At 55.6% G+C, this 82,000-nt stretch carries 53 protein-coding genes; 20 read left to right on the top strand and 33 right to left on the bottom strand.

The window, feature by feature from the left end:
* A partial coding sequence (locus tag OSO_RS45750; RefSeq protein WP_010586645.1) for a serine/threonine protein kinase occupies positions 1-1,390 on the bottom strand: 1,390 nt, incomplete at its 3' end.
* A gap of 263 nt (positions 1,391-1,653) precedes the next feature.
* A complete protein-coding gene (locus tag OSO_RS0130010) occupies positions 1,654-2,790 on the bottom strand; it encodes an efflux RND transporter periplasmic adaptor subunit (RefSeq protein ID WP_010586644.1) in 1,137 nt (378 codons plus the stop codon).
* Positions 2,791-2,839: 49 nt separating this feature from the next.
* On the opposite strand from OSO_RS0130010, the gene OSO_RS0130005 reads away from it, so the two are divergent.
* Together OSO_RS0130005 and OSO_RS0130000 are read left to right on the top strand one after the other, a co-directional pair.
* Positions 2,840-3,100, top strand: a complete 261-nt coding sequence (locus tag OSO_RS0130005) for a hypothetical protein (protein ID WP_157605533.1) — start codon at positions 2,840-2,842, stop codon at positions 3,098-3,100.
* A 51-nt stretch (positions 3,101-3,151) separates the two neighbouring features.
* Entirely contained in the window at positions 3,152-4,492 is a 1,341-nt protein-coding gene (locus OSO_RS0130000) for a peroxiredoxin family protein (protein WP_157605532.1), read from the top strand.
* Positions 4,493-4,501: 9 nt separating this feature from the next.
* Here OSO_RS0130000 and OSO_RS45745 read toward each other — a convergent pair whose 3' ends face one another.
* The 6 genes from OSO_RS45745 to OSO_RS0129970 all read right to left on the bottom strand — a co-directional run bounded on the left by OSO_RS45745 (position 4,502) and on the right by OSO_RS0129970 (position 11,221).
* Positions 4,502-5,095, bottom strand: coding sequence for a phospholipid scramblase-related protein (locus OSO_RS45745; protein ID WP_040593391.1), 594 nt, complete (start codon positions 5,093-5,095; stop codon positions 4,502-4,504).
* A 247-nt stretch (positions 5,096-5,342) separates the two neighbouring features.
* Entirely contained in the window at positions 5,343-6,032 is a 690-nt protein-coding gene (locus OSO_RS0129990) for a YiiX/YebB-like N1pC/P60 family cysteine hydrolase (protein WP_083843003.1), read from the bottom strand.
* Between the two features lie 105 nt (positions 6,033-6,137).
* Positions 6,138-6,944, bottom strand: coding sequence for a hypothetical protein (locus OSO_RS0129985; RefSeq protein WP_010586639.1), 807 nt, complete (start codon positions 6,942-6,944; stop codon positions 6,138-6,140).
* A 144-nt stretch (positions 6,945-7,088) separates the two neighbouring features.
* Positions 7,089-9,203: a prolyl oligopeptidase family serine peptidase gene (locus OSO_RS0129980; RefSeq protein WP_202799992.1), complete on the bottom strand. Its 2,115-nt coding sequence runs from the start codon at positions 9,201-9,203 to the stop codon at positions 7,089-7,091.
* A 264-nt stretch (positions 9,204-9,467) separates the two neighbouring features.
* The gene (rimO, locus tag OSO_RS0129975) at positions 9,468-10,880 is read right to left on the bottom strand and encodes a 30S ribosomal protein S12 methylthiotransferase RimO (RefSeq protein ID WP_083843002.1); all 1,413 of its coding nucleotides are present in this window, start codon (positions 10,878-10,880) and stop codon (positions 9,468-9,470) included.
* A gap of 71 nt (positions 10,881-10,951) precedes the next feature.
* Complete coding sequence (locus tag OSO_RS0129970) at positions 10,952-11,221, bottom strand: DUF7336 domain-containing protein (protein ID WP_040592707.1); 270 nt, start codon at positions 11,219-11,221, stop codon at positions 10,952-10,954.
* Between the two features lie 368 nt (positions 11,222-11,589).
* Between OSO_RS0129970 and OSO_RS0129965 the strand changes: the two genes are divergently transcribed.
* Complete coding sequence (locus OSO_RS0129965) at positions 11,590-13,008, top strand: leucine-rich repeat domain-containing protein (RefSeq protein ID WP_162130571.1); 1,419 nt, start codon at positions 11,590-11,592, stop codon at positions 13,006-13,008.
* Between the two features lie 910 nt (positions 13,009-13,918).
* On the opposite strand, the gene OSO_RS0129955 is transcribed toward OSO_RS0129965, so the two are convergent.
* The 3 genes from OSO_RS0129955 to OSO_RS0129925 all read right to left on the bottom strand — a co-directional run bounded on the left by OSO_RS0129955 (position 13,919) and on the right by OSO_RS0129925 (position 20,254).
* Positions 13,919-14,398 (bottom strand): hypothetical protein, encoded by a 480-nt coding sequence (locus tag OSO_RS0129955; protein WP_010586633.1) that lies wholly within the window; start codon positions 14,396-14,398, stop codon positions 13,919-13,921.
* Between the two features lie 62 nt (positions 14,399-14,460).
* The gene (locus OSO_RS0129950) at positions 14,461-16,386 is read right to left on the bottom strand and encodes an RDD family protein (RefSeq protein WP_010586632.1); all 1,926 of its coding nucleotides are present in this window, start codon (positions 16,384-16,386) and stop codon (positions 14,461-14,463) included.
* A gap of 1,714 nt (positions 16,387-18,100) precedes the next feature.
* The gene (locus tag OSO_RS0129925) at positions 18,101-20,254 is read right to left on the bottom strand and encodes an RDD family protein (RefSeq protein WP_157605531.1); all 2,154 of its coding nucleotides are present in this window, start codon (positions 20,252-20,254) and stop codon (positions 18,101-18,103) included.
* Positions 20,255-20,647: 393 nt separating this feature from the next.
* Here OSO_RS0129925 and OSO_RS51065 point away from each other — a divergent pair, with 393 nt between their 5' ends.
* Positions 20,648-20,815 carry a hypothetical protein gene (locus OSO_RS51065; protein WP_157605530.1) on the top strand — a complete coding sequence of 56 codons (168 nt, stop codon included), beginning with the start codon at positions 20,648-20,650 and terminating at the stop codon, positions 20,813-20,815.
* Positions 20,816-21,000: 185 nt separating this feature from the next.
* Here the strand turns inward: OSO_RS51065 and OSO_RS0129910 are convergent, their stop codons facing one another.
* Positions 21,001-21,255 (bottom strand): hypothetical protein, encoded by a 255-nt coding sequence (locus tag OSO_RS0129910; protein WP_157605529.1) that lies wholly within the window; start codon positions 21,253-21,255, stop codon positions 21,001-21,003.
* Positions 21,256-21,659: 404 nt separating this feature from the next.
* Between OSO_RS0129910 and OSO_RS0129905 the strand changes: the two genes are divergently transcribed.
* The 3 genes from OSO_RS0129905 to OSO_RS0129895 all read left to right on the top strand — a co-directional run bounded on the left by OSO_RS0129905 (position 21,660) and on the right by OSO_RS0129895 (position 25,950).
* Positions 21,660-22,046 (top strand): GntR family transcriptional regulator, encoded by a 387-nt coding sequence (locus OSO_RS0129905; RefSeq protein ID WP_010586626.1) that lies wholly within the window; start codon positions 21,660-21,662, stop codon positions 22,044-22,046.
* A gap of 106 nt (positions 22,047-22,152) precedes the next feature.
* Positions 22,153-23,088, top strand: a complete 936-nt coding sequence (locus tag OSO_RS45735; RefSeq protein ID WP_010586625.1) for an ABC transporter ATP-binding protein — start codon at positions 22,153-22,155, stop codon at positions 23,086-23,088.
* Between the two features lie 51 nt (positions 23,089-23,139).
* The gene (locus OSO_RS0129895; protein WP_010586624.1) at positions 23,140-25,950 is read left to right on the top strand and encodes an ABC transporter permease; all 2,811 of its coding nucleotides are present in this window, start codon (positions 23,140-23,142) and stop codon (positions 25,948-25,950) included.
* Positions 25,951-26,315: 365 nt separating this feature from the next.
* On the opposite strand, the gene OSO_RS0129890 is transcribed toward OSO_RS0129895, so the two are convergent.
* From OSO_RS0129890 to OSO_RS0129860, 5 genes are all read right to left on the bottom strand, one after another.
* Positions 26,316-28,628: an arginine/lysine/ornithine decarboxylase gene (locus OSO_RS0129890; RefSeq protein WP_010586623.1), complete on the bottom strand. Its 2,313-nt coding sequence runs from the start codon at positions 28,626-28,628 to the stop codon at positions 26,316-26,318.
* A 186-nt stretch (positions 28,629-28,814) separates the two neighbouring features.
* A complete protein-coding gene (locus tag OSO_RS0129885; protein WP_010586622.1) occupies positions 28,815-30,023 on the bottom strand; it encodes a YHYH protein in 1,209 nt (402 codons plus the stop codon).
* Positions 30,024-30,207: 184 nt separating this feature from the next.
* A complete protein-coding gene (locus OSO_RS0129875; RefSeq protein ID WP_157605528.1) occupies positions 30,208-30,615 on the bottom strand; it encodes a hypothetical protein in 408 nt (135 codons plus the stop codon).
* Positions 30,616-30,835: 220 nt separating this feature from the next.
* On the bottom strand, positions 30,836-32,746 hold the full coding sequence (locus tag OSO_RS0129870) for a DNA gyrase/topoisomerase IV subunit B (protein WP_010586619.1): 1,911 nt from the start codon (positions 32,744-32,746) through the stop codon (positions 30,836-30,838).
* A 202-nt stretch (positions 32,747-32,948) separates the two neighbouring features.
* Positions 32,949-35,339: a DNA topoisomerase (ATP-hydrolyzing) gene (locus tag OSO_RS0129860; RefSeq protein WP_050986261.1), complete on the bottom strand. Its 2,391-nt coding sequence runs from the start codon at positions 35,337-35,339 to the stop codon at positions 32,949-32,951.
* A 468-nt stretch (positions 35,340-35,807) separates the two neighbouring features.
* Here OSO_RS0129860 and OSO_RS0129850 point away from each other — a divergent pair, with 468 nt between their 5' ends.
* From OSO_RS0129850 to OSO_RS0129825, 4 genes are all read left to right on the top strand, one after another.
* Entirely contained in the window at positions 35,808-36,413 is a 606-nt protein-coding gene (locus OSO_RS0129850) for a hypothetical protein (RefSeq protein WP_010586616.1), read from the top strand.
* 179 nt (positions 36,414-36,592) lie between these two features.
* Complete coding sequence (locus OSO_RS0129845; RefSeq protein WP_010586615.1) at positions 36,593-36,955, top strand: hypothetical protein; 363 nt, start codon at positions 36,593-36,595, stop codon at positions 36,953-36,955.
* A 134-nt stretch (positions 36,956-37,089) separates the two neighbouring features.
* Complete coding sequence (locus OSO_RS51060; protein ID WP_010586614.1) at positions 37,090-37,872, top strand: hypothetical protein; 783 nt, start codon at positions 37,090-37,092, stop codon at positions 37,870-37,872.
* Between the two features lie 168 nt (positions 37,873-38,040).
* The gene (locus OSO_RS0129825; RefSeq protein WP_157605527.1) at positions 38,041-38,994 is read left to right on the top strand and encodes a hypothetical protein; all 954 of its coding nucleotides are present in this window, start codon (positions 38,041-38,043) and stop codon (positions 38,992-38,994) included.
* 173 nt (positions 38,995-39,167) lie between these two features.
* On the opposite strand, the gene OSO_RS0129820 is transcribed toward OSO_RS0129825, so the two are convergent.
* Entirely contained in the window at positions 39,168-39,653 is a 486-nt protein-coding gene (locus OSO_RS0129820) for a DinB family protein (protein WP_010586612.1), read from the bottom strand.
* 214 nt (positions 39,654-39,867) lie between these two features.
* On the opposite strand from OSO_RS0129820, the gene OSO_RS0129810 reads away from it, so the two are divergent.
* Complete coding sequence (locus OSO_RS0129810; protein WP_010586611.1) at positions 39,868-40,335, top strand: RidA family protein; 468 nt, start codon at positions 39,868-39,870, stop codon at positions 40,333-40,335.
* Positions 40,336-40,590: 255 nt separating this feature from the next.
* Entirely contained in the window at positions 40,591-42,702 is a 2,112-nt protein-coding gene (locus OSO_RS0129805; RefSeq protein ID WP_010586610.1) for an ABC transporter ATP-binding protein, read from the top strand.
* 61 nt (positions 42,703-42,763) lie between these two features.
* Here the strand turns inward: OSO_RS0129805 and OSO_RS0129800 are convergent, their stop codons facing one another.
* Together OSO_RS0129800 and OSO_RS0129795 are read right to left on the bottom strand one after the other, a co-directional pair.
* On the bottom strand, positions 42,764-44,236 hold the full coding sequence (locus OSO_RS0129800; protein ID WP_010586609.1) for a DUF1501 domain-containing protein: 1,473 nt from the start codon (positions 44,234-44,236) through the stop codon (positions 42,764-42,766).
* Between the two features lie 175 nt (positions 44,237-44,411).
* Positions 44,412-47,723, bottom strand: coding sequence for a PSD1 and planctomycete cytochrome C domain-containing protein (locus tag OSO_RS0129795; protein WP_010586608.1), 3,312 nt, complete (start codon positions 47,721-47,723; stop codon positions 44,412-44,414).
* 463 nt (positions 47,724-48,186) lie between these two features.
* Here OSO_RS0129795 and OSO_RS45725 point away from each other — a divergent pair, with 463 nt between their 5' ends.
* From OSO_RS45725 to OSO_RS0129770, 3 genes are all read left to right on the top strand, one after another.
* On the top strand, positions 48,187-49,869 hold the full coding sequence (locus tag OSO_RS45725; protein WP_010586607.1) for a PAS domain S-box protein: 1,683 nt from the start codon (positions 48,187-48,189) through the stop codon (positions 49,867-49,869).
* Positions 49,866-50,495 carry a response regulator transcription factor gene (locus OSO_RS0129780; protein ID WP_010586606.1) on the top strand — a complete coding sequence of 210 codons (630 nt, stop codon included), beginning with the start codon at positions 49,866-49,868 and terminating at the stop codon, positions 50,493-50,495. The genes OSO_RS45725 and OSO_RS0129780 overlap by 4 nt, the downstream gene beginning before the upstream one ends.
* Positions 50,496-51,008: 513 nt before the next feature.
* Positions 51,009-51,644, top strand: coding sequence for a response regulator transcription factor (locus OSO_RS0129770; RefSeq protein ID WP_010586604.1), 636 nt, complete (start codon positions 51,009-51,011; stop codon positions 51,642-51,644).
* A gap of 347 nt (positions 51,645-51,991) precedes the next feature.
* On the opposite strand, the gene OSO_RS0129760 is transcribed toward OSO_RS0129770, so the two are convergent.
* From OSO_RS0129760 to ettA, 6 genes are all read right to left on the bottom strand, one after another.
* Positions 51,992-53,089 carry an HD domain-containing phosphohydrolase gene (locus tag OSO_RS0129760; RefSeq protein WP_010586603.1) on the bottom strand — a complete coding sequence of 366 codons (1,098 nt, stop codon included), beginning with the start codon at positions 53,087-53,089 and terminating at the stop codon, positions 51,992-51,994.
* Positions 53,086-55,326 carry a PAS domain-containing hybrid sensor histidine kinase/response regulator family protein gene (locus OSO_RS48790; RefSeq protein ID WP_010586602.1) on the bottom strand — a complete coding sequence of 747 codons (2,241 nt, stop codon included), beginning with the start codon at positions 55,324-55,326 and terminating at the stop codon, positions 53,086-53,088. Before OSO_RS48790 ends, OSO_RS0129760 begins: the two co-directional genes overlap by 4 nt.
* Positions 55,326-55,478: a hypothetical protein gene (locus tag OSO_RS51055; protein ID WP_157605525.1), complete on the bottom strand. Its 153-nt coding sequence runs from the start codon at positions 55,476-55,478 to the stop codon at positions 55,326-55,328. Before OSO_RS51055 ends, OSO_RS48790 begins: the two co-directional genes overlap by 1 nt.
* Positions 55,479-56,201: 723 nt before the next feature.
* Positions 56,202-56,615, bottom strand: coding sequence for a DUF4112 domain-containing protein (locus tag OSO_RS45715; RefSeq protein ID WP_010586601.1), 414 nt, complete (start codon positions 56,613-56,615; stop codon positions 56,202-56,204).
* Positions 56,616-56,986: 371 nt separating this feature from the next.
* Positions 56,987-57,412 (bottom strand): hypothetical protein, encoded by a 426-nt coding sequence (locus tag OSO_RS0129730; protein ID WP_157605524.1) that lies wholly within the window; start codon positions 57,410-57,412, stop codon positions 56,987-56,989.
* Between the two features lie 200 nt (positions 57,413-57,612).
* Positions 57,613-59,286 carry an energy-dependent translational throttle protein EttA gene (gene ettA / locus OSO_RS0129725; protein WP_010586598.1) on the bottom strand — a complete coding sequence of 558 codons (1,674 nt, stop codon included), beginning with the start codon at positions 59,284-59,286 and terminating at the stop codon, positions 57,613-57,615.
* Between the two features lie 600 nt (positions 59,287-59,886).
* Between ettA and OSO_RS0129715 the strand changes: the two genes are divergently transcribed.
* From OSO_RS0129715 to OSO_RS0129705, 3 genes are all read left to right on the top strand, one after another.
* The gene (locus tag OSO_RS0129715; protein ID WP_010586595.1) at positions 59,887-61,605 is read left to right on the top strand and encodes an NADPH-dependent assimilatory sulfite reductase hemoprotein subunit; all 1,719 of its coding nucleotides are present in this window, start codon (positions 59,887-59,889) and stop codon (positions 61,603-61,605) included.
* A gap of 289 nt (positions 61,606-61,894) precedes the next feature.
* Positions 61,895-62,464 (top strand): DUF2617 family protein, encoded by a 570-nt coding sequence (locus OSO_RS0129710; RefSeq protein ID WP_010586594.1) that lies wholly within the window; start codon positions 61,895-61,897, stop codon positions 62,462-62,464.
* Between the two features lie 66 nt (positions 62,465-62,530).
* Positions 62,531-64,390 carry an ArnT family glycosyltransferase gene (locus OSO_RS0129705; RefSeq protein ID WP_010586593.1) on the top strand — a complete coding sequence of 620 codons (1,860 nt, stop codon included), beginning with the start codon at positions 62,531-62,533 and terminating at the stop codon, positions 64,388-64,390.
* 80 nt (positions 64,391-64,470) lie between these two features.
* Here the strand turns inward: OSO_RS0129705 and OSO_RS0129700 are convergent, their stop codons facing one another.
* Together OSO_RS0129700 and OSO_RS0129695 are read right to left on the bottom strand one after the other, a co-directional pair.
* Complete coding sequence (locus OSO_RS0129700; RefSeq protein ID WP_157605523.1) at positions 64,471-65,364, bottom strand: hypothetical protein; 894 nt, start codon at positions 65,362-65,364, stop codon at positions 64,471-64,473.
* A 288-nt stretch (positions 65,365-65,652) separates the two neighbouring features.
* Complete coding sequence (locus OSO_RS0129695) at positions 65,653-66,963, bottom strand: hypothetical protein (RefSeq protein ID WP_010586591.1); 1,311 nt, start codon at positions 66,961-66,963, stop codon at positions 65,653-65,655.
* 1,141 nt (positions 66,964-68,104) lie between these two features.
* On the opposite strand from OSO_RS0129695, the gene OSO_RS0129680 reads away from it, so the two are divergent.
* On the top strand, positions 68,105-68,548 hold the full coding sequence (locus OSO_RS0129680; RefSeq protein ID WP_162130570.1) for a TolB family protein: 444 nt from the start codon (positions 68,105-68,107) through the stop codon (positions 68,546-68,548).
* Positions 68,549-68,616: 68 nt separating this feature from the next.
* Here OSO_RS0129680 and OSO_RS45710 read toward each other — a convergent pair whose 3' ends face one another.
* The 5 genes from OSO_RS45710 to OSO_RS0129650 all read right to left on the bottom strand — a co-directional run bounded on the left by OSO_RS45710 (position 68,617) and on the right by OSO_RS0129650 (position 81,206).
* Positions 68,617-77,232, bottom strand: a complete 8,616-nt coding sequence (locus OSO_RS45710; RefSeq protein ID WP_010586589.1) for a beta strand repeat-containing protein — start codon at positions 77,230-77,232, stop codon at positions 68,617-68,619.
* Between the two features lie 828 nt (positions 77,233-78,060).
* On the bottom strand, positions 78,061-79,227 hold the full coding sequence (locus OSO_RS0129665) for an AAA family ATPase (RefSeq protein WP_157605522.1): 1,167 nt from the start codon (positions 79,225-79,227) through the stop codon (positions 78,061-78,063).
* A 191-nt stretch (positions 79,228-79,418) separates the two neighbouring features.
* Positions 79,419-80,081: a hypothetical protein gene (locus OSO_RS51645; RefSeq protein WP_010586586.1), complete on the bottom strand. Its 663-nt coding sequence runs from the start codon at positions 80,079-80,081 to the stop codon at positions 79,419-79,421.
* Between the two features lie 458 nt (positions 80,082-80,539).
* Entirely contained in the window at positions 80,540-80,908 is a 369-nt protein-coding gene (locus OSO_RS0129655) for a hypothetical protein (protein ID WP_010586585.1), read from the bottom strand.
* A gap of 10 nt (positions 80,909-80,918) precedes the next feature.
* Complete coding sequence (locus OSO_RS0129650) at positions 80,919-81,206, bottom strand: hypothetical protein (protein ID WP_029247622.1); 288 nt, start codon at positions 81,204-81,206, stop codon at positions 80,919-80,921.
* Positions 81,207-82,000 lie beyond the last annotated feature (794 nt).

Below are 82,000 nucleotides of genomic sequence, written 5' to 3'. Positions count from 1 at the left end.
CCGGCGGGGCTGCGCCTGCGGGTGGAGCGGCCGGTCTGGGTTGTGGTGGCGCCGGCTGTATTGGCATCTGCGGCATTCCTTGCGGATAGCCCATTCCAGGTTGAGGCGGGTATTGAGGCATTCCGGGCATCATTCCCGGCGGCATCCCGCCTTGTGGGTAGGGGGCATAGCCGGGGGGAAATGCAGGGTAACCTGGGGGATACCCCTGCATTGGCATGGGCATTGGCATGGGTTGGGGCGCGTAAACCGGCTGTGCCGGCGCGGAAGCAGGTGGTGCCGCGGCCGGGGCGTTTGGTGAGTTCGCTTTTCGGGTGGCTTCGACCCCTTCCGCGTGCTGGATTCGTCCCTTGAGGAGGTCCATTTCCCGCTTCTTTTTTGCGGCTTTTTCCTGTTTCTCAATCTCGAATTTCCTGGCGAACTCGGGATTGGTTTCAATCATCACCTTCAGCTTTGCGTCCGCGCGACTATCGAGGCGGATTTCAGACAACATGGCGATTGCATCGTTGTCTTCGTTAGCCTTCTTGTGCGCTTCGGCATCGACAATATCCTCTTTGAAAAGGCGGATTCGTCGGAGTTCAGCCAAAACCTCGTCGACATTCGCCGGTCGATCTGCAGGCTTCTTTTTCAACAGCCTTGCGACAATTCGGTCCATCTCGGGACTGACGTTCGGGTTGAACTCCGAAGGATTCGGCGGTTCCGTCTTCAGGTGCTTTTCCAGCAGCAGTTCAGGGGAAGGGGCTTGAAATGGGGTTCGGCCGGTCAAAAGTTCAAAAAACAGAATTCCCAGGCTGTAAAGGTCTGTCTTTTGGGTGGGCTGTCTGCGGCGGATTGTTTCGGGGGCGATATACGTCCGGGTACCCTGGATGGTTTTCATCTTTCCCGCAAACAGAGCCCCGAATCCCTTCACCTCTTTTGACGAGAGCGAGAAGTCGCACAGTCGGATCTCCCCTGCCCGATTCATCAAGACGTTATCCGGCTTGATATCGCGATGGATGTATCCCTTTTGATGCACGTGGGACAGCGCCGAGCAGACACCTTCCATCAGCGGGCGTGCCTTCAGGTGAATCTTATTCAGGTCTGCCTTGATCTGAATCTTCAGATTGGCGGCCCGGAAGTACTCCATCAGGATGTAGGTGTAGTCTCGATTTGACGAGAACTTCTCGAACTTGACGATCATTGGATGTTCAAGCGACTTGAGGATCTCACCCTCGCGCTTCATCTTTGACTTGTTTTCCTTGAATTCAGGCACTTCCTTCTTCAGGACTTTCATCGCCAAGTGGCGGCCCGATGTTTTTTCCACGACTTCCCAGACCATGCTGGAGCTTCCGGAAGCGACGTTCATGACGAACTGATATTGTTCGTCGATAATCAGTGGTTCTTCTTCGGCCATGATGGGCTCCAAGGACGGGCCAGCGTCATGTCAGCATTTGGACATGGCCAGGCGCGCAGGCAAAAAATGTCCATTCAGTATAACCGGCCCGGCAACCCCTGTCCCGCGCCGAGTTTCATTGCCGCCCAGAACGGCGACATTCCAGGTCGTCTGCACGAAGACCGAAGTCACAGAGCCAAGGGGAAACTCCGCCGACTTGGCATCCGTCCGGCCACGTCTGTTTCCGATCGCGCTGCACCGACACAGGCTGTTCCGCGGTGGGGTCAGAAGCCCACCTGCTTTGGTGTTGTCGGGGCAGGCGTTGTCGTCGGTTTTGCCGTTGGCGAACTTGCGGGTTGGCCGTTTGTTGACGGAGTGACAGACGCCGTGGTGGCTCCTGAAGGCTTGAGCTGAAACGCGTCGCCAAGTTGATGCGATGTTTCGTAGATCACCTCGTCCCCGTCAGCAAATGGGCCGCTGACAAACACACGTGTTGAACCGACTTGGCCGAGCAGTGTCACCGGAATATCGCGCACGATCAATTGTCGAACAACCTGTACCTTGCGATGCCCTTCTGGCGAATTGCCCACTGCCGAATTTGGGACTTCCACAACGGGCTGTCGCGGAATCAATGGGACGTAGACGGTTTGCCCAACTTTGAATTTGCCGCCGGCATTGTCGATGACGACCTGAACGGACGCGATTGAATCGAACAGTTCACGCAAGCTGTCGAACTTCGAAGGCAAGGGCAGTACCGCATCGATCTTCCCTTCCACTTCGGCTTGCTCGATCTTGAATGCGTATGGCTTGCCATTCTCTGCCGCGGATCGTTCGACGGGAATTTCCACTTTTATCATGCGACTGTCGGCGACGACGGCGAGTGGGTCCCCTGCTCTGACGAACTGGCCTTCGGAAACGAGAATTCGTTGCACTTCGCCCGCAAATGGCATTCGAACCATCGCTTGATCGAGAGCCAATTTCGCGAGATCAACATCGACTTGGGCCAGGTCGACCCGGGCCTGTGCCATTTCGACGGACGCGTCTTCCTTTCCCGCTTGCCTTAATTCGACAGCCGCGAGTTTCAATGCAGCCTGAGCTCGAGCGAGCAGCAATTTCTGATGAGCCGTTTCCAGCCGGACCACATCACTTTGAGCCTGGACCTTGGCATTGGTTTTCGCGGAGACCTGCTTGATCGTGCCGTCGAAGGGGGCCACCAGCGTGACCGTTTGAAGGGCTTCCGTCGCGAGAGGCACTCGGAACTTATGAGGTTCGACGACGCGACACGCTTCCCGCTTGATGACGATCTGATCGCCTGCGGCGGCGATGGGAAGGCTGGCCTGGGCGAAAACAGGAAGAGCGCCAACTGTCGTTCCCGCCAGGGCAACGGCAATGCCTGCGAACCACCGATCGGTTCGGATCATGAATTCATTCCTTCAGAGTGAAGGGGCACTGATGCGCCTCGAACGTTGGATGAGTGCTCTGAGAATCGAGTTTTCATTGAGCGATCCACTAAAGCTAAGCGCGACACTTCACGATGTCAACGAAACGTTACAGTTCGCGGCCGCTGTGAACCTTCGGTCATTGGAAGAACGCGCGCGGATCGCTCGTGTACGGCTTCGAATCGGTGATGACTTTCGCGAGCCATCGGTTTGGACTTTTGCGACCGGCTTGTCGCGACAAGAGGCTTCGATCAAGATACCACTCGCGTTCACAGAGGATGCGGATCGTTGATCCGCCAGAATGGGAATGCCACCCTGTTTCGTGGCTGAAAGGATGCGATTCGTGAATTTGACACTCACAGGTCTGGTGCTCTGGATGGCCGCCACCGACCTTCCGGTCGGAACGGAACTGCACTACGCTGGAACGCTCAGTCAATCCGCGAAAGCGGGCGGCGCCGAAGTGAAGTCGTTCACGCTATATGCCACTGTCGCCACAGCCCAGGATGGCAGTACCCCGCTGGCCTACGCACTCGAAGAACGGGGTGGCGGAGGTTGGGGGTGGCCCGAGCATTTCGGTGTGATCCCCGCTGCGGTGGACGCGAAGGCCAAGTCGCGACCGATTCGAATCCTCTACTCGCATGACGGGCAGCAATATCCTCTAGCGATTCGTTCGCCCCTTTTCGAGTTTCGCGAGCATCTCGCACCGCAGTCGACCTGGTCCGATGGCAAGTACCAATATACCACCACCCGATCACGGAAATTTAAGGATCGAAGTTGCGTTCAGATCGAGGCCACGACACCGCTGGGTCGAAATCAGACGCTGATTGTCGAATCCGAAACCGGGCTTCTCGTGTCGCTCGACGAACGTGTGATCATCGGCCGGGGGGATGAATTCCAACTAAAGATGGAGTTGGATTCGCAGACACTGCTTGAGGCGGACGGTCAGGCCAAGAACCGGAAGCCGCTCGAATCGCTGCTCGTCCTGCAGACTTCACTGAATCGTACTGGGGGACAAAGGAGTGTCGAACTGACGAACGATCAGGCCGACCTTCTGAAGAACGAGTTGCCGCGAATCGAGGACGAAGCAGAAGGCACCGGGTGGACTCGGTTGGTTGCCGCGATTTCCCGTGATTTGACGCAGCAGCGCAAGCGGCTGGATGGTGTCGAAGGGCTGCAGAGCAAGCTGGTCGGGCATCCCTGCCCTGCCTGGACTTTAAAGCTGACGAATGGCAAGACGGTTACGGAAGCAGACTATCAGGACAAAGTCCTGGTGCTTCATTTCTGGCAATATCGCGGCGAGCCATTGACCGAGCCATACGGTCAAGTGGGCTATCTGGACTTCCTCTATGGGAAGCGTAAGAAGCTGGGCGTGTCGGTGCTGGGGGTGAATATTGACCCGCGATTCGCCAATCCGCAGCAGGCATCCGCAGCGACGCGTTCGATGAAAGCTCTCTTGGATTTCATGCGGCTTGGTTATGACATGGCCACCGATGATGGAACGATCCTGACGACGTTCGGCGATCCACGGTCATTGGGGGCTCCCCTGCCCCTTTGGATTGTCATCGGACACGACGGTCGGATCACCCACTACCATACCGGCTTCTATGACATTAAGCCGGACGAGGGGTTGAAGCAGCTTGACGAGGCGGTAGTTGAAGCACTCAGGCGACAGAAGGCCAAGTAGCCACATCGCTCACGTATTGGCTTCCTTGAAGACGATGTCGATTGCGAGCCCCGCCGCCAGTAACAGTGCCGCGAGCCCCGGGTTGCTGCCGACTTCGTCGCTCAAGGAAATCATATAGTTATCCGCGGACGTAAAAATCTCTTTGATCGCCCCGGCCCATTTCTTATTGACGCGCCCCAGTTCTTGACCCGACATATCGAGAAGTTTGAAGTCCCAGCCCTTCCAGTTCCCTTGAACGTTGGCGATCTGTTCACCTGCGGCGTTGTGAACCGTGAAGCCCCCGCCAAGCGAGAACAGCTTGCTCTTGAAGAAACCCACTGGCGTCTGGTTCTTGTCGATTACGTCGACTTTCGATCGAAGCAGCGTCAGGCCGCGCTTGATGGTGATGACGGGTTCGGATGCTTCATCCTCTTGAACGACGATGGTTGTTGGAATCAATTGCTTGCTGATCACCAGTCGCAACAGCTTCGCAAAACCACTGATCTTCTCTTCAGCGAACCCAATCGGTTCGCCCGTTTCAGGGTCAAAGATGTCATATCGATCTGTGAGTCTCATGAGCTCGGCGCGTTCCTTGACCAAAAACGTCTGACGATCAAGCAGCATGATTCTGTCCTGAAGAGGCATCCTGGTTGCGAGCCACGCGAGAAAGTCTGGGCGAATGCCCAATGGCCGTCGCGAGATCCTATTCAACCGATGCAACTCGCTCAATTGATCGGACAGACTGTCGTGAGGATTCTTGAAAGCGGCGGGGCACATTAGCCACCTTCCGCTCGAAACAACAGGGGCGGACTCGAATGAGACGTTGATGCCGAGGGCACCAGAATCGGCCCCTCTTTATTCAGTCAGGCGACTAGCGGCACAGAATCCAGCGTCGCATCTGGGTTGCGCTGCCCGTGCAACAGGTCGAAGTACTGCGCCATGCTCGCTGATACCAACTGAGACCTTCAGGCTGCGGTGGCGACTCCAGCTTCAACTCCATGCGGGTGCCATCGACGTACACATCGGCGGTCAACACGCCTTCGAGTAGGCTTCCCGGCGACACGCGCGGTGGCTGTTTCGCAGTCATCATTGAGGCCGCCATCAGCGCGTCGGTCATGTATTCCGCACAGTGAAGACCCTCACAACGCCGACCTGTCAGATGATGTTTGACGGCATACTTGCGCCCCAACTGGCTCTCCAGATGAGTCTCGTAGGCGGTGGCCTGTTCTTGCGTGAGCGGCGTCTTGGGGTGCACCAAGTGGACGGTACTGGGCGTCTGTTGTCGCAGATACTCGGCCAGTGGAGTTTTCCTGACCCCCTGCCCGTTCATGCTGTCGTAAACGATCGCCTGTCCGTCACGCACAACGACGCCGCCCACGTGCGTGTAGGAGCTTTGTGAAAAGACTTTCACCGCGAGGCAGTCGCCGCGACTGAAGATCAGTGTCCCGGTCTGCGCCGTTTGATTCACGGCCGCCATTACAGGTCCGGGCGGCGGAGGTGTCTCAGGGTCTGCGTTAGCGCCGCTGCACGTCAGAGTACAAGCAATGAAAACCGACCACATGGCGATGTCTCCCCGAACCGATGGGCACAATCCTTCACTGTCTATCCTTGCAGCGAAGCTTTGTTCGTCAATAGTGGCGATTCAGAAAATTGGAAACGAAATTCGTCAGGCCCCTTTCGGAGTCAAAAATCTGGGATCGGGAATCGGGGTGAGACGATCTTTGGGTGTTCTTGAAGTCGGCAATGCATTCAGCATCGACTTCGCGCGGTTGGCTGCCGGGCTTTCGGGAAAATCCTGGATTAGCTTTTCGAGCACTTGATGCGCATCGTGCAGTCGGCGGGCCGCCTGCAGATTGGCGATCTGTTTGTGCAGCAGAGTAATCTCGTCATCCAGCGCCCTTGCGTTCAAGAGATCGGCCTTGGTTTTGCTGAGTGTCGCCATCGTTTCTCGCAGTTCCACCAACTTCGCGGCATCCTCGACCGCCAGTTCTGTGGGAGCGAGAGCGTTCAATTCATCGATCGCGACTTCGGCAGGGATTGGAACGGGATTTAAAGGTGGCTCGACGACGATCGTGCCTTCATCGACACCAAATGGGTCGGCCTGTGCGATTGCGATGTCAGCGGCGTCGACCTGCGATTTCAGTGATGGCTGGTTCAGCGCCAGTGCGGAAGGGAAATGCTCTGTTCTCGTGTCGGTCGCATCACTCAAGACCTCCAGCGAATGCCGCTTTGGGACCATCGCGAAGCGGGGCTGCGATCGTGTTGCGAAGTCGGACTTGCTGTCTGGTACGAGGTCTTGTGCCGTTCCTGTTTCTGGCGTCGCGTTGGCGACTGCTGCCGTCGCGGGGTCGCTTGCCAGCGACGACCTAGACGTGCTAGCCATGGAGAAGCCATCTTTTCGACCGCCAAGCAGAAGTACACTGCCGATGCTGAGTGCGTAGGCGACGCCAAAAAAGAATGCGTTCCGTTTCATTCGAGCCTCCCTGTTCGAATTGCACCGATCAAACTCATCCGAAAGTTTCCGACCGTGTCAGGGAGCTGTCAAGACAGGTTGGTCAAGCTTACGCGTTCGTGGGTGACATGGATGATGCCCCCCTCTTCCCTGCTTGGAAACTCGTTACTTCATCCCGAACACCTTTGCGAGGAACGACCACTGGTCGGCGGTTTCTTCGATCAACTTGGCAGTGGGCTTGCCTGCCCCGTGACCGGCGCGTGTTTCAATGCGAATCAACACGGGTGCATCGCCTGCCTGGCATTGCTGCAAGCGAGCTGCGAACTTGAAGCTATGGCCGGGGACCACGCGATCGTCGGTATCGGCTGTCATGATCAGTGTTGCGGGATAACGCGTGCCCGGTTTTAGGTTGTGATAAGGCGAGTATGCCAACAGTGCTGGAAACTCATCCGCGTTGTCGGCGCTGCCATAGTCGTCGACCCAGAAGCGACCTGCGGTGAATTTCTGGAAACGCAGCATGTCCATCACGCCGACCGCGGGAAGGCACGCGCCAAACAGATCAGGCCGCTGAGTCATACAGGCACCGACCAGCAAGCCTCCGTTGCTACCGCCCTGGATCGCCAGCTTTGGCGTGCTGGTGTATTTCTGCGCGATCAACCATTCGCCTGCCGCGATAAAGTCATCGAACACATTCTGTTTGTTCTGCTTGGTTCCACCCTGATGCCATGCTTCCCCGTACTCACCACCGCCACGCAGGTTGGGCATCGCGAAGATCCCACCCATTTCCAGCCATCCGACGCGTGCGACTGAGAATATGGGGACGAGCGAAATGGAGAACCCACCATAGCCGTAGAGCAGCGTCGGGTTTGTGCCGTCCCGTTTCAAGCCTTTCTTGTAAGTGATGAACATCGGGATCTTCGTTCCATCCTTGCTGGGATAGAACACTTGCTCGACGGTGTAATCTGCCGGATTGAAGGGGACGCTCGCCTGCCGCAGTTGAGTGCTCTTTCCGGTCAGCATGTCGTAACGAAAGATCGTGGGCGGTGTCGCGAAGCTTGAGAATGAATAGAAAGTCTCGGTCTCGGTTCGCTTCCCGCTGAATCCGCTCGCCGCGCCGATACCTGGGAATTCCACTTCGCGAACGAACTGGCCATCCAGCGAAAATATCTTCACTTGCGTCTTGGCGTCTTTGAGATACGTGGTCACGAACATATTCGCGATGACACCGACACTGATGAGCGTTTCATGGGCTTGAGGAACCAGTTCACGGACGACGGTTGGCTTGCGGACGTCAATCGAGATGATTCGCTTGCGTGGGGCGTCGAGATCCGTCTGAAAGAACAGGTGCGGTCCTTCGTTGCCGATGAACGTGTATTCGTGATCGAAGTTTTCGATTAGATCGATCGGCATTCCGTACGGTTCGCTCAGGTCTTTGTAGACGATGCGATACTTGTCGTCGGTCCCCTTCCAGATGTTGATCACCAGATAGCGTCCATCTTCGGTGACATGCTTCCCGAAACCCCAGGTGGGTTCGTCTGGACGCTTGTAGACCAGCACATCGTCTGCCTGATCGGTTCCGACGCGGTGGTAGAACAGTTGCTGATTCAGGTTTGTCTTCTGAAATGCCTCTCCGGCTGGCGGTTCGTCATATCGTCCGTAAAAGAAGCCTTTGCAATCCGGCGTCCAGGTGGCTTCACTGAACTTAACCCACTTCAATTCGTCCGTCAGCAATCGCCCTGTGGCGACTTCCAGAATTCGCCAGGTGTTCCAGTCAGACCCCGACTCCGCAACGCTATAGGCGACATAGCGTCCATCGTCGCTGAAAGAGATGGCGCCAAGCGCCACCGTTCCATCTTTGGTCCAGGTGTTCGGGTCGATCAGAACAGTGGACTCGGCGTCGAGCGTGGTCTGCTTGTAGAGGGCGGCCTGATTCTGCAGACCATCGTTTTTGAAGTAGAAGTAGTTGTCACCGGCCTTGAAGGGAACACCATACTTTTCGTAGTTCCAGAGTTCCGTCAATCGCTGTTTGATCGCAGTGCGCCGGGGAATCGTTGCGAGGTATTCGGATGTGATCAAATTCTCGGCGGCGACCCAGTCGGCCACTTCTTTGGATTCGCGGACATCGTCTTCGAGCCAGCGATAAGGATCGGCGACTTTCACGCCGTGCAGTTCATCGACCACCGTCCCCTGCTTCGTCTCTGGATACTTCATTTTTTCACCTGCGGCAGCAATGAGGGTGATGGCGATGAAACAGACGCATCCCATGGCAAGACGTTTCATTCGAGGCACCTCACTCGAGATCGATCAGTCATGACAACAACAGATCCGCAGCAACCGGAAAGACCGGCGGCTGCGGATCATGCATTTCGAACGGCATTCACGTGGTCCGATTCAGCAGCCATTCAGGCCATGCTGGTCGTCCCGTTTGCCTGTGGGTCAGGCTGTGTGTCTGGTCGCTGGTCTGAAATTCAGACATCGTGCACCCTCTTCCTTAACGGCGCGAATGTCCCTGGGACGGACCTGTGTTTGTCCACCGCCCGATTCTCAGGCGTCTTCGTCCTCGATTGCGACGGCGACCAGGTCATAGTCTTTGCGTTGGACGATATCGACAGGAACGAACATTCCGGGCTGCAGATCCTGGCCACTGACAAAGACGGCGCCGTCGATTTCTGGTGCGTCCATGTAGCCGCGTCCGACCCAGATTCCCTCTTCGAGCTGTTCGTCGATCAGGACGTCGATCTCATTGCCGACCAGCGAATCGCCATATTCAAACGCGATGGCCTGTTGCAGTGCCATCAGTTCGTCACGACGCGCCAGTTTGACCTCTTCGGGCAAATGCCCATCCAGCTTGACGGCCGGGGTGTCGGGTTCGAGCGAATACGGGAAGACCCCCATGCGTTCGAACTGAGCTTCCTCGACGAACTGCTTCAGTTCTTCAAATTGAGCGTCGGTTTCGCCTGGGAATCCCACGACGAACGTCGTCCGCATGACCAAGCCATCAACGCGGTCACGCAGCTTGCGGACAAGTTCTTCGGTTTGGTTGCGATTCACGCGTCGCTGCATCCGTTTCAGCACCTGGTCATTGATGTGCTGCAGCGGCATATCGAGGTACGGGATGACCTTGGGCGAATCTTGAATCGCACCAATCAGCTCGTCGGTGAAATGAACGGGATACAGGTACATCAACCGAATCCAGTCGATTCCTTCGACCTGATCCAATTCCTTGATCAGATCCACCAGCCGGACTTTGCCGTACAGGTCCAGTCCGTAATAGGTGGTGTCCTGGGCGACGAGATTCAGCTCGCGCACCCCGTCTTTGGCCAGTTCCTGCGCTTCGGCGATCACCATCTCGATCGGCTTGGTGATGTGTTTGCCGCGCATTTTCGGAATCGAGCAGAACGTACAGGTGCGATCGCACCCTTCCGAGATTTTGAGGTAGGCGTAGTGCTGTGGCGTGATTCGCAATCGAGCGCGATCGTCCATCGCTTTGAGCGGTGCTGGACGGAACAGTTCTCGCTGTTCGCGGGCTCCCCCGATCAGGTGGTCGGCGACGCGATTGATTTCATCGCGGCCAAACACGCCGACGATGTGATCGATTTCGGGCAGTTCATCGATCAGTGCCGGACCCAATCGCTGTGGCAGGCAGCCCGCCACGATGACGCCCTTGGTCTTGCCCGCTTTTTTCAGGTCGAGCATTTCGCGGATGACGGCCTTGGATTCGGCACGCGAGCTTTCAATAAACCCGCAGGTATTCACGATGACAAAATCGGCCCCGTCCGGCTCGCTGACCAGGGAATACCCGTCCAGCGCCAGGGTGCCCAGCATTTTCTCACTATCGACCAGGTTTTTAGGGCAACCGAGCGACACGAAGGCGTAAGTGCCCTTGGAGGTGCCTCCAGAGGGGTTTGGAATATTAATTTGAGTATCGGCGTCACCGATAATTGGGAGTTGTGTCATGACGCTTTCTGTGGGTTCGTTTCAAACAATATGGGAAGTCACCGACGTTTTTCGCTCAGCTCGGCAATTTTTTAGAATTTCTCTGTCACAAACCCCTCAGTCCAGTGATCTTTCCCGATTTCGTACTCGGAAATGTAAAATCCGGATTCGTCGAGGTAAGTTGGTGAATTCTCTTCAATGATCTTTGGCATATCTCGAAAGCCAAGTTGGCTTGCAACACGACCGACAGCTTCCTGGGCCGCTCGTCGTGATTCATAAACGCCAACCATCTTCACGCACTCTTCGCCACCGTCGTGAATGTGGAGATGTTGAACAAGAAAGACCGACGAAGGAATTTCCATGATTTTTTGGCTGCAATCGCCTACACCATCACGAAGGCGTAAGTGCCCTTCGTCATGGACGACGACCCGGTGGGCGTCAGCGAAATCGTCGGTTCTTCGGACGAGATAATCGGCAATTGCATGGTCAAGGTTCAGTTCCAAAAGTTCAGGGATTCGCCCGAGATTCTACCGGACGGACCGGGCCGAGGACAGTCCCATACGCCGTTGCACAGTGTTCCGCCGAATGATTCTCTGATGGGAACCCTGTCTGGCCGCTCGTAAAAACGGTCTGACAAGCTGACTTTGGTCGCTGTATGCTGTTTCCGTCACGAGTTCACGACAATCTGGACGGTTTTCCAGACAGGCTGTTTCGTTTCCGGGATTCAACGATGCTCGCTCACGTTCGATCGATTCTGATGGCGGCATTGCTTTTCTCCTCCGTCGCCATCGCCGAGACAAACAACGACGAATCCAAGGCATTTGCAAAAATCCTGCTTCTGGGCGGCCACATCAGGCGAGATGAAGCATTGCCGGGGCGACCCGTGACGACCATTTATTTTGACGGACACGGGAAATTCAACGAAAAGCATCTGAATCTTCTGATGCCATTCTCGCATCTGACGACTCTGGTCTTTAGCAATTTCAAGAGCTCTCAAATCACCAGCGCCAGGTTGAGTGATCTCAGCGGACTCAAGAATCTGACATCCCTTCACTTCGAAAACACCGAGATCTCGAACGAAGGGATCCACGAACTGCAGGAATTAAAAAATCTGACGACGTTATCTCTTCATACGACCCATGTTACCGACGCCGGATTACGTAACCTTCGCGAGGTCTCGAAGCTGACCACATTGTCGCTGAGCGGGAACTCGATCAGTGACGATGGATTCAAGGAACTTGGCGAACTGAAACATCTCTCGTCGCTGTCACTGCGGCTTGAGAACATTGATGACGTGCAGTTGGATGAAATCAGTAAGCTCGAAAATCTAAAGACGCTGAGTCTTCACGTTCCTTCGATTACCGACTCTGAACTCAAACAATTGAGGACCGTCAAGAACCTGACGAAGCTTTTTCTGATCAATTCGAAGATCACGGATGCGGGGCTTAAGCCACTTCTGGACCTCAAAAACCTGACGGACCTTGATCTCTCTAGTACACAAATCACGGATGCCGGACTCAAGGAGATCGGACAACTCGAGAACTTGACCAGTCTCTATCTTGAGGGTTGCGGCGGAATTACGGATGTCGGATTTCGGGAACTCCGAAACATCAAGAATCTCAAGAGGCTCGCACTCGCACGCTGTGGGATCACGGATCTCGGCATGAAAGGGCTTGGCCAGCTCAAGAGTCTGGAGTTACTTGATCTCTCGCGCACGCCAATCACTGATCATGGCATTCAAGAAATCGGCGGGCTGACGAACTTATCGACGCTTTGGCTTCTCGGATCGAACATCACAGATCTTGGATTGAGAGAGATCAACGGTCTCGAAAATCTGAAGGAACTCTATCTGAAGTCGGCTTTCATCACCGACGCCGGAATGAAGGAGCTTGGAAAATTTCACAACATGAACATGCTCCATCTCATTCAATGCGACGGCATCACGGACGCGGGATTGAAAGAACTTCGGGACCTGAAAAAACTCTCGATGTTCGAACTCTATGGTTGTCGAAACGTGACCGATGCTGGAATTGATGAGCTCAAAGAACACAAGCAATTGACGATTCTGAATGTCGGCGCGACGCAAGTCACCGTTTCGGGAGTCAATAAACTAAAGGAGCTTCTGCCCGATACACAAATTCTAAAATGACACGACGAATGACTCGTTCTTGAGCAAGGCCAGGATGATGATTTCATTCACCTGCGAAATCTTGGCCGCAGGTACGGTTTTCGGCTGACTGCGTGAAATTCACTTGGTGTTCGCCGCAACCGTCCACCGCCCGAAGAGAGGGGGACGATTACATTTTCCCGGTTCCTTTTGGAATCCGTCGGACATCGACCAGAGGGCCCCTTCCCTTCTTCTGCGAGAAGATGAGCCAGTCTCGGGCCTGTGAACGGTTAAGAATTCGCCAAGTCTGTGCTACAGACGGAGACGTCGGCGAGTTCTTGCACTGGCGCCTCGTTCGAGGCGACACAAAGTGTTTTTTTTCTCAAAGTCACAATGTGTTGTGGTTGTCGACTCAGAATTTGATCATCTTCAACGCGTTGATCGTCTTGTTGTGTATGTGATTGTTGTTTCAGTACTTGTGTTGTTTTCGGATTGATGCTCATTTGAGCCTCTTGAGCGAGATGTTCCCTTCGCAGCCTGTTGAAGTAAGGGAGACAGGCACCTTGGAATTCACGATGTCATGGTGTTGATGTCATGGTGTTTTTGAATCGGACTGGAGCCAGTTCCCGTCATTTCAATCGCCGTAACCGAATACTGTCCGAAGAGAGAGGGACAGTCACACTTTCCCGGTTCTATTGGAATTCACAGTGCATCGACGAGGGTCATCTTTCCCTTTACTGCGGGAAAATGAGCCAGTCCCCGGTCTGTGTCGGGTGACGCGATTCATGATCGGCCGCCTGCTGACACCATCTCGAATCATACGATCTTTGCGTATTGTGTCAGGACCAACTCGAACCAATCTTCCAAAGGATTGGAAGACTCGTGACCGAAGACGCCCCTATTTCACTAGCCCCGCCCCGCCCAGTCTGTACTTCGTTGCTTCAACACGAGGTTAATACATCGTAAAAGTCCGAGTGTTGCCGAAAGCGAGCATGACCATACCGTCAATCGTCATCAGGACAACCACGATGAAATACCATCGCCAGATGGTCCTGCCGGGTGGGTGGCTGGTGGCCAGTAATCCCGCGAGGATGACGGCGGGAATCAAGTAGGACAGCAGTAATGCGTACGGCCTGGCCATGAGGTAGTCTGGCGAAAATGAACCTGCAGACATCCCGAGCGCGCGGATGAGTGGCATCACAACATGCGTTCGCAGCCACTCTGCGGGCAAGAGTTTGGGGAGTTGAATCAGGGCGAGAATGGGTAATTCGCCATACCAGTAGCGGCCCGCAAACGGAATCGTCACGCTACTGATGATCAAATAGCCTGCGATCACCTGGAGCCGTCGCACCCAGTTCAACAATTCGGATTGTTTCTCAATGATAAGAGGTTCGGTCGTGATCGATACCATTGGCTTGTCAGGAGCGATCATTGTGAGTAACTCCAACAAACGAGGATGTGAGGTCTGCAATCTCTTGCAGCGTTACGGACATGTCATTGTGTCTCGAGGGATTCACGATACCAGTCTGCAGTGCGAATCGAGCCGGCGCGAATCACGATGGTGTCGGCGCAATGGTCTCCCAGGCGGCGATGTTGGCTTGAGAGCCACATGAAGGCGATTGCCGGAATGGGCGTCAGGAGGAAGAAGAAGTCGAACGGGCACAGGGCGGTGCGGAGGCTCACTCCGAGTAATCCAGGGTGAGTCAATGTGGAGCTTGCCGTTCGCGTCCCGAAAAGCCACTTCCCCAAAGTGATCCCGCGGTAGGCCTCAACGATCCATTTGAACCCGCAGACGACCAGTGCCAAACCGATCCACCTGGCGTAAAATCCGGCTCCGTCTGAGAGGGATCGAGTCATCGTGGTGAGCATCTGTTCGAGGTAACGATCAGAGACCAGTTCCATTCGATTCACCATCCCCAGGCACGCTTCTGTGAAATAGTGAATTTCATTCAGTTGATCCGCAGTACGTACGTCGTCGGCATCCGTCCAGGGAACTCCCGAGACGGCGGTCAGCCCGTACCACACGGCAATCAGCGTGACGACGAAAACCAGCAGATCGATTGTCGCTCCGCCGACGCGTCTCCAGATGGGGGCAATCGTGGCCGTATGCATGTCACATTCATAACGGGAGCGTGGTACGTCAATCGCGAGGCATGCCGACGCGACAAGCATGATCAGATAGTGCAGCATCCAGGCGACAAGCAGCCCCGCGAGCAGGTATTGCCATCGCACGATGTAGGCCCCTGCCCCACCGCCGAAGGACAAGAACGCCGGCTGGATCGTATCACCGACGATTCGGCGAAACGCCACCGAATTCCAGTGGTCCGCCAATTCTTCGATGAGGTATGCCGTGCCATCGGACGGATCAACAACGGTCAGGCAGTTGGTGTCGGGGTTCAGGCCGTCCAGATCCCGAAGTTGCCCATCCGCGCCGCGGCGACAAATTCGGGTGGTCGCAAACATCCTTTGGGAGTTCAGTCCTGAAAAGCTCAGTAACGGTCCATTCGCATCGGATTCAATGGACTGAATCGAGACGTTGAGTCTGGCGGATTTGCCATTTGGCATCATCGTGGTGGTGAGTTCCCAGTCTGTGGCGTCAGGTGTCGGTTGATCAGAGTGTCGCGCCGGCGGCGCATTGTCCTGATTTTCGACCAACGGGAAGCCGCGACGAACGAGATGGCGGGTTTTGAAGGCTCCAAAGGTGGGATGCGCTCTCCAATTGGACGTTAAGAACAGAATCACGCCTTGCTTGTCTTGAACGACATTGAGAAAGAGGGACTGATCGTTTTCGACTTTCGGATCGGCGTCCTGCACTGATTGGACAAACTCTGGCTCGTCGCTCCAAATTTGACTTTCAGTTGGCATCAGTATCTCTGGGCCCTCGATCCAGTCGCCGTCGACGAGATGAATCAATCGAAACCGTGCTTGGTCCTGCCGCGAGATGAGTGTCAGTTTGTCATCGAATCGAAACAGATTGGAGCAGGACTTTGTGGACGGCGGTGGAAAGCTGCCGATCGGGATTAAGGTGAGCTGATCATCGACGACTTTAAAGATGTCACGGGAGTTAATGATGTAGAGTTCATTTCCGATGACAAGCACGCCCCGGCTTTGGTCGGACTTTGGAAAACCCGTCTCGTGGATGACGCCGGTTTTGAGATCGATTCGCTTGATTGAATACTCAAAGCTCGACGCATGTTCTTTTCGCTGGGAGGAAATGAACCAGGCTTGTCCCTCTTTGATGCAGTTCATGCCGAAGATCTTGCGTTCGGTCAGACGTGCCTCTGCGCGAAGTCCTGCAAACGCGTTTGTGAACGACCACGATGCGACAAGGCTGGGCAGATAGAGGCTCAGGCCAGCGATTGCCGCGAACGCAATCTTGCGAGCCGACCAGGGTCTCGTCTGGTTCGTTGATGACGACATGAAACCTTTTCTGTGGAAACGGAGTGACCGTCATTGTTGAATATCGATGGGTGGACAACCCGAGACGAGACGTGAACGCTCGCAGGTTGAGGTTAACGATCGCGCGGGGGCGATTCAAGACGTGGCGTCTTCTTGGTGCGGACCCGTTTCAATTCCTCAATGTCGCTCACAGGCTGGGGACTGACTCATTTTCCCGCGGCAATGGGAAGAATGACTCGGGCGCGATGGACGGTGAATTCCAATCAATCGGGAAATTGTGCCTGTCCCCCTCCCTTCGGATTGTGAATGTCGGCCATCAGTCCCTCTGCGCGAACACCGGACGATCAATTGCGATGGCTGTTGAAGAACCGCTATGTTGAGCGACGTCTCAGTCAAGACGTCTCTCTCGTGGTGCTTGTGATGGTCTATTCCGTTCGCCGCGGATGGTGGAAACCGTGGAATTGGTCGACGCGAAGGTGGTTGGTCGCGATCGTCGTGTCCATGCTGTTGTGTCCCTTCGTGGTGCGTTGGATCTGTCTTTGGCAGGTACCCGACGTGGCGTTGCCGTTTGTGGTGGACGACGTGATTGGCGTCGAAGTGCCCACAAATGACGATGCGTTTACGGCGTATGCCGTCGTGTTTCAGGCGCTGGGGACCAAGTCGAACGCCTGGTTGTTAGGTGCGGTTGATCAAGCGACCAGAGCGTATGATCCTCAATGGGATGAACGTCTCGATCAATGGTTTGCGTCTCATGAGAACATTCTTGCGCAGTTCGAACGCGCCAGTGAGATGGAACGAGCGCAATGGATTTCGCCGAAAGTCATCCATTTCAACGTGCATATCGCGCCTCTCCAGAATCTGCGCACGCTGGCCAGGCTTCCCGTGGCGGTGGCCCTGCGATGCCAGCGATCTGGCGAGTTGGAGCAGGCTTGGAAATGGTATCGCACGGCCCTGCGTTGTGCTGGGCATGCGCAGAAGCCCGGCGTGACGGTTGCCAATGGGAGTGGCCGCTCGATCCGGACCCAGACCTACTTCGCGATCGCGGAATGGGCCGGTCATCCTTCGTTAACCGCGGAACGATTGCGAGCGGCTCGCGTAGAACTGGCCCAAGATGCATCCACGCGAATGATGCCATCCGACGTGATGAAGGTGGACTATTTCATGATCAAGAATACGACCGAACGCGACTACTTTCCGAATCTTCTGTATCCCCAGTGGGAAACCGCGTCGTTGCACGAACAAACCTTGTTGATTGGGAAACGGTTTTATTTGTGGACGATTGGTCAGCCTGACGTTTCAATGCGGCTTTGTCGTCAGCTTATGGTGAACAATCTGGATCAGATCGACCTGCCGCTGCATCGTCGTCGGAGTGCATTGCGTCCGGAGTATCCGATGGTCTTCGAGCTTGATCCCGAACAGCGTCACGTTTGGGGGCAATTGAAAGCCGAGCAACTTGTCGGAACATTGCAGAGCCCATTGGGTCAACACCTGATCGAGATTGAGCTGTTTACGGATCTCGGGCCACAAAAGGCCCACCCATCCGATCTGGATCGAGCCCACCGATTTGGGGAGGCCCATGTGTCGATGATCGATCTGGTGCTGGCGGCTCAGGAATTCCAACGAGTTCATCACGAGTTTCCCGCCAGCCTGCAGCAGTTGGTTCCCGAATTTTTGGATGCCGTGCCGTTTGATCCGATGAGTCCCTCCGGGGCACCCATGAACTACCGTCATGAGGTTAACGGGGATGTGGTGATCTGGAGTCTTGGTTACGACCAGACAGACGACGGAGGCGACATTGAAGGGAAAGAACCCAAAGACGCGGGTTATCGAATTCGGGTGAACTCGCCGACCGACCGGTGAAATGCGATCTCTCGTTAGTCGTGATGCCACTTGGTTGAGCGGCTGGGGACAGATTCTGTTCTGGAATTGCTCTGCCCGGCATCGTCGATTGATTCGAATCGACATTCACGACGAGCGTATCGGCGAGCCGGTCGCCCAGACGTTGTCGGCTGGCGGACATTGTCATGCTGAGTAGGGCTGGGATCGGTGTGAGCAAGAAAGGGGCGTCGAACCAGTCGATCACCGTGCGCAGCAGTGCGTGGGTGAACGCGCAGGGCCGTAATGTTGAACGGAGCGTCTGAATTCGTAGCAGCCACTTGCCGGGAGTGAAGCCAAAACGGCCTTCGATGACCACCATGAACCCCAGCAGAACGAGAAGTTCGAGAGCGGCCGTCGTCAAACTGGTTCGGCGAAGGACTATGAACGAGTGGATTGCTTCGATCGACGACAGAACGGCATTTTGGAATTGTTGTTGGAATTCAGGCCACCCATTTCGCGTTCCCCAAAACAGGGCATTTTCGTAAGCGAACAGGTGGTTGGAAATGATCTCTTCGCTGACCGGCGGCAGCTCAATCCTGAAGAGCGTGATTTGTAATTTCGCGAGCAGAGTGATCGAACCCGCGAGCAGTAGCAGGTCGATCGCTTTTGCCAGAGCGCGTCGCGTGGGCGAAGCGAGTTGCACTTGTTGCTGACCGAACGCGTAATCACCGGATTGTCGACCACGAAGTAACCAAGTGGTGCCGCTGACCAACAGACCGAGATGCAGCAGCCATGCGAAGCAGACTCCGGCGAAGATCTGTCGCCATCGGGCGAGGTAGGCCGCAAAGACACCTTGTGAAAGGATCTGTGGGGGGCCGACCACATTTCCCTCGATTCGGTGAAGTGCTGCGCTGTTCCACTGAAAATTCTGATCGAGAAGGTAGGCAACTCCGTCTGCTTGATCGACCAGGATCGTGCGACTGAAATAGGCTTCCTCACTCGGCTCGTTGAAACCCTCGAGATCGATCCAATGTCCGGATCGGTTCCGCCGTACCATGCGTCCCATCGCGACATCGGAAATCACGATGGGACCGTCGTGATCACAGCGCATTTCTGCCCAGATCTGGTCGTCTCGGCCAAGGAGAAAATTGGGATCGTACTGCGGGGAGCCGTTCGGAGGGGTGTCGTCGCCGGAATCCACAAGATTTTTGATCGGACGAATCGGTTCCCAGCCATTCGCATTGTGATCAGAGGGCGTCGGGGTGAGGTTCTCTGGTGATGAGGCGGATGCAACATCGTGTTTGTCAGCAACAAAATCAAAGCCTTGCCGGTAGGCGGAAAAGTGACCGTTAAGCTCGCGAACAAACAGATGGATTTGTCCCCTGAATTCGATCGCAATCAGCCAATACTGATTTCGGGACGAGGCTGTTTGCTGCGATCGCTTTGGCGGTCTCAATTGGATGCCAGTTTGCGGGTCATCCCGCCATTGACTTCCTCGTGGGGGCAGCCGGATCGTAGGGCCCTCAACCCATTGGCCGTCGATGAGGTGTTGCAGTCGGAACTGCCCCTGCTTCGTTTCCATCACCGTGGTCAGGTGCCCTTCATAGGAAAAGAAGCTCGAAAAGAAACTGGTGTGTCGCTCTGGCAAATCGGCGACCTTCCGAAAATCGCCGTCGACCTTGAGGAAGATCGCCTGTCCAAAGGCATAGAGTTCTTTATTCAAAAGTAACGGGATGTAATACAGATTGGTGGCCTCCGTTCCCACATTCCGGGTTTCCCCCGTCTGAATGTCCATTTGCTGAATCTGCGCAGCGACTGGCGCGGCGTATGCCCGATTGACGTATCGTCGCGCGGTAAACCAAAGTTGGTGATCGTTGAATGCTCCCGGGTGTAATGGACCATTGTAGGTGGTCTCACGCCCGGTCGGGTGTCCGAGCGGTTTTCCGGACATCGCGTAATAAACTGACCAGCCGACGACGGCTAGCGGCAGTCCGAGACTCAACAGGACGATCAGCACGAATGCCGCGGCGCGACGCATGGCGAGTGAGCGATGGTTGATTGGCGGGGACATCGAACGGCTTCCGGTGAGATGCAAGCGCATTCATTCTGAGGTCGCAGTATACGATAAGCATGACAAAGCGTCTTGTTTAGGGCCTTGTTTTTTAACCGTCAATCCACAACGGATTTCTGGCGACCTACCCTTTTCCGTCGACCGCACCTGCAGGAATCGCCGATTGTCGGTGGCTTCACCACAAGTGACTCGATTCCTATCGCGAGTATCAGGGCTATGTTGATTGCCAAAACATCTGCTGTGTAGCGATTTTCACATGGCGAGTGCGATTACCGATGAAACTGGTTTGGTCCGGCGATATCCAAGCCGTCTTGATGTCGGTCTCGATCCCTCGATAGAAGTCGCGATGGCGATTTGATCCTGTTCCGAAACTGATCGTGGCGGGCACGTGTGATGCGAACCAAGTCCATTGATTTCTTGCGAGCCATTCTGTTCCTGACAATCGTCTCGGGGTGTGCCTCGTTGCCCTCGACCGAGAACAAGTCACGACAGGAATACGGGACGATCGAAACCACGATCTCGCAGTATGACGCCTCAAGCACGAAGTGGCCTGGATATTGAGTCGAGCGTGGATGGCGTTCAGACGCACCGACCAGTTGAGGACTGCCGCGGTATTGACCGCTCCCAAGACCAACACAAAGCTAGGACTGTACCCGGCCAGCGGAAGGATTGCTCGGGTCGATGGACTGTGGATTCCCATAAACCCGGGAAATGTGCTTGTCCCGCTCGCTTCGGACTGCGAGCGGTTACCAATTTCCAGACTGATCTCTCGTTGGGACGACGAAGTCCTGTTCAATCCCGTCGACACCGAACACTTGTTGAAATGCTTCGGTGTATTCCTTTCTCACGATGTCCGCACCGAACATTCTGGACAATCCCAAAATCAGCAACATGCCGATCGGTAAACCCACATTAAACGGGGTGAAGCTGTCAGGGGACTGTGTGAGGATCGAGATCCAGATCAGGAACCAAATCAGGACAAACGTTCCGATCATCACCATGCGAAACTTGTTGGTTCGGAGTTCGACGATGACCCTAGTCTCCTGTCCGTGTCGTTCCATTCGCCCGATTGCAATCGGCACGAGAGGCGTTACCAAGGGGGAGCTTGGTAACGAGGGAATCCAATGAGCCAGTCCCTGGCCTGTGAACGATGACCATGCTTTCTCCAGATCGCAAATGTGCGGGAGGGACTTTGGCCGGTTTCTTGCAAGACGTGCAACACGGTCGCCTCTCGTTACCAAGCGGGAGCTTGGTAACGAGAAAATTCCTGGACGCGTTCATGCGGGACCTTGGTGACGAGAGACGAGGGGCTATGAGGAACAAATCTTCGAAAAAAGATTTGACAACTTTGTCTGACATGCCTACTGTACTACCTGTCTAGTACACTACTCGATGCGGGGTGGTCATGTTTTTCGAAATCAATCCCTCGAACGGTGTCGCGATCTTTGAGCAGATTGCGCGGCAGGTGAAGTATGCTGTGGCGAACGGGGCGCTTCGCGCGGGCGAGCTGGTGCCTTCGGTGCGCGAATTGGCAACGCGGTTGGCGGTGAATCCGAATACCGTGGCGCGGGCCTACCGAGACTTGCAGGCAGACGGGTTTCTGGAGGCGATGCGCGGGGAAGGCTTGCGGGTCACGAAGCAGGCGATCGAGCGCAGCGGCAAGCATCGAACCAAACTACTCCATGAGCGGATTCGACAAGTCGTCGTCGAGGCGAAGCAAAGCGGTCTGACGGAAGACGAGTTTTACGCGCTGGTCGATCAGCTCTGGAAAAAAGAACAGATCGAGGTCTGATCTGACATCTGTTGCGAGCATTCGATCTCGCGCGGCTTCGACATTTCTAGCACAGTGACATTTCTCACACAGTCATCACTCGGAATTTTGCCCTGAAAGGTTGCCGATGACAGCCCTCTTCGAATTTCAACAGGTGACAAAACAGTTCGGCCGACAGACGGCGCTCGATCGCGTTTCGCTGACGGGCGAACGTGGCGAGGTGGTGGCTCTTTTGGGCGAGAACGGTGCCGGCAAGACGACGGCGCTGAAGATTCTGCTCGGGCTGATCAAACCTGATGGCGGTTCGTCACGTGTCTTGGGGCTCGACAGCCAATTGCATGGGGCCGAGATCCGGCGTCGGGTTGGCTACATGCCCGACCGCCCTGCCCTATATGAATGGATGACCGTCGCGGAAATCGGCTGGTTCGCCGCAGGATTTTATCCGCTTGGTTATCAGCAGCGGTATCAGCACTTGATCCAGAAATTTGAATTGCCGAACGACAAGGCGATCAAGAATCTGTCTAAGGGCATGCAGGGGAAAGTGTCGCTGGCCCTGGCGATGTCGCATGAGCCGGAATTACTTGTGCTGGATGAACCGACGTCGGGGCTTGATCCACTGGTGCGGCGTGAGTTTCTGGAAAGCATGATTGATGTGGCAGCGGGAGGCCGCACCGTGCTGCTGTCGAGTCATCAGATGGTGGAAGTGGAGCGGGTGGCCGACAAGATCGCGATCATTCGCGGCGGGAAGCTGGTGCTGTTCGAGTCACTGGATGTCCTGAAGAATCGTGTCCAGGAAGTCATTATCACATGCGATATGATGGAGACGATCCCCCCTGACCTGCCTCCCGGGGCATCACTGTTGGGGGCTCAGCGACTTGCCCGTCAGTGGCAGATGCTGGTTCGTGATCTGGATGAACTCGGGGCTGCTCAACTGGTTGACGAGGCCAGTCATCTGGATGTCGAGATTCGGACGCCGTCACTGGAGCAGATCTTCGTGGTCTGCATGAAGTCGGACGTTTTAATTGAGTATGAATCACCCCCCGACCGCGTCGCGGTTCGCTGATTTGCATGCGAATGATCCTGCTCACTTCCTCATTTTCTCGACGAGGCAGTCATGTTTGCAGTACCTGTGGGGCGTATCCTTTGGAAAGAATACCGGGCTCAACGCACGTTGTGGCTCGCGTGTGCCGGGCTGGGTTGTCTCATTGAGATCTTGATCGCCTGTTTTGTCGGCAACGAAAAAACGATGATCATGTCAGGTGTCCCTGGCATTCTGGCGATGTGTTACGGGGCCGCCTGTTCCGCGGTCTTGTTCGCTGGCGAACGTGAAGAACGGACAAGTGACTGGCTATTGAATTTGTCCGTACCACCCGCTGCGCTCGTGGTTGGCAAGTTTGGTTTCGCCATTCTCTCAACCATTGCCTTGCAGTTGGTGATTGCGATTCCGTGCGTCGTGATGCGACCTGCCGGGATCACACCTCAACACCTTCAGACGTTCTTCGTTCCGTTCGGACTGCTCGGTCTGGTGTGGATGTTGCTGGGTTCGCTGACAAGTCGACGCGTCTTAGTGTCAATCGGCGCGATGGCGATGTGGTGGATTGTGACGTTCCTTCCCATCATGGCACTGTCCTCGAATTTCTTTTTTCAAGATTCATCGAATCAACGAACACAGGCCATCGGGATTTTCGTCGTTGATTTTCTGTTCTTCGCAATTTTTGTGGTGGATGTCGGGGTGACATGGCGTTGGTCGCAGGGGCGGTATTGGGATGGTTCCATCGTTGATCGACTCCAGCAATGGTGTGCCGAACGGCTTAAAGCCTTGCCTGGGCGGCGATGGAAAGCCCGACCCCTGATCGGGCGAATTGAGAACGAGCAGTCGTGGCGTCGCACCTGGCAACGGTTGATCTGGCACGAACGACATCGCGAGTCCCTGCACCTGCTTCTTTTAGCCGTTGGATGTCTTGCGGGATTGACGATTCCTGTGGACGGCTTATTGAGTTTTACGCACCGGGCCCACCTTGTCTGGCTAGGAATGCTGGCGTTGCCGATGGCGATGGGGGTCCTCGCGTTCGAGCCGTCTCGAGCGAAGCCGCAAGGTTCGTTCCTGATCAATCGCGGTGTGTCACCGGGCGTCGTCTGGCTGGCAAAGAATGTCGTGTGGTTGGCACGTGCCTTCTGGATTCCAGGGATCATCTTTGTCGTTGGATACTGGTGTGAACGCAGCGCCGATCCTCTGCTTGGAGGCGGCTCTTCGCAGGGCACCCATCCGCTTCAGGAGCTATATCAGCGGATGATGACTCGCCCCGACCTGGCGGTCTGCTATGTCCTGCTGTGTTACGGATGCGGCCAACTCGCAGCCACACTGGTGCAGAGCGCGATTCTCGCGGGGGCGTTTGGGGTGGTTCTTAACCTCATCGCGGCGTCATGGCTGCTGTCGACCGATTGGCTGGAACTGCCGCTCTGGTGGTTTTGGGGGATTCCGATCCTGGCATGTCCGCTCATTTCGTTTTGGCAGATGCGACCTCGGATGCTGGACGATCAATCTTGGATTCGTCACGGCACGCTGGCTGCGGCCGTGGTCGCGGTTCCGCTCGTTCTATTGATTTCGCTCAGTGTCTATCGTGTTCACGAAGTGCAGGTCCTGCCACACGTTGATTCGACTATGAGAATCCAGTCGGGAATTCTGTCTCGCGAGTTGATCGCCGCGAGCCGACCGTCGCCGGATGACATTGCGTTTCGAGACCGGGTTGTGCAGATCCTCCAAAGTCGAGGTGACGATCGTGTTTTTGCGGATCAGCTTGTTGTCCTTTTGAACGGCGAGCCGAACGTGCTCCGTATTCCATTTAAAACGTCGTCCGCTTCGTACGAGTCGACCATCACGGCTCTCAGATCGGCCATTCTTGTTCGTGCGAACGAGCAGATGCGAGCTGGTGAGCGGGACAAATCACTGGAAAGCCTGCTCGCGACGTTGAAGCTGGCACGGCTGTTGGCGAAAGACCAAGTATTTTACGGGAGTTGGACGAAATGGTCTGGCTCGCAGTTTGATGTGCTGGATGCTCTCGTCAATTGGGCCAATTGCCCGTTTCAGACACCGGCGTCGATTCGGGAAGGAATGAAGCTGACCGAAGCAGAACTCACGCTGTTTCCCACAGCGACAGAAGCGATCATGGCATCGTATCAACACGATCGAGAAGTGACGGATGCGACTTCGATCGGCCAGATCAATGACTATGTGATGGATAGCACGCATCTGATTCCGCTAACCGCTCCCGATCTGATTGGGATTTTGTACTTTCCATGGGAAAGAGTACGAATGAAGACCTTGATGGAACTCGAGGCAGAGTTCTTGTTTGCAGGTGCCTGGGGCCTGGAGACGCAACTCAAGGATCTCAGCTCTCATGCCGCTTCTCAACCGGACGTTCAATCCGTCCATCCGTATCAGAATCAGAGACAAATGTTTGCAGCAGCTTACGCCGTCCGGGATCGTAATCGCAAAATGATCTTGCAGCGTGCGACGGAAATTCGAGCGGCGCTTTTGCGGATCGAATTAATTGCATATCGATTGGAGCATCAGACGCTTCCCACGGAACTAGTGGAGCTGCTCGAAACGGCGAATTCGTTGAACATTGTCGATCCCTGGTCCAACCGTGCGTTCGAATACTATCCGACAATGATACTGAGCAAGGGTGGACGCGGGACGGCACTGGTACCGGTTTCGGCGACCCATGTTCAGTTCAAGAATGAGGATAACAGCGACATGATCCCGGGGATGCCTCCCCTGACGCCGCAGCAAGTTCTGGAGCCTTCGGCGATTGAGAGACTCGTCCCTTCGCCGGAAGCGCACACTCGAAAGTTGGAGTGGATTCGCCCATTGAGAGCATTGTTCCTGATTCCCGAGCAGATCAAGGTGCCCGTGGAGCCGTAGTTGCCGAATCCGTGTTTGCCCCATGGAATCAGGGGCAATTCGAATCGCGTGTCGGTTGAGTCCTGCCGTCCCTTGAGGACGGCGTTTGGTCGTGGTCTGTGACCCAGGGGAGCGATCGAAACGCTCGCACCCCTGGGCTTGTACACGTCGGGCCTTACAGGCCCGAGGAGTGAAGACGCACAAATCGTGATCGCAGCTTCCGGCAGTTTGCCAAACATGGTGACCGAGACGGACAACCGAAGTGTGTTTACTCGCTCGGCTTGGGAACGTCGCTTGCGATCTAGGAAAAGCAAAGGTCTTGGCAATTGGCCGGGCTCGGCAACCTCACGTTGAATGGCACAGGCTGTTGAGATTCAAGATGCCCGTCAGTGGCCGTTTCCAATTCCATTTCCGCCGTTGCCGTTTCCATTCTCTGATTTTTGGCGAACACAGTCGACGAAGTAGCGGCGTTTGCCGTTGCTCACTTCTTCCACGAGTCCGTGAATGTCGGTGTCGAAGCCGGGGAACTTTTCGTTGAACATGCGCGCGAACTTCAGGTATTCGACGATCGTTCGGTTGAAACGTTCACCCGGGATCAGCAGCGGGATGCCGGGTGGATACGGTGTGAGCAGCACGGCCGTGGCGCGGCCTTCCAGCTGGTCGATCTCGACGCGATCAATTTCGCGATGGGCCATCATGTCGAACGCGTCCGAAGGCTTCATCGCGGGCATCATGTCGGACAGGTACATCTCGGTCGTCACGCGGGCGACGTCGTTATTCTTGTACGTGTCGTGAATCTGCTGGCATAGTTCTTTGAGGCCGATCGCCTCGTAACGCGGATACTGCTGGCAGAATTCGGGAAGAATTCGCCACATCGGCTGGTTCTTGTCGTAGTCGTCCTTGAACTGCTGAAGGGCACTCACCAGCGTATTCCAGCGGCCCTTCGTGATGCCGATCGTGAACATGATGAAGAACGAGTATAGCCCCGTCTTTTCGACGATGACCCCGTGCTCGACCAGGTAACGGGTCAGGATCGAGGCCGGAATCCCGGACTCGGCGAATTTTCCGCTGACACCGAGGCCCGGCGTGATGACCGTCGCCTTGATCGGGTCAAGCATGTTGAAGCCCGGCGCCAGGTTGCCGAACCCGTGCCAGTCTTCGTTGGCTTTCAGCAGCCAGTCGTCGCGGTGCCCGATGCCGTCTTCGGCCAGTGAATCGGGGCCCCAGACGGTGAACCACCAGTCTTTACTACCCCATTCGTCGGCCACCTTGCGCATCGCACGTCGGAAGTTGAGTGCTTCGACGATCGATTCTTCGACCAGCGCCGTTCCGCCGGGCGGTTCCATCATCGCGGCCGCGACGTCGCACGAGGCGATAATCGCGTATTGCGGCGATGTCGAGGTGTGCATCAGGTACGCTTCGTTGAAGATGTTGCGGTCGAGCTTTTGCGTTTCCGACTCGCGCACCAGGATCTGCGACGCTTGCGAGATTCCCGCCAGCAGTTTGTGCGTCGAATGCGTGGCGAACATCATCGATTCTTTGGGGCGCGGCCGATCCTTTCCGATCGCGTGCATGTCGCGATAGAAGTCGTGAAACGTGGCGTGCGGCAGCCAGGCTTCGTCGAAGTGCAGCGTGCCGATCTTGCCGTCGAGCAACTGCTTGAGCGTCTCGACATTGTAGATGATGCCATCGTACGTGCTTTGCGTGATCGTCAGGATCCGCGGCTTGCGTTCGGGGTGCTTGGCCTGAGCGGCTTTGGCGAATGGGTTGGCTTCGATCTTCTTCTGGATATTTTCGGGGCGGAATTCTTCCAGTGGGATCGGTCCGATGATCCCCAGATGATTTCGCGTCGGCGTCAGAAAGACGGGGACGGCACCGGTCATGATGATCGAATGCAGGACCGATTTATGGCAGTTGCGATCGACGACGACGATATCGCCCGACGCGACGGTCGAGTGCCAGACCATCTTATTCGAGGTGGACGTTCCGTTCGTGACGAAGAAGCAGTGATCGGCGTTGAAGATGCGCGCGGCGTTGCGTTCGGACGCGGCGACGGGGCCGGTGTGATCGAGCAACTGGCCGAGTTCTTCCACGGCGTTACAGACGTCGGCTCGCAGCATGTTTTCACCAAAGAACTGGTGGAACATTTGTCCGACGGGACTCTTTAGAAATGCGACACCGCCGGAATGGCCGGGACAGTGCCACGAGTACGATCCATCCTGAGCGTAATGGACGAGCGCACGGAAGAACGGCGGCGCCAGGCTGTCGGTATAGGCCTTCGCTTCGCGGATGATATGTCGCGCCACGAATTCGGGCGTGTCTTCAAACATATGAATGAAGCCGTGCAGTTCGCGCAGAATATCGTTGGGGATATGGCGCGAGGTGCGGGTTTCGCCGTAAAGGTAGATCGGGATTTCGGCGTTGCGGCGGCGAATCTCTTCGATGAACACACGCAGGTTGACGATGGCGGGGTCGAGTTCCGGGCCCGGCGTGAATTCTTCATCGTCGATCGACAGGATAAATGCCGAAGCGCGGCTTTGCTGCTGTGCGAACTGGGACAGATCCCCATAGCTGGTGGCACCGAGCACTTCCATGCCTTCGCCTTCAATGGCGTTCGCCAGCGCGCGAATTCCCAAACCAGATGTATTCTCGGACCGAAAATCCTCGTCGATGATGACGATTGGAAATCTGAATTTCATCGTGCATGAATCTCTTGAACGGCGCCCCGCCTGGGCATCAAATCCTGAAGATCGAAGTCGAGCGCCTTTCGTGACCCGATCTCACGGTCGATGATGGTATTGAAGGAACGGCCGGATTGTATACCCCGCACAGGCACGGATCAGAGAAATTCGGTTTCATCGCCGAGCCGTGGCATGCTCAAGATTTCATTCCACGACTCGGAATGCGTCATTTTTCTTGAAGACCGTGGGGCGACCTCCCCCCTGCCCTGTAAACTCCAGGTGACAGTCGAGCAGGACACCTAACGTGGCGTCGGAGGGGATCTCGATTTCGGCCGATACGAGATTTCCTTGTCGGGAGATCGTCTTCGCTTCGTAGGGACCGATCTGGACCCAGGAGGGCTTGCCGTCGGGAAGACGATGACGCGTGGCCGTTACGGCGTTCAGTTCCAGCTGAATTGTGTGCGTTTTTCCGCGTGAGGCGGTTCCCGGGCGAACGGACGCGAGAACTTGATTCATGGTCGTGCCTGGCTTGGCGTTGTTCTCGATCGCTCCCTGCCGTGGCCGCCGCAATTCATGATTGTTCGAGGGTTCGACGACGCCTGAATATCCGCCCAAAATATAGGGAAAGCGACCGGGCGTGACGTGGTAATGATAGCCACGGATTTCGTCGGAATGGCCATTGCAGACGTCGAGCCCCTTGCCGCTGTCGGCGTCCAGATCTTTGGCCAGCACACCGGCGGACTCATAAGGACCATAGACCGGAAAACCGTCGAAGGCGAACCCGATGACGGGCGAGTGTTGTTTTCCGTTGTCAGTGAACGGCGATTTCACGCAGCTTGGGTACTTGTGATAGTGGTAGATCCCATTGGGGGCGGGATGACCGCAGCACGAATCCAGCCAGACCTCGGAGTATCCCTCGACGGCGTTCATGCCTCCGGCTTCGAACGGGTTGAAGAACACGACTCCATTGAGAGCGGTTCCAATCGGACCCATCGGCAAACGCGTGATGGTGTTGGCCAGTTTTGGTTCGAGTGGCAGGCGAAATGTGAACTGCTGAATGCGGATCGAATTGGGGTTATCGCTATTCGGAAAGATGGCCGTGGGATGATTCGGGTATCCCTGGCTTTTCATGATCAGGCACTTGTCGTCGTGACTGAGCTTGATGTTCTCGATGCCATCGTTGTTGGAATCTTGTGCGTGATACGAAAACAAATCGAGATAGCGATCGTCGTCCCGGTAGAGGTAGATGGGCTTTTCGCGGTTTTGGTCGTTGATGTACCAGCGACCGCCAATCGGTTTCAGATGGGCGGGCTTTTCTTCGGCGGATGTCACGAACGCGACGAGTTGGAAGACGAGAATCGCCGTCCCGACGAAAATGGGGCGGACACGATGATTCGTCAGCAGGTCATCCATCGTCACGGATCTCGGAATGTCGTTTTCAAAACGCTGGAAATCGACGCTTCGGTTGAAGACCACGAAACTGCGCCGCCACGTCGTGTTCCATCAGATGCGATCGTTCTACGAAGATCGCCACTGCTGGACGCAGCCAGCAGTGGCGTTTGTGAGCATCTCGTCTTCTGAGGCGCGAACGATGGTGTCAGTCGTTCTTACCAGGAAGCTTGCCTTCCTTGATCAGTTCCAGGAAGACCTTGCCGTCGGCGTTCTTTTCGGTGACCGACTTTTCCCAGGCGTCTTTGAAGATCTTCATCGCTTCTTCGGTCTTCTTGTCTTTGTTCGCCGCGGTGAAATCTTTGTGCTTGAAGCGATCGTGGTAGACCTTACCGAAATCGTTCAGGCCGTGCCCCTTTGCCGTCTTGTCCGCACCGGGTTTGTGACAGACATCGCATTTCGTCTTCAAGGCTTCGACGGTTTCGTTGAATTTCTTGTAGTCGGCGTCGTCTTTATAGCCGTCCTTCAAGTAGCCGGGAATTGACGGGAACGCGTGGACGGACTGTCCGACAAGACTTAACGCCGCGAGACAACACAAACCTGTCAGAATGCGCATCGACCACTCCTTGATTCGTTGCATAGTTGCGTCTGTGCCGCGGCCGACGGCAACGGCTTCGCGCAGTACTGTACACCGCCGAGCGGTGAAAATCATCGGCTGCGGGTAAACGGATTGGGGGCCCAGCCATTCTGGGTTTTTGATGAGCGTCCCCAAGCGGGAGCTTGGGAACGAGGAGGAAACGAAGGAATTCATCGCGGGTGAATTCGTAGGCGATCGCTCAGACGTCCAGGTCGTCGACCAGGTTGGCTTCGCTCATGATGATTCGATAACGTTCGCTCGCGTCCTTGCCAAGCAGTTGCGAGAACGTCTGATCGGCTTCGACCAGACTGTCGACGTCCACCGCCAGCAGGGTTCGTGTTTTCGGGTCGAGAGTCGTCTCTTTCAGCTGCACGGCGGTCATTTCGCCCAGACCTTTGAATCGGCCGATTTCAGGTTTTCGATTCGCAGGCAGGCTGGCCAGGATTTCTTCTTTGTGCGCATCGTCTTTTGCGTAGTGGATCTGAGTTCCCACCTGAATCTTGTAGAGCGGTGGTTGGGCCAGATACAGCTTCTTGTTGATGATCAGTTCGCGCATGTGACGGAAAAAGAACGTGAGCAGCAGCGTGCTGATGTGATAGCCATCGCTATCGGCATCCATCATCAGGATGATGCGATCGTATCGCAGTCGCCGAATATCGAAGTTGGGGCCGAGGCCGGTGCCGAGGGTTTCAACGAGATCCTTGATTTCCTGGCTTTCGAGGATTTTCGACGTTGCGAGCGTCTCGGTATTCAGGATCTTTCCGCGCAGGGGCAAAATGGCTTGCGTACGGCTGTCGCGGCCCATGCCGGCGGTTCCACCGGCGGACAGACCTTCGACGATGAATAGTTCGGCTTCCGCCGGGTCGGTGGCACGGCAGTCCATCAGTTTGCCGGGAAGGTTGGTACGACGTGTCGTCGACGTTTTTCTCCGCACGTCAGTGGCGGCTTCGCGACTGGCCTGACGGGCACGGGCGGCAAGCACGATTCGCCCAATCACCGCGTCGGCGATCGTCGGATTATTGTTCAACCAGGTTTCGAGCGCCGGGCGGACCATCCCTTCAACGGCGGCGGTCATTTCGGGGTTGTTCAGCTTTTCTTTGGTCTGGCCCTGGAACATTGGATTCGACAGAAAGACCGACAGGATGCCGAGCATCCCTTCACGGATGTCACTGTTTTCGATCACGACGCCCTTGATTTTGATGTCGTGAACTTCCATGTAGTTCCGCACGGCCTTGGCGATTGCCGATTTGAAGCCGGATTCGTGCGTTCCGCCGGCATGTGTACGGATCCCGTTGACGTAGCTGCGGAGTTGTTCGTCGGTCGATTCCGTCCACTGCAGGACCGCTTCGATCTTGGCCTGGCTGTCGTCGCGTGAGGCCGAGAATGGCAGTTCGTGGATCGCCTTCTTTTGCCCTTCCGACAGAATCTTGGCCAGGTACGAAACAATGCCGTCCGGGTGGAAGAATTCGAGCTTCTCTTTCTTTTGTTCGTCGATGAACGTCAGCTTCAGGCCGGCGTGGATGTAGGCAATATCTTCCAGGTGCTGGCGAATCGTGTCGTGGTTGAACGTGGTCTTGGAGAAGATCTCGTCATCCGGGCGAAAATAGATGATCGTGCCATGACCGCGAAACGGCTTGACTTGTTTGAGCGGCGTGGTGGGGCGACCGCGTTTGTAACGCTGTGTCCATTCATAGCCATCACGACGAACGGTGGCGACCATTTCGATCGACAGTGCATTCGTCACGGACGAGCCCACGCCGTGCAAACCACCACTGCGTGCATAGGCCTGACTATCAAATTTTCCCCCGGCATTCAGCGTTGTGAGCACGGTTTCGAGAGTCGACTTTTTGGTCTTGGGATGTGTGTCGACGGGGATTCCGCGGCCATTGTCGTCGACCGTGACGGCCGACGCATCCTTATGCAACGTGACAATGATCTCGTTGCAGTGCCCTGCCAGATGTTCATCGACACTGTTGTCGACAATTTCCCACAGCAGATGATGCAGCCCGCGGGTATCCGTGCCGCCGATGTACATCGAAGGACGCATGCGGACGTGATCGAGTCCTTCAAGAACCTGGATATCTTTTGAAGTGTATTCAGCGTTGGACATAAAAACTTCCGTGCAAGTCGAACTTGAGGCCGTTCAGCATGTCGATCGACGATCGCGTGCGGGTTTCTTGCGAATGAACAATCATGGTCAGGCTTTAGATGTTGGGGCCATGGTCTCGATTCCGCGGCGTTCCCAAAGGTGAACACAAGTCAGGAGGGAAAACCTTTGAGCCGCGGCTGTGTTGTCTGTTGCCCGGCCAACGTCATTCGCGTTTTTCGGCCTCCATTGCGGCCCAGTCGATCAGGACGATTTCGGGATGAACAATTTGGGTGAATGTGCTGCGCTGTGCGGCACGAATTCCTTTGCCGCCGCGCGAGGTGATTTCGTATTTCATCTGGCCAAACACCAGCATTTTCTCGGCCGATGTTTGGACACGCAGGCAGTCGCTGGGGCGCGCCATCTGAGCACCACCCAGGACTTCGTCTTTGGGGTCACTCAGTTTGATGCCGCGAACGCCTTTTCCGGCTCCCGACAGGATGGGAACTTCGTCCATCGCGAAGTGGATGATGCGCGACTGTTGCGTGGCGACGAACACCGACGTGGCATCGCGTACCAGTTCGACCCAGACGACACGATCATTGTCCACCAGCCGACAATACTTTCGTCCCGCCTTGGTCGAGGCCGCTCTGAACGGCGACAGCGGCAGACGCATGATCTGTCCTTGTGCAGTGAGCGCCAGGAAATACGGCGCGGGCGGCAGTTCGTCGCCCATGTCCTGATCTGACGGTGTGAACCGGGCATCGGTCGTCATCGCCGCCACGATGCTTACGCCATCGCTCAGTTTGACATGTTTCGAGATCGGTTCACCGTATCCGGATGAGACGGGAATGAGTTCGATCGGCAAGGTGTAGGCGGCGCCATCGCTGGCGAAGAAGACGATGTTGTCGAGCGTGCTGCCGGGCAGTACATCCAGCACCGCATCGCCGTCGCGAACGCGCGTCGTTTCGACACTTTGCAGGCGTCCGACCCGTTTGACCCAACCTTCACGCGTCAGAACCACATTCGTGTTTTCTTTGACGATATAGGCCGAGGCATCGAACTCGACGATTTCCTCGCTGCTGCCGATGGCGGTCCGGCGTTTGTCGGCGAACGTGGTCGAAATCTCTTGCAGTTCGGTTTGCACCACGTTCCACAACTTCTTCTCGGACGCGAGGATCTTACGGATCTTCTCGGCGGCGGCGCGCTTTTCGGTCAGTTCGCCGATGATCGAATTGATCTCCAATTGCGAGATTTTGTAAAGCTGCAATTCGAGAATCGACATGGTTTGCTCTTCGTCGAGCAATGGGAACGCCTTCAGCAGCTTGTCGCAGGCATCGCGTTTGCCGGAACTGTTCCGGATGATCTTCAGTGCCCGGTCCAGGTCGTTGAAGATGATGGCGAAACCGTCGAGCAGGTGAATGCGCTGTTCGAGTTGTCGTAGGTCGAATTCAAAGCGTTTGCGGACGGTCGTCAGGCGGAATTTGAGGAATTCTCGCAGCATTTCCACGAGACCCAGTCTCGCGGGAATCATCACGCCGTGGGCATCTGGAATCAGGCAGGTCGCGTTGTAGCCGAAGTTTTGTTCGAGCGAGGTGTGCTTGAACAAGTAGGTCATGACCGGTTCAGGATCGGAGCCGGGCTTCAGTTCCAGAACGATTCGCAAGTCGTGTTTGTTGTCGGTTTCGTCGTTGGAATCGAGCAGTTGCGGCAGTTTTCGCGTGTTGACGATGGCCCCGATTTCCGCGGCCAGAGCTCCCGATTCGACGCCGTACGGAATGGAATAGATGACGACGCGATTCTCGCCGCCGCCTTTCTTGTCCTTGTCCATCATCCATTCGCCGCGAACCTTGATCGCCCCTCGCCCCTCTTCGTAAATGGCGCGCAAGTCTTTGCGATCGGTGACGATTCGGCCACCCAACGGGAAATCCGGCCCTTTGATGTGCTTCAGCAGATCTTTCGTTTCTGCTTCGGGGTTTTCGATGAGGTGCACGCAGGCCGCGATCACTTCGCCGAGATTGTGCGACGGAATGTTTGTCGCCATGCCGACGGCGATTCCGGAGGCTCCGTTTACCAGCAGGTTGGGAAACCGAGCCGGCAGAACAATCGGCTCATTTTCGCGTCCGTCGTAACTGGGCCGCATCTCGACCGTTTGGAACTTGAGTTCTTCTGCCAGGCGTTCAGCGATATCCGTGACTTTGGCTTCGGTATAACGAGATGCCGCGGCAGGCAATCCCATGATCGAACCGAAATTTCCCTGACCGTGAATCAGGGGGTAGCGCAGGCTGAAGTTCTGGGCCATGCGAACTAGGGCGTCGTAGATGGCCAAATCGCCGTGCGGATGGTAATCGCCCATCGTCTGACCGCTGATCTTGGCACATTTCAGCGTCTTGCCGTCCGCCGTCAAATGCAGATCGTTGTACATCGTATAGATGATGCGGCGCTGGACCGGCTTTAGACCGTCACGGACGTCGGGCAGTGCCCGTGAGGTGATCACGGACATGGCGTAGTTCAGATAGCGTCGCCGTGTCTCTTGGCTGAGAGGAACGTATTCGATTCGGTCTGTAACTTCCGGTCCTTTGTCGCCGTTGCCGTTCGCGGATGTGCGCTTCGCCAATTTCAACTCCGTTCGTATTTCACGTCCGCCTGGGAATTCACGTCCGCGGGGAGGCGGATCGAATTGTGGCGGATTTTCTGCTGTCGGCGGTTCTTTCTGGTGTTCGTCGGACGCGCCAGCGGGTTGTCTTGAATGGGCAGATCGGATTCAGGTGCAAATTGCCGATCCGACTCATTTCCGTCGGTCGGTTGTGCATAGGCGTCACAAACTGGGGTGACTTTTTCGCGTGCGTCGATTTTACTGAAACTATCAATTACACGGACTGCGAAGAATCTGCAACTGATCTTAAGCCGTTAAATCGCAAACCTTTGCAAAAATCGGCTCAGTCGGTTCGACACACACGGAATGACTCATTCCAGCGATCCATCCCAACCGAAATTCAGTAGTGTTCGAAAGTCCGAACCGTTTGGGGAGACAATGAGTCTCGCCCGGCAGGAAGTCTCGACAGCGACCCAGGGAGGGGATTCGATGTCTCATCGTCAATTGGCTGCCGGCTTCACGGTGGTTTTGGCCGCCTTAATGATGCCGTGCATGTACGCACAAGATCAGTCCTATCAGTACAGCGATTCCTCGCAACCCATGCTGATGCCTTCGCAGCTTCCAAGTCCCGCAGTCGGAATGCCACCGTACTACGGACAGTCTGTTTCATATCGCCAGCCTGTCGGACCGACCGGCCCTGCTCCGACGCCGATTGACGCCGATCAAGCACAAGCGTCGGCTCCGGTTCCTCAACCCATTCAGCAACCGGGCTATGTCCGATTGGGCGCCCCGATGTATCCGACACCGCGTCCCAACATTCCCGCGTGGACCGGTTCGACGGTGATTACGAACCAGGCGTTTGCCCCGCAAGAAATGCTTTATCCACACACCTATCGCGCGATTTATCCGCCCTATTACCACCGTGTCAAAGGCGGTTGGATTCTGACACCGTTCGGTGTTCGGTCGCACGAGAAGTGGGAATTGCAAGGGACAATGGTCCAGGTCAAGTACCGCTCGAGCTATCCCGGTCTGTTCTCGGGAGCCTACTGGCACCCGCCGATCACTTCGAATGTTCAGCATGGATCCTGGCGCTAGTAGAGCTTCGAGTCTGAATTGACCTGTTGAGGAGTTCGCCTTGAGTTGGCCCACGGGCCCGTGGGCGATGCTCGCAAACCTGTCAGGACAGAGCGGCCGCGCCAGAGTCGAATGCCAAGTGATTGGAATGCGATTGAGAACGATTCCCCGAGTATGGGATTGATGAGTGGGGGCGTGTCATGTGTGATCGTCAATTGCTGATCTCAAGCCTGGCGCTGACGCTGCTGGCTGCCGCGGGGTCATCGACAGGATGGTCTGCCGAGCCTCTCATGCCGGTGGCGGCGGGCGGCATGGTCAGCAATCCTGGGGCACCTCCCTTTGAGGAGATTCGCCCGAATCGTATGCGGTTTTCGTCGCATGCCCAGTGGTATGCGGCGCGACATTCCTGGCACGATGCCTTTATTGACAATTATCCCGAACTGAGATCCGCCCGGTACAACTCCCGACATCCCGATGCGTGGTGCCGGAAAGAGACCCTGGCGACTAAAGGCTGGTTTGCCTACATCGCGGGCCATGGCCCTGCGATTTGGACCCGCTACTAAATACGACGACACGTTTGTCGAACAACGTTTTTTGAAACTGACGCTGCGGGATACCCGTTCCGGTTCATCCAGTGATCCACGACGGAGAGATCTTGAGCATTTGCCCATCCGGCGTGAACGGAAGGATTCGCGAGATGAAGTCTTTGTGGAAATGCCTGATACAAAGTGCGATTGTCGTCGGTGTCACAACCTGTTCGACGGCGGCGATTGTCGCACAAGATAACGGAGAAGCCGGCATCGTCCGGATTACGAAGCCGCGGGCTGCGGATTCGATGAGGGGCTCGGTCTCCATGGCCAGTGCCTCGAACCTCACCGATTCCTGTATGCCGAGCGGGGCACCTCAAGCGAGTGCCGGTGCTACCAGTGCCCCTGCGATGGGCACCCCCTGCCCTTCGTGCCCCAATGGCTCGTGTCCCAACGGCTCATGCCCAAATGGGGTGTGTGACGGAGCGTACGGCTACGGCGGTTACGGCTACGGCGGTTACGGCTACGGCTCACGTTTCGGAGGGGGACACGACTGGCAGTCGGCCGACACTTGGGGGTCGGGCCTTCGTCAGCGATCGATGTCGCATAACCTGGCGATTCAGAATTCGATGCACGCGCATGGTTTTGAACACCGTGGTTCGTGCGACACCAACGGTAGCGGCCAGGCGATGCTGGACTACTTCAAGTGTAAGTTTGGCTACTTCATTCCCACGGGTGGCGGCGGCCAAGGGATTCCCTGGGTGGGACACTATGGTCGAGTCTATCCTGTGAATCCTCACTACCAGGATCCCCGCGACGGCCAGGCCTATGCCGCTCAAGGTTATGGCATTCCGATTTCGGTTCCACTGGCTCCGGTTGTGGGGCACACCTACGACTATAGCTGGGGTGTTCCCTCGAGCCGCCTGACACCGGTTTCGCATCCTGCGTACTAGTCGGCGACACGTCGTGGACTGGAGATCGGCGTCATCACTTCGCGGACTTCGACGAATCATTCGCTTGTGCGAGTTCGAGCTCACTACTTCACCAACTGCCGAATGCGGCATCACAGCAAGGCTTTCGCCACGGATGGCGATCCGAGCGGCGACGAAAAGGAAACTGCGATGAGTTTCATAAAAGAGAATGGATTCTTGGCAGCCGCATTCCTGCTGTCCATTGGTGTGGCGGGCATTGGATTCGGACAACAAGGCCCTGAATCCGAGGGGATCGTCCGCATCACGGACGGTCGAATGCGAACCGCGGCCCGCCAGGGAGTTGGTCAGCAGGTTACCCCGGTCAGCGCCTTTGGTCATCACGGCCCGGTTTACTCGAACGGTGCGGATCTGGGCAATTGCCCAACGGGTGACTGCCCGACCGGAAACTGCCCCACGGGGAATTGTCCGCAAGGCCGCGGCTGCAAGTTTGGCGAGCACTATTGCAAGCATTCACCCGACTATGGCTACTCGCCCCCCGCGAAGTATCCACTGCATCGTCGTGGCGTTGAATACGATCGGTACTATCCTTCACAGTGGTACGGTGCCGGAGCGGACTACAGCCAGTCGCAAGCACCGATGGTCTATCAAGCAACCGACACCACGCAGCTTGGCTTCTACTATCAGCATGTTCCCTACTGGCGGCCGATGCCCGAACGTTTGCCTCCACGACCGATTCCTTCGCAGTGGCATATCACTCCTCCTCCTGTCGAAGCCTCTGGTTTCTGCCGTAATGGCTATGGCAACTACGGTAACTACGGCGGCTACAGCGGGCATGGTGTGCATGGATGGAATAGCGGGGTGCGTGGCAATCGTGTTTTCGGTTGGGGGCAATCTTCCGAGTACCCTGTCGAATACGGCGGCACGCCTTCAACCGGGTATCCGACACCCCAGAATGGAACGGGCACCACGGCTCCAACTCCTGTGACTCCGCCTCCTGCTCAAACGGCACCTGTTCCCATCGAAACACAGTCGCCCGGCGATGTGCCGCCTTCTGCTCAGTACTATGACAACGACGGAGGAGCACCGAACCCACTGCCCACCGCCCAGGCGCCGTCGGCGACACCAATCACCCAGACTCGTTGAAGTCCGTAGCGGATTGCGGTTCGATCTGACAGCCGAGTCGATACGATCCCAATTCGGAAAACGCCAAACAGGAACTCCTCATCGGGTTCCTGTTTGGCATTTGTCGTGTGCCACGCGGCGAACCGCAATCGGGAACAATGCCCGCGCCGCTGCAAGCCGTCGCGTATTTGGCTTTAGAACAACGGCCCGAATCCCGCAGTTCGGCGGCAACTCGACAGTTGCCCGAGGTGGAAGCCAAAATGGCTGGTAAGAACCAGTGTGACGCAGTGTCCCACCGTTGTGATCGTGGTTCCCTGGAACAGTTCGATGTTGTGCGGTCGCGCTACCGCGGATTCGTCGACCTGACCTGCAAGGTCTCGCAGTCGTTGATAGTTCTCAACTAGAGTTGCGACCATTGTCGCCTTTGTGAGGCCAACTTCGGGTGAGACGATGTCCGACGAGTTTCGGCCAAACAGCGGCAGCCAGTCTGGGTGCGAGATCGCGCCGCCAATCATCTGCTGTGACATCTCGGCAATGATGGCCAGATGTCCGATGATCCAGATCGGTGGGTGGCCGTGTCCCACGCAGGGATGGAAAAAGACGTCTTCGGGAATGTCCGCCACCGTCTTTTTGAATTGACGAATCAGTGCCTGATTCAGGGCGATCTCGTTCTCGAACATCGGTTTCGCTCCATGGATAGACAATTCGCGGACCCGACGCGTCGATCGTCGCTGTCAGGTTCGAACAGATGATAACGTCTGTGGATCACATGGCGATGTCGACTTTGCACGACGTCTTGAATCTTGCCGGAAAGCGTGATACGCCTCAGGGGGAAAGCACCTGCCGAAGTTCGTGCCGCGTTCAGCTTCCACCCCAATTCGAGGAGTCCGTTTCATGATCAGCGCCGTCGAAGAGCGTCTCGCCCGACACGGACATACCGTTCCGACTGCACCCGAGGCCTTGGGCTCGTATGTTCCCGCATTGCGATTCGGAAATCTGGTCGTCACCAGCGGCCAATTGCCGATGGTGGGCAAGGAACTGATGTTCAAGGGAAAAGTCGGGAAAGAACTGCATGAAGAAGACGCGTTTCATGCCGCGCGACTGTGTGCCTTGAATGCGTTGTCGCAGATCAAATCGTGTGTAGTCAATCTTGACCAGGTGACACGGATTGTCCGTGTCGAGGGATTCGTTCAATCGGCCGAGGGATTCACGCGGCAGCCCCAGGTCATCAATGGGGCGTCCGATTTGCTCGTTCAGGCATTTGGCGACGCAGGAAGGCACACGCGCATTGCCGTGGGGGTCAGCGAACTGCCAATGAATGCGGCGGTCGAATTGGCGATCTGGGCGGAAGTGGCGGATTGAGGCTCGTCAGCCGAATCGACGAAAGTCTTGCACTCGAGCTTTTTCGCTCCGTTGTTTGAAACACTTGCGTTCCTTGCTTCTATTTCGTTTGCCCGCGCCCCGGCAAGAGACGAGGGTTTTCGTTTTGGGAATGAATCAAATCGCCAGCGATCGGTCTGTGCTCATTCTTGAAAACCGCTGTTGCCGTTGGGCTCAGGTTGAGCAATTGCCCTGAAATGTGAGCTGGGGGATGCGGATGGGGCTGGCTCAGGAACCGTGCCACGTCCCCTGTCACTGGTGATGGTTTCGCAGAAATCTCTGTTCCGCGACTCGACCGGATCGATCCGCGGCTTACAATCAGATATGCACAATCACTCAACTGGATCACATTCGGCCGAACCGGTGTTGCCATCGGACGTGTCACCGATCGGCGGCGGGCGGCTGACAGGTAGCCGTTCTCGGTTTGAACGTTATCGGCAACAGGTGAAGAAGAAAGAGCTGCCACGCGGCAGCATTCATTCCACGGCAGAACCACGCAGTGCCAAGAATCGGGTTCGTTCCGCGGGGCAGCTCGTCTGGCAATTCCTGGGTTTGCTGAAGCCCTTTCAGAGTCAGGTGATTTGGATTCTGGCTTCGGTCACGTTGTCGACTCTGATCGGGTTATTGCCTCCCGCTGGCACCAAGTTCGTCATCGACTATGGGCTTAGCGGTCGGACATTACCGGACGCGTGGCTTCGACGATTTCCTTCGCTGGCCAACCCACGGCAGTTGCTGCTGGTCACCGTCATTGTCGTTGCGGTGATTTCCCTGCTGAAAATCGTCATTCATGTCTGGGGCCGCTGGTACGCCACGAAGATCTCGAAGCAGATTCAGCTGAATCTTCGCCGCCGCGTGTTTGAACATGCCGTTCGCTTGCCGCTTCATCGCATTCAAGAAATCCGATCGGGCGGCGTCGCATCGATCCTGCGGGAAGATGGCGGCAGTGTCGGCGAGCTGGTATTCGGGATGCTGTTCAATCCGTGGCGTGCGATCATCCAACTGGTCGGCAGTCTGGCGATCTTGGCCTGGGTCGACTGGACCATGTTGCTTGGAGCCGTGTTGCTTTTGCCGACGGTCTATTTGACACATCGCGCATGGATCAACAGCATTCGTCCTCAATTTCGCGTGATTCGAAAACAGCGTGAATTGATCGACGCGAGTGCTACCGAAGCGTTTGCAGGGATGCGAATCATCCGCGCGTTCAGTCGGCAGAAGCGGGAAGCGGCTCGATTCACGACCGAAAACAACCTGATGGCGCGCCAGGAATTGTACGCCTGGTGGTGGATGCGCATCGTCGAGATGGTTTGGGAGACGTTGATTCCCATCGCGAGTGCGGCCCTGCTGTTCTATGGTGGCTGGCGGGTTCTGGATGGTCACCTGACGGTCGGTGATCTGATCATGTTCTTGACTTACCTGCTGATGTTGCTCGAACCCCTTGCCACTTTGGCGCAAAGTGCGACGCAGTTTCAGAATAGCCTGAGTGGCCTCGATCGAGTTTTGGATCTGCTGCAAGAATCACGGGAAATGCCATCGACGGCCGACTCGATCAAGGTGGATCGTGACCGTGTCGTTGGCAAGGTCGCGTTTGAGCACGTCAGCTTTACTTATCCCGGAACGGACAGTCCCGCGCTGAACGATGTCAGCCTGGACGTCGAAGCGGGCCAGATTGTGGCCCTCGTCGGACCGAGTGGTGCGGGCAAGACGACGCTCAGCAATCTCGTGGCGCGATTCTATGACCCAAGTTTCGGCCGTGTCACACTCGATGGCCGCGATTTGCGCGACTACGACGTCGAATCATTTCGATCGCTGCTGGGCGTGGTTGAGCAGGATGTCTTTTTGTTCGATGGGACGATTCGCGATAACATCGGGTATGCCCGTCGTGATGCCAGTGATGTGGAAATTCGCGCCGCGGCGGAGGCGGCCAATGCGACCGAGTTCATCGACAAGATGACACACGGGATGGAGACCATTATCGGCGAGCGCGGGGTACGCCTGAGTGGTGGACAGCGTCAACGGCTGGCGATTGCTCGTGCGATTCTGGCTGACCCCAAGCTGCTGATTCTGGACGAAGCGACCAGCAATCTTGACACCGACAGCGAACGGCTGATTCAGCAAAGTCTGAGTGAACTCATGCGAGGAAGAACCAGCTTCGTCATCGCGCATCGCTTAAGCACGATTGCCGGGGCCAATCTGATCGTCGTGATCGAGCATGGCCGAATCAGTCAAACGGGGACCCACGCCGAATTGATGGCGCAAGGTGGAAAGTATCGAGCCATGGTGGAGCAACAGATCCACATGACGCTGGGGTCGGCATCAATGAACCATGTTATGCCAGCGGCAGCAACATGACGACGTCGTGCGCGGTGATGGACGACAGGTCAGGCTGTACCCTGACCTGTCGTCTGCCAGGCTAGCTCAGGATTTCCAGAATCGGCTTCCCATGGTCGATGTCGAGACGTTTTCGCCCTGGGACTTCGAGTTGGCGTGAATCGAGTCCCATCTGATGCAGAATGGTTGCATGGATGTCGGTCACGTAGTGTCGATTTTCCACGGCATGAAAACCGATTTCGTCGGTGGCGCCGTGAACCAGGCCGCCCTTGATTCCTCCGCCTGCCATCCAGACCGAGAACCCGAAGATATGATGATCGCGGCCATCTGCGCCCTGTGAACCCGGGGTCCGGCCAAACTCGCTCGCAAACAACACAATCGTCGAATCGAGTAGCCCTCGCTGCTTGAGATCTTTGAGCAATCCAGCAATCGGCTTGTCGACCGCTTTGAAATTGCCCGAGTGATTCGCCTTCAGTGCCCCATGTGCATCCCAGGCACCGGCACCGCCCGCACCATGCTGAACCTGGATGAACCTCACGCCTTGCTCGACGAATCGGCGCGCCGCAAGCATTTGCATGCCAAAATCACGAGTGGCCGGGTCATCCAGCCCGTACAGCTTTTGCGTGTCTTCCGTTTCGATGTTCAGATTCAGCACGTCAGGAACCGACGTTTGCATGCGAAACGCCAGTTCGTACGCTTTGATTCGTGCGTTTAATGCCGGGTCGTCTGGATACTCGACGCCCTTCAGGCGATTCAGGCGTCCGACCAGATCGAACCCGACCTGTTGTTCTGCCCGTGTCTGTCCGTTTGCCGGTTGGCCAAAATCCAGCGGATTGCCGGGGTCGACGCGAATGGGAATCGCATCGTGCGCGGGGCCCAGGTAGTGCCCGTCTTTCGCATTCCAGTATTCGCGTTTTCCGATGGAAATGAACTGGGGCAAATTGTCGTTCAGCGTTCCCAGCCCATAGTGGACCCACGCGCCCAGCGTTGGAAACTCGCCATCGAGCATATGCCGGCCCGAATGAAATTGCGTTTGCGCGCCGTGGTTGTCGTCGGTCGTATACATGGAGCGGATCACGGCGAGATCGTCAACGCAATCGCCGACGTGCGGGACCCAGTCGCTCAGCTCGATGCCGCTTTCTCCGTACTTTCGAAAGCCGACTTGCAGCGGGTACAGCTTGTTGCGCTGCTGCCCGTTGGCGTCGTTGATGACGGTCACGCGCGCCAGTTTCAGTTTTTCGGGGTTCTGGACGTCCAGGTAGGGCGTTTCATTGATCGACTTTCCGGCGTACTTCGTTAGCTCGGGTTTGGGATCGAAGCTTTCGACTTGTGAGACGCCACCGTTCATGAACAGCCAGATCACGCTTTTGGCTTTCGGCGTGAAATGCGGATCGCCCGTCGGAGGTGTCCAGACAGTTGATGACTCGGCCCTGGTCACACCGTCGCGCGCCAGCATGGAACCCAGTGCCAGCCCGGTAAACCCCATCCCCATATCGGACAAGAACGCACGTCGGTGAACGCCGTGCCCCGCTTGACATCCGTCGTCTCGAGTCATCTCATGATCCCGTGATAAAGTCGCCGTCGCGTTCCATCTTCACTTTCCCCTCTGTGTCTCCGCGCCTCTGTGTCTCCCAAACCACCAATGTGTGCCCGCAGTCCGCTTCGCGTTCATGGGGGCCAGCGGGAGGTTTGGGAGACACAGAGGCACGGAGACACAGAGAAAGGCTGGGTTAGCGGATTGTGACGAAGTCGTTGTGGTTGAGGAGAGCTTGCACGATGTTGATTCGGGCCTGCTGCTGTGGATTGTCTTTGTTTGAGAGTTTGGCGGCTTCGATGAATTGAGGCCAGACTTCCAGCACGGTGTCGAGTTCCGCTGCGGTGGGTTCGGTGGCGAGCACCGTGTTGAACGCAATTCGAATGAAATCGCGATCCGTGGCGGACGGATGGGCGGCGGTCAAACGGTGTGCGATCTTTGTGGCCATCTCAATTGCCAATGGACTATTTTCCAGCGCTAGCGCCTGTTGCGGCACGATACTTTCGGCTCGTCGATAGCAGTCAAGGACGCTCGCATCGTCAAACATCGAGAGAAATTTTTCGCGCAAGATATTCGAGTGGATAAAGTACAGACTTCGCCGCCGCGACGATTCGTTTTGAATCGGAATTGAAGGGCCGCCCATTGTGAGATCGAGTTCGTCCGCCAGACGAAGCAGCGCGTCGCGCACCACCTGCGACTGCATTCGAATTGGATTCATCCGCCAATAGAACTGGTTGTCGGGGTCGCGACGCCGATTCTCGCTCGCGGCATCGGCGTTTGAGGAGCTTAAGCGATACGTTTCCGACGTCACAATCAAGCGATGAATGTGCTTCATGGACCAACCCGCGCTATTCGTCCGGTCTTGTCCACCTTGCATCAATTCGATGGCCAGCCAATCCAGCAATTCGGGATGCGTGGGCGTCGCCCCTTTTCGACCGAAGTCAAAGACCGTGGGAACCAGTGGCCGGCCGAAGTGACGCGCCCAGATGTGATTGACGGCGACACGGGCGGTCAGTGGATGACGGGGATCGGTAATCCATTTTGCCAGCGCGGTCCGCCGTCCCGAGCTTGTTGCCGGGAATGGTTTCAGACGCGAATCCTCGGTTTCCAGGTTCGACTCCAGAACTTTGGAGGCACCCCGAAGTGACGTGAAGGATTCGCCGGGCTCATCGAGTGTCTTCAGCGCCATTTCGTGTGCCGTGCGAGCCGTGGCCAGCTTTTTCTCTGGTTCGGATTTCTTGTCGGCCGGAGCGCGTCGCAGTTCGAGTTCGGCGCGAACGAGCTCTTCGTCGGTTTTTGCGAGGGCGGCCAAGCGTTCTTCACGCGCCGCGCCGCGTGCCAGTTCGAGTGCGTTGTCAGCGGGTGGTTGCGCATAGCGGGCCTGGTCTGCGGCGGCCCGTGCCCGAATTAGTGCAGGCTGTGTTTCGGCCCACGCCAGTGACTTCTGTGCGACGCTGAGGGCCAATCGCGCTTGATCGATCGGAAGAATCGCGTCCGCGGGAACTTTACCGGATGTGGCTTCGATCAGTTGCGTCGCGCTGGACAGCGCCTTCAACTGAAATGATTGGATTTCGGCCTTGGCATCGTAGGTGATGATCTGAAGTGCCCCGCGTTGCCTTGGGACAGGCGAGCGAAAGCTGACGGCCAGCTCTCCATCGACCAGAAGGTTGATGAGCGTGTCCCGCACGCGCAGCGTCAATTCATACGGTCGGTTCAACTCGATCGGTAATGGTTTGGCCGCTTCGCCGGGGTAAACGTAGGCCCCTTTCTTGTAGGCGAATTGGGCTTTCGATCCGCCGGAATGAGCGCTTAGGTAGGCCAGCAGTTCATTCGAATCGGTGCCGTCGAACGTGATTCCGACCGACTTCCAGGTCTGACCGCCGGTTGGGGTGAACTTGAGCTTCACCTCGAAGTCGTCAGGCGGAAGTTGCTTTAGCCGCAATTCCGCTCGCACTGGACCTTCTTTGCTTTGTATCAGTTTTTGACCATCGTAGTTCCAGGTACCGTCGCGCTGTTCCCAGCGATCCGCGACGACCGCGGAAAAATCGTCATGGACCAGGACCGCGCCGGTATTTTGCGGCTGCAGGGCTGACGACGATTCTTCGCGATGTTCAGACTCGGACAATCGGACCCGCGCCGCGCTAAGTTCGTGGCGCATGTCGGCGATTTTCCGTTCGGCCTGTTGCAGGTACGCCTCGACCACGAACGCCCGCAGGCCGGGCTGAACGGCAACCGCGGGGAGTGTGATCGGTTCGATGGCGGGAGCGCTGGCGGCCGTTGTGAGGAATGCAGGGAACGCGGGTTCCATGACGCGGCTGGTGTCCGGATTGCGATCGTCACCGCGGAGATGCAGGTACGTCTTGGTGTCGAGATTGCAGTCGAATGGCCGCGGAATTCCGTCCTTTTCGAAATCAATCACACCATTCGTGGCATCCAGTCGCACCTGGTATGGTTCGAAGATCGCGCGGAACCGATAATAGTCTGCCTGAGAAAACGGGTCATATTTATGATCGTGGCATTTCGCACAGTTGAACGTCAGACCCAGCATCGCCTTGGCGGTATGCTCGATCGTTTCATCCATCCAACTGGTTCGGTTGAACTTGAAGTATTGTCGACCCAGAAACCCACCCGCGCGCAAACGGTCTGGATCATCGGGATAGAGTTCATCGGCCGCCAGCATTTCCCGCAGCATCTGGTCATAGCCCTTGTCCGCATTCAGCGATTCGATGATCCAGTCGCGCCAGTGCCAGATATGTTTCTGCGAGTTACGGGCATCTTCACCCAGTCCCCACCAATCACTGTAACGCCAGATATCCATCCAATGTCGCCCCCAGCGTTCGCCGTATTGCGGGCTGTCCAGTAAGCGGTTCACGACAGTTTCGACGGCCTGTTCAGACTCGTCGTTCATAAAGGCTTGTTGTTCTTCGGCCGTCGGAGGTAGACCCGTCAAATCGAGCGTGACCCGTCGTAGCCAGATGTCTCGGGCGGCGTGCGGCTGTGGCGTCAAGTGCTCTCGCCGATGCTTGTCGCCAATGAAGGCGTCGATGGGATTTCTTGACCAGGCAGGATTCGTGGTGGTGGGAACGACAGGTCGGACGGGGGGCTGAAACGCCCAATGCTCGCGCGGATCGCGTTCCGGCGCTTCGTCGGTGGGGGCCACGGCCCCTTGAACAATCCAGGCCTGAATTGCGAGGATCTCATCGGGCTTGAGCGGTTCGCCCTCGGGTGGCATTCGAGTCGCGTCGTCCTTGGACGCGATGCGTTGGATCAGGACGCTGCCATCGGCATCACCGGGTTTGACTACCGCGCCGGAATCGCCCCCCTTCACCGCGAACACGCCGCTATCGAGACGCAGGCCGCCTTCTTGTTTCAAAACGCCATGGCAGGCATAGCAGCGCGACTGCAGTACGGGTTTGATGCGATTCACGTAGTCGGCCGATTCGTCGGCCCAGCCAAGTTGGCTCGAGCCGAGTAGTCCGAGAACGATTAGCGCCAGTCGTAATTGCATAACGGGAGGTCCAGCGAAGCTGACGTTATCGTCAGGAAGGATTGGAGGCCAGTAGGTTTGACAGAATTTCTGACATATCGTTAGTTTGTATCTGAACGTTTGTTCTGAATGCTCGGCCGTTGATTTTCGGGTCAGCGATCGGCCTGCCCTTTCTTTCCGTCCCGTCAGTACTGGCCAGTTTCTAATGGTCATTGATCATACATTTAAATGACCTGAAACGACCGATGGCCACTGATGGGTATCTTATCATTGGACGGGGCGAAACAGGCACCTTTAGGCTACAAGTTCTGACGTAATCGCTCCGTTTTCTTTCCTTACTGTCATTTCTCACTGTGGTACAGGATTTCAATCGAAATCTTTTGTCGCAGGTTGAACGAATGGTGATCGATTAACAATCGACCGAACCCGTCGCGCATACGGTCATGTTCAAGTTCTATTCCACACTTTCAGAATCCGACTTCGAATGCAGAAACCTGATACTGGGACCGACCGGGCCACGGCCGTCAATCATGACGGTGTTCCGGTCGCGGGTCGAAGTTTGGAGCAATATGTCCAAAATTTGGAAGCGGAAAATTCTAGCCTTCGTGAGATCATTTCGCAGAGCACTGCGGAACAGGGACAGAACTCGTCAAGTAGTGTGGAAGCGAACGAAGCCTGTTTTCGGCTGCTGGTCGAAAGTGTCAAAGAGTACGCCATCTTCATGCTTGATCCCGAGGGGCGCATTGTCAGTTGGAATGAAGGAGCCCGGCGGATTAAAGGATATGAAGCGTCTGAGATTCTCGGGCGTCACTTTTCATGCTTCTATCGGGCGGAGGATCTCGCACAGGGGAAGCCCGAAGAAGGACTGACACTCGCCAGCGAACACGGCCACTTTTCGGAAGAATCTCTGCGCGTTCGCAAGAGTGGCGAAGTGTACTGGGCTTCCATCGTAATTACGCCGCTATGGAACTCTGCCGGGCGATTGAAAGGATTTGCGAAGGTCACCCGCGACATCAGCGAACGCAAACGCGCCGAAGAAAAGACGCGACTGATGGTTGAGTTGGCGATCAACGCCATGATTCTGGTTGATCGACGCGGATTGATCGTCTTGGCGAACCCCCAGACTCAAAAACTGTTTGGCTATACCGCTGACGAACTGATCGGACAGCCGGTTGAAATCCTGGTTCCCCAGACGTTTCGTTCGAAACACCCTTCGCAGCGCGAGAAATTCTTCGCGCATCCCACCGTCAGGGCGATGGGAGCGGGACGCGATCTGTTTGGTTGTCGTAAGGACGGAACCGAGTTTCCCGTTGAGATCGGCCTGAACCCCATCCATACCAGTGAAGAGTTGCTTGTCCTGGGGTCAATTGTCGATATCACGGAACGTAAGAAGGCCGAGGACAAGTCGCGAAGGCATTTGGCGGAATTGGCGCATGCAGGTCGACTGAGCACCGTCGGAGAAATGTTCTCGGGACTTGCCCACGAGATCAATCAGCCACTGGCTGCAGCGGCAAACTACGCCCGCGCGAGCGTTCGGATTGCCAAATCGTATGACGGCGAAGGGTACGGCAAACTTTTGGAGTGGATGGAAAAAACCGTCGCTCAGGCGGAACGAGCGTCCGAGATTGTGAATCGACTTGGAACGTTCGTCAAGAAAGATCGGTCGATTCGAACCGACGTGGATCTCAACCGATTGATCGAGAATGTGATTGCCTTGCCGATCCTGCTGATTTCGAAAGCCGAAACGTTCACGCGTCCCCGCATCCGCCTCGAGCTTGAACACGGGTTGCCGACGGTCGTTGCGGACAAAGTTCAGATCGAGCAGGTGATTGTGAACCTGATTCGCAATGGAATGGAGGCGATGCTGGAACTGCCGAGCGATCGCAGTCAATTAGAAATCCGTACGATGCGCCAGGGCGACGTGATTCAGATCTCGATCTCTGACCACGGCCACGGCATTCCCGTCGAACTTCAAGCACAACTATTCAGTCCTTTTTTTACAACCAAGGCCGAGGGGATGGGATTGGGCTTGTCGATCAGCCGATCCATTATTGAAACACATCAAGGTCAGATGCTGCTGCTTTCGAGTTCCGAGAGCGGCACCACTTTCGCAATTCGACTTCCGATCGACAGTCGGGCCACAGAGAATCGGGAACCAGTTCTATGAATTCTGAACCAATCGTGTTTATCGTCGATGACGATTCTGCCTATCTTGACTCGATCTCGGTGTTGGTCCAGTCCATGGGCCTGAAGACGAAGACTTATCCTTCGGCCGAGGCGTATCTACGTGAGTTCAATTCACAGACTCCTGGCTGTTTGATTCTGGATGTTCGCATGCCAGGCACCGGAGGGCTGGCGCTGCAAGAGATGCTGTCGCAGCTTCCGATTTGTCCGGCCGTTATCGTCATGACGGGGCATGCCGAAGTTCCGGTCGTTCTGCGTGCGATGCGGCAAGGGGCCATCGACTTTCTGCAAAAGACCTTCTCCGAGGCCGAGCTTTACGAGGCGATTCAGCGTGCCATCTCGAAAGATGCGGCGAATCGGGCCCGTCATGCCGAATCGCAAGATCTGACGGATCGATTCGAGCGGCTTAGTACGGGTGAGCATGAGGTGCTGCAGCGCGTGCTATGTGGTGACACGAACAAGAAGATCGCCGCCGTCTTGAATATCAGCCGTCGAGCGGTGGAAGACCGCCGTGCGCGAATCATGCTCAAACTTGGGATCGATAACGTGGCGGATCTGGTTCGTCTGGCGATTAGTGCCGGACTCTGGAAAGGCGAGAGCCACACGTAAGCACGAGCGCTTTGTCATGACGAAGTACGCGGGCCTGGTGGCCGGGACTGAGCGAGCGAATCGTCGGAATCCCCAGAGATTCCGCACGCTCTTTCCCCCTGTCCCCTGTGTCCTCGAAATGACATTGCATTGACTGCCTGTTGATCCCGGGGCGCAGGCACCTTGGAGTTTACGATGTCTTGGCGATTTGGGAGCTGAGCGGAGTCAGTCTCCGTTATTGCAACAAGCTGCCAGGCAGCGCCTTGTGGCGCCAGCGTGCAAGCATTGATCCGTTCAGGAAAAAATTCCGTCCTGTGGAAATACGAATTCGTGGCGATGCACGTGGATAACCACGCCATTCGCGATGAGTTTCACCGTGTGTCAACGGTCATTTCGATCGTAAAATTGAGTGCCACCCCTTTCGAGTTTACCCACCCCTTGAAACGCCAGTTCGAAACATGTCCTTCGTCAAATCCGCATCGACAAGTTGTGTCGGGCGCCGATGCGACATGCTTCTGACTGGAGGTCATAGCGATGCAAACATCTTCAATCGTTCTGCTGCACGACAATCATGATCAATTCGTCGATTATCTGGTCAAACAGCTTTCATTGGACGGCTTCACGACAGAGTTCGTGGAGACCTGCGAAGAGCTGATTCCCCAGCTTCACGCCAGCAATTTTGCCAGCGTCATTGTCAGGCTAGGAACGGAACAGCTCGAGGGGCTTCGAATTCTTGAAGAGCTTCATCGAAAGCAGGTTCCGCTGGCCGCGATCGCGGTGCTTGAGAACTCAAATATCAGTGCCATTGTCGAGGCGGCCCGGCATGGAACCGTGACATTTCTGCTGCGTGAAAACGCCGGTCCGCAAGAGATCCAGGCGGCCGTAAGGACGGCAACCGAACAGACGGCGCGGTTACGCGAAGCGGCCGAAAAGAGGGCGACACTCAGAGCCCTCTTTTCCAGGCTGACGACCGGCGAGACTCAAGTCCTCGAGCGGCTCGTGAAAGGTCAGAAGCTGATGATGATTGCCGAAGCGCTGGACCTCAGTCGTCGAACCGTGGAGCTTCGCCGAGCGAAGCTGATGCATAAATTGGAAGTTGCGACCTTTCCCGAACTGGTTGCACTCGTGATCGAATATGATCGTGATCGGCAGGATTCAGAACGCGTTTGATGACGTCATGCCTAACCCGTCGCACGAGAACGGTAAGTCAGATTCTGTCAACGCGCTGGGCTCTGGAAATCTGGAACGAGGTCGATGATTTCAATTTCTCGCTAATCTTTTTTGAAGACGCAGTTGGGAGCCTTTCGTCGCGCAAACGTTTCCAATAGCATCCGCCTCCGTGAGCCATGAGGGCTCATCAGAATTGCTAGGGATGGCGAGGAAGGGGTCGCCGAACAGCGACCTCTTCCTTTTTTTTCAGCTATCAGAATCGTTTTGCTGCGATGCGTGGACGCCCGACATGGTGCGTCGAATGTCGTCGAGAAGCAGTGGATTCGTCTCGCAACGCAGACTTCGAGTCAGGGCGCGTTCACGGGCAATGGTCCGATGTCAGAGCCATCGAATTCGTCGTCGGGAACGCTGTCAACCACGTTGCGAATCTCGGGTAGAATCTCGAAGAACAGATCCAGCAGGACCGGATCGAAGTGCTGGCCGCGACCTTCACGCAGAATCTCGAGCACATGGTCTTCCGACATGGCCGCCCGATAGACTCGGTCGTGCGACAAGGCGTCAAACACATCGACGATCGCCACGATTCGCGCCGATTCCGGAATTTCGAAACCCGCACGACGATTCGGATAGCCCTTCCCGTTCCAATGTTCGTGGTGGTTCAGGGCAATCTCTTCGGCCATCTGAAGCATCGGTAGCGTCGAACCGGCCAGCATCTTGGCACCGATCGTGGTATGCGTGCGCATCGTCGCCATTTCTTCGGCCGTCAGGCGTCCCGGTTTTCGCAGGATGGCATCGGGGATTCCGATCTTTCCGATGTCATGTAGCGGTGCCGCCAGATGGATCAAGGCGGCATCGTCACTGCTCCACCCGGCACGCATGGCCAGCAGTTCGCTGTATTCGCCCGTCCGGCGGATGTGCGAGCCCGTTTCTTCATCACGAAACAGGGATGCGCGAATCAGGCGGCCCACTGTTTCTTTGTGTGCCGCCATGATCACTGCGGTTTGTTCACGCACTTTCTCGGCCAGGCGCAAATTGTATTGCCGGTTCTCGAGCGTCATTCTCCTGTGATCGAGTGCTCGTTTGACCTGAATGACAAGCTCTGCCTGCTCTGTCGGTTTTTGCAGGAAGCCATGTGCACCGGACGTCAGGGCGTCAATCGCGATGGACGTGTCCCCTTCCCCTGTCACCATCAGGACGGCGACATCCGGGAATTCTTGTTTGATCTTCTTCAAGCATTGCAGCCCCGACACGCCTGGCATGCGGATATCCAATGTGACGAGAGCCACTTCATGCTTGCGCAGATAGGCCATGGCTTCGTCGGCACTGGCGGCGCGGGTGCATGAATAGCCTTCGTCAGACAACCAGCGCACGATCAGTCCGCCGATCAGCGAATCATCTTCCACGACAAGCAGGCGTGGTGCGTCGAGCGGAATCTTGATGCTCATACCATTTCCAATTTCAAATGTTGCAAATCCAATGATTCGCGAATTGTGCGCAGCAGTGTGTCCGCTTCGAACGGTTTTTGTACGAGACGGACTCCTTCCTCTTTCGTGAAACCGAGAGAGGCCGAGTCGGGGTCATATCCTGTACAAAGCACGACTGGCAGCGACGACGATCTCGTGCGGAGTTCCTCGAGCACGCGATGGCCAGACAGACGTGGAAGGATGGCATCCAGAAGGACCAGTGAGATCTCGTTCTGGTGGCGTTGATGAAGGCTGAGCGCTTCGACGCCATTGTTCGCGGACAGAACGCGGTATCCCGCACCGGTCAGAATGCGCGTACCCAGTTCGCGGACGGACGCATCGTCTTCAGCAATCAGGATCGTCTCAGTGCCCCCTGGCGATCCCGGCTGTTCCCGCGGGATCAGGTCAGGGATCGAGCTCTGGTTGATCGGCAGTAGGATGTTAAACGTCGTGCCGAAACCGAGCTGACTTTTAACTTCGATCGCACCCTCATGTTGCTGAACGATTCCATAGACCACCGATAATCCCAGCCCGGTGCCGACACCCACGTCTTTCGTGGTGAAGAACGGTTCGAAAATCCGCTGCTGAACGTCCTGTGTCATTCCCGTGCCATTGTCGGTGACCGACATGAGCAGATACGGACCCGGTTTGGGGAGCGAATGCAGTTTGTAGACCTTCTCGCCAAAGTACCGGCGTTTCAGAGTCAGCATAATATGCCCGCCATCGGGCATGGCGTCGCGCGCATTGAGACACAGATTGAGTAGCATCTGTTGCATCAATCCCGGATCGGCGAAGATCGTGCCCAGGTTTCCGGAGGTATTGGTGATGATCTTGATCGGTGCCCCAATCAAGGGACGCAGCATATTGGTCACGCCTTCAAGCACACTCAGGGGATTCAGTTCGCGGCGGTCAATCGATTGGTAACGGCTGAATCCCAGCAGTTGTCGCGTCAGCACGGTCGCTCGCTCGGCGGCGTCCAGAACCTGCTGCAGATCCTGGTGGCGTGTTTCTTCGGGGGCCAGCCCTTTCATCGCGTAACGCGTATAGCCACGGATTGCCTGCAGTAGATTGTTGAATTCGTGGGCGATCCCCCCTGCCAGCGATCCGATGGCCTCAAGCTTATGCGCTTGCCGCAATTGTGCATCACGTTCGGCAAGCTCAGACTCGACTTGTTTGCGATGGCTGATATCGGTCAAGCCGCCCGTGAATCGATAGGGCTGACCCTCATCGTCGACGATGCAGGCGCCGCTGGCTTCGACCCAGCAATAGCCTTTGTTTTCACAACGCAGTCGAAATTCCTCTTGAAACGGCAAGCGGTTTTGTATGGCATGGCGCACACCATTGACGACGCGCCGAAAATCATCGCGATGCAGGCGGCTGGCTAACGCCAGGATTGTCTGCTGCAGTTCGCCGGGCTGCAGCCCGAGGATCTCATTGATTCGTTCCGACCAGTAGACCTGATCGGATTTCAGGTCCCAATCGCAGATACCGACGCGTGTGCCTAGCAATGCCAGCTCGAAACGTTCTTCACTGCGGCGCAGCGATTCGGTGCGCTGAACGACACGGGATTCGAAGCGGTTGTTCACAAATTCGAACCGGGCTTGTCGTTCTGTCGCCTGCGTCATTTCGGCGATGCTCTGCCGACAGAAGACGAACAGGAATCCGGCTTCCACAATCACCCATGCCATGTGTTCGGCGAATCGCCACGGATCATTCGCTGCCACTCCATAGACCGACTGGGGCCACCAGAACCCACGAATCAAGTGATCGCTGGCGACCAGCACCGAGAACAGGACGAGCACCTTGATGTCACGGTAGAACGCCAGGAGCGCCAGTGACGCAAACAGGTGAAAATGCATTTCCAGTCGGCCGTCCATGAGCTGGATCAGAAGGCTGGATGACAGGGCCTGGCCAGCGGCGATCGCGATGCGAGTCGACAGGCGTCCGGGAGAGCGTGCCGCAAGCAGGCACGGCACACTGATGATTGCACCACCCCAGACGATCGCCTGCCAGACGCCAGCATGCACGGCGCTGGCCGAACTGTTCGCGGCATGTGGGGCAAGCCATAGGCTGATTGCGATCTCGACACACCATTGAATGATCAGCACGGAAAGAAAGCGAATGTCGGTCGCATAGCGCACGGATTCAAGCTCATGAGAGAGCAGTTCCTGCGCACGCGATCGAATCGTCGCTTCCATGGTGTCCGCCTGTTCGCACATCAAGACACCGTTTCCTTGTGCGAGTTGACTCGTTGATCGACTGTGGCAGTGACGGGGTTGGGGGCGGACCAAAGCCGAAGCGATGTGGCGGCAACGCCAACGCCATGCGTTCGGACAAACGCGTTGTAGGGATTGTGATGATGGCTCGACATGGAGCGGCTCGATGCAGGGAAACTCAGTGATCGCAGGCAGAGTGATGACGTGGAACTTGCAGAGGCATTTGGCAGTCTATTCTGGACTACTAAACGGCAGTGCGCTGGAAGAAAAATTACCGAATGTGCGCAATCGGACCTGGAACATGCTTATGAGTTTGCTTATTGAGCGGACAGCACGGTTATCCGGAATCCAAGTCATTCCGGCCTGAGGAACGTTGTCCGAACTTCCGTCTTCACTAGGGGTTGCGGCTAGGTGTAACCCCTTAGGGAAATTCCTGCTGGCATCGAGTTGTGTCAGGGGCGTGATTCAGGGTGAGGCACGAGCCACGCACAGGCGGCCCTTCGTGCGTTAGTTCGTTACGTCGTTTTTCTCTCGTTTCCTCGTTACCAAGCACGCGCTTGGAAACGCCCCATCCGCTCTCGTTGTAAATCGGGCAGGAACCAGTGCTGGGGACGTCCGCACACGTTTCCTCAATATCGGAAATGCCCAGGATGGATCGCGCCAGGTTCTCTCCGCGATAGGGAAACGAGGAAAGAGGAGAACTTCGCGCTTGGTCGCGAGTCAGGAAATCAACACACCGGGGAGCTTGGTAACGAGGAGAACTCGTAGAACGAGAGCGTTCGAGCACCTTGATGTTCTTGCCTTGTCATTCTTGGTGACATGGTGTTTTTGAATTGGTGTGGAATGCGTCCCCGTAGTTTCAACGGGCTGTCAACGGCTTACCAATTTGGACGCGACGAATTCGCCGCGCGGTGCGATTCTGATTCGAAGTGGCGGCGGAGTAACTGAATGTTCTTTCGGTTCGCTTTCCAGGCGACGTCGAACAGGTCACCCACTAGAGGGACGGCTCCGACGCCGACTTCCACAGCGACGTTCCAGATCATTCGTGCGATGAGCCACTGTGGCGCACCGAGCCGGCGTGCCTCGCCGATGAGCCACATCGACATGGCACCGCAGACCAGGTCGCCGATTCCAGGGACCAGCCCGATGATGGCATCGAGTCCGAACTCGATGTTCGTTCCGGGAATGCGAAACTGTCCATCCATGAGCTCGGCGAATTTTCCCAGCTGTTCGATTCGCGCATGAGGCGAATGGTTCGTGATCAACTCGGGTTCAGCCAGTTTTGTTTGCATCAGAGTTTTTCATCCCAAGGCTTCGAATGGACTTGTTCCACTCGACGTCAGGAAAGGCCTACATTCGACACGCAAGTATTTTACGCGCGACGAAGTCACGACAACGAACAGGATCACGTCGTCAATCTTATGAGGATTACCATCGATCTGCCTGAAGAGACCCAGGAGTCTGAAAAATGACCTCGTTGCAGGAGTTTGCCGAGCGACAAAGGCGTACTTGTGTTGGCCACTTGGACGAAAAGCATCGACTCGATTCAGGTGTCGCGCACTCGAGGCACCGAACTGTCCAGGAAAACGCGGCCGACCACGGACGGTCAGACTCATCGCGAACATTGTTCGTGCAGCGTACGCTTTAATCAGGAAATCGATTGCTACGCAGCGTATCGCAGCACTCTGGTTCGGTGCTGAGTGCCAGGGTCCCGCAAGCGCTTGAGGATTTCCGCAATTTCACGTTCCATCGATTGAGCCATTGGACTTGATGGGTCGAGGGCCAGCGCGTGCGAGACCAGCGCCAAAGCGGATTCGAATTGCCACTGTTGGCGCATCTCGCGGGCCCGGTACAACATCGCGAGCACATCACTCTTTTCGGGATAGGCAATCGCAACGTCGGGCACGCCGAGGTCTGGAATTGGCGTTGAACTGGCGGTTGCCAGCTCGCCCGTTGCATTCGCGCGCGGCGCAACAGAAAGTTCCTGGGGCGGCTGATTCACGTTAGTCGCAGAAGGGACATGATCGGGGGATCGCAGACAACTGAGTGGAAACGCACAAACGAGGGCGATTACCAAAAGTCTTTTCATTGCGAAACTCCCCGAGTGAAATGACGAATGAACGCGTCGATTCAAGATACCTCGGGGCGGCGATTTCCACAAATTGTGATACGAACGGACCAGTTCTGAACCGCGAGCCATGTTGCTGAGTCGGCCTCAAACTGCGGTGCGAGATCCGCTCTTGCTCCAACGTCTGAGCAAGAGCGGATACCCAGCAACCACTGGACGGCTTACTTCACGAGCTTACGGTACTTGATCCGATGCGGTTGATCGGCCTCGGCACCCAGACGTTGTTTCTTCAGGATTTCGTAGGTTTCGAAATTCCCCTCGTGGAAGAAGACTTCGCTGTCGCCTTCGAACGCCAGGATATGTGTAGCCACACGGTCAAGGAACCAGCGATCGTGGCTAATGACCACGGCGCAACCGCTGAAGCTGGCGATCCCGTCTTCCAGCGTACGCAAGGTTTCGATGTCCAAGTCGTTGGTGGGTTCGTCGAGCAGTAGCAGATTGCCGCCGACGGTGACCGTCTTGGCAAGAAGCAGGCGGTTTCGTTCCCCCCCCGACAGGTATTTCACCTGTTTTTGCTGGTCAGACCCCTTGAAGTTGAACTTGCCGCAGTATGCGCGGGTGTTGATCCGCACGTTGCCGTAGTTCAGAAAATCGGCACCGCCCGAGATGTTGTCGTAGACGGTCTTTTCACCATCCAGCGATGTCCGGTTCTGTTCTCCATAGGCGATTTTGACCGTTTTTCCGATCGTGATCTTCCCAGAATCGGGTTGTTCTTCGCCGGTGATCATCTTGAACAACGTGGTCTTCCCTGCCCCGTTCGGGCCGATGACGCCGACGATCCCCGCGGGGGGCAGCGAGAACGACAGATCGCTGATCAACATGCGGTCGCCGAAACTCTTCGAGACCTTGTCGAATACCACGACTTGTTCACCCAGTCGTGGACCGGGCGGAATTCGCAGTTCGATGCTTTCGTCTCGTGATTCCTGCTCTTCTGCCACCAGCTTTTCGTAGGCTTCCAGCCGGGCCTTGCTCTTGGCCTGACGAGCTTTGGGCGACATCCGGACCCATTCGAGCTCGCGTTGCAATGTCTTGTCGCGCGCCGAAGCGGCTTTTTCTTCCTTCCGCAGTCGTTCGGTTTTCTGTTCCAGCCACGTGGTGTAGTTCCCGTGCCAGGGGATTCCACGCCCCTGGTCGAGTTCCAGGATCCATTCACAGCTTTTGTCCAGGAAGTACCGATCGTGCGTCACCGCGACGACCGTTCCCTTGTAGTCGTGCAGGTGCCGTTCGAGCCACGCGACCGACTCGGCGTCCAGGTGGTTGGTCGGTTCGTCCAGCAGCAGCATGTCAGGATGTTGCAGCAGGGCCTTGCAGAGCGCGACACGGCGTTTTTCACCACCGGACAGCGGTCCGATTTTGGTTTCGAGGGGGGGCAGGCGCATAGCGTCGGCCGCGATTTCCAGTTCGCGATCCAGCTCCCACAGATTCTGGGCGTCGATCTGTTCCTGGACGTGACCTTGTTCGTCGATCAGTTTTTCCATCGCCTCGGGCGTCATCTCTTCGGCGAACAGCGCATTGATTTCGTCGTACCGCGCCAGGATGGCGCGTTTGGACTTCACGGCTTCATTCAGTTCATCCATGACCGTGTGTTCAGGGTCAAGGACCGGTTCTTGAGGCACGTAGATGCAGTCGAAGCCGGGGGTCAGCTTCGCGGTACCCATAAAGTCTTTGTCTTGTCCCGCCATGATCCGCAGCAGGGTCGACTTTCCGGCACCGTTCGGACCGAGCACACCGATCTTCGCACCCGGGTAGAACGACAGGTAGATGCCCTTGAGCACCTCGTTCTTACCGTGAAACTTGCGGAGATCCTCCATCGTGAAGATGTACTGTTCGCCCATGGACTTTGCTCGCTCCTGTGCCTGGTGGTGACGCCTCGGCGTGGGCACAACTTTTGACACGCCGTTTCGATCGCGAAGAAGTTGGCGTATTTTACGAATGGCTCGACAAAACAGAAGGAACGTCGAAAAACGGTTTCAATTTCGATCGCGCGCTGCATCGCGACGCGTCATCCGTCCCGATTTCGGCAAGCGAGACACCTTCCGTTTCCAACGCGTGGGAATTCCGTCACGCTCGAATGAAAAGGACTCGTGCAAAAAGACTTGCGATGACAAACTGCTTCCGAACCTTCCCTTGTCAGCGGTTGTCTCGAACAATAAGTGTTTGACAGGTCATGTTCTGGCCGAGCCATGTCAGGCAACCTGTCGAAGTCCGCGAGGATCGTCGAGGTGAGCCGGGCCGCCCGGTCGTGACGATTGACGCGTGTCATGCACGAGACACGCTGGATTTCGGAGTGGATTCGCTGGCAATTGAGGACGACTTGGTCAAATTTTCCAGCGCCTGTATACTTCGCGGAAATCCATCCGGGGAACCGTGAAATTCACGTCGGGTTGCCGACGTTTCATGAATCAAGCAAACGAGTTGAGTTGGAGCGGGCTGTTATGTCTGACGCGGTAAAACGAAGCCATATCGAAGAATTGAAAGAAGGCAGCCACCAGTTGCGGGGAACCCTCGCCGAGGAACTGCAGCATGACCGTGAATTCAATAAAGATTCCGAACATCTGATCAAGAATCACGGCATCTACCAGCAGGATGATCGCGATACCCGCAAGGCGAAGAATCCCGACGGCACGGCGAAGGGTAAGTCGTACATCTTCATGGTGCGGACGCGCATTCCCGGTGGAAAAGTCTCGGCGAAGCAATTCCTCGATCATCTTGAGATCTGTGACGAGCATGGTAACGGGACACTTCGGGTGACCACGCGTCAGGGATTCCAACTGCATGGTGTTATCAAGAACAACCTGAAACAGGCCGTCAAGAAGATTAATGATACGCTGCTGACGACGCTGGCGGCGTGCGGTGATGTCGAGCGAAATGTGATGTGCTGCCCTGCCCCGATCAAGAACAATCGGGTTCACGATCAAATGCAGGCGATGGCCGATGCGATTGCCGAGCACTTGAAACCCAGGACGACGGCGTACCACGAAATCTGGCTGACCGACGACGCGGGCGAAAAAACAAACGTCGCCGAGTTCAAGCCGGTCGATGAGCCGATCTACGGAACGGTGTATTTGCCTCGTAAGTTCAAGACGGCGATTGCACTTCCAGAAGACAATTGCATCGATATTTACACCCAGGACCTGGGTTTTCTGGCGGTCGTCGAGAACGACCAGATCGTCGGTTACAACGTCCTCGTCGGTGGCGGACAGGGGAAAACCCCGAGTGCGGAAAAGACGTTCGTCGCCATCGCACAGAAATTGGCGTTTGTCACTCCAGATCAGGTCGTGAAAGTTGCCGAGGCAATCGTGAAGGTTCAACGCGATTTCGGTAACCGCGAAGACCGCAAACTCGCTCGACTCAAGTACACCATCCATCGGATGGGGCTAGAGTCGTTCAAGGCGAAGGTCGACGAATACTACGGCCAGATCTTGCCCGGCCCACGTGATGTCGATGTGACTGACGTCGACGACCATATCGGCTGGCATGAACAAGGTGATGGAAAGCTGTTCCTGGGCATCAACATTGAATGCGGTCGCATCAAGGATGAAGGTTCGCTCAAAATCAAAACCGGTCTACGAGCGATTCTGAAAAAGTACGGAATGCAAACCCGCCTGACGGCCCTGCAGTCGGTCATTCTGTGCGACATCGATCCCAAGGACAAAGCGGATATCATTCAGCTTCTGGTCGAACACGGAATCAAGCAGGATCATGAATTGACCTTGCTGCGTCGTTATTCGATCGCCTGTCCCGCGTTTCCAACGTGTGGCTTGTCGATTACCGAGTCCGAGCGAGCTCTGCCAGGCATCATTGATGAACTGGAAGTTGAGATGGCCAAACTGGGCATCCATCATGATCGTATCGCGGTGCACATGACTGGCTGTCCGAACGGGTGTGCTCGGCCATATACACCTGATATTGGCCTTGTCGGCAAGCAGGCAGGTGTCGGTGGCGCACTGGGGAAATACACGATCTACCTGGGTGGCAACGCACAGGGAACTCGTCTGGCCTACATCTACAAGGACTCGGTTCCCCAGGCCGAGGTGGCCTCGACGATCGCCGTCGCATTGCGGCACTACAAGGCGAATCGGGTGAACGGAGAATCTTTTGGTGACTTCTGTCATCGATGCGGTCAGGCAGAAATGCAAGCCGCTGTTGCGTAAGCGATCAGCAGGGGCTTGAGTTGCCAGGTCCGACGCGTAGGCGAATGACACGGCATCTGACGGAATCACAATCGGGGCATCCGTCAACGCGGATGCCCCGATTGCATTTCTGAAACCTTCTCAAGATCAAGTCTGCTGCTCTTTATTGGGTCTGCCATTGTTCCGACGAATCGTCAACCGCGAATCCGCAAAATCCTGGTGGCAAGTCGAACGCGGCCGGAGTGGAATGGCGTTCAGTTCATACTGCCTTCTACAATGCCTCTTGTGAACCCAATTCGTGAGGGCAGTCATGGCCGTTCAACTTATCCGTCCCAACGTTTCGGATCTCGTGATTCGCACTTTTGATCGTGCACTTCATCCCGAATTGTTCGAGCATCACCGCGGATTGACCGTGGCCAGTTCGCAAATGAAGCTCGAGATCCGATTGTGTGCCTCGGGACACGTGTTGCTGCTGCGGACGGTCGCCGGCTCACTGACCGAAGTCCTGGTGGATCACCGGACATCTCTGCCTCAGCGTCGACGGATTGTGGACTATCGCCTGCGCGGTTGTCGCACGGAGTCGGTCGAACTTGACGCGGGACTGCAGTATGACATGAGTTGTCAGGTCGAGACGCTTCATCTCGACATTTTCCTGCGCATGAACGAAGAGTTGGAACAGGATTGCCGTTGTGCGGATCTGTCCGCGCGGTTACCCCCCGTGAACCGCTTCCTTCCCGGTCCGCTGAGTGTCATCCGCACAGAAATCGGCCGCGGGAGTCTGCTCGTCTACGCCTTTCACACATTCCCGGAACATAGTGCGATTGTCAAAACTCAATCCTTGTTCCAACTGGCGGACCACACCGCGGAGAATTCGCCATGAACTCTGACCAAGAGTTCGTTAACGAATTGTTCTTTTGATACTCTGGAAACGCTATCATGCGGTTCAATGCATATCCAACCAAATAATCGCTTGCGCCGTCCAACGGCCTGTCGTATTCCATTCACGGTGCTGGGCTTGCTGCTTGTGCACGCAGGTCTATTGGGCTATTCCGCGAGTCGCTTCAGCCCAACATATCTCGAATCGGCATTTCTTGTCAGCGGACTGGCTCATTGGGAGTTTTATCGTTTTGAGCCTTACAACGTGAATCCTCCATTGGTACGGATGACCGCCGCATTACCCGTGCAGGCATTGGGGTATCTCTCCGACTGGAGCAGTTTTTTTGAGATCCCGGGCGCGCGAACAGAATTTCCAATGGGCGAAGACTTCATTGCGGCGAACGGCGTTGCCGTGATCCCTTTAATTGTTTCCGCGCGCCTCGTGTGTATCCCATTCAGTTTGATTGGGGCCTACTTTGCCTATCGATGGGCACGTGAGCTCTATCATCCCAATGCAGGTCTCATTGCGCTTGTTCTCTATATTTTCGATCCGAATCTTCTCGCGCATGGAGCATTGATCACACCGGATGCCGCATGCATCGCGTTAGGTGTGGTCGCAGGGTACACCTTTTGGCAATGGCTCCGCCAACCAACCTGGCGACAAACTCTATTTGCTGGAATGGCGTTGGGAGCCGCCGAACTTACCAAGACGAGTTGGCTGATTCTTTTCGTCCTTTGGCCAACATTGTGGGCCGTGTGGAGAAAGCTCGATCCAGCTCGATCGATTGCTTCCGGTGCTCCCCAACTACCGGATTCGAATTCACCAGGAACACCCGAGCCAACCGAACGTATTGTCGTAATTGAGTCAGGTTTGCGTCTTGAACAACCGTATCACCCTTGCTCGGGCTCAAAAAAGACTTTGGGGCCTCCGTTGATGCAATTGATCTGTATTTTGTTCTCGGGAATCTACTTAATCAATCTTTGCTATCTGTTTGACGGCACTGGCGTCGCGCTGAAAGATTTTGAGTTTGTCAGCGCATCTCTTAAGGGCAATGGGAGTCCTGATGCGGCCGGAAATCGATTTCGTGGCACTTGTCTAGGTGAGATGATCGTTCCACTTCCAAAACAGTTCATCTTGGGGATTGACAGCCAGAAGAAAGACTTTGAACAATATACGCACCCGTCGTATCTTCGCGGTGAATGGAACGACCGCGGATGGTGGTATTACTATCTCTACGGTTTGATGGTGAAATCCCCATGTGGGACATGGGGGCTACTAGCGTTCGTTGTCGCAGTCCGATTATTTCAGGTAAATCGTCCGGTACCTTTGCGCGATGAGATCGTGTTGCTGGCCCCGGCACTTGTGCTGATGATTCTTGTCAGTTCTCAGTCGGCGTTCAGCATCCATCTGCGATACGTGTTTCCGATGCTGGGTTTCGTGCTTATTTTCATCGCTCAATGTGGAGAATATATCCGCGGATGGCATCTGAAGACGATTGTTGTGCTCACCGCGCTGGTCCAGTCGGTCGTGAGCGCCATGCTTGTCTATCCTAATCATTTGAGCTACTTTAACGAATTTGTCGGTGGCCAACGTCATGGACACGAGCATCTTCTTGGTAGCAGTGTTGATTGGGGGCAAGGTCTCCAGGACGCGATCGATTGGATCCAACTCAACGCTCCATCCGCAGAAGTTGAGTTCATGATACGGAAGACCACATTGGCGGATGTGCTTTGGTCGCATCATAAACGAGTCGCCGTCGCGCCGCAGGAGAGTGATCCAGAAAAGGTTCCAGCTAAGTTGATTCTTTACAGCGCGGATTACTTCTCAAATAGACTTCAAAACGGTGTGACAACAGGAAAACTTCCAGTAGGCGAGACGGTTGTCAAAAGATTTCCATCAGGGATGGTCTTGGTTCGGTGCGACGAATGATGCGGCTGGAAGCTGTGTCAAATGCTCCGAAAAACATTTAACAATGAAACTCAATGCGGTAATTATTATGAAAAATGCGATCACTCGTTGGTGTCTGCCGACGCGGGTTGTTCTTTGTTAATTGCCCAACGGATGTAAACGGGCAATGTGAGTTCTTTACATATTGAGTGGTCCGTCTGGATCTTGATCAATGTTTTCTGAGGATTCGACGAAGTCTCAGGTTTTGAAGTGTGGCCTTTTTTTAACACGACCATGAATTCGTGTGCGGATTTTGTTTGCTCAAGTTCCGCACCTTCGATCTCCAACGAATCGCTCTCTAGAGACACTCCCAAAATCTGAATTGGAGTTTTGCTGTCGAGCACCAAGCGGTGTTTGATCTCGCCGGAACGTTGTGCATTGAAAAAAAGCGACTGCGGCCGTAGTTCCAGTCCCGTGTCGGCATGAATGCGAATTGGAAACAAGGCTTCGGAGGACTGTCCGTACTTGAGCGAGATCGTGATCGCTTTTGGCTCGGGCATGATATTAGCCGATAGCGTCGACGAGAATCCTGAGTCGATCTTGATAACGCCATGAATTTCTTCGCCATCGTTGGTCATGGCCCACTCTTCCCAAGTGCTCCTACAAACGACATCGTCACGTCCGTTGCAGGAGATTTGGGGGACTTCTCGCACTTCTTTGGAAGGAATACGATAGACCGTCGGAATCGTGATACTGTAATCGCTGGATTGAAAGGCCAGAACTCTGCCATTCGGCAGCGTTTGAATGTCCAGAGAAATCCTCGGAATCATTCTTGCCGTGAGGGCGAACGTGATTGATCGCTTATTGGGGGCCTCCAATTCGTAGATTGCCGACCAACGATTCTCAGTAGGTTCGCTGAGATGTGATGTCCTGACCTGCATCGTCAGAGAGGCCTCGCCACGGGCGGGAATTTCCAGCAGTTGCGGCAGGCTGTGGTCGAGGCACGTACAACTCATCCACATCCGCTGTAAGGACATTGGGCGGGACGTTGAGTTCTTCACGATGAATCTGTGCGAAAGTAAATCCGCAGTCGGATCGATGTGGGCAACGATGAATTCGGATTGGTCACGCAGCTCATCCGATGTGTCAAGTATCACGATTGCGGCGATGGAGCTGAGTGAAAATAGAAGCAGGCCAATTAACAGCATTGTCGAAAAAGGGTTCTTACCGAATGCGAAAGAACACACGCTTTTCCAAGCCATAGATTGTCCCATTTTAGCGAAAGAACTGACCGCCGAGTTTTCCTATTGTGACACTCGTCGCCGAAACAAAATGATGATCACGAGAGCGGCAATGCCGACATTAACGAGAATCAGCAAACGCCCCGATGTGCTGTCGACATCAGGGATTCGTTTGAGCGTTGGTCTTGCCAATTCGGCGACCTTCTCGTGTCGTCCAGCCAGAATCACGGAGTCAATTGCAGTTGAGGAGAGGTCGAGGTGACGAATGGTGCCCTCAGGTTCTGGATTTTTGAGACCCATGATTCGGGTTGTCTCGGGAATTTGGATCACGAAATCGTCGTCAACTGGCTCTTCACTTCCAAGATCTTCTGAATACCATTCCCGGACTAAAATTGGCGAGTCAGGTTGGGTGAAGATTATCCGGACGCTGGCGGGAATCGAGTTCTCTCCGCAACTGCGAAAATCGGACAACAAACATTCCGAGGTGTGAGTCCTTCCTCCCCCTTCGAACTTATAGACGACTCTTTTCAGTGTCGGGCAAGCTGATTCCATGTCCCATTCGGCTCTGTAGAACTCACCGACATTCACGTTTGCCATCGTCGTGTGTAATTCCGCCGTCACGATGATGCGGCCATCGTCTTGATGAAGGGTCTGATAATTGATTGGGCCACTCGCAGCACTTAGCTCGCCCGGCATGCCATTCGAGCAGCCGCCCATGGGGTTAATAGGAGAAATGAGCATTTCCCCGGGTGTGCAGCCATGGCCTTCGGCAATCGCTTCAATGTCAATTCGATTGGTAAAGAGAGCGGTGTCGAAGAAATTCTCTTTCCATTTCTGATGGTAGACAACGAACAAATTCCCGTTACTCACTTCATCCAATGGCGTGTTGCGAATGCGAATCCGCTCTGGCTGTTTCTGGCCAGGCCTGGTGGAAATAGGCTTCGAGTCTGTGTTGCTTCGGCCATTCTGGTCGAGCGTCTTCTCATTATCAGTGAAAGGGCCGCCTTCGAAGGCGATTGAGCGCCGAATGAGTCCTCCCTTCTTGTGGAAAACACCATTCCCGGTCGTCTTTATCTCGTCAAATGGAGTGTCTCCAAGAGCAGCGGCGTAAGTCGCCGTGATCCCCTCTCTGTAGACATAGGTTGATTTGAAGCCCAATGACGAAACCCAATGCTGCCGAGCCGCCAACAGTACCTCGGTAGCATTGTCGTCGGCACGACATTGAAGCAGGGGCAAACCGCAAAAAATTGTTGCCCAACAGGCTATTGAAACAAACACCTGCAATTGAAGCATTAGCAATGCCTTGTAGTTTACAATCAGGGAAACACAGTTTGCGAAGAGGCTACTCTCCGCAGCCAGCAGGGCCAGATCCACCCCCAGAGGTTGCTCCGCCGCTGCTGCAACCTTGCGCTGTCCACGTTTCCGTGCAGATTAGCTGTGTACAACCCGTCCCTGAGTAATAGTATCCGTAGCCGCAAACGGAGTAGGTGCTTTGAGGAACGCAATCTAGCATCGAGCTGTTCTCCTGCGAAAGGCAGGTCTGCGTCGTTGTTCCAACCAGATGCGTCGAAATTGCCGTTGACTGGTTACAGACCGGTCCGTAGGCGGGATCCGGGAAGGACAAATAGGCACGGGGCCTAATCCAGGACTGCGATAGGCACGAATCCCCTCCACATCCGTAATTGCAGATGGAGCCGCAAGCCGCAAAAATATAGGCAGACGTAAGCGCCAAATAGCCGCCAATCAAAAACAGAATGCCACAATTGCGCAAGCAACGTAGGGGCGACACCATAGCAACACCTTTCTTTTGACGGGGAGGCAACGTAAGAGCGACAAGCAAAACGCACGACAATGATGGGTGGACCAAGCCACATCATGTACGTGATGGAGATCGAAACCGTATTTCGCAGAACGGACTTCTTAACGAGCTATACCAAGAAATTGACGCATTCACACGCAGTGTATTCAGAATCCGATTGGCTACTTGTATATTAGGTTTTCTTAGGCAGAAGGCGATCCTCTAGGAACAATTTGTACCATTGTATCTCTATCGGGGAATGCAAAACCGCACTCAATTGCGGAATTTAGTTCAGCCTTGGCGAGTGATTTCAAGTTGCGAAGGAGGATACGCAGTATTTTTGAGCGAATCAAGTGGGGTTTTTTGTTTGATTTGAAAAACGATCAAAAAGTGTAGCATATTCCCAAGGCTGATGTGGAAACGGTTCTTTCAAGTTTCGCCAGAAAATCTTACGGTCCGTTCTGTCTCGAAATTGGTGCTGAACGGATCGTCTTCCACTGCAAGTTTCTGCGCATTCCACGGACAACAGTTGAATTTAAGTTTTGTACCTTTCAAAGCTCCGGACTTCGCTGTCAATTCTTGCTCGTCCATTGCTCACGCCCGAGATCCGGTTTCTATATGTCGGTTCGTGTGTTGCTCGATGCTTCCTTTTGGGCGCGTTCTGGCGAAGTTCATCCATTTTGTTTCGCTCCGAGCTGGTCGGCCGACAGTGAATGGGTGCTGTTCGTTTCTGGCGAGCACTACAACTGCCATCCGTGCGTGGTCAGGGCCGATGGCACCGGGTTGAAAAAGCTCGCCGATCGGGGCGGTTACAAAGGGGTGATCGAGTTGCTGGATGTTCCGGATTTCCACGGAGGCAGCAGCGATGTCCCCATTTGGGCGATCGACGGCAAGTCCGTTTTTTACACGGCCCAAGTTGGATCGAACGTCGAACTGTTCGAAGTGGCTTTGGACGGCGAACCCAAGCAACTGACCTCGTCGGCATCGGGAACGCAGCACTACCATCCGTCGCCCTCACCCGATGGGCGATTTCTCGCTTATGGCTCAAAGCGAGATGGATGTCGGCAATTGTATGTGCGCCACCTTGCAGATCAGCATGAACAGCGGATCACCGACTTGAGGGCTGGTCAGGCCGCAATGTGGTTTCATTGGCAGAAATAAAAAAGCCATCACCGTCGGATGTTTCCGACGGTGATGGCCGAGACTGAACTTATCCGGTCAGGCAGCGATCAGAACGAACCCCAATCATAGGTGGTTTGTTGCAATCCAGAATTCAGGAAGTAACCGCCCTGGGCCTGGATCGCTGCATCGCTCGTATTGTCCAATCGCCATGTGCTGGCCCCGATACCTGGATACAGGAAGCCCAGCGTATTCGAACCGTCATTAGGAGCTGTTCCCGCTGGGAACGCGGCCTGCCGCGTTGCGTTGCGAATACGATCTGCCGTGGTAAATGGTCCTGCGTTCGTGAGTGGCGTGATGGTATTCAAACGCGACTTGAACACGCCATCAGAATCGTTGAAGAAGGCCGCCAAAGCCGGGTTCGGAGGAGCGACGGAGTAGGCACCTGTGTCAGTACCCCAACTGTCCAGTGCCCCAACATCGGTCGTGTTGTTTCGGTAGTACAGATCGAACCGTGAAAGTGGGTCACTTTGATAGACGCCTGTAATTGTCTGCTCGGTGTCGGTCCATGTTCCCTGCGTGGTTGCGAGAGGAGTCGTCGTGGAGACGAACGAGTGGAACAAGACGTCGTTACCAAAGTTTCCACCGAGCGTGTTCGAGTCAATTTGAGCTCCGATCCCGCCACGAGTCATGGACACGGTGGTCAGGAAGGTCGCCCAACTGGAATCCTGCGTAAGGTCTGCTCCAGTGGTGGCGAATCCTCCATTGTCCGTGTAAGAATTCGAACCATCACTCGTTCCTACACGGATCACGAGACCCGTGCCGCTCAAGCCACTGTTAAGTCCGTTTCCAATGATCTGGTTTCCGTTGGCAATGCGGAGTCGCATTCTAGGATCGGACAAACTGTTGCCGTCAGCAAGCAGGGCCGTCGTACTCGATGAGAACTGATTCTGGTCAGCCGACGAGGTGTTGACAATGTAAATCCCTTCGAGCTTATTGGCAGACACGAAGTTGTGATCAATGTTGATGTCGACGTCGTTACTGGCACGGTTGATGATGTCAATCCCGCGACCTGAGTTGTTGGTGATAAAGTTGCTGTTCTCAATTGAGAGTGTGCCGTGGCCTCCATCAAACGCGGTGCGGATTCCGTATTGGAGTCCATCACCGAAGTTATCTGACACAACGTTGTGCGATACGGTAATGTTACTGACGGGTGCGACATTCAACATGATACCCGCGTTCTCGCTCGCAGTTCCGAGGTTTGCGAGTGTTCCGTTTCCTTGGATCATGTTGCTGCCGATTGAGAGTGATCCGGCACCCGTCACTTCAACACCATTCAGCTTGTTGTTGGAGATCACGTTCCCGTCACTGTAGTTGTTGAGATCCCCGATCATCAGGTTGAGCGTTGCACCGTTGATTGCGATACCGTTGCCTGTGTTGCCCGTGATGATGTTTTGGGTCCAAGTTCCGGACAGCCGTCGAAGGTCAGATGCAGTATTCACTTGCTCGACGAGTTGGATACCGTTCCCTCCGTTGTTGTTAATTGTGTTCAGCGTCATGTCAGCCCGAATACGAGCATCGGCTCGTTCGTCATAGAAGACACCGTTACCCGTGTTCGATGACATGTCGTTGTTGGTGATGGTATACGTATCCGTTTGGCCATTGAACTTGTTGGCGGCACGAACTACCAGACCGTTTTGCGTATTGGTGTTGAAGACGCTGTTTGCGATTGTCACATTGTTGATTTCACCGTCCGCAGTGCGGAAGAACTCTAATCCGTTGCCCGCATTCGAGCTGAATGTGCTTTGATCGATGGTGAAATTGTTCAGAGAGGCGAACAGTCCGACATCGTTGCCCGTCACATTGAACATCGCACCGTCTGCTGCGTTGTTTGTGAAGGTCGAGTTCGAGATGCTGCCTGTCAGAGTGGAGGTCCCTGATTGATTGACTCGCAGGCCTTCACCGGTGAAGTTGATGCCCGCACCAGCGGTCGTATTGCTAATCGTTGTGTTTGCGATATTCAACGTACCAATCGTCTGACCGGTGCTCGTGATTCCCACGCCTGCGCCAGTGTTGCCAGTGATCAGGTTTGCGGCCTTTGTCGCATCACCCAGATTCAAGAGGTAGGCCGTCGCGTCTGCAGAATTCGAGTTCTGAGCGTCAAGGTTAATGCCCATTCCTCCGTTACGAGAGGCCACGGTTCCAATCGTGTTGCCGTAGAACGATGAGCCTGTGTATTGTGCCCCTGTGGCAAGTGAAATCTTAATTCCGTCAGAACCGTTTCCGTTGATCACGTTATTGGTAAAGTCGCTGTTGATTTTCCCATCGACGCCAGTCACGAAGTTAACGCCTTGGGCTCCGTTGCTGCTGATCGTGTTCGTGTCGAATCCACCCGTCATACTGTGATTGGCGGCAAGTTGGATGTTTACCCCTGCTCCACCGGTGTTGCCACTGATGTTGTTTGAGGTAAAGCTGGCGTTCAGGTCTTGAGCGCCGTTGACGAGCGTCAAGTTGACCCCTGCACCCGTGTTGGCCGAGATCGTGTTGCGATCGAATGTGGCCGCGATCAAAGCCCCGCCGTTTGTGGGATTGACCAGACGAATCCCGTCACCCGCGTTGTTGTGGATGTTGTTCTGAGTGAACGAGATCGGCGAGGCACTTGAACCAATGGTCGAGGCCGATTGCAGGATCTCGATCCCGTTCTTGCCTGCGTTTGCAATTTCGTTGCCGACCACATTCAGAGTTGTGATGTCTGAACCGTTGGTCGCATTCAAGCGGATTCCGTCACCACCGTTTGGCGAAGGCCCGTTGACCAAGCCATCACGAACGAAGAACACATAGCGACCGTTGTGGGCACTGTTCAAACTGTTCTGGATCAGTGATGTCGCAGCGGGGCCACCATCGAGTAGGGCACCGTTGACTGCCGAGCCTGCCAGTTCAAGGGATGTGTTGGTACCGTTTGAGTAACCGACGCGAGCCGAGCTTCCACCCAGACCGTTGGCGTCGCCGCCGCTGGCCAGGCCGGATTCCCAAAGGACACTCTGGTAATTGAATTCGAAATCGAAGTCACCCGGAGCGATATCCGACCGGTCGATCATGACCAGTTGGAACGTATTCACCGGTGGTGCCGAGTTGGCACCGTTGTAATGTTCAACTCCCAGCCAGTTGACGCCGAAGGCGGCGTGCCCTGCGACTGTTCCCGTACCGTAGGTGACGGGGTTTCCGGACCGCGTGTCGACGTCGGCGAAGAATGGAGCGATCATCGGCGTTGCGGTCGTCAGCAGGCTGAACGGTGTGAAGTCTGGCAAGGCCGCGTTAAACGTCACGTTGCCATTGTTGTTGACCCAGAGGTCGCTATACGTTGTGCCGAAGAAGTTTGGTGAGAATCCGATTGAAGCCAGGGCCGAAGGTTCATCATCCTGTGCTGGCAGTGTGTTGCTGTTGAAGCCTGAAAGGATGATTGGAAGGTTGTCGCCCACTGCCTGACTGGCGAAATTGACCAGGCCGATATTGTTGTGGGCGATATTGACCGTGCCGATTGGTGATTTGTTCAAATCGAAGTTCACACCATTGTTCTTCGCACCCCCGATTTGATTGCTGTTCAAGAACAGCGACGTGACGGGTGTCTTCGTCAAGTCGAAGTGAATTCCGTCGCCCGTATTGGCGACGTTGCCACTCGCTCCAATGATCACGTTGTTGTTGATCGCGAGAGTTTGAATGGATGACGCAGCACCCAACCCATCGGCAAGGATGTTGATCCCGGACGCACCGCTGGTGTTGGCGGTGACCCCACTGATTCCCAACGCGACGGGTGAAACAAGGCCAAGGTCGTTGAATGTGAGCGATACTGGAGCCGGCAATGCACTCAGCGGCGAAGCGAGGTCGCTCGCCATCGTCAGCACGCTCAAATTTGCCGTTCCGAACGTCAAGTTGTCGACCAATTGCGTTCCGTTGGTCAGCCGGATGTCGATGGCATTGGCACCACTGTTATTGATGGTCATCGGACCTTGAATTCCGATGGCACCTTGTGCGACGTTGTCCATCGCGATCCGAATTCCGTTCTGGCCACTGCCGTTGATGGATGTGACTCCATTAACCAGAACTGAACCCGTGCCGACGTTCTTCATGTTGACATTGATGCCGTTCAGTGTACTCGAGTTGATCGTGCCGCCTGGCAGCACTGCAACCAGGGCATTGTTGACATCGGTCATGTCAACTCGGATTCCATCGGTCGGGCTGCCATTGAAGGTCCCCGAAAGGATGATCGCGGCCTGATCGATGTTCGAGAATGCCAGGGGGCTGAGAGGCCCTTGCGCATTCCCCGTGAAGGTGTTCGCGCCGGTCATGATCAAGTTGAATTGTGTTGCGGCACCCGTTGCCGAGGCACTCAGGCCATAGCCGCCGTTGTTCGATGCTGACGTCGCATTGAGCGACGTGGTCATGATCGACCCTGTCTGAGCATCAAGTGTGAAGCCATTTCCGGCATTCCCATTGGCGTTGCCTCCATTGAACAGCGTTCGGAGGGTTGAATTGTCAACGGCCGTGAGACTGACTCCGCTCAGGCCACCGTTGAAGCCATTTCCGTTGTAGTTGGTGTTGACCGAGCGATAGTTGACTTCCGCCTGGTTTGAAGCCGAGATCAACAGACCTTCACTGCCGTTGTTGTTGACGTCCGATTCCTCGACATGCATGCTGACGAGCGTCCCGGCACCGTCGGCGATGACTTGGAGACCCTGATTCGCATTGTTCGAGAGCGACGAGGCATCCCGGATCAACGCGTTGAATTTGGCTCCGCCCGTGACGAATGACAACAGGCCCTGGCCACCGAAGCTGCCACCGTTGTTGTTCAGTTGAATCTGGTCGAGCATGAAGGTCGAGACACTTCCGGTCCCGTCGGTACTGACCAGCAAACCGCCGCCACCATTGTTCGAGAAGCTTGATCCTCCACTGACCATCGACCCGCCGGAGTCGACTCGGAAGCTGTCAACGTTCAAGGTGCTGCCGCCTGTGACGTTAAACACGGCGCCGGTGTTGCCGCTGTTGTTGCCGGTCGTGGTGACAAGCGACATATTCATGATGGAACCCGAATCAACGTTGGAGTTGATCGCGTTGGCCGCGTTGTTGGTCAGGTCGGTACTCGTGAAGTTTGTCGTGAGATTGGCGGTCGTGTTGGCGTCAGAGATGAATCCAACCTGCTGTGTTCCACCCGCGGATGTGTTGCCGATCGTCACACCTGCAAAGTCGAGTCGCACGTTGGAGTTCGAGGCGATAACGTCGACACCGGCTCGATTCTGACCGAGGATTGGCGAGGCCGCTCCGTTGTTGAGAATGGAGACTCGGCTGGTTGGAACGGGAGTCGTGGCCAAATTTGTGCCGAAGATTCCCCGGAAGTCCGTTCCGTTCTGGGCGAGGATCGAGATCCCGTCATTTCCGTTGCCGCTGACCGAGGCACCGTTGATGACTTGCAAGAAGCTCATCAGATTGCCGATTGCGGCCGAACCATCGAGATCGAGGCGAATACCGTCTCCATTGGTGTTCAAGCCGTTGTTCGAAATCGACTGAATTCCGAACGTGGCCTGGATGATGCCGCCGTTGTTAGCCGTGACGAACACACCGTTGTCGCCGTTGCTATTGACTGCGGTATTCGAGAAATCAAGCCCCGCGAGACCGGTATTGGTGACCGTTCCGAGCACACCGTTCAGGCCGCTGTTGCTGAAGGACGAAGACTGAGCGGTGACATTCAACATGCCGGCGTCGACATTGAAATTCAAACCGTTCCCGCCACTGTTGTTGACGGTGCTACCATTCGTCAGCGTCACTGTGGCGACAGAGTTCGTACCAGTCACCGTCGCATTAATACCGTCAGCGCCACTGTTATTGATGTTGCTGGCATCGAAGGTCGTGTCGATTCGACTGTTGTTCGCGACATTGAGCTTCACCCCGTTGAGTCCGCTGTTGTTCAGGTCGCTCAGACGGAAGTTGGTGGTCAGTGTGGAATTGTCAGTCACGTTGGCGACAAATCCGTCGCCTCCACTACGAACACTTGGCGTGTTGTAGATGCTGAGGACGGCATCGGACGTATTGGCGACAGTCACATTGATCGCATTCACGACGTTGTCGGACAGATTGCCGTTCTGAATGGCGCCAGAGAACACGCTGGAGTTCTGGAGATTGAGCTTTAGACCGTATTCCTGGTTGCCGATCGTTGCGGCACCTGGCAAGAAGTTGTTGGCCTGGGTCATATTGGTCAACAGGCCAATCGTCGAACGGTCCGAGTTGATGTTGATCGCGCTTCCACCACCGCCCAGGCGATTGCTGCCCGCGAATGTCCCGTGAAGGACGTTGATGGTGGCCGTCGAACCGTTTGTGGCGTCAAGATAGAATCCGTCTGCACCTGAGCGAGAACCGGTCGTCCCGTCGAAATACAGGTTCGCCGTGGCGCCATTCGCCAGCACTCCATAGACCGCACTGCGGTTGCTGTTGTCGAGCGAATTGTTGAGGAACGTGGCATTGAGGGTCGAGTCGGTTCCCATTGAGTAGAACAGACCGTCGCGTCCGCTGCCCGACGCGTTCGTCGGGTCGACAAACAGATTGACCAACGCACCACTGACCCCTTCCACATGGAAGGCATCTTGACCGTTGCCCATGAACTGACCGTTGATGACAGACACATTCTGAACGGAGTTGTTCGAACCATAGATACCTAGGCCATCCACGGCGTTTCCGACTGAGCTGGTGCCAGGCAGATAGAGAGCTCCCGTGCCACCCGATTGACTCAACACGATCCCCGACCCGCTGGTGCTGCCGTTGAAGTTCGCGTCGTTCAGAGCGACCTTGACGGTCGAGGTGACGATGGGGGCCGCCTTGGTGCCGAGCTGCAGGTTGTCCAGCCCGTTGTTCATTGCCGCGATGTTGTTCGCGTTGATGGTGATCTCGCCGCCGGTGCCTTGAACCTTCACACCGACTCCAGCGTTGTTGTTGGAGCGAACGAGATTCATGTTCGCGGTCAGCAGTTGGCTGCTTTCGCTCAAGAAGATACCGGTGGTGTTTCCATTCGTGAAGACGTTGTTCATGTTCACGTTCAGTGAGCCAAGGTTGGCTGCCAACGAAACACCCACGGCCTGCGATCCCACAGGATTCGCATTCATGAAGACGTTCTGGAGAGCCAGATTGAGCCCGGGACCGCCCGTGCTCATCACGATCCCGCCACCGGTATTGTTGCCCAAGCCAAGCGGATTGGCGTGGTTCGTCGTGCCCGTATTGATGTTGCTGATAATTCCGATACCTGACGCGCTGGTCAGGCCAATGCCCTTGCCGCCGTTGTTGGCGATTTCCAGGTCATGCAGGTTGAAGTTGTGCGAACCCGATGCCGTGTTCGTGATGGCACTTCCCGAAGAACCGATCAGATTCAAACCGGCGACTTCGTTGTAATTTGCCAGCGTGACTGCGTTGCCGGCGGGGTTTTTGACATAGGCAAAGTTGCCGCTGTTGCTGGTCCCGGGCAGGTTGAAGATTCCGCTGATCGTTTCGTTTCCGTAGTGTGCGAACAGATTGACGGTGGAAAGCACACCATCACCCAGCAGTCGCTGGTTGTTGGTCAACACGGCCGAACCCGTCACCGAATTGGCGGCTGTTGTCGCGTTGCCCAGGTGAACCAGAATGATGTCGGCTTGAGGTGCCGACGTCAGGTTGTGGTAGGGGTTCTCGATGGTCCCATCGCCGGGGTTGGGGTTGCTGTTGTCAACGTGTGCGACGAAATAGGGCTTGTTCGTTTCAGGATTGATCGCCGCGACGTTCACATCTTGAACGTAGGTGCGAGTCGCGATACGCCAGTTTCGCTGGACCGAGTTCAGCATCCGCTGACGTGTCGACATGTTTGGGAAGTACCGTGTTGGCTGGTAACCCGAGAACTTGAAGTCGATGGTTCCGTTGACGTTCGTTCCGTAGATCGAATCCTGCGAGACAACCACACCCAGCGTCAGGTCGTTGCTGACGGTGGCTTCGATGCGTCCGCGATACCCGATTGTCGTGCCACTGCCGACGCGATATCCGTAGGCACCCGAGTATCCTCGCAGCCATGGAGTGGCAGGAGTTAGAGGGATCCCCGCTTCGATGTCAGCCCCGCCCATCGCCTGATCGCGAAGCTGCTTGCCGAGGAAGTCGATATTGTTGCCGACATAGTAGGGGTTACCGCTGACCCCCAACTGGTTGATGAAGTGATCATTGTTGCCACCGACGATGTAGCCGTTGGCTCGCAGATCCCACCAGGTGCCCAGGGTTTCCGCACCGATCGTGAACTGTTCGTAACGAAAGTTACGTGAGTCCTGATCGTTGTCGTAGTAGCCGTAGACGCCGAACAGGCGATCCAGGCCGTTGACGTAACGCCTAGCAACCAAACCGGCATTCACGCCTGTCTGAGTGCTGTTGGTCACGATCAACCGCGCGTTGGGCGCGATGATCGTGTCTTCCTCAAACCAGAACGGCGTAAACGCGCCAATCTGGCTGTAACTGTTTTGATAACCGACTCCGTCACCAATGACGTGGCGGATATCGAAGTAGGTTCCATTTAGAACCCCTCCCCCGCTTACATCTTGTTGCACGGTTGCGGTACCGCTCGTTGAGGCGATGCCACTAACACCCGTCGGGTCCACCGCCGTTTGCGCGGAGACAGCGCCGGCTAAGCAAATCCACGAGAGGCACAGGAGACCAAGTTTCAGGCGTTGCATGGACGTCTCTCTCCAGCAGGATCGGTGATCCGCATTTCCAGCCGAATGTCACTACGAAGAAGTTGATCGTTTCACCCGATCGCCGACCGCTCTGAATGCGCGGACGATGACGAAATGAACACTTCTCCTCGTTATTCGGTTTTTGACGCGCTGGCAGATGAGTGAAACTCTGACGGTTTTGACGATCTTGTCTCGAATGCCGGATTGAACGACAGTGCCGTCTTTGCGGACACTCGCAGGCATCGGCAATTTCTGCCGCTCAGCGACAGTTGGAGCCGTGCGTTCAGTGGTTTCAAACGGTCTCCGTCTCTTGCGAGGTCTCTGGCTGGAAAAACGAGTGACACGATCGGCGCTCTGTCTGAGCAATTGTCGACGTCGCAATTTCATCACAATTCCGCCGTGCCGATTGCCGCGATGTCGAATTGGCCACGGTGTCGGATCGCAATGGCGCAATTAGAATTCATGGTCGCTTTTCTAGATCTCGTGGACGCCTGGCAGATCCGCTGGCAATGGGCATATTGAGCATCTTCCTCTTTTTAATGGTTCAAACAGCGATGGAACGACTTCGAAGATGTTGATTTTGGTTCCGGATCAGGACTGCGGTCCGTTATGGCGATCGATGCGGAGTGAAATCGGTTTCGTGACATGGTGTGGTGAGATGTTCCTGAGGAAACGTCTTACCGGATGACTGTCTGGCAGCCTGTTGAAGTAAGGGGGACAGGCACCTCGGCATTCACGAGGTCATGGCGGTTTTTAATCTGGTCGGAGCCAGTCCCCGTTACTTCAACAGGCTGCCAGACAGTGACGTCGCAGCATTTTGATCGATGGCTAGCTCGTATCGGATGTCTGCGAATGGGAACCGCATTCCACTCCGGGCAGCCACCAATACCAGGCGCCGGCACCCAACTTGGTAGTTCGACAGCCCAGTCTGCGAAACGCCCGACGCAGCGTGGAGTAGGCAATGTAATTCTCCGCGGCGGCCATCCGCACCTCAACCGAGGGCTTATAGCCTTCGCTGAGTTGGTGTTTTAGAAAGTGTGTCACGCGATCGAGCTCGCTGCACTCTTCTCGAACCAGGGGGCTTTTCAGTCGTTCGTTTGCCTGAGTGACGTATTCATCTCCGGTCAGCGCAATCGGATCCCCGTTCCATGTCACGGCATTCCCTTCGATCACAAACGCCAGACCCGGCCGATTCGCCCCCAGATTCAGTTTGACCGGCAGCACGAGTCTTCGGTGATCATTCTCCAGATCCTGCGCTACCATCAGCACGGCTCGAGCGGAGTTCGCCAGTTCTTGATTGCCGATCGTGTTTTGCCGGTAACCCGCCCGGCCAATCCGGGACGATGTGGAATTGGCAATCACGATGATCGCCGCGCCAGACCGAGCGGCCAGTGCCACCAGTCGGGCCACCACCATTGCGCGGTCACTGCGTCGGCGAATCGGATTCAGAAAGGCATCGATCGGGTCGAGGACAATGAGCTGTGGCGTAACCCCCTCTTCCGCAAGACTCTCCATCACCGTTTCCAGGCGCGTGAGCGGGGCATCCCCTGCGATGTCCCGCCCGTCCGCTCTTGCTTCGTCTTCCATCGACAGTTCCGGAGACAAGAGGATGACCCGTGTCAGATCCGCGTCTGCCGCTTCCAGTCGAGGCCGGAGGGTATCCGCCGGGTCATCATCCGCGGAGAATATCAGGACGTCACCTGGATTCGTTCTTTGGGCTTCGGAGCTGCGAACGGCCTCGTCACCGTTGACGCCCGCGGAACGGAAGGGATCACGTCCGCCGCGAGTCACCATTGATACGACTTGCAGAGCGAACAGGCTTTTCCCGATCCCCGGTTCGCCGGTGATGAGTGTCAGTTTTCCGCGAGGAATAAGCCCCTCCCAGATCCACTCCAGCGGCTTACCAGGGACATCGCTGAGTCTCTTGCAGGCACGCCCCAGACGGCTCGCAGCACGAGCGTTGGAGTCTTCGGAGGTCGCGGAGCCATTCCGCATCGCGCCCTCGTCACGGCGAAGAGAATTTCCATGAGCCATCAGTCAGCACTCGCACAAGCACAGGAAGCAACTTCATTCCTTGCACGATAGCGACTATGAGATTTCCTCCCAGACCAATTCGACTGTTGTTTCCAAACGTTTGGAAGAGAATGCGCCGCGGTATGCCTGCGGAGGCACCGCTGCCAGATTGATCAACAACGGAACCGAAGGCCGCTACACTTTTCCATTCGTTGCGATCCACTCATTTCTGGATCGAAGGGTGATTGCTGGTAACCAGCGATCTGCCCTTCGCAAACGCGGATCGGTCTGATTTCAGCAGTTGATTTGGCATTTCGACGTTCGCACGGCGCCGCAAGTCGCGCTGCCTCAAATTCTCTGAAAGTAGGAATTCTGAATTCCCAACGTCCTCTGAATTCGCCGTGTACCTGACGAATAAAGTGTATATTCACACGAAAAGGTTCCTGACACCTTTTAATTTCCCTGACACCTTTTAATTTCCCCAGTTCCGCCTCGTTCGGTTCTTCGAGGAGACCCTCGCGATCTTTCCGCACCGGGCAGAGCATCAGCCAGCGCCGAGCGACTTCCGTATCGTCCCACGTCGCCACGACATCGGGACGCGAACGCAGAATCAGAGGAAAGTGATTCGACAGAATCGCAAAGTCCAAAAGGTCGATTCCAAATTGCGCCGCGAACTGCTGGAGAAGCTGCTCGATCCATGCTTTGCGGTGGTCATAGTTCTTGCCGGTCACCGAGTCGGTTCCCAGCAGGAAACATCGCCGCACCACGCGATTCATGACATGTACGATCGCGATCTCATCCGGCGCAAAGACCTCCGCACGAGACAGGCGAGCCATGACTTCCCCTTCTGCTTCGCAATCGCGCCCAAAACATTTGAACGACCAGCAGAAGCATCCAGGGTTTGATTTTCAAGTCATCCGATAATGATCCTGCGCCCCCATGATCCTGCCTGAACCGACTTAGCTCACCGTCAGAGTTCGGGCGCAATACCAAATGTCATGATTTGGCATCAATTGGAAACAAAAGAGCGTGACATCATAAGAAGCCAACCCTTCCGCAAGAACTCGCTCAAATGCGGCAATGCCACGGATTTATGGAAACTCTCCCGCCGTCCGTTGCCTCGATTCAAGGCATGATACGATCCGCCGGCTTCATCGGCTCGTGGTGGTCGTGGCATGCAAGAGAAGATAGTTTCCTGCCAAGACAGAAATCATTGAGTCCTGACCCCTTTGATTTCCTCCCTTTGATTTCCTCAACCAGGACAGTCCTATTGTCACTACATTCCGATAAATTGTCACGTCTTTGCAACAGCCCAATCTGGAATCGCAGCGACTAGGGATAATTCGTTCTTTCCCAATGCTTTAGCAATTGCTAGGCCGGTAACGTGACAAACGCCTACTTCGTTGCTTTTTTCTAGCACTCCGGCGATCCCCGATATGTCAATTCGAAGTCCCCCTTGCATCGACAGCTTTCGGCGAGCAATTCGCATACCATCGAGACAAAGAACCCGAATCAAGCCAATGGCGTACATCTCGCCATTGGAACTCTTAAGTCTTGGCTCACAAGTGAACTCACACTCAAACTTCAACTCGAGCAGTTCAATAGCATCAAGTTCGATGCCCACAAATTCACTGCCGTTCTCGATCTTTACAAATACTCTCATAATATGCTTTTCAATTTTGAAATGGCCTAATCGCACCTGGAGCCACTTTTAGTCCTTGCAGCTCAAGAGCTTCTTTGACCCCCTTCAGCACACTGCCGTCGTGTTGAAATGTTCCACTGAGGTTGTTGATCTCAATAACGACGCCGTTCGCATCAATGATAATTTCGCCAGCAGCAGCAGCAGGCGCCCCTTCGCCAAGCACAGTCGGATGTGCATGCGCGGCTTGCGGTACTGCGTGTACAATACCATTTGCGTCTTGAACATATACATATTCCCCAGGCTTAGTAGCTGAAGTCATTGGTTTGGAGCGTGTACGTTTTGGGTAGTTTGGTACATCTGGATGCTGCGGCTTTGTTGGACGCCTGTTTCGCCCTCCTTTTCTTGCACCTGCACCATCTGTCGCGAGCTTGGGGCTTGGAGTATTGCAAATGATACCCGCCCGAGATGGCAACGGACTCGGCTCTGGGGGATCGCCAAAGTCACCCCCGCCGCTTGAAGAACCTTCGTCTGTCCAATCGTCTCCGGATCTCGGTGGCCTGGACCAGGGTTCAGTTGGCGAATTGTCCGGGCCAAAGAGTGGGCCTGAAATATAGTAATAATTTACATAATAAAACGGCCACGCAGCAATGGTTGCACCAATTGCGATCAAACCTGCCGGTCCCGATGCCGCGGCTGCGGGACCCAAAGTAATCGCTTTTTCTAAGACTACAGCAGTGCCCGCTTCTTCTAAGGCAAATCAAAGGGGTCAGGGTGCGCCAGCAGAAGCCGGAGGAGCGTAGCGAATGCGAGTTTCGTACAAGGTAAGATCTAGCCAATCGCCTTGGCCTCGAGTGATGCGTTGTGCCAGGCAACTGGCATGGCGAAGCGTTCACAGAGGAAAGACCGGGCTGTGTATTGAGCTCCGAAAACATCATTTTGTGGTGGCCGACCTTGTCCTGACAAGGGGAAGGCAATAGTCATGACGAACGTCAATGGCGAGTCCGACGTGACCCCCACGGAGTCTAGGACCACACGCACGGTCGGAAACATTCCTCACGGAAGCTGGGAGATCCCGGCGGCATCCACGCCCTTTGGCGCGGATCGGTCGGAGAA

This window comes from Schlesneria paludicola DSM 18645, from assembly GCF_000255655.1.
Lineage (GTDB): Bacteria > Planctomycetota > Planctomycetia > Planctomycetales > Planctomycetaceae > Schlesneria > Schlesneria paludicola.
The sequence above is the reverse complement of the archived record's forward strand: the minus strand, read 5'-3'. Positions and strand labels throughout refer to the sequence as shown.

What these genes read in the sequence shown, in the direction of transcription:
- OSO_RS0130010 (WP_010586644.1), bottom strand. Translation starts at nt 2,790, where the DNA reads ATGATCCGAACCGATCGGTGGTTCGCAGGCATTGCCGTTGCCCTGGCG.
- OSO_RS0130005 (WP_157605533.1), top strand. Translation starts at nt 2,840, where the DNA reads ATGAGTGCTCTGAGAATCGAGTTTTCATTGAGCGATCCACTAAAGCTA.
- OSO_RS45745 (WP_040593391.1), bottom strand. Translation starts at nt 5,095, where the DNA reads ATGCTGCTTGATCGTCAGACGTTTTTGGTCAAGGAACGCGCCGAGCTC.
- OSO_RS0129990 (WP_083843003.1), bottom strand. Translation starts at nt 6,032, where the DNA reads ATGTGGTCGGTTTTCATTGCTTGTACTCTGACGTGCAGCGGCGCTAAC.
- OSO_RS0129985 (WP_010586639.1), bottom strand. Translation starts at nt 6,944, where the DNA reads ATGAAACGGAACGCATTCTTTTTTGGCGTCGCCTACGCACTCAGCATC.
- OSO_RS0129980 (WP_202799992.1), bottom strand. Translation starts at nt 9,203, where the DNA reads ATGAAACGTCTTGCCATGGGATGCGTCTGTTTCATCGCCATCACCCTC.
- rimO (WP_083843002.1), bottom strand. Translation starts at nt 10,880, where the DNA reads ATGACACAACTCCCAATTATCGGTGACGCCGATACTCAAATTAATATT.
- OSO_RS0129970 (WP_040592707.1), bottom strand. Translation starts at nt 11,221, where the DNA reads ATGGAAATTCCTTCGTCGGTCTTTCTTGTTCAACATCTCCACATTCAC.
- OSO_RS0129965 (WP_162130571.1), top strand. Translation starts at nt 11,590, where the DNA reads ATGCTCGCTCACGTTCGATCGATTCTGATGGCGGCATTGCTTTTCTCC.
- OSO_RS0129955 (WP_010586633.1), bottom strand. Translation starts at nt 14,398, where the DNA reads ATGATCGCTCCTGACAAGCCAATGGTATCGATCACGACCGAACCTCTT.
- OSO_RS0129950 (WP_010586632.1), bottom strand. Translation starts at nt 16,386, where the DNA reads ATGTCGTCATCAACGAACCAGACGAGACCCTGGTCGGCTCGCAAGATT.
- OSO_RS0129925 (WP_157605531.1), bottom strand. Translation starts at nt 20,254, where the DNA reads ATGTCCCCGCCAATCAACCATCGCTCACTCGCCATGCGTCGCGCCGCG.
- OSO_RS51065 (WP_157605530.1), top strand. Translation starts at nt 20,648, where the DNA reads ATGCGAACCAAGTCCATTGATTTCTTGCGAGCCATTCTGTTCCTGACA.
- OSO_RS0129910 (WP_157605529.1), bottom strand. Translation starts at nt 21,255, where the DNA reads ATGGTGATGATCGGAACGTTTGTCCTGATTTGGTTCCTGATCTGGATC.
- OSO_RS0129905 (WP_010586626.1), top strand. Translation starts at nt 21,660, where the DNA reads ATGTTTTTCGAAATCAATCCCTCGAACGGTGTCGCGATCTTTGAGCAG.
- OSO_RS45735 (WP_010586625.1), top strand. Translation starts at nt 22,153, where the DNA reads ATGACAGCCCTCTTCGAATTTCAACAGGTGACAAAACAGTTCGGCCGA.
- OSO_RS0129895 (WP_010586624.1), top strand. Translation starts at nt 23,140, where the DNA reads ATGTTTGCAGTACCTGTGGGGCGTATCCTTTGGAAAGAATACCGGGCT.
- OSO_RS0129890 (WP_010586623.1), bottom strand. Translation starts at nt 28,628, where the DNA reads ATGAAATTCAGATTTCCAATCGTCATCATCGACGAGGATTTTCGGTCC.
- OSO_RS0129885 (WP_010586622.1), bottom strand. Translation starts at nt 30,023, where the DNA reads ATGGATGACCTGCTGACGAATCATCGTGTCCGCCCCATTTTCGTCGGG.
- OSO_RS0129875 (WP_157605528.1), bottom strand. Translation starts at nt 30,615, where the DNA reads ATGCGCATTCTGACAGGTTTGTGTTGTCTCGCGGCGTTAAGTCTTGTC.
- OSO_RS0129870 (WP_010586619.1), bottom strand. Translation starts at nt 32,746, where the DNA reads ATGTCCAACGCTGAATACACTTCAAAAGATATCCAGGTTCTTGAAGGA.
- OSO_RS0129850 (WP_010586616.1), top strand. Translation starts at nt 35,808, where the DNA reads ATGTCTCATCGTCAATTGGCTGCCGGCTTCACGGTGGTTTTGGCCGCC.
- OSO_RS0129845 (WP_010586615.1), top strand. Translation starts at nt 36,593, where the DNA reads ATGTGTGATCGTCAATTGCTGATCTCAAGCCTGGCGCTGACGCTGCTG.
- OSO_RS51060 (WP_010586614.1), top strand. Translation starts at nt 37,090, where the DNA reads ATGAAGTCTTTGTGGAAATGCCTGATACAAAGTGCGATTGTCGTCGGT.
- OSO_RS0129825 (WP_157605527.1), top strand. Translation starts at nt 38,041, where the DNA reads ATGAGTTTCATAAAAGAGAATGGATTCTTGGCAGCCGCATTCCTGCTG.
- OSO_RS0129820 (WP_010586612.1), bottom strand. Translation starts at nt 39,653, where the DNA reads ATGTTCGAGAACGAGATCGCCCTGAATCAGGCACTGATTCGTCAATTC.
- OSO_RS0129810 (WP_010586611.1), top strand. Translation starts at nt 39,868, where the DNA reads ATGATCAGCGCCGTCGAAGAGCGTCTCGCCCGACACGGACATACCGTT.
- OSO_RS0129800 (WP_010586609.1), bottom strand. Translation starts at nt 44,236, where the DNA reads ATGACTCGAGACGACGGATGTCAAGCGGGGCACGGCGTTCACCGACGT.
- OSO_RS0129795 (WP_010586608.1), bottom strand. Translation starts at nt 47,723, where the DNA reads ATGCAATTACGACTGGCGCTAATCGTTCTCGGACTACTCGGCTCGAGC.
- OSO_RS45725 (WP_010586607.1), top strand. Translation starts at nt 48,187, where the DNA reads ATGCAGAAACCTGATACTGGGACCGACCGGGCCACGGCCGTCAATCAT.
- OSO_RS0129780 (WP_010586606.1), top strand. Translation starts at nt 49,866, where the DNA reads ATGAATTCTGAACCAATCGTGTTTATCGTCGATGACGATTCTGCCTAT.
- OSO_RS0129770 (WP_010586604.1), top strand. Translation starts at nt 51,009, where the DNA reads ATGCAAACATCTTCAATCGTTCTGCTGCACGACAATCATGATCAATTC.
- OSO_RS0129760 (WP_010586603.1), bottom strand. Translation starts at nt 53,089, where the DNA reads ATGAGCATCAAGATTCCGCTCGACGCACCACGCCTGCTTGTCGTGGAA.
- OSO_RS48790 (WP_010586602.1), bottom strand. Translation starts at nt 55,326, where the DNA reads ATGTGCGAACAGGCGGACACCATGGAAGCGACGATTCGATCGCGTGCG.
- OSO_RS51055 (WP_157605525.1), bottom strand. Translation starts at nt 55,478, where the DNA reads ATGTCGAGCCATCATCACAATCCCTACAACGCGTTTGTCCGAACGCAT.
- OSO_RS45715 (WP_010586601.1), bottom strand. Translation starts at nt 56,615, where the DNA reads ATGCAAACAAAACTGGCTGAACCCGAGTTGATCACGAACCATTCGCCT.
- OSO_RS0129730 (WP_157605524.1), bottom strand. Translation starts at nt 57,412, where the DNA reads ATGAAAAGACTTTTGGTAATCGCCCTCGTTTGTGCGTTTCCACTCAGT.
- ettA (WP_010586598.1), bottom strand. Translation starts at nt 59,286, where the DNA reads ATGGGCGAACAGTACATCTTCACGATGGAGGATCTCCGCAAGTTTCAC.
- OSO_RS0129715 (WP_010586595.1), top strand. Translation starts at nt 59,887, where the DNA reads ATGTCTGACGCGGTAAAACGAAGCCATATCGAAGAATTGAAAGAAGGC.
- OSO_RS0129710 (WP_010586594.1), top strand. Translation starts at nt 61,895, where the DNA reads ATGGCCGTTCAACTTATCCGTCCCAACGTTTCGGATCTCGTGATTCGC.
- OSO_RS0129705 (WP_010586593.1), top strand. Translation starts at nt 62,531, where the DNA reads ATGCATATCCAACCAAATAATCGCTTGCGCCGTCCAACGGCCTGTCGT.
- OSO_RS0129700 (WP_157605523.1), bottom strand. Translation starts at nt 65,364, where the DNA reads ATGAGTTGTACGTGCCTCGACCACAGCCTGCCGCAACTGCTGGAAATT.
- OSO_RS45710 (WP_010586589.1), bottom strand. Translation starts at nt 77,232, where the DNA reads ATGCAACGCCTGAAACTTGGTCTCCTGTGCCTCTCGTGGATTTGCTTA.
- OSO_RS0129665 (WP_157605522.1), bottom strand. Translation starts at nt 79,227, where the DNA reads ATGCGGAATGGCTCCGCGACCTCCGAAGACTCCAACGCTCGTGCTGCG.
- OSO_RS51645 (WP_010586586.1), bottom strand. Translation starts at nt 80,081, where the DNA reads ATGGCTCGCCTGTCTCGTGCGGAGGTCTTTGCGCCGGATGAGATCGCG.
- OSO_RS0129655 (WP_010586585.1), bottom strand. Translation starts at nt 80,908, where the DNA reads ATGAGAGTATTTGTAAAGATCGAGAACGGCAGTGAATTTGTGGGCATC.
- OSO_RS0129650 (WP_029247622.1), bottom strand. Translation starts at nt 81,206, where the DNA reads ATGACTTCAGCTACTAAGCCTGGGGAATATGTATATGTTCAAGACGCA.